At 39.5% G+C, this 115,343-nt stretch carries 104 protein-coding genes and 1 pseudogene (2 of these 105 running past the window's edge); 79 read left to right on the top strand and 26 right to left on the bottom strand.

All coding sequences use genetic code 11. The features are described 5' to 3' along the window. The 3 genes from dnaI to uvrC all read left to right on the top strand — a co-directional run. On the top strand, positions 1-624 hold the 3' portion of the coding sequence (gene dnaI / locus QE450_RS15035) for a primosomal protein DnaI (RefSeq protein WP_273613486.1). The gene continues 339 nt to the left of window position 1, outside the view; the window shows 624 of its 963 coding nt (coding positions 340-963); its start codon lies beyond the left edge, outside the window; it ends in the stop codon at positions 622-624. A 175-nt stretch (positions 625-799) separates the two neighbouring features. Next, a complete protein-coding gene (trxA, locus tag QE450_RS15030; protein ID WP_465264549.1) occupies positions 800-1,126 on the top strand; it encodes a thioredoxin in 327 nt (108 codons plus the stop codon). A gap of 199 nt (positions 1,127-1,325) precedes the next feature. Next, positions 1,326-3,401, top strand: a complete 2,076-nt coding sequence (gene uvrC, locus QE450_RS15025; protein ID WP_307300250.1) for an excinuclease ABC subunit UvrC — start codon at positions 1,326-1,328, stop codon at positions 3,399-3,401. A 137-nt stretch (positions 3,402-3,538) separates the two neighbouring features. On the opposite strand, the gene QE450_RS15020 is transcribed toward uvrC, so the two are convergent. Then, the gene (locus QE450_RS15020; RefSeq protein WP_307300248.1) at positions 3,539-5,338 is read right to left on the bottom strand and encodes a CPBP family glutamic-type intramembrane protease; all 1,800 of its coding nucleotides are present in this window, start codon (positions 5,336-5,338) and stop codon (positions 3,539-3,541) included. A gap of 234 nt (positions 5,339-5,572) precedes the next feature. On the opposite strand from QE450_RS15020, the gene QE450_RS15015 reads away from it, so the two are divergent. Next, the gene (locus tag QE450_RS15015) at positions 5,573-6,913 is read left to right on the top strand and encodes a TrkH family potassium uptake protein (RefSeq protein ID WP_373461984.1); all 1,341 of its coding nucleotides are present in this window, start codon (positions 5,573-5,575) and stop codon (positions 6,911-6,913) included. A gap of 11 nt (positions 6,914-6,924) precedes the next feature. On the opposite strand, the gene QE450_RS15010 is transcribed toward QE450_RS15015, so the two are convergent. Further along, a complete protein-coding gene (locus QE450_RS15010) occupies positions 6,925-7,842 on the bottom strand; it encodes a LysR family transcriptional regulator (protein WP_307300244.1) in 918 nt (305 codons plus the stop codon). Between the two features lie 277 nt (positions 7,843-8,119). Between QE450_RS15010 and QE450_RS15005 the strand changes: the two genes are divergently transcribed. The 10 genes and pseudogenes from QE450_RS15005 to QE450_RS14960 all read left to right on the top strand — a co-directional run bounded on the left by QE450_RS15005 (position 8,120) and on the right by QE450_RS14960 (position 17,159). Then, entirely contained in the window at positions 8,120-8,788 is a 669-nt protein-coding gene (locus QE450_RS15005) for a succinate dehydrogenase cytochrome b558 subunit (protein WP_204826800.1), read from the top strand. A gap of 178 nt (positions 8,789-8,966) precedes the next feature. Next, positions 8,967-10,710, top strand: a pseudogene (gene sdhA / locus QE450_RS15000) (succinate dehydrogenase flavoprotein subunit). A gap of 51 nt (positions 10,711-10,761) precedes the next feature. After that, positions 10,762-11,550: a succinate dehydrogenase iron-sulfur subunit gene (gene sdhB / locus QE450_RS14995; protein ID WP_273613482.1), complete on the top strand. Its 789-nt coding sequence runs from the start codon at positions 10,762-10,764 to the stop codon at positions 11,548-11,550. Between the two features lie 119 nt (positions 11,551-11,669). Then, the gene (locus QE450_RS14990) at positions 11,670-12,035 is read left to right on the top strand and encodes an AAC(3) family N-acetyltransferase (RefSeq protein ID WP_307300240.1); all 366 of its coding nucleotides are present in this window, start codon (positions 11,670-11,672) and stop codon (positions 12,033-12,035) included. Beyond that, the gene (locus tag QE450_RS14985; protein ID WP_307302721.1) at positions 11,998-12,468 is read left to right on the top strand and encodes an AAC(3) family N-acetyltransferase; all 471 of its coding nucleotides are present in this window, start codon (positions 11,998-12,000) and stop codon (positions 12,466-12,468) included. Before QE450_RS14990 ends, QE450_RS14985 begins: the two co-directional genes overlap by 38 nt. A 69-nt stretch (positions 12,469-12,537) precedes the next feature. Next, on the top strand, positions 12,538-13,314 hold the full coding sequence (locus QE450_RS14980) for a DUF3891 family protein (RefSeq protein WP_273613480.1): 777 nt from the start codon (positions 12,538-12,540) through the stop codon (positions 13,312-13,314). 364 nt (positions 13,315-13,678) lie between these two features. Then, entirely contained in the window at positions 13,679-14,620 is a 942-nt protein-coding gene (locus QE450_RS14975) for a metallophosphoesterase (RefSeq protein ID WP_373462046.1), read from the top strand. A 204-nt stretch (positions 14,621-14,824) separates the two neighbouring features. Next, positions 14,825-15,568: a metallophosphoesterase family protein gene (locus tag QE450_RS14970; protein WP_307300235.1), complete on the top strand. Its 744-nt coding sequence runs from the start codon at positions 14,825-14,827 to the stop codon at positions 15,566-15,568. 17 nt (positions 15,569-15,585) lie between these two features. Then, positions 15,586-16,227 (top strand): GNAT family N-acetyltransferase, encoded by a 642-nt coding sequence (locus tag QE450_RS14965; protein ID WP_273613477.1) that lies wholly within the window; start codon positions 15,586-15,588, stop codon positions 16,225-16,227. After that, the gene (locus QE450_RS14960; RefSeq protein WP_273613476.1) at positions 16,224-17,159 is read left to right on the top strand and encodes a DMT family transporter; all 936 of its coding nucleotides are present in this window, start codon (positions 16,224-16,226) and stop codon (positions 17,157-17,159) included. The genes QE450_RS14965 and QE450_RS14960 overlap by 4 nt, the downstream gene beginning before the upstream one ends. 320 nt (positions 17,160-17,479) lie before the next feature. Here the strand turns inward: QE450_RS14960 and QE450_RS14955 are convergent, their stop codons facing one another. Both QE450_RS14955 and QE450_RS14950 read right to left on the bottom strand, forming a co-directional pair. Continuing rightward, positions 17,480-18,289 carry a histidinol-phosphatase gene (locus tag QE450_RS14955; protein WP_273613475.1) on the bottom strand — a complete coding sequence of 270 codons (810 nt, stop codon included), beginning with the start codon at positions 18,287-18,289 and terminating at the stop codon, positions 17,480-17,482. A gap of 137 nt (positions 18,290-18,426) precedes the next feature. Further along, a complete protein-coding gene (locus tag QE450_RS14950; protein ID WP_273613474.1) occupies positions 18,427-19,329 on the bottom strand; it encodes a LysR family transcriptional regulator in 903 nt (300 codons plus the stop codon). Between the two features lie 406 nt (positions 19,330-19,735). Between QE450_RS14950 and QE450_RS14945 the strand changes: the two genes are divergently transcribed. Beyond that, positions 19,736-20,194 carry a chemotaxis protein CheX gene (locus QE450_RS14945; RefSeq protein WP_204826789.1) on the top strand — a complete coding sequence of 153 codons (459 nt, stop codon included), beginning with the start codon at positions 19,736-19,738 and terminating at the stop codon, positions 20,192-20,194. A 117-nt stretch (positions 20,195-20,311) separates the two neighbouring features. On the opposite strand, the gene QE450_RS14940 is transcribed toward QE450_RS14945, so the two are convergent. Next, positions 20,312-21,448 carry a S1C family serine protease gene (locus QE450_RS14940; RefSeq protein ID WP_307300226.1) on the bottom strand — a complete coding sequence of 379 codons (1,137 nt, stop codon included), beginning with the start codon at positions 21,446-21,448 and terminating at the stop codon, positions 20,312-20,314. Positions 21,449-21,460: 12 nt separating this feature from the next. Further along, entirely contained in the window at positions 21,461-22,774 is a 1,314-nt protein-coding gene (locus QE450_RS14935) for a zinc-ribbon domain-containing protein (RefSeq protein ID WP_307300223.1), read from the bottom strand. Positions 22,775-23,339: 565 nt separating this feature from the next. Here QE450_RS14935 and QE450_RS14930 point away from each other — a divergent pair. The 17 genes from QE450_RS14930 to QE450_RS14850 all read left to right on the top strand — a co-directional run bounded on the left by QE450_RS14930 (position 23,340) and on the right by QE450_RS14850 (position 41,727). Further along, positions 23,340-23,744, top strand: a complete 405-nt coding sequence (locus QE450_RS14930; protein WP_307300221.1) for a hypothetical protein — start codon at positions 23,340-23,342, stop codon at positions 23,742-23,744. A 100-nt stretch (positions 23,745-23,844) separates the two neighbouring features. Then, on the top strand, positions 23,845-24,624 hold the full coding sequence (locus tag QE450_RS14925; RefSeq protein WP_273616350.1) for an SDR family NAD(P)-dependent oxidoreductase: 780 nt from the start codon (positions 23,845-23,847) through the stop codon (positions 24,622-24,624). A gap of 206 nt (positions 24,625-24,830) precedes the next feature. Continuing rightward, positions 24,831-26,312: a DEAD/DEAH box helicase gene (locus QE450_RS14920; RefSeq protein ID WP_307300218.1), complete on the top strand. Its 1,482-nt coding sequence runs from the start codon at positions 24,831-24,833 to the stop codon at positions 26,310-26,312. A 10-nt stretch (positions 26,313-26,322) separates the two neighbouring features. Then, positions 26,323-27,069: an ABC transporter ATP-binding protein gene (locus tag QE450_RS14915; protein WP_273613469.1), complete on the top strand. Its 747-nt coding sequence runs from the start codon at positions 26,323-26,325 to the stop codon at positions 27,067-27,069. Next, on the top strand, positions 27,069-28,298 hold the full coding sequence (locus QE450_RS14910; protein WP_307300214.1) for an ABC transporter permease: 1,230 nt from the start codon (positions 27,069-27,071) through the stop codon (positions 28,296-28,298). Before QE450_RS14915 ends, QE450_RS14910 begins: the two co-directional genes overlap by 1 nt. Before the next feature lie 402 nt (positions 28,299-28,700). Beyond that, a complete protein-coding gene (locus tag QE450_RS14905) occupies positions 28,701-29,915 on the top strand; it encodes a PucR family transcriptional regulator (protein ID WP_307300211.1) in 1,215 nt (404 codons plus the stop codon). A gap of 232 nt (positions 29,916-30,147) precedes the next feature. Further along, on the top strand, positions 30,148-31,284 hold the full coding sequence (ald, locus tag QE450_RS14900; protein WP_307300208.1) for an alanine dehydrogenase: 1,137 nt from the start codon (positions 30,148-30,150) through the stop codon (positions 31,282-31,284). Between the two features lie 203 nt (positions 31,285-31,487). After that, entirely contained in the window at positions 31,488-31,901 is a 414-nt protein-coding gene (locus tag QE450_RS14895) for a hypothetical protein (protein ID WP_307300205.1), read from the top strand. A 236-nt stretch (positions 31,902-32,137) separates the two neighbouring features. Then, on the top strand, positions 32,138-33,280 hold the full coding sequence (locus QE450_RS14890; protein WP_307300202.1) for a type II TA system antitoxin MqsA family protein: 1,143 nt from the start codon (positions 32,138-32,140) through the stop codon (positions 33,278-33,280). A 413-nt stretch (positions 33,281-33,693) separates the two neighbouring features. After that, a complete protein-coding gene (locus QE450_RS14885) occupies positions 33,694-33,966 on the top strand; it encodes a DUF6809 family protein (RefSeq protein ID WP_307300200.1) in 273 nt (90 codons plus the stop codon). A gap of 239 nt (positions 33,967-34,205) precedes the next feature. Beyond that, on the top strand, positions 34,206-35,357 hold the full coding sequence (locus QE450_RS14880) for a YhgE/Pip domain-containing protein (protein ID WP_307300197.1): 1,152 nt from the start codon (positions 34,206-34,208) through the stop codon (positions 35,355-35,357). 102 nt (positions 35,358-35,459) lie between these two features. Beyond that, positions 35,460-36,080 (top strand): TetR/AcrR family transcriptional regulator, encoded by a 621-nt coding sequence (locus QE450_RS14875; protein ID WP_307300195.1) that lies wholly within the window; start codon positions 35,460-35,462, stop codon positions 36,078-36,080. A 468-nt stretch (positions 36,081-36,548) separates the two neighbouring features. Then, positions 36,549-37,760 carry a branched-chain amino acid ABC transporter substrate-binding protein gene (locus tag QE450_RS14870; protein ID WP_273613461.1) on the top strand — a complete coding sequence of 404 codons (1,212 nt, stop codon included), beginning with the start codon at positions 36,549-36,551 and terminating at the stop codon, positions 37,758-37,760. 132 nt (positions 37,761-37,892) lie between these two features. Beyond that, complete coding sequence (locus tag QE450_RS14865; protein ID WP_204826776.1) at positions 37,893-38,879, top strand: branched-chain amino acid ABC transporter permease; 987 nt, start codon at positions 37,893-37,895, stop codon at positions 38,877-38,879. Between the two features lie 9 nt (positions 38,880-38,888). Then, entirely contained in the window at positions 38,889-40,157 is a 1,269-nt protein-coding gene (locus QE450_RS14860) for a branched-chain amino acid ABC transporter permease (RefSeq protein WP_307300190.1), read from the top strand. Positions 40,158-40,222: 65 nt separating this feature from the next. After that, positions 40,223-41,026, top strand: coding sequence for an ABC transporter ATP-binding protein (locus QE450_RS14855; protein WP_307300188.1), 804 nt, complete (start codon positions 40,223-40,225; stop codon positions 41,024-41,026). Further along, the gene (locus tag QE450_RS14850) at positions 41,023-41,727 is read left to right on the top strand and encodes an ABC transporter ATP-binding protein (RefSeq protein ID WP_273613458.1); all 705 of its coding nucleotides are present in this window, start codon (positions 41,023-41,025) and stop codon (positions 41,725-41,727) included. Before QE450_RS14855 ends, QE450_RS14850 begins: the two co-directional genes overlap by 4 nt. 140 nt (positions 41,728-41,867) lie before the next feature. On the opposite strand, the gene QE450_RS14845 is transcribed toward QE450_RS14850, so the two are convergent. Both QE450_RS14845 and QE450_RS14840 read right to left on the bottom strand, forming a co-directional pair. Further along, positions 41,868-43,166 (bottom strand): aminotransferase class I/II-fold pyridoxal phosphate-dependent enzyme, encoded by a 1,299-nt coding sequence (locus QE450_RS14845; RefSeq protein WP_307300183.1) that lies wholly within the window; start codon positions 43,164-43,166, stop codon positions 41,868-41,870. A gap of 193 nt (positions 43,167-43,359) precedes the next feature. Further along, positions 43,360-43,977 (bottom strand): pyridoxamine 5'-phosphate oxidase family protein, encoded by a 618-nt coding sequence (locus QE450_RS14840; RefSeq protein WP_307300180.1) that lies wholly within the window; start codon positions 43,975-43,977, stop codon positions 43,360-43,362. A gap of 114 nt (positions 43,978-44,091) precedes the next feature. On the opposite strand from QE450_RS14840, the gene pdxR reads away from it, so the two are divergent. Continuing rightward, the gene (gene pdxR / locus QE450_RS14835; RefSeq protein ID WP_307300176.1) at positions 44,092-45,660 is read left to right on the top strand and encodes a MocR-like pyridoxine biosynthesis transcription factor PdxR; all 1,569 of its coding nucleotides are present in this window, start codon (positions 44,092-44,094) and stop codon (positions 45,658-45,660) included. 99 nt (positions 45,661-45,759) lie between these two features. Next, positions 45,760-46,545, top strand: a complete 786-nt coding sequence (locus tag QE450_RS14830) for a helix-turn-helix domain-containing protein (RefSeq protein ID WP_273613454.1) — start codon at positions 45,760-45,762, stop codon at positions 46,543-46,545. 478 nt (positions 46,546-47,023) lie between these two features. Here QE450_RS14830 and asd read toward each other — a convergent pair whose 3' ends face one another. Beyond that, the gene (gene asd, locus QE450_RS14825; protein ID WP_273613453.1) at positions 47,024-47,860 is read right to left on the bottom strand and encodes an archaetidylserine decarboxylase; all 837 of its coding nucleotides are present in this window, start codon (positions 47,858-47,860) and stop codon (positions 47,024-47,026) included. Positions 47,861-48,193: 333 nt separating this feature from the next. Here asd and QE450_RS14820 point away from each other — a divergent pair, with 333 nt between their 5' ends. Beyond that, positions 48,194-48,793 (top strand): histidine phosphatase family protein, encoded by a 600-nt coding sequence (locus QE450_RS14820; RefSeq protein ID WP_273613452.1) that lies wholly within the window; start codon positions 48,194-48,196, stop codon positions 48,791-48,793. A 40-nt stretch (positions 48,794-48,833) separates the two neighbouring features. Beyond that, the gene (locus QE450_RS14815) at positions 48,834-49,451 is read left to right on the top strand and encodes an NUDIX hydrolase (RefSeq protein ID WP_273613451.1); all 618 of its coding nucleotides are present in this window, start codon (positions 48,834-48,836) and stop codon (positions 49,449-49,451) included. A 94-nt stretch (positions 49,452-49,545) separates the two neighbouring features. Here QE450_RS14815 and QE450_RS14810 read toward each other — a convergent pair whose 3' ends face one another. The 3 genes from QE450_RS14810 to QE450_RS14800 all read right to left on the bottom strand — a co-directional run bounded on the left by QE450_RS14810 (position 49,546) and on the right by QE450_RS14800 (position 53,145). Next, positions 49,546-50,490, bottom strand: coding sequence for an AEC family transporter (locus QE450_RS14810; protein ID WP_307300167.1), 945 nt, complete (start codon positions 50,488-50,490; stop codon positions 49,546-49,548). A gap of 276 nt (positions 50,491-50,766) precedes the next feature. Beyond that, the gene (locus QE450_RS14805; RefSeq protein WP_274171967.1) at positions 50,767-51,738 is read right to left on the bottom strand and encodes a nuclear transport factor 2 family protein; all 972 of its coding nucleotides are present in this window, start codon (positions 51,736-51,738) and stop codon (positions 50,767-50,769) included. A gap of 198 nt (positions 51,739-51,936) precedes the next feature. Further along, positions 51,937-53,145, bottom strand: coding sequence for a cytochrome P450 (locus QE450_RS14800; RefSeq protein WP_307300160.1), 1,209 nt, complete (start codon positions 53,143-53,145; stop codon positions 51,937-51,939). A 128-nt stretch (positions 53,146-53,273) separates the two neighbouring features. Between QE450_RS14800 and QE450_RS14795 the strand changes: the two genes are divergently transcribed. Continuing rightward, positions 53,274-54,068, top strand: a complete 795-nt coding sequence (locus QE450_RS14795) for a GNAT family N-acetyltransferase (RefSeq protein ID WP_307300159.1) — start codon at positions 53,274-53,276, stop codon at positions 54,066-54,068. A gap of 51 nt (positions 54,069-54,119) precedes the next feature. Here QE450_RS14795 and QE450_RS14790 read toward each other — a convergent pair whose 3' ends face one another. Continuing rightward, complete coding sequence (locus tag QE450_RS14790; protein WP_301263323.1) at positions 54,120-55,835, bottom strand: glycoside hydrolase family 13 protein; 1,716 nt, start codon at positions 55,833-55,835, stop codon at positions 54,120-54,122. Between the two features lie 329 nt (positions 55,836-56,164). On the opposite strand from QE450_RS14790, the gene QE450_RS14785 reads away from it, so the two are divergent. The 7 genes from QE450_RS14785 to clpB all read left to right on the top strand — a co-directional run bounded on the left by QE450_RS14785 (position 56,165) and on the right by clpB (position 63,104). After that, positions 56,165-56,608 carry a GNAT family N-acetyltransferase gene (locus tag QE450_RS14785; RefSeq protein ID WP_273613445.1) on the top strand — a complete coding sequence of 148 codons (444 nt, stop codon included), beginning with the start codon at positions 56,165-56,167 and terminating at the stop codon, positions 56,606-56,608. Positions 56,609-56,687: 79 nt separating this feature from the next. Next, positions 56,688-57,248 (top strand): pyridoxamine 5'-phosphate oxidase family protein, encoded by a 561-nt coding sequence (locus QE450_RS14780; protein WP_274171971.1) that lies wholly within the window; start codon positions 56,688-56,690, stop codon positions 57,246-57,248. Between the two features lie 73 nt (positions 57,249-57,321). After that, positions 57,322-57,546 (top strand): hypothetical protein, encoded by a 225-nt coding sequence (locus QE450_RS14775; RefSeq protein WP_273613443.1) that lies wholly within the window; start codon positions 57,322-57,324, stop codon positions 57,544-57,546. 51 nt (positions 57,547-57,597) lie between these two features. Beyond that, on the top strand, positions 57,598-58,554 hold the full coding sequence (locus tag QE450_RS14770) for an acetylxylan esterase (RefSeq protein WP_274171972.1): 957 nt from the start codon (positions 57,598-57,600) through the stop codon (positions 58,552-58,554). A 293-nt stretch (positions 58,555-58,847) separates the two neighbouring features. Then, entirely contained in the window at positions 58,848-59,339 is a 492-nt protein-coding gene (locus QE450_RS14765) for an Hsp20/alpha crystallin family protein (RefSeq protein WP_273613441.1), read from the top strand. A gap of 173 nt (positions 59,340-59,512) precedes the next feature. Further along, positions 59,513-60,427: a DnaJ C-terminal domain-containing protein gene (locus tag QE450_RS14760; RefSeq protein ID WP_273613440.1), complete on the top strand. Its 915-nt coding sequence runs from the start codon at positions 59,513-59,515 to the stop codon at positions 60,425-60,427. A gap of 13 nt (positions 60,428-60,440) precedes the next feature. Then, on the top strand, positions 60,441-63,104 hold the full coding sequence (gene clpB / locus QE450_RS14755; RefSeq protein WP_307300146.1) for an ATP-dependent chaperone ClpB: 2,664 nt from the start codon (positions 60,441-60,443) through the stop codon (positions 63,102-63,104). 115 nt (positions 63,105-63,219) lie between these two features. On the opposite strand, the gene QE450_RS14750 is transcribed toward clpB, so the two are convergent. Next, a complete protein-coding gene (locus QE450_RS14750) occupies positions 63,220-64,110 on the bottom strand; it encodes a LysR family transcriptional regulator (RefSeq protein WP_274171975.1) in 891 nt (296 codons plus the stop codon). Between the two features lie 118 nt (positions 64,111-64,228). On the opposite strand from QE450_RS14750, the gene QE450_RS14745 reads away from it, so the two are divergent. The 24 genes from QE450_RS14745 (at position 64,229) to fba (ending at position 88,186) form a co-directional block, all read left to right on the top strand. Then, positions 64,229-65,143 (top strand): DMT family transporter, encoded by a 915-nt coding sequence (locus tag QE450_RS14745; protein ID WP_307300141.1) that lies wholly within the window; start codon positions 64,229-64,231, stop codon positions 65,141-65,143. A gap of 482 nt (positions 65,144-65,625) precedes the next feature. After that, positions 65,626-66,093, top strand: coding sequence for a prepilin peptidase (locus tag QE450_RS14740; RefSeq protein ID WP_274171977.1), 468 nt, complete (start codon positions 65,626-65,628; stop codon positions 66,091-66,093). Beyond that, on the top strand, positions 66,086-66,970 hold the full coding sequence (gene cpaB, locus QE450_RS14735) for a Flp pilus assembly protein CpaB (RefSeq protein ID WP_274171978.1): 885 nt from the start codon (positions 66,086-66,088) through the stop codon (positions 66,968-66,970). Before QE450_RS14740 ends, cpaB begins: the two co-directional genes overlap by 8 nt. Before the next feature lie 47 nt (positions 66,971-67,017). Beyond that, positions 67,018-68,232 carry a CpaE/TadZ family protein gene (locus QE450_RS14730; protein ID WP_307300134.1) on the top strand — a complete coding sequence of 405 codons (1,215 nt, stop codon included), beginning with the start codon at positions 67,018-67,020 and terminating at the stop codon, positions 68,230-68,232. Further along, positions 68,198-69,544 (top strand): TadA family conjugal transfer-associated ATPase, encoded by a 1,347-nt coding sequence (locus QE450_RS14725; RefSeq protein ID WP_307300133.1) that lies wholly within the window; start codon positions 68,198-68,200, stop codon positions 69,542-69,544. Before QE450_RS14730 ends, QE450_RS14725 begins: the two co-directional genes overlap by 35 nt. Then, the gene (locus QE450_RS14720; RefSeq protein WP_307300131.1) at positions 69,534-70,475 is read left to right on the top strand and encodes a type II secretion system F family protein; all 942 of its coding nucleotides are present in this window, start codon (positions 69,534-69,536) and stop codon (positions 70,473-70,475) included. Before QE450_RS14725 ends, QE450_RS14720 begins: the two co-directional genes overlap by 11 nt. A gap of 7 nt (positions 70,476-70,482) precedes the next feature. Beyond that, complete coding sequence (locus QE450_RS14715) at positions 70,483-71,409, top strand: type II secretion system F family protein (RefSeq protein ID WP_307300129.1); 927 nt, start codon at positions 70,483-70,485, stop codon at positions 71,407-71,409. A gap of 54 nt (positions 71,410-71,463) precedes the next feature. Next, complete coding sequence (locus QE450_RS14710) at positions 71,464-71,691, top strand: hypothetical protein (RefSeq protein WP_137223651.1); 228 nt, start codon at positions 71,464-71,466, stop codon at positions 71,689-71,691. Beyond that, positions 71,660-72,133 (top strand): TadE/TadG family type IV pilus assembly protein, encoded by a 474-nt coding sequence (locus tag QE450_RS14705; RefSeq protein WP_301263313.1) that lies wholly within the window; start codon positions 71,660-71,662, stop codon positions 72,131-72,133. The genes QE450_RS14710 and QE450_RS14705 overlap by 32 nt, the downstream gene beginning before the upstream one ends. Positions 72,134-72,312: 179 nt before the next feature. Continuing rightward, positions 72,313-73,884, top strand: coding sequence for a hypothetical protein (locus tag QE450_RS14700; RefSeq protein WP_307300123.1), 1,572 nt, complete (start codon positions 72,313-72,315; stop codon positions 73,882-73,884). Positions 73,885-73,900: 16 nt separating this feature from the next. Further along, the gene (locus tag QE450_RS14695; RefSeq protein ID WP_301263311.1) at positions 73,901-74,197 is read left to right on the top strand and encodes a hypothetical protein; all 297 of its coding nucleotides are present in this window, start codon (positions 73,901-73,903) and stop codon (positions 74,195-74,197) included. Positions 74,198-74,226: 29 nt separating this feature from the next. Beyond that, the gene (locus QE450_RS14690; RefSeq protein ID WP_307300119.1) at positions 74,227-75,726 is read left to right on the top strand and encodes an S-layer homology domain-containing protein; all 1,500 of its coding nucleotides are present in this window, start codon (positions 74,227-74,229) and stop codon (positions 75,724-75,726) included. Between the two features lie 78 nt (positions 75,727-75,804). Next, positions 75,805-75,993 (top strand): hypothetical protein, encoded by a 189-nt coding sequence (locus QE450_RS14685; protein ID WP_274171987.1) that lies wholly within the window; start codon positions 75,805-75,807, stop codon positions 75,991-75,993. A 39-nt stretch (positions 75,994-76,032) separates the two neighbouring features. Next, positions 76,033-76,890 (top strand): pilus assembly protein TadG-related protein, encoded by an 858-nt coding sequence (locus QE450_RS14680; protein WP_307300116.1) that lies wholly within the window; start codon positions 76,033-76,035, stop codon positions 76,888-76,890. Between the two features lie 37 nt (positions 76,891-76,927). After that, the gene (locus QE450_RS14675; protein ID WP_307300113.1) at positions 76,928-77,383 is read left to right on the top strand and encodes a hypothetical protein; all 456 of its coding nucleotides are present in this window, start codon (positions 76,928-76,930) and stop codon (positions 77,381-77,383) included. A 127-nt stretch (positions 77,384-77,510) separates the two neighbouring features. Then, positions 77,511-78,530, top strand: a complete 1,020-nt coding sequence (locus QE450_RS14670) for an ABC transporter ATP-binding protein (protein ID WP_307300110.1) — start codon at positions 77,511-77,513, stop codon at positions 78,528-78,530. Further along, on the top strand, positions 78,527-79,240 hold the full coding sequence (locus tag QE450_RS14665) for an ABC transporter permease (protein WP_273613434.1): 714 nt from the start codon (positions 78,527-78,529) through the stop codon (positions 79,238-79,240). The genes QE450_RS14670 and QE450_RS14665 overlap by 4 nt, the downstream gene beginning before the upstream one ends. Positions 79,241-79,245: 5 nt before the next feature. Continuing rightward, a complete protein-coding gene (locus QE450_RS14660) occupies positions 79,246-80,661 on the top strand; it encodes a GldG family protein (RefSeq protein WP_307300106.1) in 1,416 nt (471 codons plus the stop codon). An 18-nt stretch (positions 80,662-80,679) separates the two neighbouring features. Beyond that, entirely contained in the window at positions 80,680-81,666 is a 987-nt protein-coding gene (locus QE450_RS14655) for a DUF4340 domain-containing protein (protein WP_307300103.1), read from the top strand. A 275-nt stretch (positions 81,667-81,941) separates the two neighbouring features. Beyond that, complete coding sequence (gene iolA, locus QE450_RS14650; protein ID WP_307300100.1) at positions 81,942-83,414, top strand: methylmalonate-semialdehyde dehydrogenase; 1,473 nt, start codon at positions 81,942-81,944, stop codon at positions 83,412-83,414. 15 nt (positions 83,415-83,429) lie between these two features. Continuing rightward, the gene (gene iolB / locus QE450_RS14645; protein ID WP_274171993.1) at positions 83,430-84,245 is read left to right on the top strand and encodes a 5-deoxy-glucuronate isomerase; all 816 of its coding nucleotides are present in this window, start codon (positions 83,430-83,432) and stop codon (positions 84,243-84,245) included. Positions 84,246-84,293: 48 nt separating this feature from the next. Next, positions 84,294-85,292 carry a 5-dehydro-2-deoxygluconokinase gene (iolC, locus tag QE450_RS14640; RefSeq protein WP_307300098.1) on the top strand — a complete coding sequence of 333 codons (999 nt, stop codon included), beginning with the start codon at positions 84,294-84,296 and terminating at the stop codon, positions 85,290-85,292. 1 nt (position 85,293) lies between these two features. Further along, complete coding sequence (gene iolD, locus QE450_RS14635) at positions 85,294-87,207, top strand: 3D-(3,5/4)-trihydroxycyclohexane-1,2-dione acylhydrolase (decyclizing) (RefSeq protein ID WP_307302718.1); 1,914 nt, start codon at positions 85,294-85,296, stop codon at positions 87,205-87,207. Positions 87,208-87,319: 112 nt separating this feature from the next. Next, positions 87,320-88,186: a class II fructose-1,6-bisphosphate aldolase gene (gene fba, locus QE450_RS14630; RefSeq protein WP_307300096.1), complete on the top strand. Its 867-nt coding sequence runs from the start codon at positions 87,320-87,322 to the stop codon at positions 88,184-88,186. Between the two features lie 108 nt (positions 88,187-88,294). Here the strand turns inward: fba and QE450_RS14625 are convergent, their stop codons facing one another. From QE450_RS14625 to efeO, 8 genes are all read right to left on the bottom strand, one after another. Then, the gene (locus QE450_RS14625; protein ID WP_307300093.1) at positions 88,295-89,050 is read right to left on the bottom strand and encodes a DeoR/GlpR family DNA-binding transcription regulator; all 756 of its coding nucleotides are present in this window, start codon (positions 89,048-89,050) and stop codon (positions 88,295-88,297) included. Between the two features lie 161 nt (positions 89,051-89,211). Next, positions 89,212-90,405: an N-acetylglucosamine-6-phosphate deacetylase gene (gene nagA, locus QE450_RS14620; RefSeq protein ID WP_307300091.1), complete on the bottom strand. Its 1,194-nt coding sequence runs from the start codon at positions 90,403-90,405 to the stop codon at positions 89,212-89,214. After that, on the bottom strand, positions 90,405-91,133 hold the full coding sequence (nagB, locus tag QE450_RS14615; protein ID WP_273613425.1) for a glucosamine-6-phosphate deaminase: 729 nt from the start codon (positions 91,131-91,133) through the stop codon (positions 90,405-90,407). The genes nagA and nagB overlap by 1 nt, the downstream gene beginning before the upstream one ends. 2 nt (positions 91,134-91,135) lie before the next feature. Then, positions 91,136-91,996 (bottom strand): MurR/RpiR family transcriptional regulator, encoded by an 861-nt coding sequence (locus QE450_RS14610; protein ID WP_273613424.1) that lies wholly within the window; start codon positions 91,994-91,996, stop codon positions 91,136-91,138. 177 nt (positions 91,997-92,173) lie between these two features. Beyond that, complete coding sequence (locus tag QE450_RS14605) at positions 92,174-92,743, bottom strand: histidine phosphatase family protein (RefSeq protein WP_307300086.1); 570 nt, start codon at positions 92,741-92,743, stop codon at positions 92,174-92,176. Between the two features lie 147 nt (positions 92,744-92,890). Beyond that, positions 92,891-94,711, bottom strand: a complete 1,821-nt coding sequence (locus tag QE450_RS14600) for an FTR1 family iron permease (protein WP_307300083.1) — start codon at positions 94,709-94,711, stop codon at positions 92,891-92,893. A 128-nt stretch (positions 94,712-94,839) separates the two neighbouring features. Beyond that, positions 94,840-96,231, bottom strand: a complete 1,392-nt coding sequence (gene efeB / locus QE450_RS14595) for an iron uptake transporter deferrochelatase/peroxidase subunit (protein WP_307300080.1) — start codon at positions 96,229-96,231, stop codon at positions 94,840-94,842. A gap of 5 nt (positions 96,232-96,236) precedes the next feature. Then, positions 96,237-97,136, bottom strand: a complete 900-nt coding sequence (gene efeO / locus QE450_RS14590; RefSeq protein ID WP_273613420.1) for an iron uptake system protein EfeO — start codon at positions 97,134-97,136, stop codon at positions 96,237-96,239. Positions 97,137-98,094: 958 nt separating this feature from the next. Between efeO and pgmB the strand changes: the two genes are divergently transcribed. Both pgmB and QE450_RS14580 read left to right on the top strand, forming a co-directional pair. After that, entirely contained in the window at positions 98,095-98,733 is a 639-nt protein-coding gene (gene pgmB, locus QE450_RS14585) for a beta-phosphoglucomutase (RefSeq protein WP_273613419.1), read from the top strand. A 111-nt stretch (positions 98,734-98,844) separates the two neighbouring features. Continuing rightward, on the top strand, positions 98,845-100,059 hold the full coding sequence (locus tag QE450_RS14580) for a MalY/PatB family protein (protein ID WP_307300076.1): 1,215 nt from the start codon (positions 98,845-98,847) through the stop codon (positions 100,057-100,059). 174 nt (positions 100,060-100,233) lie between these two features. Here QE450_RS14580 and QE450_RS14575 read toward each other — a convergent pair whose 3' ends face one another. After that, a complete protein-coding gene (locus QE450_RS14575) occupies positions 100,234-101,589 on the bottom strand; it encodes a dipeptidase (RefSeq protein ID WP_273613417.1) in 1,356 nt (451 codons plus the stop codon). A gap of 307 nt (positions 101,590-101,896) precedes the next feature. Next, positions 101,897-103,885, bottom strand: a complete 1,989-nt coding sequence (locus QE450_RS14570; protein WP_307300073.1) for a DUF4832 domain-containing protein — start codon at positions 103,883-103,885, stop codon at positions 101,897-101,899. 433 nt (positions 103,886-104,318) lie between these two features. On the opposite strand from QE450_RS14570, the gene QE450_RS14565 reads away from it, so the two are divergent. From QE450_RS14565 to QE450_RS14530, 8 genes are all read left to right on the top strand, one after another. Further along, on the top strand, positions 104,319-105,413 hold the full coding sequence (locus tag QE450_RS14565) for a Gfo/Idh/MocA family protein (RefSeq protein ID WP_307300071.1): 1,095 nt from the start codon (positions 104,319-104,321) through the stop codon (positions 105,411-105,413). 18 nt (positions 105,414-105,431) lie between these two features. Beyond that, positions 105,432-106,322 (top strand): carbohydrate ABC transporter permease, encoded by an 891-nt coding sequence (locus QE450_RS14560; RefSeq protein WP_307300069.1) that lies wholly within the window; start codon positions 105,432-105,434, stop codon positions 106,320-106,322. A 12-nt stretch (positions 106,323-106,334) separates the two neighbouring features. Beyond that, on the top strand, positions 106,335-107,186 hold the full coding sequence (locus QE450_RS14555; protein WP_274172005.1) for a carbohydrate ABC transporter permease: 852 nt from the start codon (positions 106,335-106,337) through the stop codon (positions 107,184-107,186). 31 nt (positions 107,187-107,217) lie between these two features. Then, positions 107,218-108,561 carry an ABC transporter substrate-binding protein gene (locus QE450_RS14550; protein WP_307300067.1) on the top strand — a complete coding sequence of 448 codons (1,344 nt, stop codon included), beginning with the start codon at positions 107,218-107,220 and terminating at the stop codon, positions 108,559-108,561. 207 nt (positions 108,562-108,768) lie between these two features. Then, complete coding sequence (locus tag QE450_RS14545; protein WP_307300065.1) at positions 108,769-109,818, top strand: LacI family DNA-binding transcriptional regulator; 1,050 nt, start codon at positions 108,769-108,771, stop codon at positions 109,816-109,818. Positions 109,819-110,219: 401 nt separating this feature from the next. Beyond that, positions 110,220-111,587 (top strand): Nramp family divalent metal transporter, encoded by a 1,368-nt coding sequence (locus tag QE450_RS14540; protein ID WP_274172008.1) that lies wholly within the window; start codon positions 110,220-110,222, stop codon positions 111,585-111,587. A 621-nt stretch (positions 111,588-112,208) separates the two neighbouring features. Beyond that, complete coding sequence (locus QE450_RS14535; protein WP_273613409.1) at positions 112,209-112,640, top strand: hypothetical protein; 432 nt, start codon at positions 112,209-112,211, stop codon at positions 112,638-112,640. A 131-nt stretch (positions 112,641-112,771) separates the two neighbouring features. After that, positions 112,772-113,749 (top strand): MBL fold metallo-hydrolase, encoded by a 978-nt coding sequence (locus QE450_RS14530; protein WP_307300060.1) that lies wholly within the window; start codon positions 112,772-112,774, stop codon positions 113,747-113,749. Positions 113,750-113,907: 158 nt separating this feature from the next. On the opposite strand, the gene QE450_RS14525 is transcribed toward QE450_RS14530, so the two are convergent. Beyond that, entirely contained in the window at positions 113,908-114,339 is a 432-nt protein-coding gene (locus QE450_RS14525; RefSeq protein WP_274172010.1) for a hypothetical protein, read from the bottom strand. 125 nt (positions 114,340-114,464) lie between these two features. Between QE450_RS14525 and QE450_RS14520 the strand changes: the two genes are divergently transcribed. Next, positions 114,465-115,127 (top strand): hypothetical protein, encoded by a 663-nt coding sequence (locus QE450_RS14520; protein WP_273613406.1) that lies wholly within the window; start codon positions 114,465-114,467, stop codon positions 115,125-115,127. A gap of 120 nt (positions 115,128-115,247) precedes the next feature. Here the strand turns inward: QE450_RS14520 and QE450_RS14515 are convergent, their stop codons facing one another. After that, a protein-coding gene (locus QE450_RS14515; protein WP_273613405.1) for a phosphatidylglycerophosphatase A family protein crosses the window boundary here: on the bottom strand, positions 115,248-115,343 show its final stretch. 489 nt of this gene lie beyond the right edge of the window; 96 of the gene's 585 nt are visible here — the last part of the coding sequence; its start codon lies beyond the right edge, outside the window; it ends in the stop codon at positions 115,248-115,250.

Below are 115,343 nucleotides of genomic sequence, written 5' to 3'. Positions count from 1 at the left end.
CAGGTCAAACAGCGTATTCATAGCTTTTATATTGATGAACGCGCATTGAATGAAGGGTATAATCCCAAAGAAATTGTAGCGAAAGATTCGAATCGTGTACCCGCTGTTGTACAGATTTTTCAATATATTAGTGACACCAAGCAAAATGGACTATCTCCGCAAGGGTTATATTTAGAAGGCGGATTTGGAACAGGCAAAACATTTTTGGCGTCTTATCTACTGCATGAATTAGCCAAAGTTGGTCATACCGGCGTTATTGTCTATATGCCTGACTTTGTAGAAGACCTCAAATCTATGTTTCAAGATAACAATCGAATGAAAGAAACGATGGATATTATGAAGCATACCGATCTGTTAATCTTCGATGATATCGGTGCTGAAAATTTAAGTTCATGGGTACGAGATCATGTGCTAGGTTCGATTCTCAATTATCGGATGAATCGAAAACCGACATTTTATACTTCTAATTATTCATTGGCTGATTTGCAAAAGCATCTTAGTTTTACGAATAAAGATGGCGAAGAATTTTATAAAGGGGAACGTTTGATGAATCGAATCAGTCCTTTTGTAAAAGTCATTCGGGTTGAAGGAGAAAATAAAAGAGGCGGTATGAGCAATAGCTAGTATGCTTATCTCGTTATTTATGATACAATACTTACTAATTGATAGATAAGTATGAATAAATCGTAACATCTGTTTCGGAAACTCCAATGTTGTGTTATAATAAAGGAGTCAGGAATGACAAGACTTGTTTAATGTTTAAATAATATTAATTCAAAATAAAAGTTACTCAAGGAGGATATTTCACATGGCTATCGTTAATGTATCTGATCAATCTTTCACAAACGAAGTTGAAGGACAAGGAACAGTATTGGTGGATTTCTGGGCACCGTGGTGTGGACCTTGTAAAATGCTTGCTCCAATCTTGGACGAGTTATCTACAGAAGTAGGCGACAGTGTTAAAATCGCTAAAGTAAACGTAGATGAAAACCCTGAAACAGCTTCACGTTTTGGTGTTATGAGTATTCCTACAATGATCTTCTTCAAAGACGGTCAACCTGTAGATAAAGTAGTAGGCTTGAACTCTAAAGATGCTCTTAAATCTATTCTTGCAAAACATCAATAATTTGTAATACGTAAATCCTGCCGATTTACTCATCATGAGTCTTTATCATAAGTATTATGAATTACCAATAGACATAAGTGAGTGTATACGACTAGCTTATGTAAAACCTCCGGTCATGCACCGGGGGTTTTTTAATTGTATAATTAGGGTACAAAGTATTTGGCGTTAAAAGTACTATATCGTTAGAAAGGAGAGATTTATGGACTCTCATATGGATCTTATTCAAGAACAAGAACAAGCGATGAACAATATTCGCAACAAACTCGCCTTGTTACCGGATTTATCTGGTTGTTATTTAATGAAAAATCGTGAAGGTACGATTATTTATGTAGGTAAAGCGAAAGTGCTCAAAAACCGGGTTCGCTCTTATTTTACAGGGAGTCACGATGGTAAAACGCAACGTCTGGTTGCAGATATTCGTGATTTTGAATATATTGTGACTGCAAGTAATATGGAAGCTCTTATTCTGGAATGTAATCTGATCAAAACGCATCAGCCTAAATATAATGTATTGCTCAAAGATGATAAAACTTTTCCATATATCAAAATCACCAATGAGCCACATCCACGTCTGGAAGTGACGCGACGTATTCTTAAAGATAAAGCCAAGTACTTTGGCCCTTATCCGAATGCTTTTGCTGCTCAACAAACCAAAAAATTGTTGGATCGTATGTATCCATTGCGTAAATGTAAAGTCATGCCTAAAGAAGTCTGCTTGTATTATCATATGGGACAATGTCTTGCACCTTGTGAATTTGAAGTGCCTCAACAATCATATGATGAAATTAAGCAAGAAATCAGCAAGTTTTTGAGTGGCGGTCATGAAGAGATCAAAAAAGACTTGCAACGCAAAATGGAAGAAGCCGCCGAAGATCTGTATTTTGAACGTGCCAAAGAATTACGGGATCAAATTATCAATATCGATGCCTTGATGGAAAAACAAAAAATCACGATGGCAGATGCGAAAGATCGTGATGTATTTGGATTTGCAGTGGATAAAGGCTGGATGTGTGTGCAGATTCTATATATGCGTCAAGGTAAAATGATTGAACGTCATGCTTCGGTGTTTCCTTTTTACGGAGAGCCTTATAACGACTTTATGTCTTATGTGACGCAGTATTATAGTGAAAATCCAGCGATGCCTCAGGAAATTATGTTGCCTGTCGAAGAAATGATTGCAGATGAACCGACCGACGTTAACGATCAAGCTATCGACCATGCTGAAGAAGCAGGGTTGGATAGTAGCGATCGTGAACAAGTCGATGCAGAAGTGGTTAGCGATCGTGTAGCAGAAGAAGGAACAGCTTATGCAGTGCAGACAACAGAACAGTCTATCCAGCAAGCAGAAGCCGCTAATGCGTCTGTGTCTGTAGTAGAAGGTGCTAACGAGCCAAGTGGACAAGCGGAGAATAACGAACAAGCTGATCCTTCGAGCAGTGCAGCCGCGCTACAGCAATGGTTAGGCGTGAAAGTTCTTATTCCTCGTCGTGGATTGAAAAAGCAAATGACAACGATGGCGCAGGATAATGCTAGAGTATCATTGGATGAGAAATTCCGTCTGATTGAACGTGATGAAGAGCGTACTTCCAAAGCAGCAGGTAATCTAGGGCAAGCGATTGGACTAGAAAGCCTTGAACGGATTGAAGCTTTTGATAACTCTAATATTCAAGGAACCAATCCTGTATCGGCGATGGTTGTATTTATTGATGGTAAGCCAGCTCGTAAAGAGTATCGTAAATACAAAGTCCGTACGGTCGAAGGTTCAGATGATTATGGTACTATGCGTGAAGTGATTCGTCGTCGGTATGAACGTGTAGTTAAAGAAAATCTACCGATGCCTGATCTCATTGTAGTCGATGGTGGTAAAGGACAGATTTCTGCGGCAACCGATGTATTGGAAAATGAATTAGGTTTATTTATCCCTGTCTGTGGATTAGTCAAAGATTCCAAGCACCGTACTTCTCAATTGATGGTCGGTGATCCAGCAGAACCGATAAACTTAGCGCGTGATAGTCAGGAATTTTATCTATTGCAACGAATTCAAGATGAAGTCCATCGCTTTGCAATTACGTTCCACCGGGAACAACGTGGTAAATCGATGATTACATCGCAATTGGATAGTATTCCAGGGATCGGAGATAAACGTCGCAAGTTACTACTCAAACATTTTGGTTCACTCAAAAAAATTAGAGAAGCCAGTGTAGACGATTTCCGTCAGTTAGGTATTGGCGATAAATTAGCGAAGCAGATTCTGGAAGCTCTCAAAGAAGAATAAATACACAAATATAATCAATATAACGTAAGCGCATCAATCCTCTTTGGTAGCCAACGATTCGATCAATCTAACACCTTATGGTGATAGTCTGTGAATGATAATCTAAAAGAGATACAAAAAAAGAGTAGCCATTATGGCTACTCTTTTGGTTTATTTTCATGTTCAGACGGTGGAACTGGGCTTGTATATTGTTGAAATTGTTGCGGATGATCTGGATACTGTTGTTGTCCTTGTGTTGGACCATAGTAAGCTTGCGGGATCGGTGCAGGAGGTACATAAGGTGGATATGCATTTTCGACCCCTTTGTTTTTGGTAAAAGTATAGATCACTACAGCTACAATCGCTGGTAAAGCAATATAGAATACACCAAGTAAAATATTCACTATTCCACCCATACTGATGAGACTGAGTGACATTAAAATACTATCGAAAATAACATGTGCGAATACAGCTGCGATAAAGCCGTAACGTAAAAAGATAAAGCTGAATAACAAACCGATAAATAACAATTCAATCGGACGAGAATATACAGGATAGATCGGATACAACGTATGTCCAAGCGCCCAGATCATTGTAGTAATAAAACAAGCTACAAAAGTATTACGTACTATTTTTTTCAGCATCGCAATACCGAATAGACGATAGACCGCTTCTTCGCCAATCCCTGCCATCCATGCTAATAATGGGAATAGTGCTGGATAGATCATATTATAAGGCGAGCTGGTATCATCTGTAGCAGAGTACACACCAAGTGCATTTTCCAAAATTAAATAAATGATCGACTGTACTCCTAGCAAAATGAGAGCATACAAGTAACCTACAGCAACGCTATGCAATACATATTTGCCATAACCAATTTCTTTTGAACGTGGCCAGATATTGATTCCACGTTCTCTCCATAATCCATCTCCACCGACAAAGGAGAAGTAGAGTAAAATCGCCATCAATACATTTAAAATCAATTGAAGACCAATAATGACATAAGAAACGATTTTGTTCGATTCACCGAGTGTAATATCGACCAGAATAGGCCACATATTGAGCACACTGAATACTGAAATAGCGCAATAGATAATGCTGAGCACAATACCTCGTTTGAATGAAGTATGTCTACGTTTTAGTGAACCGAATACGATAGCCAGTACACCAAGTACAAGCGTAAACAGTCCATAACCGAGTGCGGTTAACCAACCAGCTAATGTTGTCTGTTCTTTGACATAAGCTGTGTACGTATCCGGTGGAGTCAGTACCGGCTGGAAGGAACGAATTTGTCCATACTCATACGTAAACTTGAGTTGTAACTGACTATCGCCTAATTTTCCGTCTTTGGTAGTGTATAGCAAATCTTGTTGATTCCCTTTGGTCTGTAGATTTAATTGTCCTACATCAAATCCCATTGTTTTTAAAATAGGTTGTGCTTGTTCTTGCTTTTCAGCCAGTGTAACTGATTCGTCTTTTTCAGTTGTAGCTGTAGGATCAAGACTAAATGGCTGTGATGCTCCTGTCTTGTTATCATACATAGAAAAAGCAACCACTTTACCGGTATTCATATGTACATCAATATCGAGTGCATCCCCGGTACCTACATCTGGATAATGAACACGAAACACATCATAAGGAGCTACTTTTTCTAACTTTTGCATATACGTCTGTGTTAATTTCTCTTTGGCTACATAACCGCTTAATTCAGCATTCGTATGATACGTTACTGAAGGAGCAGGCAGATCCGGTAATACCAAAGTATTATTGGCAAAAGCTTTGGCACTGTCGATTGCTTTTTCCTGACTAATCACATTTACTTGTTGAACTTCTAATGTGTCTGAAGCTGTAGAAGGGAATACTTGTAAAAGTAAAAATAATACCAAGCCGACAGCAGCAAGCACACCAAGAATTTTGTAATTCGGTTTGAGCTGGACGGGTTGTCCGGTGGGGTTCATGAACATCCTCCTTCAATTTTAAAAATACCTATTTAGTAGAGGGATAGATATTTTGTGATACAAAAATCGTTTTTGTTTAAGCTGTGGCATATGCATACTACTGAATGTTAGTGTAACGCAATCTTTTTTTGATTGCAAAACGCTATAGCAGTCTCTACTCAGAGGAACTATAATCAGAAGCAGTTAGACCATTTGAATACGTATTATTTCAAGAATAGAGAGGTTGAATCGATTTTGAAAAATGGTTTTGAAATAAAAGTGTGGACTCCACCTCGTATTCTTGCTATCGGTTATGCGGTCTGTATTTTAATAGGAACGTTATTATTGATGTTACCTGTTGCTCATCGAAGTGGAGAAGGGTTAAGCTTTTTGAATGCTTTTTTTACAGCCACTTCCGCTACTTGTGTGACAGGGCTAGTGGTTGTAGATACAGGAACGTTTTTCTCAACTTTTGGTCAGGTCGTGATTATGTGTCTGATTCAGATCGGCGGACTTGGATTTATGACAGTAGCCACATTATTTGCACTGGTTTTTCGAAGACGTATTTCTTTACGAGAACGTCTGGTTTTGCAAGAAGCGATGAATCAAGGCGATATGGAAGGGATCGTTCGCTTAATCAAAAAAGTGATTTATTATTCATTTGCGATTGAATTGATTGCTGCTTGCTTGTTTACGCTGCGTTTAATGGCAGATTTCCCGTTAGGACAAGCGATGTATTATGGTGTGTTTCATGCGGTATCTTTATTCAATAATGCCGGGTTTGATTTGTTCGGTCATTATAGTAGCTTTACCCGCTATGTGTCCGATCCAGCAATCAATATGATATCGATGGCTTTGATCATATTAGGCGGGTTAGGGTTTGTTGTATTGTCTGATTTGATAGAATATCGCAAAAAACGTAAACTATCTCTTCATTCCAAAGCCGTATTATGGATGACTTCGATTTTGCTTGTTGGGGGTTTTGTACTCGTTTTTGCATTTGAATTTACGAATATGAGAACGATTGGTAGCTTGAGCTGGGACGGTAAGTTCTGGGGATCGTTATTCCAATCGGTTACCACCAGAACAGCAGGAGCTAACACATTGGATTTAACACAGTTAAGACAAGCGACTTTATTGTTAACAATTATTCTGATGTTTATTGGAGGTTCACCGGGTTCGACAGCAGGTGGAGTAAAAACTACGACCATTTTGCTCATGATCGGAGCTGTTATTAGTATGGTAAAAGGAAAAGAAGATGTGGTTCTATTTTATTTTCGGATCAACAAAGATCGGATTTATAAAGCGTTAACGATTACGGTCTTTTCTTTATCGTTAGTTATTGTAGCGACAATGATTCTGACAATGACAGAAGCGACTGGATTTATAAATGTGTTATTTGAAGCCACTTCTGCATTCGGTACAGTTGGATTGTCACTTGGACTCACACCTAATCTAAGCACACCCGGTAAATTAGTGATTTGTTTGTTGATGTTTGCTGGACGAGTAGGCATGATTACACTGGTCTATGCACTCGCTCCAAAACAAGGCAAAGAACTGTATCGTTATCCTGAAGGTAAAATCATGATCGGTTAAAATCAGTAGGTTTATTCATCCAAGCGTATCGAATCATTCACCGTTTCAAATTGTTCTTTGGTATCAATAATCCATTGTCTGGCTGCTGAACCTAGATCAGAACTTTCACTATACAGAAGACATGTTGTACGGCGGGTCTGTTCCAGTTCAGGAATATGAAGAGAAACCAGTTCATTCCCTGACAATAACTGTTCGCCTACATAAGATTTGGGTAACAACGCAGCAGCCATACAGATCGGTAATAGACGGACAATCGCTTCAAATGAATCGATCTCCATTCGCAAATCGGGCATGACGGTATAACGATGAAATACATCATCTATTAATTTACGATACCATGTGCCTTTTGAGAAAATAATCATAGCCAAACCTTGTAAATCTTGCATTGTAATATCTTTTTTATCTGCTAGTAGATGATTGCCGGGTACTACCAATTCAAGATGATCGTCAAATAAAGGCACACAAATCAGACCGGATTCATGGATAGCTGAAGCGACTATACCTACATCTACTTTTTTATCACGTACCGCATTGACGATTTCGTGCGTTTTACCGGTGATCAATTTGAGCTCTGCATAAGGGTGTTTACGTGTAAAGCTACTCACCAGTGGAGGCAATGTCGTCTGTAAGGTCGTCAGACTGGCTCCAAAGGTCACTGTTGTCTGATCCTCAGACTTATAGCGATTAAGGCTTTGTAGGAACTTGAGGTTCTGCTGGCGCTGTTCTAAAGCGAATGTATACGTAAGTCGTCCAATCGACGTTAATTCCAGTCGTTTACCATTACGATTAAAAAGGGAGACACCTAGATTTTCTTCTAATTTAGAGATTTTACGAGACAGCGCAGGCTGAGATAAATTTAATAATTTAGAAGCTTGATTGAGACTGGATTGTTCTACAACGACCGCAAATATATCAATATCTTCAAGCATCTGGAATTTATCCTTTCCTCTTATGCGTTTTAGTTATAACAATTAATAATTATATTGCAATTCCATTATAAGTCAAAGTAGAGTAACATAAAAAGTGACACAACTTGTTCACAGGATTTGAGCATTGTGAACAGATTGTAAAGCTACGGAAGATGGGGACTTCCTACGCGGAGATTGACGAAGGTCCGAACATCTCTCGTTAATCCACGTCCGGGACAGCATTAACTAATGACTGTCACTATGAAAACGCTCTTATTATGAAAGGGGAACGTCATTCATGAAAGGGTTTTACGCCAGAAGGTTACACTCATTATTAGGGGTCATTCCGCTCGGAGCTTTTTTTATTGAGCATATGATTACCAACTTTTCTGCATACGAAGGCGGAAAAGAATCCTTCGATAAAAGTGTGGCATTTTTGAATAACCTGCCACTTGTGCTGGTTTTGGAAAGTTTATTCATCTTTTTACCACTGATTTATCATGGAGTCTACGGTCTGTATATCGCTTATCAAGCGAAGCCAAACAATGCTAATTACGGTTATGAACGTAACTGGCGCTATACACTTCAACGGATTACCGGTGTAATCACGTTCGTGTATATTGTATGGCATGTATTTGAGACTCGTTTCCAGGTTGCTCTCGGTAATGTAACTCATGAGCAATTAGGCGGAGTTATGTACAATATCGTGACCAATCCAGTAACCTTCGTACTTTACACTATTGGTGTATTGGCAGCTTCGTTCCACTTTGCAAATGGTCTATGGTCTTTCCTAGTAAGCTGGGGAATTACAGTAGGTCCAAGAGCACAACGTGTATCTTCATACGTATGTATGACACTTTTTGTGATTGTATCTATTATGTTTATTTTGTCTCTTGTCGCTTTCCGCAATATGGAATTCGAAGACCCAACGGTTGCATTGCAAGCGATTCGTCATTTCGTAGCATAAACATGAAGTCATATTAGTGCACAGCACAATAGATATACCGTAATACCTTATATTTGCTTCACTCAGCTCATAGTCGAACAGATGTAACGTGATGAACGGTGGCAGGTGAACCGTTCTGCTGTTCGTTGAAGATAGAAGAGCTATAAGGATCAGTAGGCTAAGGGGAGGGTAAATCGTTATGGCAACATCCAATATTATTGTCGTGGGCGGCGGGCTAGCGGGCTTGATGTCTACAGTCAAAGCAGCAGAAGCAGGCGTTCATGTACATTTATTTTCATTGGTACCGGTCAAACGTTCACATTCCGTATGTGCGCAGGGCGGGATCAATGGAGCTGTAAATACAAAAGGTGAAGGAGATTCACCATGGGTGCATTTTGATGATACTGTATATGGCGGTGACTTTTTAGCGAATCAGCCACCAGTTAAAGCAATGTGCGAAGCAGCACCTGGTATTATTCACTTGATGGACCGTATGGGTGTTATGTTTAACCGTACACCAGAAGGATTGCTTGATTTCCGTCGTTTTGGTGGAACGAAGTTTCACCGTACCGCTTATGCAGGAGCAACAACAGGTCAACAATTGTTGTACGCACTGGATGAGCAAGTACGTCGCTGGGAAACAGCGGGGCTTGTAACTAAGCATGAAAACTGGGAATTTCTTTCTGCTGTATTGGATGATGAAGGTGCATGTCGTGGAATTTGTGCACAGGATCTTCGCAATATGGAAAGTGGTTACGTTCGCCGCAGATGCTGTAATTTTGGCAACAGGTGGCCCTGGTATTATTTTTGGTAAAACAACCAACTCGGTGATCAATACAGGAACAGCAGCAAGTGCTGTATATCAACAAGGTGTACATTATGCGAACGGAGAATTTATTCAAATTCACCCGACAGCGATTCCAGGCGATGACAAATTGCGTTTGATGTCTGAATCTGCACGTGGTGAAGGTGGACGTATCTGGACGTATAAAGATGGTAAACCGTGGTATTTCCTTGAAGAAAAATATCCATCTTATGGTAATCTCGTTCCCCGCGATATTGCAACACGCGAAATTTTCCAAGTGTGTGTAGATGAAAAATTAGGGATCAACGGTGAAAACATGGTTTATCTGGATCTATCACATAAAGATCCAAAAGAACTGGATGTTAAATTAGGTGGTATTATCGAAATCTATGAAAAATTCATGGGTGATGATCCACGTAAGATTCCGATGAAAATTTTCCCTGCGGTTCATTATTCAATGGGCGGTATGTGGGTAGATTATAATCAGATGACTAATATTCCTGGTCTGTTCGCTGCTGGTGAATGTGAGTACCAATATCATGGAGCAAATCGTCTGGGTGCTAACTCATTAGTATCAGCGATCTATGGTGGTATGGTTGCAGGTCCAAAAGCAGTTGAATATATTAAAGGATTGAAAAAATCTGCTGCGGATATGCCGACAACGATGTACGATCAAATTCGTAAACAGCAGGAAGATAAATATACGAACCTAATGAATATGCAAGGCAATGAAAATGCGTATGTTTTGCATAAAGAATTAGGTGAGTGGATGACTGACAACATGACGGTAGTTCGTTATAACGATAAGTTGCAAGCAACGATCAATAAGATCAAAGAGCTAAAACAACGTTATACGAAAATCAATATGAATGATTCGTCCAGTTGGAATAATCCTAGCGTAGCCTTTACGCGTCAATTGTGGAATATGCTTGAATTGTCTGAAGCGATGACACTTGGAGCATTAATGCGTGATGAGAGTCGTGGAGCTCACTATAAACCTGAATTCCCAACACGTAATGATGAAGATTTCCTCAAAACGACCAAAGCAACTTGGACACCAGATGGTCCACAGATTTCATATGAAGATGTGGATGTATCTCTGATTCCACCGCGTATACGTGATTATTCCAAAGATTAAGACACATGACACCTATCTCAGTGAAGTGATTAATTTAAGGGGGCATTAGAAATGGCGGAAACCTCAACACAGAGTAACCCAGCTAATGTAACGGCCAAAAAAAACGTCAAGTTTATTATTACCCGTCAGGATAAGCCGGATAGCCCATCATATACAGAAGAATTTGAATTACCTTATCGTCCAGGGATGAATGTGATCAGTGCGCTGATGGAGATTCAACGTAACCCTGTCGACAACACAGGTAAAGCAACAGCACCTGTCTGCTGGGAATCCAACTGTTTGGAAGAAGTATGTGGAGCTTGCTCTATGGTAATCAATGGCAAGCCACGTCAAGCGTGTTCTGCACTGGTTGATAAATTAGAACAACCGGTTCATATTGCGCCAATGAAAACTTTTCCAGTAGTACGCGATCTTGTTATTGATCGTAGCCGTATGTTCGGTGCACTGAAAAAAGTAAAAGCATGGATTCCGATTGATGGTACGTATGATCTGGGCGCAGGTCCGCGTATGCCAGAGAAAAAACGTCAATGGGCTTATGAATTGTCGAAATGTATGACTTGTGGTGTATGTCTAGAAGCTTGCCCGAATGTGAATGACAAAACAGACTTTATCGGCCCTGCGGCGTTGTCTCAGGTTCGTCTGTTCAATGCTCATCCAACAGGTGAGATGAATAAAGAAGATCGTCTAGATGCATTGATGGAGCCAGGTGGTATCGAGGGATGCGGTAACTCGCAGAACTGTGTACGCTCTTGTCCAAAAGGTATTCCATTGACAACTTCGATTGCAGAAATGAACAAAGAAACATCCAAGCATATGTTCAAACGGTGGTTGGGTGTATAATGGTATAGTCGTATATACGATCATACCGGGTTGATAGTAAGCCACTGATCAGGCGGGTTCCGTGTAAAAGCGGAAACCCGCCTTTTATCTTGAACCGGTGGTAGATAGGAGTGATGTGCGTGATCAGTGAAAGACCGATAAGTTATGATCAATTAGTAGAAGAATTTAAAGCATTAGGCATTACAGAAGGGATGAATATTCTAGTACATTCTTCGCTCAAAAGTCTGGGAGGATGGATTCCGGGAAGTGCTGAAACCGTTATCCTGGCTTTGGAAGCAGTATTAGGGGAGTCAGGCACATTGATTATGCCTACTCAAACATCACAATTAACCGATCCAAAAGGATGGATGTATCCACCTGCTGAACAACGTTGGTGGAATCTGATACGTGAAAGTATGCCGCCATATGATCCTGATTTTACAGTGACGACAGGTATGGGCGTTATCGCTGAAACGTTCCGTAAACACAAAAGGAGTCTACCGTAGCGCCCATCCTCAAGTATCGTTTGCCGCATGGGGTAAGCATGCAGAAGAATGGATGAGCGATCATGATCTTGATTTTGGATTAGGCAGCCACTCACCTTTACAAGATTTATATCATGCGAATGGATATGTCATGATGCTTGGAACGACATATCATACCAATACATCGATTCATCTGGCAGAATATATTGCTGAATGGAACGGCAAAAAAGAGATTACTATGAAAGCTCCTATGATGACGGATGAGGGGAAACAGTGGGTGAAGTTCAAAGATTTGAATTTTGATTCCGATGATTTTGATGAAATTGGAGCCGATTTTGAACAGGATTGTCCCCATTTATTTACACAGGGATATATAGCCAAAGCCAAAACACTTTTGATTCAGCAACGTGGACTGGTGGATTATGCGGCAGGTTGGTTGGAAACCCATCGTTAAGGATAAATAATTAGAAGTAGTATTTTATAGGAATAAGTAGACATCGCTTATATAGAGAGGGGAATAGTTATGATTTGGAGAGAGCATGAAGATGCTTTTATTATGATTCGTCAGCATGACCACGCAAAATTGTCAGGGGAATTTGCCCGTCATTTGAATCCTCAGTATATTGAACAAAAAGAGCGCTGGGATGAGGTGCTGATCGGCTGTGAGCAACATGATCGTGGCTGGATTCCTTTAGATGAGATTCCACTATGGGACGATGCGAAGCAAATTCCATTTTCATTTATGCATTTTCCAGAACCGGCGAAATTAGTCTTTTACAGATATGGAATTAAAGAATTGGAAAATATGACGCCCTATGGTGGAATGTTAGCCAGTCTGCATTATGCGGCGTTAGTGAGTCATTATGGAGAAGAAGATCCGTTTTGTATCGCTTTTGTCAAAGAAGAAAAAGAACGTCAAGAACGTATCAAAGAGCAAGTCAAACCTAATGAACAGGCGCTCGCATTTCATCGTTCTGTATTGGAATTATGTGATGATCTATCGCTATATGTATGCTTAAATGATCCTGGCGTGAGCAAAGAAAATGAACAGGATTGGTGGAAAGAAGGATTTGAAGTAGGGAAAAAATTCGCTTTTACAAACGATCAAGCAATTATGCCCAAATGGGTAGACGAGCATCGGGTGAGTCTGTCTCCATTTCCGTTTGAAGCTCCATTTACACTGGAATTGGTCTATCGCAAAGTGAATAAAAAAGATATTCAACAATCCGGTCTGGCTCAAGCATTTGCCGACACTGAAAAACAAACATGGAACATCGAATTTGTCCCATCAGAATCGTAATAGATGGGTACTGGTATCTCTTAATGGTTGTGATCATTCTTATATGCCCATTAAGAGATACGTATTTACATAAGCGTTTTAATCAAAACGCGATCAGGTTCAATAAGAGCGAGATTTTTGTAAAGCAAAATATCTATTCGTTAAGCGTTTTGAATAAAACGCGATCAGGTTCAATAAAAGTAAGATTTTTGCAAAGCCCAATATCTATTCACTAAGCATTTTGAGTAAAAATGTGACCGAGTTCAACGAAAAAATGGAATAATAATGCAAGTGTAAAATGAGCAGGTCACTATCGTAAATTTGACGATAGCTGTTGGATTCGGCACAATAAGCATAATATGTTCAACCGCCTGCGGGCAGCCGAATCCAAAGGAGGAATTTTAGCCTGAATCCCTATGACTCTTTACACACACTTTATGATCCGATAAGAATTCCTTTTTATTTTAAACATAGATATGATATCACCCGTAGACAATTTTTGAAGCGAAGTACAGTCGTAGTCGCTTCTCTAGGATTGGGAACAGCAGGATATACGTGGCTAGGAGAGCCGAATTGGTTAGACAAAGTCTATATCGATTTACCGCTTCCTCAGTTACCACCCAGTCTAAACGGGATGAAATTAATTCAATTTAGCGATGTCCATCTAGGTATGGGCAAAGAAGCATCCGATCTGGAAAAGTTAGCCGATATCATTATGGCGGAAAAACCAGATATGATTTGTTTTACAGGAGATATGGTAGACGATGATCCAACACCTTTACGTGCAGGAGTAGGCGCACTTCAGAAAATGTCTGCTCCGTTAGGCAAATTTGCAGTATTGGGGAATCATGATTATTTGCAAGATGTGCTGTCTGTGTCTACTATGATAGAACAAGGCGGATTCAAAATGTTAACAAACGAAAATGTACAGATCAAGCAACCGGATGGAACACTTGCGATTATTGGTCTGGATGATCAGTTACTCGGCAAGCCTAACGTAAATAAAGCGACAGCAGATATTGGTAAAGACGCTTGTCGTATTTTATTGATGCATGAACCCGATTATGCGGATAAGATTCCGATTAATTTTGGTTTTCATTTGCAATTGTCAGGTCACAGTCATGGCGGGCAGATTCGATTGCCCTGGTTCGGCGCAGTGATTACTCCTCGTGGCTCGCGTAAATATATTATGGGCTGGTATCAAGCAGGGCCACAGCGTCAGCTTCCACTCTATGTTAATCGTGGCATCGGAACGTCTCAAGTGCCGATCCGCTTTCTCTGTCGACCGGAGTTGACGATATTTACGCTTAGACGAGCAGAGGGTTAATAGCAGTAAGAAGAAGTTGTATTTGTAAAGCCAAATGCGGAAGAAAAGATATTTTGCGGGGCAAAAATCATATTTAATGGGATTAGAAGAGGTCGCATTTATGAAGCCAAATGCTGGATGAAAGATATTTTGCGGTGCAAAAATCATGGTTGATGAGATTAAAAAAAGTCGCATTTATGAAGCCAAATGCTGGGGGGAAAAGAAATGGAACGTATTGCTTTGGTGTCTGATATTCATGGAAATTATCCGGCTTGGCAGGCGGTATTAGCAGATATAGATGGAAAAGGAATTACACGTATTTTTTGTCTGGGCGATCTGGTTGGTAAAGGGCCGGATGCGGTCAAAATCACCGATGAAGTCGCTTTGCGTTGTGAAGTCATTATTCGTGGGAATTGGGAAGAACTTGTTGCCCGCATGAGTGAAAATGATGAATTGTTTGGCTGGCAAGCCCGGCAATTGGGAGCAGAGCGGGTCAAATTTCTGGATGAATTACCATTTCGCCATGAATTTTTATTGAGTGGACGATTGGTCTCGTTAGTCCATGCATCGCCTGAAAATGTTTTTCATCGTGTACAGCCTTGGGATGATCTAGAGCGCCGCATGGGAATGTTTGCACCGATTGTTAATCCAGATACACAAGAATCGCTTATTCCAGATATCATTGGCTACGGAGATATCCATAATGCATATATGCAACATCTGGAAGGTCGATTATTATTTAATACAGGAAGTGTAGGGAATCCATTAGATATGCCAGCCGCATCGTATGCGATTTTGGAGGGGGATTATTTGTCTGAAGTGATTTCTCCTTATTCATTACAATTGGTTCGTGTTCCTTACGATATTGAGCAGGCGGTACAGGATGCTCGAGATGCAGATATTCCTGCACTGGATTACTATATTAAAGAATTGCGCACCGGTGTGTATCGTGCCATGCAGCAAGACTAACCCGAGGAGGAATGGCGATGTTGAGTAAACAGGATTTGAAAAAGGGCTTTCCTGATCTGTATACAGACCGACTCAAATTACGCCGTCTAACTGCGCAGGATGTGGAGATTTGGTGGGAGTGTGCCAGCGATCCACAGGTGATGAAATATTTGTACGGAGCCAAAGAAAGCAAAGAGTATCAGTCTTTACAGCCAGATCGTCTGGGTCGAAGAGTGGAAGAAGCTTTTCGTAGCCTGAGTTCAATGCATTTTGCGATCACTTCCAAAGAAGAGGGCACATTATATGGCGTATGTTCTTTTCAACGGTGGGACGAACGTGCAGCACGTGCAGAGATAGGGTTTGCGTTGTGCCGTAGCCATTGGGGAAGAGGATATGCAGCCGAAGCGTCCAGTCGCATGGTTGAGTTTGGCTTTGAAGAGATGGGCTTATCTCATATTGTAGGTCGTTGTCATGCAGACAATGCTCTGTCTCAACGGGTACTTGAGAAAAATGGCATGCGTCCGCAACAACCTTCTTCTAATGCAGGGATTCAGAGCTACTGGGAAGAGATGGGGATCATGATTTATTCTATCGCGCATACCGAATACTTGTTGCGCAAAGAACGTGCAGCTTCACATAGTCATAGTCAAGGCAGAAGTGGAGGCGCTTCTTCTTCATGAATGGACAACAGTGGTTCACCCGTCCGCTTGGTATATGGAGCAGTTCACTGATCGCTACGATTTTGTGGGGAAGTGCACTGCCTTTTATCAAGTTAAGCTATGCTCATCTGGGGATAGAGAGTCATGATATTTTTGCGCAATGGTTATTTGCAGGGTATCGCTTTACATTAGCGGGATTGTTATTAATGGTATTAGCGAAAATATTAAATCCCAAAGGGCAACCTATTCCTCATATTCCTGCTAAACGGTTAATTCATTTATCGCTGTTCCAGACATTGCTACAATACATTTTTGTATATGCGGCACTGGGGATGGGATCAGGGATGACGATGTCGATTATTGCAGGTTCTGTGTCCCTTTTTCAAATGTTATCGATTCGTTGGATCGACAATACGGAACGATTATCGTTGCGGAAATGGTTGGGATTACTGCTTGGGTTTACAGGAATTGCAGTGATGGGGTTTGGTCAAAGTGGAGGCAATGTACATTTTGGCTTTGGACTGGGTGAACTGCTGATGTTGTTGTCTGCACTTACTGGAGGATGGGGTAATGTGTTGGCAAGGCGTGAAGCAGGCATTGAGCCGATCTTAAGTCTGACTGGTCGTCAGATGTTCTGGGGCGGTCTAGGCTTGATTGTTATCGGTTCCTTAACCGGGCATCCGTTTCCTTTCCAATGGGATCTAGCGGCTGTATGGATGCTTCTGTATCTGGTTGTACTGTCTGCTGGAGCATTCGCATTATGGAATACAGTGATGAAATACAATAAAGTAGGCAAAGTATCGATGTATCTATTTTTGACACCATTATTTGGCGTTGTATTGTCTGCTCTATGGTTAGATGAAAAGTTATCGATCTGGGCAGCACTTGCGTTACTTCTGGTCGCAAGCGGGATTATACTGGTCAATCGGGAACGGATTGTACATAAAGGGTAAAATTTTGTTATACAACTGCAACAGTGTTGCAACTCAATCCCAATAGAAAACAGGTATGATGTTCTCAAGACCCCCTTTTTGAATATATGATGGACCTGCGTGAGTGCAGGTCTCTTTTTTTGCGCCTATATACCTTTATACGTTAGCAAATACAAAAACTCTAACCTTTGTGCCTGTAAACCACTTCAATAACGAAGAGCTAGACAGTCAAAGGTTAGAGCCATATGGTATATCTATTCGTATATTCACCGAGAGCATTCAATCGCAATACAGTACATCTTCTCTAAATGGCAGTACAAGCACCTATCACTACAAATGATTTACAGGGCAACAGCTTGACGTTGTTTTTGCTTATAGTAGACCCATTCTGTAAAGCCGATATCACGTAACTTTTGAGCGACTTTATCGAAATCATCGCCAACTCGTTGTGGAATATGAGAATCGGAACCAAATGAAATGTCTACACCGAAATGATGAGCACGTTCAAGAATTTCATCTACAGGATGCCATAGTCCACAGACTTTAATCTTACCCGAAGTATTCACTTCAATCGCTACGCCACACTCCGCAATAACTTGTAATGTACGGTCTATCGCTTGTGGAGCCTCAATTTGAGTGAAATCAGGATAATTACTTTTTATAGCATCAATATGTCCAAGAATCTGGAACATCCCGCTACGAGCAGATTCAGCGATCATGCGGAAGTATTCTTCTTTGGTCGCAATCTGGTCTGCTGTATTCATGCCTTTCCAGCGTGAACGATCAAAAATACTATAACCGCTACTGTAATGAACAGAACCGATAATATAATCAAAAGGATATTGAGACAACGTTTCATGATATAGCTTGGCATGGTCCGGGAAATAATCTGATTCGATACCAAGCAAAACATCGATTTTGCCTTCATATTCTTTTTTGAGTTCTAATACTTCGTGTACATAATGTTGAAGCTCGCTTTTACCCATGGCTATCTTGGGAAAAGCTTGATCGAGATCACTGCTGAAAAAGGGAGTATGATCTGAAATGCCGATCACTTGAATATCAGCAGCAATCGCAGCTTCTATATAATCGCGGATATCACCATCCGCATGTCCACAACGATAATGATGGGTATGAAGATCGAATTTCATAACAATCGCTCCTTAAGCGCCTGGTTAGATCAGCGCAACTTCTTATAGTAAATCAAACAGAATAGGTGCACAGCCAAATTACGTGACAATAAGTGCTTGGCAAGATAAGTATTAGTTCTTTATCAACTTTTTAGTCATTATTCAGTGCTAATAAATTGATCAGCAGGCATACCTTTGAGATCGTCTAAAAATTGACGCATAGCCGAATTCAGATATCTGCCTGATTTATAAATCAGACCTACAGGATGACTTACCTCAAATTCAGGCATAGGAATCATCACCAGTGTACCGTGGCGTAATTCACTTGTGATTGATTGTCTCGAAATAATCGCTACCCCCAGATCAATCTCGACCATTCGTTTGACTTCTTCACTACTGGACAATTCCATCACAATCTGAGGTTCAATATGATGTTCTTTGAATACTTCATCTACAAATCGGCGACCTACCGTATCCGGAGATAACATAATAAGAGGCAGATGTTGCAAATCTTGAATATTGGCTTTTTTGGTACGAGCTAAAGGATGCTGTGGAGAAACGACTAACTCAAACATATCATAATATAAAATAGAGGTATTTAAATTCGGATTGCGTTCAATCAGATAACTGATTCCGACATCGACCAGCCCATTTTCTACACTATGATAGACCTGTGAAGATGACATCGAATGAATCATCGTTTGAATCAGTGGAAATTGATCTTGGAAATAAGAAAGTACTCTCGGTAAAATCTGAATCGCTATAGAAGTCGGCGTACCCAGCGTAATGCGTCCTTGAGGCGTCTCATCGAGATCAGATAACCGTTGCTTTAATTGCTCAACAATCGCTAACATCTGCTCAGCATGCTCTAAAAAAACAACCCCCTGATCGGTTAATGTAACGGGTTGGTTACGATCCACCAGTACCGTTTTAAATTCATCTTCCAGACTTTTAATCTGAGCAGAGACTGCAGGCTGAGTTAGATTTAGTAGTTCTCCTGCTTTACGGAAGCTCATTGTCCGCGAAATGGTCAATAAGGTTTCCAATTGACTGATATTCATGAGTTCCTCCTTATGTATGCCAAATTGTTAAATACTTGCATAGAAGATAAAGTATTCAACAATCGATACCTATCTAAATTATAGGGGATTACACAAAAAGCATCAATGCAGGAAGAAATCTTTAAAATCTATTAACATAAAATGTACATAATTCAGTGCTTGCGACCGATAATAAATAAAGACAGTTAAAAAGACCTAAGATTTAGAAAAAAGAGCAACAAATTTACCAGTAAATGTCGATTTTTAAGATTATCAACAGTAGATTTGCAAAAAAAATTAAAAAATGGAAGATACATCAATGATTCTAGATGATTTGAACTAGGTTATAAGGTATAATATCCATAATATCATAGGTCAAAAGTTGTGTTTAAATATGAACCCAATCGTAAAGGGGAGTAAACGAATTATGAAAGCGGAAGTAATCAATCCATTTTTGGAAGCTGCGCGACTCGTTATTGGACAAGTAGTACAAGTGGCTCCTTCCACAGGAAGCCTGGGCATTAAAGATATCGAGCTAGTTGACGGTTATATCTGGATTCAGATCGGAATGACCGGACAAATGAGCGGAGATATTATGTTTGGTATTGAAGAAGCAGTAGCGTTGCGTATGGTTTCAGCAATGATGGGTGGCTTTGTGATTACAGAGATGGACGAAATGAGTCAAAGTGCTATCTCAGAATTAGGCAATATGATTAGTGGTAATGCAAGTACCATTTTATCCAACCAAGGCGTTACAGTAGACATTACACCTCCAAAGGTAATGAAGACTAGTGCCATGACTGGATTTGTGTCCGCCAAAGCATTAACAATTCCTTTGTTAATGGATGGAATCGGAGAACTCGATATTCAAGTAATGATCTCTTAATCGGCAAAACCATCTGTATACTTCCAAAGAGTACGATAAAACCTCTTCTACCTGAGCGTAAAGGTAAAAGAGGTTTTATTGTATATTCATACAGGATGAGCATAACCAAGCATAAAGTTAAGAGGTCAATTTCTTACCTTCACCGCTTAATATTTTCAGAATATCATTCTCATAGCCTAATACATAATCAAGCTTATACGAGCTATATACTGTTCCTGTATCTTTGCGTTCTTCGGCTGTAATCTCGACCGTTACTTTAACTTGATCTCCATCTTTGCTAGCAATAATCGAGTCAATCGAGACTTCGCCTGTTTGAATATAGCCTTGACGGAAATCGGCATAAGACAGATTGCTTTGCCAGCGACTCCCCAGCAAAGAGTATGCGGTAACATAATCTTGCATACTTAGACTTTCATAAAAGTAGCTGACGATATACTGAGCATCATCTTGTACAGAAGGTGCATCGGATACGGTATCGGTAGCTGGCTTGGAGGTTTTAGGTAAATCTTTACCCGGATTCTTTGACCATTTCTGTACCGTTTCTTGAATCTCGGATACAGGAATACTGAAGCCAATCGTATTCGATTCGCTTGCCATAGCTGAATTTATACCTAACACTTCGCCAGTATCGGCATGAATGAGTGGGCCACCGCTATTCCCCGGAGCAATAGGTGCGCTGATCTGATAGAGATTGGTATAGACATAAGGATCTATCGTAAAATCACGCCCCACTCCACTAATAATGCCAGTGGTAATCGTATTTTGTAAACCAAGCGGGCTACCGAGAGCTAATACATTATCACCTACATCGGCGTTACTATTTTGCGCTAATGATAAAGGTTCTGTGTCAGCTAGCTCTGGAACTCTAACTACAGCGATATCCATATCTGTACCTATACCGATCACTTTGCCATCTAGCGTACGGGCATCGGCTGTTTTCACTTTGACGTTCAGTGCTCCTGCGACAACATGAGCATTGGTAATAATATCGCCTTGCTTGTTATAAAGAAACCCTGATCCAAGAGATCCATCATCTAACTCAATCATCACGACTTTTTTCTGAGTATTAAAAATAACATCTTTTAAAGCCGGATTCCCTTTGGAAGCTTGGGTAGCTTTGGTTGTGACCGTTGCGACTAAAGGTTTATTTGGTAATTGAGCAGGAACGGTACGATTGATATACATAAAGGAACCTATACCTGCCGCAACAATGACTACGCTGGTAATACTGCTTACTATCCATGCTTTATTCATATAGGCTCCTCCTTAATCCAGATACCATGTAATATTATCAATCTGTATCGTCACTTCTTCATACCAGTCATATTCATATGCACTGTAAGATCCTGTAGCTCCGATCGCCAGATCATAAGGTTCGACAGATGCGGAAGAAGAAAATAGATAATTACCGGCGGCATCATAACCGGAATAATAAACAGTGATCGAATAAATAGGCTTGGTAGCTACATTTTTGACTTCACCGTAAATTTCGATATCACCATATTCATTAAGCTGTACATCGAGATTCGATAATTCAACACCGGCTGTTCGGTTTTTTAAATCTTCTTCTTCGGCTTGTTGAATAGCTCGTTCGATGCGCTGTTTTTCAGCAAGTTCGAAGGCTTCTTTTTCAGAAGTGATCCGTTTTTGTAGCGATAGTAATTTTTCATCTTTGCTAGAGTACTGTAGCCCGGATTTGACAGCTTCTGTAGCCTGGCTAAAATCATTTTGTTGGAGAAGCTTTTCGGCATTTTTCATACTGATCGTTATAATCTTATTAATAATCAATTGATGAACTTCTTTAGCTTCCTGATTATTTAGTCGATCTACTTCATCAAGCTTATAAGCGAGTGCATCAATCGTATCCAATTGGTCTAATTCTTTTTTCACTTGAAGAACAGCCAGCAGATCTTGATTGCGATTGGCTAACGTTTTTTCTTGATCAAATATCGGTTCCTTGCGAGCATCTAAAGCTTTTTGCAAAGTGGTCAATGATTGTTCCGCAGGTTCTAGCTGATTTAATTTGAGCTTGGAAGAAACCGTTGTTAATTTGGTATGGATACGATTCGCGGTCTCAATCATACGTTGATCTGTATTTAATACTGTATAGGTCGGGCGTAAAGTAGTGGCTTGGGTAAGCTTGGTCAGAGCAGGTTCATACTGTCCTTTAAGAGCAAGCGTACTTGCTTCTTGATGTAACTGGGTGACTTGTTGATTGATATCTTGTTGATGCTGATACCACCAAAATAAAGTACCTGCTATACCAAGCAATAATACTGTTGGTATGATCCATGTTAGATGACGTAAAGGAGAAGCAGTGGGTTGAGGTGGTGCTCCTGATGATGAAGTCGATGATGCAGATGCTACAGAATGAATATGTTCTGTATCACTAGACTGCGAATCAGGATGAACTGAAGACGAATCTGAACGAAGTTGATCCAGAATATCTACAGAAGGCTGTTCGTGAGGGATTTCCTGTGTATCAGGTGACGGTTCTGTCGGTGTCTGAAGTTTAGCTCCACACTGACTGCAAAAAACAGCATTATCCGGCTGATTTGCCCCACAATGGTTACAATACATCATAATCCTCCTTATCAAGCGCTTGGCAATAAAAACGCGATTTCTTCTAGTGAAATGAAAAATGATTTTTGCAAAGCAAAATATCTTACATCAAGCGTTTGGCAACATAAACGCGATTTCTTTTAGTAAAATGAATAATGATTTTTGCAAAGCAAAATATCTTACATCAAGCGTTTGGCAACATAAACGCGACTTCTTCTAGTAGAATGAAAAATGATTTTTGCAAAGCAAAATATCTTACATCAAGCGTTTGGCAACATAAACGCGATTTCTTCTAGTGAAATGAAAAATGATTTTTGCAAAGCAAAATATCTTACATCAAGCGTTTGGCAGTAAAAACGCGACTTCTGTAAACATTTGGCACTACAAACGCCATAATGAATTCTGAGTTAAAAGTAACCAAGTAACTGAATAAAATATAACATGTTTTCTTGATGTTGAGGAAATAATTTCCTATAAGTAAAGCGTTTGTAAAAGAGTTTATTTGGCAGTTCAGACCTATCAAAGTATAATGAAAAAGAATTTTGTAGATGCGTGTGCTAGCAATAGATACAGGAGGACGCCAATGGCAAACCAAGCGAAAGATTCGATCCCTGTACTGATCTATCGTTATCAAGGGCCGAAAAGAAATATAGGTTTTACATTATCGCCTTTTCTTATCGAAGACGATCAACAAGACATTTCATTACAAGAAATGTTGTTTATATATAATGAGGATTTTGATTATATCCGTCCGCTGTTGGATAAGCATTTTCCGTTAACCAATCCATATACGATGGAGACAATGAATGGATTAGATCCCTGTTGGGATAATCCGATCGGTAAAGAAATATGGGTGACTGTATTAGAAGAACTGGATCAACAGCAAGTAGAAGATCCAGAGCTGGCAGTATTCTGGCAACAATTCAAAACATGGATCAGTATACAATTACAGAATGCTGACGGCATAGAAGTAACAGGTAATCTGTAAATGTATATGCAAATATATCAATCTATATGTTGTAGATAAAGTAGAATTCATTTTCGGGTAGGTACAAAAGGGAGGAATGCAGTATGATTACTGCGATACTATGGTAAAACTGACGAATAAAGTCGTTCTGATCACAGGAGCTTCTAGCGGACTTGGAGCAGGAGTAGCATCCTTATTAGTAGAAAAAGGAGCAATTCCGATTTTGACTGCACGTTCTGAAGATAAATTAGCTACATTATCCAGACAGTTAAAAGGCGAGCATCAAGTGATTCGTATGGATGTACAACAAGATGAAGATGTGAAGCGTGTAGTGGATCAAGTGATCCAGCAATACGGTAAAATTGATATTTTGCTAAATAACGCTGGTTACGGACAATTCAAAACGATTACCGAAATGCCTATCGAAGATTATAAAATGATGATGGACGTCAATTATCTAGGGATTGTCCGTTGTACACAGGCTGTTCTTCCACATATGTTGACCGCTGGAACAGGGCAGATCGTTAATATCGCTTCGCTCGCAGGCAAATTTCCAACTGCCAAATCGACATCGTATACAGCAACCAAGCATGCAGTACTTGGATTCACCAATGCATTACGACAAGAGTTAAGAGAAACGAATATCAAAATTTCTTCGATCAATCCGGGGCCAATTGCGACCGCCTTTTTTGATCGTGCTGATCCTTCAGGAGATTATGTTAAAAATGTAAGTCAATTTATGATGACTCCTGATAAAGTGGCACGTGATATTGTTAAGGTGATGGAAAAGCGCAAAGAAGAACTGGATTTGCCACGTATTGCGATTCCAGGTATGCGTCTGTACGGACTTTTCCCACGATTTATTGATCGGTTAACGTATCGTTTATTTGATCGAAAATAAAGAGATATTACGCTTTATACAATGATCCAGCCGGTTCGAATTGAACCGGTTTTTGGTGCGGTATGATTATATTTGGTGTAGTCCCTGTTTTCGCATATAATAGTAGAGTGTTGTACTCTGTCTGTTTACTCATGTATTAGAATATAAACAAGTGTTGAATAGTTTGTACTTATAAAATGATTCAAGGGCTTGAAAGGATGAAATGTATGGAATCAAAAGTGAATTTTCTCGGACTGGGCATCAATGAATGGTTAAATGATGTACTAGAACGTTATGGGATTACGGAGCCTTCTCCGGTGCAAGCAGAGGCTATTCCTCATTTGCTCGAAGGAAAAGACGTTATCGCTCAATCGCAAACAGGTAGCGGTAAAACGCTAGCGTATTTATTGCCTGTATTGCAACAAGTCGATCCAGAGCGCAAGCAATTACAAGCGATGATCTTAGCACCTACACAGGAGCTAGCGATGCAGATCGTACGTGAAAGTGAGCGTTATGGCGCAGAACGTGGAATTATGACACTGGGTCTGATCGGTGGAGCAGCGATGAAGCGCCAGATTGAAAAGTTAAAACGTCATCCACAGATTGTAGTCGGAACTCCTGGACGAATTAGTGAATTGATCAATCTGCGTAAGCTCAAAATGCACCTTGTGAATACACTGATTGTCGATGAAGTGGATCAAGTGATTGGACTTGGTGGTGGCGGTGATGTGAAGAAGATTATTCGTAGCACACGCAAAGATCGTCAACTGGTCTTTTTATCCGCTACAGTGAATGAAGAGATTTTGACACTGGCGAATCGTGAAATGAACGACTTGTTAGAGATTGGGATCGAACCGGATACCCGCACATCGTCAGGTATTGAACATGTGTATTTTGTAGCCGAAGAACGGGATAAATTAGAAATTCTACGTCGTGTATTACGCCATTATAACTCTCCACGTTCACTCGTATTCGTCAACGATACGAACGATATTGCAGAAGTGGAAGCGAAGCTGAACCATCTGGGTCTATCTGCGCGTGTATTGTATGGTGATGCAAATAAAGTAACACGTAGTACCGTATTGTCTCAATTTAGAGAAGGCAAAATCAAAGTGCTTGTCGCTTCCGATGTAGCTGCACGTGGACTGGATATTGAAGGATTGAATCTGGTGGTAAGTCTTGATCCAGCCTTTGATACTGATCATTATGTACATCGCAGTGGACGTACAGGACGTATGGGCAAAAAAGGCGTAGCCGCTTCGATTATTACCGAACGTGAACGGTTTATTATGCGTAAATTTGCCGATGCTTTGCATATTGATCTGCAAGAACATGTGTTAAAAGGTGGAGCAGTCCTTACACTGGAACAACAACAAGAACGTGAAGAATCATATCGTGCTTCACGTGCAGAAGCGGCGGCCGCTCGTTCTTCTCGCCCTGCATCTACACCATCTGTCAAAAAAGAAAAAGTATCATCAGAAACACGCTCAACGGTCAAAACTGATGTAAATACAGAATCTTCTGCAAAAAGTAATCCAGATTCAACTCGTCCGACAGAACGTGAGTTCAAGCCAAGAACATCGTCACCTGCGGCTAAAGTGAATCCGAAAACAGATAAAAAGAAACGCAAACCAAAAGTAGATACCAAAAGTAAAGGTGCACCGAAATGGTTAAAAGAAAAACGGGCTGCATCTCAAGACGAAAAGTGAGGTAACAATAATGGAACAGGTAGCTATACTTAATGTGGATCACCTCAGTGGTGGATACAGTCGTGGTAAGCCTGTCCTGCATGATATCAGCTTTGAAGTCGGTCGCGGTGAGATGATTGGACTGATTGGTCTGAATGGTGCAGGAAAAAGCACAACCATGAAGCATATTTTGGGATTAATGACTCCGCAACAAGGGGAGATTCGGATTCAAGGATCTACACTGGCAGAAGAAACTGAGCAATATCGGGCTTCACTTGCTTTTGTACCGGAATCTCCGCAATTGTATGAAGAAATGACAGTGCGTGAACATCTAGAATTTACCGCACGTGCTTACAATGTGAGTCAAGCAGATTATGAACAACGTTCCGCTCATTTGATCAAGCTATTCAATATGGGTGACAAAGAAGATAGCCTGTCGATGCATTTATCCAAAGGGATGAAGCAGAAAGTGATGATCATGAGTGCTTTTGTAGCCGCTCCTCCATTGTATGTAATCGATGAGCCATTTCTAGGGCTTGATCCGCTCGGTATTCGGTCGTTGCTTGATTTTATGGTACAGACCAAAGAAAGTGGATCATCGATATTGCTAAGTTCACACATTTTGTCGACTATCGAAAATTATTGTGATCGTTTTATTGTGTTGCACAAAGGAAAAGTTATTATTCAAGGGACATTGGAGCAGATTCGTGAGCAGACGGGTCAGCAGAACGTACCACTCGAACAGATTTTCTATGATCTGGTTCAGGATGGGCTGTAATGATGAATGATCTGCTCAAGTTACGTCAGCAGAGGCAACAAGCTTTTTGGGGAGAAGTGCTTCCTTATCTACGCTATGTGATGCAAAGCGGACTCGCAATCGTCACTTTTTTTCTGCTCATTGTATTTGCAGCATGGTATACGACCTTTTTGCAAAATGTACCTCAAGGTCTGCCTGTACACTGGATATTACTGATTTTATTCACACCGCTATCGATCTATGGCAGTGTGCGTACGTATATGCGAACAGCCGATATTGTATTTATGTTGCCACTTGAAGTGCGTATGCGTGAATACTTTGCTCCGGCATGGCGTAGCAGTGTGATTGGGAAAACGATCTGGTTGTTGATTCTAGCACTGGTTGCTTTTCCATTTTACGTACGTGCAGATATAAATGCCAAGTCGTTAAGCCTACTTGTGATTGTGCTGATTATTGCCAAATTACTCGGTAGTTACGGAAGCTGGCAAGAATTGCGGATGAATACAGCCGCTGCTCGTGTCGGTTATCGTCTATTGCGCTATGTATTGATTATTGGCTTACTAGCGGCATTCCTTTGGTTGCCACTGATGACTGCTCTTATTGCAGTCGTTGTAATTGCTCTTGTCTATATCGTGCTGTTGCGTATTCCCGGTAAAGCTTCTGTGCCGTGGGAACGATTGATTGCGACAGAAAGAAATCATGCCGCAGGCGTAATGCGTATGCTCGGTTGGTTTGTCGATGTACCGAATGGCGAACGCAAAGTCAGTCATCGCCGCTGGTTATCTTTTGTTGGCAATCGTGTACCCTGGATACCTGCCAAAGCGTTTCGTTTTCTCGTTTCCAAAACATTGGTTCGTGGAGAGTTATTACCGATCTTGATTCGATTTGTAGTGATCGGTATCGTATTTGTATTGATTACTCGTGAATCGTGGTTCGGCATTGTGGTATATCTGCTATTTATTTTACTAGCAGGGATGCAAATGACCAGTTTGCGTAAGCAACATACCGATACACTCTGGCTATCAATCTATCCGATTCCTCCTGAATCGCAACGTCTGGAAACGGTCAAATTAATCACACAGACACAGATATGGATAACATTGCTACTGTGGTTACCTCTTGCAAGTGCAGGTGATCCGGTACGAATGATTCTTACATTTATCGCAGGCTTGGTAGCTGTCTGGTTATATCGCCGTTCATTGAATCGCAAATGGCTTAAAGATATCGAAGCGGAAGCAGAATTTGATTAAAGTTCAAATCTTGACACTATAAGTGCGACTTTTGCTATTACATTTTTCTATTACAAGGAAAAAGTGATGTTTGCCAAGCAAAATAGCTGGCGTTGAACTTTCTTCAAGCATATTTGATATGATGTACTATTTGCAGTCCAAATGGCTTGAGATAGTTTATATCTGCTGTAGGATGATATCCTATTTGTACGCATGGAATGTATGATCTGAATATATGATTTTTGTAATCAACCTGTTGATCGATCTGCCACTCTTGATGTGGTTGATTATGATCGACAGGTTTTTTTCATATTTAACACCAATTTGATTATCCATAATTGTAAATTCCAGAAAAAAACAGTATATTCAATAAAGCCTATAATGTATTGAACGGGTAAAATTGCTTATTACAGGTGGTGCGCTATGATTCCCAAAATTAACGAAATGGATATCGATAATTTACAAACATTAGTCGAAAAAATAAGTGAAGTCATGGAGACACCTGTAACGATAGAAGATGCAGAACACCGCCTGCTAGCCTACAGTTCGCATGATCCGAATAGCGATCCTGCGCGCATCGCTACGATTGTTGGACGCAAAGTGCCTGAAGATGTAGTTCGTGCACTGTATGAATCGGGAGCGATGCAACAATTGCTAGATACATGGGAACCTGTGCATGTAGAGGGCATGAGCCAAGTGGGATTAAATAACCGGATGGCAATCGCGATTCGACATTACGATGAAGTGCTCGGCTATATCTGGTTGCTTGAAAATAAAGGTTCTTTCACCAGTGAACAAATCCAGCAATTAAAATACAGTGCTACTCTAGCTGCATCCAAAATGATTCAGATGCAAAAGCGCAAACAAAGTATCGATTTTTTTAACCGTTTATTAAAAGGTCGATTTACTTCGGAACAAGATGCGCTAGCACAAGCTCGTGAAGTAGGTATACAAATGCCTGCTTATTCGTACATTCTAATGATTGAACAAGACGGCAATCATGATAACAACGATTGGTTAGACAAAGCCATGCAAGCCGCTACCGAGTATGCTGTACGAATTGTGCTTCATTTGCGAGAGCCCCATCGGTTGATTCTATTATGCAGTACTGCCAAAACAGCCTCTTCAGTCGCACCTGTCGAACATACGATTGTTCCTCTGGTGAATCGACTTTCTACGTTACTACCTTCATCTCCTATTGAATATGGAGCAGGGAGTGTAGTGTCCTCTGTATTAGCGATCAGTCGTAGCTATACCGAAGCGCAATATCTATTGATGTTACATCACCGATTGCCTGAAACGACTTCTATTTTATATTATCCACAAGCGGGATTTTACCGGTATCTTTATGCGATGAAGCAAGAAGCTGTACAATTCCCGGCGTATACGTCTCCGCTGGACAAGCTTGCGGTGTACGATCAAGAGCATCATAGTCATTTACTGCATACGTTAGCTGTATTTCTCGATCATAACAGCGATGCCAAATTAGCTGCCGGGCAACTGCATGTGCATACCAATACACTGAATTATCGGCTTAAACGAATAGCCGAAGTCGGACAGATCGATCTGAACGATATGGCGCAAAAAGTAACATTGTATCTAGAAATTAAGCTTTTACTATTAGAACAATCAGAATAAGGGTATATATGTAGTATAAAGCTTCTCTTTAATGTGAAATTTATTGATGAAATATTCTATTTATAAACTGATATGAGTTAATGAGTTAGATTATATGACATATTTAGATAACCTTTTGTATTTTTACACAAATAAAAACCTTCAAATTTGGGGAATTAGACGATTACATGACATTTTATCTATCCTATAATGATGACGTAGAGCAAGAACGTACCTTAAAGGAGGAACTGGCATGAGAATTGGAGTCCCGACAGAAATTAAAAATAACGAAAATCGGGTAGCGATTACACCAGCAGGTGTAGCTACATTAAGCGGAGCAGGGCATGAGGTCTATATCCAATCTGGAGCTGGTGCAGGTAGTGGATTCACAGATAGTGTCTACGAACAAGCAGGAGCGCAGATTCTGGTCGAAGCAGCTCAAGTGTGGAGTACCGCAGAGATGGTGTTGAAAGTAAAAGAACCATTGCCATCGGAATATGTGTATTTTCGTGAAGGCTTAATTCTATTCACTTATCTCCATCTCGCCGCAGAACCGAAGCTGGCTGCTGCTCTCATCGAGCATAAAGTCATCGGGATCGCTTACGAGACAGTAGAAGTGAATCGGACGTTACCATTACTAACTCCAATGAGCGAAGTCGCTGGACGTATGGCAAGTCAGATCGGTGCACAATTCCTTGAAAGTCCTCACGGAGGTAAAGGTATCTTGCTCAGTGGTGTACCGGGTGTGAAAAAAGGAAAAGTGACTATTATCGGTGGTGGCGTGGTCGGAACGAATGCTGCCAAAACCGCAGTTGGACTGGGCGCAGATGTAACGATTATGGACTTGAACCCAGATCGGTTGCGTCAGTTAGAAGATATCTTTGGCTCATCGATCCAGACGTTAATCTCCAATCCTTATAATATCGCAGAAGCGGTAGCTGCTTCGGATCTAGTGATCGGAGCTGTATTGATTCCGGGAGCCAAAGCTCCTAAATTAGTCACCGAAGCGATGGTACAATCGATGTCGCCGAACTCTGTCATTGTCGATGTAGCGATCGATCAGGGCGGAATTGTTGAGACGATTGACCGGATTACAACGCATAACGAACCGACATATGTGAAGCATGGTGTTGTCCATTACGCTGTGGCGAATATGCCGGGTGCGGTACCAAGAACGTCGACGATGGCATTGACGAATGCGACATTGCCTTATGTAACACAGATTGCGAATCAAGGGTTGAGAGTAGCACTTGAAAGTAATCCTGCTTTGAAATTAGGAGTGAACACAGCGGCAGGTCGAATGACGTATGCGGCGGTGGCGAGAGATTTGGGATATACGCATGTGGATGTGAATGAAGCGTTGGTCGAGACTTTTGCGGCGTTGAGTTGAGGAATTTTATCAAGAAAAAAGAGTTACTGTGAGGAAAATGCAGTAGCTCTTTTTTATTTTTGATAAAATTTACTAACTAATTATTATATCTCTTATAGACCAATTGGTCTATAAGAGATATAATAATTAAAAGACCAATTGGTCTTTCAATTATTATACTAAAATCAAATCTATCACAAATCTGTAGAAAGGAGGAAAGGCTTTTGAGGACACCAGAGCAATTTATAGAAGTACTTAAGGTTTATTTGCAGATTGAAAATGGTATTCACATAGTTAATCGAAAAGCGCCTGGTAAAAGTATTGAAGAGGTTATGCAAGCTTTCGGTTTTCACGGTGTTGGAGAAAGCCCAAAATATCATGGAATGAAACAAGACATTTTATCATTATTAAATGAATTAGGTACTGAACATCTCATTAAAATGAAGGCAGACTATGATGATCAAAATTTATCTAATGTGGAAGATGAAAAATCCGGTACTTTTGTTGCAAATGGAAGAGTTATTTGGAAGTTTAAACTCGAGGTATTAGATGGTGAGTTTGCATATATAAAAATAAAGGACAACAGCGATCTAAATAAATGTATTTGTTTATCGTTTCATCCTGATCAACCAGAATAAAAAAGTTTGTGGATGTTGGCGAGCATATAATGCTCGTCCAATTCTACAAATTTAATATAAATAATGTATGTGATAAATTAATCGAATTTAAAATAAAAATGAAAATTTACTATTCTGATAAAACTTATAATAATTAAAAGGAAAAGGTTAATTTAACAAACAAAATGCGACCGTTTAAATTATACACAATTATAAGAAATACCTTTTATAAAATGAAAAATTTGAGGTGAAGAAAATTGGAAAAGAAAGATGTTAAAAATTTTATTGATGATATAAATATTATATGTGATGAGTGTGGTGTTTTGTTGAATGAGCAGAATACTAAAATAATAAATGAAGAGAACACTGAAATGGAATTTAAAGGAGAAACATTTAAAGTACTTAAATCTTATCGCGTATGTGAAAAATGCAATACTACTATATTTGATGATGAATTAGCTACAGCAAATTCTAAAAGATTAAGTGAAGCGTATGCTATGAAATATGGATTTACTATGGATGATATAAATGTAAAAACATTGAGAGAATATTATGGTTTAAAACAAACTACATTTTCAAAATTGCTTGGTATTGGTCTTACATCAATAAAAAGATATGAAAGTGGAAGAGTTATGCCAAATAATTCGCAAGCCACAATTTTTAAAAAATTAACAAATAATAAAGAAAGTATAAAAGAATTTTTTGAAATAAATAAAGTGAATTTGACTTTTGAGGAAATAAAAGAGGTTGAAGAAAGGATAAAAGAATTATTTAATAATAAAGAAAAATCAGAAATTATTTTTCGAGATATATTAAAAGAAATAGAAAACGAAAAATATTTTGAGGAATATTTATCAATTGCATTAGAAATAAACGATCTAATTGAATTATCTTATAAATCAATAAATAGAACTCAAAAAACTGGATTATCTGAATTTAATTTTAATAAATTCATAAGTTTAATAATTCATTTTACAGTTGATAGAAAGACATCGTGGAATGAATTAAATAATTTTCTCTGGTATGCAGATTTTTTGAAATATCAAAAGGAAAAAATATCTTTAACTGGTTCTGCCTATATTAAAAATAAAAATGGAATATGGCCTAAGCATTATAATTTGATTTTATCAATATTGGAACAAATAAGATTTATAAATAAGGAGGTTGAAGAATTTTCAGATGGATTTGTAAAAATAAATTTTACTTCATTAAAATCTTTTAAAGAAGAATTATTTGATGAGAGGGATAAAGAAATAATAAAATATATAGATAAAATAATTGCTGAATTTGGATCAATAAAGATTGAAAATTTAGCCTCTAAAACTGCTTTAGAAATTCCTGAGAAAGAAGGTGATATAATCGATTATGATCATGCTTCAACTTTTCAATTAATAACATAATTAAAATAATATTAACAATGCCCTGAGAGTAAACAAACTCAGGGCATTTATATAAACTATAACTTATAATATGATTAGATATTCTAAAATTAAATTTTTATTGGTTGAGTATCTTCTATTCCTTCTATATTTATCAAAGAATGTAATCATATTCTATTACGTATGAAATTTGAAAAGTTATAAGACTATTATTTTCTATATGAGAGACATAAAGTTTTTAAAAATGTATTCTTGTTTTTATTAAATGAGAATGTGAGAAGAATATTAAACATTCAAAAAATTTATTTGTTATTATATTATGCGACTTTCGCATAAATCATTAGGTTAGCTCACTCTGTAGTATATGATGATTATAATGTATTCAGTCAATCACATTGAAGTGATATCATCAACTACAGAAAGGATAAAAAATCATGAGCAGTCTGTTAGAAAGTATCTACTACGGCAACTTGCGTCCAGATGAGAAAGCAGTATCTCACAACGAAGAATATACACAGATCAGTGAGCAAATATCAGCGAAAATGGCAGATTGGAAAGTGAAGCTTCCTCCTGAAGAATGGTTGGAGCTTGAATCTATGTGGGACTTGTATTACCAGTTGAACAGTATGGATCGTGCAGGTTCATTTACATATGGATTTCGATTAGGTGGGAAATTAATGATAGAGGTGTTACAAGGAGAACGTTAAGATCAGTACAGATAAAAGAATAGTATGGAATATATACAATTACACATATTTCTGGGCATCTGGTGCAAGTCGCTGGATGCTTTTTTTATCGTCCAAATACAATACATATGTAAAATTTAAAATAAAGTTTGACAGTAATCGTTTTCAATCATTATATTAATCAAACAGTCGTTTAAAACGATTGTTTGAATTTGGTAAAATCAAGGATACGGTAGAGATAAGCCGATACGGGAGGAATTATGAAATCTATTTTTGCAGCATTTATGAAGTTGCCTACGACCAAAGTAGGGATTGCGACAGCGATTTTATTTCAGCTTATTTTTACCATTGTGTGGATGACCGGTTATCAAGGCATTACAGAACGGTTAGATCACTTGAGTGTAGCTGTTGTTAATGAAGATAAAGTATACGGAGAACAGTTGATTACCAGTCTGCAATCTTCGTTACCTGTAGGTGTTCGCACAGGGATGACGTTAGCTCAAGCTCAGCAACAATTGCAAGAACGTGATATACAGATGATTATTGAGATTCCAGCAGATTTTGCAACGACTGTACAGTCTCAGAATCCTGCCCAATTGCATTATTTTATCAATGAATCCAATCCGATTATGATCAAAAATATGATGACTTCGATTGCAGATAAAGTTACTGCTAATGTTAATAAAGTCGCTGTGGAAAGTGGACTGAAAGGTGTATTTGCAGGACAACTTCCAGAACAACAAGCACAGACGGCGGCGACAATGATGTCTCAGCGGGTGGTGTCTGATATTCAATCGGTCAATCCCGTACAAGGGATGAATAATCAGATGGTGCCGATGATGATGATTCTGGCTTCCTATGTCGGTGCGATGATTATGGGACAGAACTTCCAGATTTCGTCCAAAGCACTGGCAAGTCGGTTCGGACGCTGGTCACGCATGTCTGTTCGTTTGCTAGTGACAGCAGGTGCATCGATTGTGGTATCTCTGGTAGGGACTTCACTGGTGGCATTATTCGGAGGACAGTTAGGGCATGGATTTATGGCGTTGTGGGGCTTTCAAGCATTATTCTTGTTAACCTTTATGTTAGTTGCACAGATGTTTTTATTTGTATTCGATATGGCAGGAATGCTATTTAATATTTTGATACTGTCTGTACAATTGGTTTCGTCAGGAGCGATGATGCCACGTGAATTGCTACCAGACTTTTACCAGTGGATCGGGTCGGCGTTTCCAGCGACTTATGCTGTACAAGGGTTAATGAATCTGTTGTTCGGCGGTACAGGTATAGGTAGAGATTGTCTGGCACTGGTATGTATTATGATTGTTGCTCTTATTATTATTGGAATTGCCACTGCACTACGCAAAGACAAACTGCCTGTCTCTCCACTGGTAGCGATAGCCGAGTCTTGATGATATGATAAAGACAGTATGGCTGGAAAAGATTACTATTCCGCATCATGGAGATACGGATGATTTCTAGCGATAGCAATCAAAGGCAGGGAAGTGAACGTGGTGGATAAAAATGAAGACCATGTTAAAATGCGTATTTTGCAAGCAACCAAAAAATTAGCAGCCACAAAAGGGTTTGAAGCGACGTCAGTACGAGAAATCTGCAAAGAAGCGAATGCGAATATTTCGTTGGTTTCATATTATTATGGTGGCAAAGAGCCATTATTTGAAGCGATGTTAAAAGAATTTATTCCAATTCCTCTATTTGCAGAACATATTCGTCGTGAAGAAGTCGATCCGATTCAGGGAATGAAGCGGTTGATTGAAGAGATGTATCATTTTTGCAAATGTGATCCAGAGATTTCAGACATTATACATCAAGAATTCACACTGCATTCTCAGCGAATCGATATTATTCAAAAGTACACTCTTCCGGTATGGCAATTGCTTCGTCATTATTTGGAAAATGGTCTACAGCAAGGTACTTTTTATTTTCGGTCGTTGAATCATACTTCTTTGCAAGTGATGGGCAGTATTTTATTTAGCAGTCATGATGTCAAGTCATTAACTGTCGTCACATTGCTAGATATTCAGCGTTCTGTAGAGAGTGATCAGTTAGAAGAATTGACGCAGTATATTTTACGTGGTCTCGGTTGTACCAATGAACAGATCGCTATATCGTAGATCATCAAGACGCTATATGCAGATGTTATTTACAGGTATAGTGGTAACTAAGCCAGAACTTTGTTTATCTTCCGCTAAGAAGAAGATAAGCGTAAGTTCTGGCTTTTTTATTATGAATTAATGTTATATAAAGTAACATTAATAATGTGTAAATATTACATAGAAGATGAAATAAAAAGGTAAATAGTATATACCTAACATATTAAAAATAGAAAAGACTCATTATAAAATATCAGTAAATAATTATAAAAACTTTTAAAATAAATAAAAATAGTATTGATAACCTAAATTTTCACAGTATAATGAATGTTAATCAGTTAATAATATTTAAATATTATATTATTTGGAATTAAAAGATATAAATTCTAATTGAATAATATAATGGATATCGTTATACTGATGTAAGAAATAGGCAACATAGTTAATTTAATGTGTTACTAAAGTTGACATTATTAAAGGGGGATTATGATGAGAAGCAAGTGGAGTGGATTAATGATCGCAGCATTAATTACAGGATTACTAGCAGGGTGTGGAAATGGAGCTACGTCTTCTTCTGGCGCAAGTGGAGGTTCTACAGCAAGTACAGGTGGTAAAGTGATTAAAATTGCTACCCAATCTCCATTATCCGGTGGTAGTTCTATTCAAGGTGAAGCGATTAAGCTAGGTGCACAGATGTCGATGGAAGATCACAAAGAAGAGTTTACCAAATTAGGATATTCACTCGAATTGGTTCCTTATGACGATCAAGGTGATCCCAAAAAAGGTGTAGCCAATGCTGAATTGATCGGTGCTGATCAACAAGTATTAGGCGTGATTGGGCATCTGAACTCCGGCGTATCTATTCCTTCCTCTGTTGTCTACGAAAAATACAACATCCCGATGATCTCACCTGCAAGTACAGCTACAGAATTAACCGATCGCAAACTCAAAGTAGTTAATCGTGTCGTTGCACGTGATGATTTTCAAGGTCCAGCAGCGGCTGAATATGCTATAAAAACAGCAGGAGCCAAAAATATTTTTATTATACAAGACAAAACAGCTTACGGTCAGGGATTGGCGGAAGCTTTTCGTGATGCCGCTCAAGCCCAAGGAGCTACGATTTCTGGCTATGAAGGAATCACTGTTGGTGAAAAAGATTTCAACGGTGTACTGAATATTGCAGCTACGCAAAAGCCTGATTTTATTTTCTTCGGTGGATTGTATGCTGAAGCAGGTCTATTGATTAAGCAAGCTCGTGATAAAGGAATTACAGCTCCGATTATGGGAGGAGATGCGCTTGATTCTTCCGGTCTGGTCGATATTGCTGGAGCTGATGTAAAAGGAGCATTGTACAGTTCGGTGGCTGGAGATATTAGCAAATTACCGGACGGACAAGAATGGACAGCCCGTTACAAAGAAGCATTTGGTAAAAATCCAGAAGGTTATTCTGTCTATGCGTATGATTCGATGAGTGTCATGTTAGAAGCGATCAAAACAGCAATGGGTTCAGGTACAGAAGCACCAGCTCGTGATGCGGTACGAGACGCTGTGCGTGCGACCAAAGATTTTGAAGGTGTAGCCACTAAAGTAAGCTTTGATGATATCGGAGACAATGCGTATGCGAAAGTATTTATTTACAAATTCGCTGATGCTACGTATCCAGGATCACTTGAAGCAGAGATTGCTCAACCTGCGAAATAAACAATCCTTTTCCAAATAAAAGCCAAAAGGTATGTGCTGTGATATACACATCTTTTGGCTTTTGTTTTAGAGTACTTTTGCAAAATCATCATGTAGCAGAATGACGAATGAGCGTATGAAGGGAGTAACTGAATGTTCTCAAGTATTTTGCAAACTTTACCTCAGGTATTGATCGATGGTCTGGCGCTAGGTGCAATCTATGCTGTAGTAGCACTGGGTTATACGATGGTATACGGTATTCTGGAATTGATTAACTTTGCGCATGGTGAGATTTTTATGACCGGTGCTTTTGTAGGGACTGCGGTGCTGTTTGGTTTTCAGGGTGCAGGGTGGTTGACCGGTATGCCCGCATGGTTGTCGTATTTACTGATTATTTTGATTGCAATGCTGGTTACAGGCGCACTCGGGGTCGGGATTGAAAGGGTAGCTTATCGACCGTTACGCAAAGCGCCCAAGTTGATCCTGTTGATCTCTGCTTTTGGAGTTTCGTTTGTTTTGCAAGATGTGATTCGATTTATCGCGGAGCTCAAAACAGGTAATTATATTATTAGCACACCGCAATTATTTGATCAGCGTTATCAATTGCCGCTTTCTTCGATCTCTAGCTGGTTTACCGATGCTTCAGTCAAAGCGAATACATTGTTTATTTTTGTAATCGCGATTTTGTTAATGATTGGACTCGATATTTTTGTGAATCGAACCAAATGGGGCGGTGCGATGCGTGCAGTTGCGCAAGATCGGGAGACCGCATCGTTAATGTCTATCAATGTAAATAAAGTGATTGTGCTAACCTTTTTTATCGGTTCTGCATTAGGTGGTTCGACAGGGGTTTTATTTGCTCAACAGTATGGAACGATTGATCCGTATATCGGATTTATTTTGGGACTTAAAGCATTTACGGCTGCTGTTCTAGGAGGAATTGGGAATATTCGTGGTGCGATGTTCGGCGGAATCGTACTAGGTGTGCTTGAAATGTTTGCTTCATCGAATCTGGGCATTTTGACAGGTGGTAATTTTGGAGCAGAGTACAAAGATGTATTTGCTTTTATGATTCTGATTATTGTCTTGATCTTCAAACCGGAGGGCATATTCGGCAAAGCAATCAAAGAGAAAGTGTAGGTGAAACCGATGGGGAAATTACAAACGATGTTGCAAGCGAATAAACTTGCACAAGGATTACTGTTAGCTGCATTTATACTTGTAACCGCAGGTGCTGTATATTTGATCGACCGTTCGGTCACTGCCTTTCTATTGATGCTGGCTTCGCTGTTGCTGTTGTACTATACGTCATTTAGCAATGGGATGAAATGGAGTATTGCCGTATTTTTACTGGTAATTGTGATTCCATTCGCCACTTCAGGCGGTACATCACGCGAATCGTATATGGAAGTAGCGACCCAATGCGGTATATATGTAGCAATGGCGCTCGGGCTGAATATTGTCGTTGGGTTTGCAGGATTGTTGGATATGGGGTTTATTGCTTTTTTCGCTGTAGGCGCCTATACATACGGCATTTTTGCGACAGGGCAAGCGAATAATTTTATTTCAGGAGAACTCTTTCCGTTATCCGGTGAAAGCTTCTGGATTTTTATTCTAATCGGAGGTTTTATTGCAGGGATCTTCGGGATATTGCTCGGTCTGCCTGTACTGCGTGTCAAAGGGGATTATCTGGCGATTGTGACACTGGGCTTCGGGGAGATCATTCGTATTATTTTTAACAATTTAGAAAAGCCCATCAATATTACCAATGGTGCGATGGGGTTATCTTCGATCCAGCCACCGAATTTGTTTGGCTTTCAATTTACATTTCCGCATCAATTTTATTTTATCGTGATCGGGATACTATTAATTGTTATCTTCGCAGTAAGGCGGTTAGAACATTCACGTCTAGGGCGTTCGTGGAAAGCAGTACGTGAAAATGAAATTGCTGCACAGTCGATGGGGATTCCTTTGATTCGTACCAAATTGATGGCTTTTGCAATCGGAGCTTCTTTTTCAGGAATGATGGGTGTTGTGTTTGCAGCCAAGCAGACATTTATCGATCCGACCAGCTTTACATTGATCGAGTCGATCACGATTCTGGTAATGGTTGTATTAGGTGGAATGGGAAGTGTACCGGGGGTGATCTTAGGAGCAAGTCTGGTCACGATTCTGAATTTGCAGGTGTTGACCGAGTTCACAAGCTGGCTTAATCAATTGTCTCAGCAAGGAATTTTTGAAGTACCTAATGCGTTATCTCCTTCTAAAATGCAACGTTTTATTTTCGGTATGATCTTAATTTTAGTCGCTATTTTCCGTCCCAATGGATTAATTGCTGCTCGAAATCGCAGACTTCCTCAAGAAGCAGTCAAAGATCCGTCTCCACCTGTATCCAAGTCAGAAGTACAACCAGACTAAAGGTTAATACAAAGCATAATTAGAGCTATTGCATGGATAACAGTGAATGAGGAAGGAGCATAAGTATGAGTGACTACCCCGATCATAGTGTGCTAAAAGTGACCAATCTGATCAAACGTTTTGGCGGATTAACGGCTGTAAATGGAGTGAACTTTGATTTTCCGAAAGGACAGATCTCAGCAGTCATTGGGCCGAATGGAGCGGGCAAAACGACTTTTTTTAATATGATTACAGGGATATATGTACCGGATAAAGGCAATATTGAACTGGATGGAAAATCGATTATTAATATTAAGCCTGATCGCATCACCAGTCGCGGTATCGCCCGTACTTTTCAAAATATTCGCTTGTTCGGCAGTATGACCGTACTTGAAAATGTGCAGGTCGGTATGCATATTCATCTCAAAACAGGCATTGTCGGCACATTGTTAAATCTTCCTCGTGTTCGTCATGAAGAACATGATTCCCAGCGTGAAGCGTACCGATTACTCGAATATGTCGGTCTAGCAGAATGGTATAACGAAGAAGCAAGCAGTCTATCCTATGGCGCACAGCGGCGATTAGAAATTGCCCGCGCACTTGCCGCCAAGCCTAAAGTATTGCTGTTAGATGAACCTGCCGCAGGGATGAATCCACGCGAAACGTCTGAATTAACAGGGCTGATCCGCCGTATCCAGCAAGAGTTGGATATTTCGATTATTTTGATTGAACATGATATGAAATTAGTGATGGAATTATCTCATCATATTCTTGTACTGGATCATGGAGAAAAGATCGCTGAAGGTGGCCCGGAAGATATTCGTTCCAATCCTAAAGTAATCGAAGCGTATCTCGGTAAAAGTGCAGTCGAGGAGGAGATACAGATATGAGTCTGGTGGAACTAAAAAATGTACAAGCTTTTTACGGCGGTATTGAAGCATTAAAAGGTATCAATCTGGAAGTGAATGCAGGTGAGATTGTGACATTGATCGGTTCCAACGGTGCAGGCAAATCGACTACACTCAAGTCGATCTGTGGACAAGTGCAGACCAAAGGTGAAATTCATTTCGATGGCAAAAAGATCACATCGCTTGAACCGCATGTGATTGCGCAAAGTGGTATTGCACATGTGCCGGAAGGACGTCGTATTTTCCCGCGCTTAACGGTAAAAGAAAATCTGGAAATGGGCGCGTTCTCAGTTAAAAGTAAAAAGCTGATCAAAGAGCGAATAGAGAAATCATTTGTATATTTTCCACGGCTCAAAGAGCGTTATCATCAGACCGGTGGCACGATGAGTGGTGGAGAACAGCAAATGCTTGCAATTGCTAGAGGACTGATGATGAATCCCAAAATTCTGCTGTTGGATGAGCCTTCGATGGGTCTTGCTCCGGTATTGGTCGATCAGATTTTTGAAATTATTCAGGAGTTGAATGATGCAGGAATGACCATCTTACTGGTCGAGCAAAATGCGTATCAAGCATTGCAGATCGCACATCGGGGCTATGTCATTCAGACAGGAGAAATTATTTTGCAAGATGATGCCAAAGTACTGCTGACGAATAATCAGGTGCGGGAAGCTTATTTGGCATAGATAGTTTACTTTTGTTATTTTGAATTAGATTGTGATGGTTGTTTATGGAAAATTAAAAAGCTTCTGTATCGCTATAAAGAGAATAATTCTCTCAATAGTGGACAGAAGCTTTTTTAATTATAACAGTTCATTCAAATAAATTAGCCTTTTTTCACATCTTGAACTGCTTGGTAGATCAAGTTGAACAGATCTTCCAAATATTCTTCAGCGATACAAGAGAACGCAACGCGAAGATCATGTGCGCCAAGAGCGATTGTGCCGACTTCGTATTCACGTAGTAAGCGTAGACGAACATCTTCCGCAGATACGTCTTTTAATTTGAGGCACATAAAGTATCCCGAGTTGAATGGATAGTATTCCCATGCATCTTGATATTTATCAGTGTCGAGCAATTCTTTAACTTTGTTTGCTCTGCCTTTCATGATTTGGAACTTTTCTTCTTTTTGCGCTTCGAAATTAGAATCTTGTAACGCTTTTAAAATAAAAGTCTGTGATGGGTGTGGCCCGCTGGAAATAGTTGCACGAATAATACCCAGTGTTTTTTGTTCTAAAGCTACAATAGATTCTGTATCTTGTGCGCCATATGTGATAAAGCCAACACGGAATCCCCATACATATTCTTCTTTGGTTGCACCATCGACTTTGATCGGTAGAATTCGTGGGTTCAAGTCAAGCAATGAGCCGAACAATGATTCATGCAACGAATCTTCGAAAAATAATCCGAAGTAAGCATCATCAGTAACTACGACTACATTGATTCCTGCTTCCGCCGCTTCGTTGATTGCAGCTACGATTTTTTTACCATCCGCTACACTTGGAGTATAACCTGTCGGGTTGTTAGGGAAATTGAGAACAACGATCGCTTTACCTTTTTCTTTTTGCGCTAAAAGAGCATCTCTTAATCCATCGCTGTTAAATGTCATTTCTGCTGTAAATAGTGGATAAGTGATGATCTCCGCTCCGCGACGAACCGCAAAAGTAAGCTCATAGTTTTCCCAGTTTTTATCTGGATATATAACAGCATCGCCTACGTCTGCGAACAGATCCGCTACAATGCTTAGACCATGTGTCAACGCATTGGTAACGATAGGGTTACTGAATTTTTTATCTTGTAATGAAGGATTGTCTTTGATCATTTTCTCACGCCATACACTGCGAAGTTCTGGTTTGCCCGCAGGTGGAGCATAAGGGTACAAATCTTTAGGAGCAAAAGCAGACAACGAATCTTGTAGCACCTTCAAATGCATCGGTCCACCATTTTCAGTTGCAATTCCGATCGTTGCATTATATTTTTTAGCCTGGCTTGATGCTTCTGCCGATTGACTTAATATACCTTCTTTTGGGAAATAAATCTCTTTGCCAAGAGTCGATAACATCTCATAAATATGAGGACTATCTGTTTTCAGTTTCTCGTTCAATTGTCCAGCCAGTGGGTTCATCGTTTTCATCCTTCCAGGTCTGTTAAATAATGAATCAGCCGCACCTGATGATAATGGAACAGTAGAAGTTCGCCTGATTTCTGCTGCCCTAGTATATCATTTTTCGCGTTGAAGTGTCACCGTTCAGGAAGTGAAATTTGATGTGTAAGTTGTGACTATGGTGTGAATCTTATAACATATAGCCCGATAGCCCTTAACTTTGATGATGTGGACAGTATTTTTTCATCATTTCGATTGTAGTTAGATCATCGTCAAGACCACGTTCTTGGAGACCATCAATAATATGTTGACGCTGATCGCCTTTGACATTTTGGCCGAATTTGAACTTGGCTGTCCATTCCTGCGGGACAATTTTGATCAAAGCGACTCCTTTTAATTGCGGAATATAACGTGGATCATTCGCATCAATCGTATCATAACCGCCTTCAGGTTGGAGCTTGTGCATAAATATTGAAAAAGCATTTGCTTTCTCTTCCAGATCGGTGATTAACTCTGCATGACCACGTACCGTTACACTTTTAAAAAAGGCTGTGGCCGGGCAAGCCAGTTCAGCATCGGTAAAGTAAGAAGGAATCAGCGCATACTCTTTGGCAACCGAAAATGTAACACGAGTATCCTGTTTGAGCAATTTCATTTTTTCTCCTGCGCGACTACCATGAATATAAAACACCCCGTTACCATAAGCAAAGTTGAGTGGAATCACCCTCGGAAATCCATCTTCATGACTCATCCCTAGAAATCCAAAACTCATTTCTTGTAAAAATGTTTCCAGTTCTTGTTCTTCTTCGATCGTAAATTCTTTGCGTCTCATATGTATCTCTCCTTTTGTCTATTGACCATCTATGCATTTCAGCATATGCTACAATTGGATTAGTCAAAAGAGCCAATTTGCATGAAAACAAGTAGTCCAATAAAGGAGAATACAATGGATATTACGATTGCGTATCAGCGTGCTATTCAGAAGTATCAACATAAATATGTAGCGTTATACCATGCACTGCGAGAAGGTATTCTAAATGGATCGCTAGCCAGTGGAACACGTCTACCTTCTACTCGTGATCTAGCTACAATGTATGGATTATCACGTGGAAGTGTATCGGAAGCGTATGACATGCTACTGGCTGAAGGGTATATTCAATCTGCTGTAGGTAAAGGAACTTTTGTGATCGAACAATCTCTTTTATCGAATACAAATAACGATATTCCGAGCCAAGCAGATCATATATCGAATACGACAGCACCTTTGCCTCCTTTGTCGCTATGGGGACAACGGATTGTTCAGATTGAACAGGAAATTATAGATACTCGCACATATACACCAGATTCTACTTATGATGAACATCATCTAGTGAAGTCTTCACATCAACAAATGGACTCTACAGATGCACCACCTGACATCATTTCTTTTCAATCGGGCGAAATTATATTAGAAGGCAGTTCACAGATTTCGTGGAAAAGCGCACTGTCTGCTGCAGGTAAAGATGTGCAAAAGTCAGCACTCGATACCAATAAAGCGACAGTTCAAGGTGATCTCTGGTTGCGTGAAGCAATCTGTCATCATGTAGGGCGAACACGAGGAATTACAGCTACTCCAGAACAGGTGGTATTGTGTAGCGGTTCTATGGAAGTGATTGCTTTATTGTGTCAATTGCTAATCAATGAACAAGATACCGTCATTTTGGAAAATCCCTGTTATTCCGGTATACGGCGTGCGATTACGGCATGTGGAGGGAAGATCGAACCGGCTCCACTAGATCAGCATGGCATTATTCCAGAAGATTGGAATGCTCAATTGTTAGTTGTCACACCGGGTCGTCAATTTCCGACTGGATCCATATTACCACTGGCTCGTCGTCAACATATTTTACAATGGGCAAAGTCTCGTGGAGCATGGATCATCGAAGATGATTATGATAGTGAATTTCGCTGGTCGGGTCGTCCAATCGAACCGCTCAAAGCTTTAGATGATACGAATTGTGTAATCTATGTCGGCTCCTTTTCTAGAAGTATGTTCAGTAGTCTGCGTCTTGGTTATGCAATTTTACCAACTGTACTGGCGCAAGCACTTACCGCTGCCAAGCGTATCTATGATCCATTGCCACCTGCTAGATTAGAGCAAAGAGCGTTAGCACGATTTATGATTCGTGGCGATTATGTACGACATTTGCGCCGTATGAATCGGTTATATCGCTCACGCTATGATGTTTTTCAACAAGCGATTCAAGAGTATAATCTGGATGAATTATTTCACTGGCAACAGACCGATTGCGGATTGCATGCTTATGCCACCTGGAAACACCAACCTGCTATGTATAGTCAGTGGATGCAATCTGCTTATCGTCATGGTGTAGTCTGGCGTGATGCTGCTACGTATCAGATTGTGCCTACTGTACCGTCGGCTTGTTTTATTTTCGCGTATCTGCCTGAATCTCATATTATTGAAGGTGTTCGCCGTCTGCGAGAATCATGGGATCGTATGCAATACAATGATTGACGGTTACAGACTTTTTGGTCAATATAAAGAAAAGCTATCTCATCTGTTGTTAGCATTGAATAGAGCTATAGATAAAATAAAATCAAGGAGGGTTGAGTGATGCTGAATTTGTCACCTTCTTCATTTATACTGAAACCAGCTTTTGCTAAAATCTTTTGTGAACCAGAATGGCGTTGGCCCAAACGTGAAAAACCGATGCCCAATTATGATTTATTCTATGTGTGGAGCGGTGAAGGAGAATTAATTTTAAACGGTGAGCCTTATCCGATCAGTCAAGGCAGTTGTTTTTTGTTCTATCCGGGGGATGAGACAACAGCGACACACAATCCGCAAAAACCATTGGTGCTCACTTATATTCATTTTGATATCGCTGAACCGGCACAAATGATTCCTGTACGTTATCGCAAATTAGAAGAGCGAATTGATTTTGAATATATGTTGGTACGGTATGTACGATTATTTCTCGAACAAGCTTTTGCCGCAGAAGAAGAAGCTAAGCTGATTTTGAAGCAGTTGATGATTCATTTATTACGTGAAGATCAGCGTGAACCGGTGGAACGCAAAGTCAGTAATCAGCTAAGCGAAGTTGTGCAGGAAATTGCGAACTATATTCGTCAACATCCCAGTCTGGCTCATCGGGTAGAAGATTTGGCTTCACGTGCCGGATTATCACCACGATATTTTTCGATCAAATTCAAAGAGTTAATCGGTGTATCGGTGCAATCGTATATTATCAAAATGCGGATCGAACGAGCAGAACATTTGCTAGTCTATACAGGCATGAATGTAACTGAAGTGGCAGATGCGCTGGGATATCGGGATATTTTCTTTTTCAGTCGTCAATTTAAGCAATATACAGGTAAAAGCCCGTCTGAGATTAGATAAATAGGACATAGGGTCAATCATACATTTCTGTAAACTTTGCATTTTACATTATGCTTGATTTAAGATAGGGATACCCGTGATTCTCGATTGTTTCACAATAATTGTCAACGGGTAATACTTGTCATGTTAACGTAATGTAAATGGAAGGAGGTCTACAGAAAATGCGTTTTAGACAGCGGATTCGTAACAGAGGCGGTTCATCTACAGCAGGTAAAAACATTTTTCGTAATCGGCTGCGTCGATTCAAAATGTCCACTACTCTTACTGAATCGTGGTTTTGATCACAAGATGTATACTTAGGTCGTTCTTTTAACTTATACAAGGCTTGTTGAATATGTATTCAGCAATCTACTATATATAGCATATCTCAACCTTTACCGGTTGATCAGATGATAGAAAGACAGCCCTGCTTGAAAGTATTCTTTCAAATAGGGCTGTCTTTCTATTCTTATCTCTACATCCATATAGAAGTATATGATTAAGATTGAACCGTTTCTGGAGCAACACGACGATAAGGGCGAGTAGCTTGCAAATCGACCAGTGTACCCAGACGTTCTCCCATTTTAACTTTACTACCAATGTGTAATTGTTCATTGGCTATAAATGTTCCTTGTTGCACCAGTAGAACTACTGTAGAACCAAATTCGAAATAAGCCAGCTCATCACCTTTTTGCCATGATGTACGTTCAGGATCAGCGTATTGAATACTGCTTACATTGAGCGCACCTACTTTGACGACAGCCACTTCGCCACAATCATGAGACATGTAGGTAATTAATCGTTCATTGCGACTGAGTACAGAACGCATAAAGGTCATACCTTTATCATTGACAGGATACACTTTGCCTGGGATATGTTCAGACTCGGTCTGTCTACCTGTGACAGGTGAATGAATACGATGATAATCAGTAGGGCTTAAATAGAGCACAAACATATATCCATCTTTGTACGTCTCCATACGTGGAGAATAATTAAGTAGTTCTTCCAGTAAGTAGTCTTGACCTTTTACTTGTGGAATGACATTGTTCTGAAGTGGCCCCATTGCTGTAATCACAGCATCGACCGGACTCACAAGCGACATTGGATCAGCATCAATCGGACGCATTCCAGGACGAAGTCGACGTGTGAAAAATTCATTAAGGCTATTATAATCTTGTATGTTTTTTTCTGCTTCTTCCGCTGGAATATGATATGCCTGGATAAATTTCGGGATAAATGTCCGGCTGGCCCGTGATTTAGCGAAGCTTCCTGTAAGCCGTGAAACCCACTTGCGTGAAGATAACTCGGTCATCAGGCGAAACACTGTGTTGGCCATAATAAAATTGAACCCCTTTCTACATTCGGGAAAACAAATATAATGTCGTGCTTGAATAGATAAGCACGACCATAATTCTATTAAAAAATGCTTTTTACTCGCTAAAATACTGGACGATAACGCTCGTTGGTTCGCTACGTTATATTGCCATATATAACACATGAAATCAATGGTTTGAATCAAATGTGACAGGATCGTATCTAAAATCAGCCTACGAATTGTCACCTAACAGTGATAAAATAGAGAGATCACAATTGATAATCGTACCATTTGATATATACAGAAGGATATGCTAAATCATACAGAAGTAAGTACGTGAATGGAGGAATAATAATGACTACATTTGGATTAATCAGACATGGTAGTACCATTTGGAATAAAGAAGGCAGAGCACAGGGGAGTTCAGATATTCCACTAGATGAAGGTGGTTGGGAGCAAGCGTATCAATTAGGCAAACGAATCCAAACCGAATCGTGGGATCGCATTTATGCAAGTGATCTGATTCGTGCACAACAGACAGCGCAAGCGATAGCAGAAGGTGGAGATTTGCAAATTAGTTCTGATCCTCGTCTACGTGAATTGGATGGAGGTCTGATTGAGGGAACGACTCAAGCTGACCGTATCGAACGCTGGGGAGAAGACTGGAAAAATCAAGATCTTGGACTGGAAACGCCTGAGTCTGGAGCGGCACGTGGAGTGAGCTGTCTGGAAGAATTAGTGAGTCTTTATCCAAATGAACGCATTTTGATTGTTAGTCATGGCGTGTTACTTAATCATGTGTTAAATCAGATTTTGGCAGATGAACCGAAATGGCATGGACTGGAAAATATGTCGATGACTGTTGTACACTGTAATGAAGATCATGTGTGGAGTTGTGAATTATATAACTGTACTCAACATTTATTACCGTCTGAAGCAGAAGCTTTGGAATAAAGAGGGTACAGATCGTTTGTAATCAAAGGAGATTAGAATCATGCAATTAAAGTGGCTAGAATGGGCGAAACAGATTCAAGCGATCAGTCAAGCAGGACTAGAATACTCTAAAGATATGTATGATATTGAACGTTTCCAACAGTTACGCGAACTTAGTGTAGAGATTATGCATCAGTACACCGATGTAGAAGTGGAAAAAGTGCAAGCGCTTTTTGCCAATGAGACAGGGTATGCAACGCCCAAAGTCGATATTCGTGCTGTTGTTTTTCAAAACGATAAAATCTTGATGGTACGTGAAAAGCAAGACGGTGCATGGGCATTACCGGGTGGATGGGGAGATATAGGATTATCGCCCAAGCAGATTGCAGTTAAAGAAACAAAAGAAGAATCTGGCTTCGATGTAGAAGCGGTTCGTCTGCTTGGTGTCGCGGATAAAAATTTCCATAACCATCCACCATCTCCCTGGCATGTATATAAGTTTTTTATTTTGTGCCGGATAGTTGGTGGAGAAGCAACTGTAGGTGATGAGACATCCGAAGTCGGCTTTTTTGCTGCCCATGAATTACCGCCTTTATCAGTAGAACGTAATACTCAAGAGCAAATATTGAAAATGTTTGATAGTAACAGCAGTCCGCATAAAACGGTATTTTGCGATTAATAATAAGTAACTGTATTGGTCATTGTAAAAATAAAGAAAACTAGAACATGTCTAGTTACGATAACAATCATCGGATCATGATTGTAAGAGATGATTATTGTAACCAGACGATCAATACCGGCATCACTATAAAGGAAGCCAGTGTTGTCCAAAGAATACAACGGGAAACAAGCTGGGGAGCCGCATTGAATTGTCCTGCAAGAATAACAGCATTGACTGCGGTTGGCATCGATGTAAGAATCAACAATACACTAAATAATATGCCTTCCACATGCAACAATGTTAACAATACCCATGACAGCAACGGAGCGCCTACGAGACGAATACTCATGCCTGCCCAGAATGCTCTGTTGCTAGATGATATTGTGTGTTCAGCAGGGGTCGTAGAGCTTGTAGTGCCCATCGTAATCATCTGTGTGCCTAGAACAACAAGCGCTACTGGTGAATAAGCCGCCGCTAACATTGCAAATCCAGAATCAAGTGCAGTTGGCAATGAAAGATCAGTTACTCGTAATAGGATAGCGATCACCGTCGCATAGATGGCAGGTAGTCGAAAAATAGCCATACCTGCTTGTTTTACCGAAAATTGAGAACGAGCTGCAAAAAACACACCGACAGTATTTACAATAATCATTTGTCCGATTACATAGACCGAAGCTTTATCTAATCCCAATTGTCCAAAAGCTAGTAAGACCAACGGTAGCCCATAATTCACACAGTTCGTAAATGTAGAGATAAGCGTCAGACCGGCTTGTTCTTCTTTATTCAATCGTAAAATACGACTCAACCCAATCGCAATCGCCCATAATAACACAAGACTTAATAATGAAAAGCTAATAGTAGTGCCTATATCTTGTAGCGAAATATCAGCATGCAGTAAAGTATTAAACACAATCGCTGGTGTTAATACATACAGAGACATCGTAGCAATTGGCTTACTATCGAGATTGCGGAATCGCTTGAGCAGAATACCACCAATCACAGGTAGTGAGATCGGCAAAAAAACTTGATATAACGTATGTAACAGATTCATAATCAAATGGTATTCATCCTTTCCAGTGCGATGTTACCAATTTACGTCTGAATATACTCTTCGTCAAATATCTATATCCTATTCGTTTATAGTCTGTACCTATCAATGATTATTCGTTTATTGGAAAGAGTGATCTGATTGGAAATATATGATATATCAGAGCACACAAAAGCCACTTCGTTATGCTGCTAGTTACAGCGTCCATGAAGTGGCTTTTGTATGTTCCCAATCGTTCTTCGTCAACTAAGCGAAGATTTATTTAGATTGTAGATGAGACCGAACTTAAAACATTGTATTTTTGTTAGCTGATTTCTCAGGAACGGCTTGTATAGTGTCCCAGTGTTCTACAATTTTACCATCAGCTACTCTGAAAATATCGACTACCGCAGAACCACGATCATTTTTATCCATACGACTCCAACTATGCAGAACGACTATATCACCTTCTGCAATGACACGAATAATTTTGTTGCTGCTATTTTTGTTAGATTGTAAAAATGAAGCGAATTGATTCAAAGGTTCTCTACCTGTAGGCACGGTAGGATTATGTTGAATATAATCTTCAGCAATATATTTGTTAATCACAGATACATCGTGTTTGTTAAAAAGATCATCGTAGAATGTTCGCACCATTTTGGCATTTGCTTGAACTTCACTCGGGCTTAGAGGAGTGACTTCGACAGGTGTACCTTTAGCAGGGAACATCGTATTTGTATTTGCTGATTTGGCAGGAACCGGTTGGAAAACATCCCAGTGCTCTACGATTTTGTTGTTTTTGATACGGAAAATATCGACTACAGAGCTTCCACGATCTTTCGCACCTGTGGTCACATAATTATGCACAACCACTAGATCATTTTGAGCGATAATTCGTTTTACTTCAGATTTATAATTTGGATTCTGTTTCAGATAAGATCCAAAAAATTTCACAAAAGCTTGACGACCATCTGCAGCTAACGGATTGTGTTGCTTATAATTTGAGACGATATACAAGCTAGCTTTGTTCAATTCATGATCATTGAAAATATCTTTGTACATGTTGAGTACCAGCTTTTTGTTTTTAGCCAGTTGCGCTTCTGTAGACTTCGCTGTTGTTGTGCTAGTTGGTGTCGCACTCGTAGAAGATATTTTGACAGGAGAAGAGGTGCATGTATTATCTTTTGATCCTGCAAGTGGACTCGCCTGAACACCTGTAACTGCAAGCGCAGATGCTAATGTAAAACTGATTGCCAATGTACTTGTTTTCTTCATCATGAATAACACTCCTTTGTATAAAATGATCTTGTATCCTGTATGGATGGAATGATTGTAACTTACATAGTTACATGTATGCAAGTTTTACTTTGAAACGGTTACATACTTGCAGTAACAACAAAAAAAGCTTGTAATGACAACAAAAAAAGCCACTTCATGTCAGGTAGACGATGAAGTGGCTCTTCGTATATAATGCTTCTATTCATTTGTATTGCGTGGTGTAAATGTAATCGGGTATTCTTTTACTCCAAATACGAAAGCGCTTTGAATCGGTTGCAATGTCGTATCAGGAACCAGTTGAATATGTTCCATATGATTTAACAATGTCTGTAATACGACTCTACCTTCTAAGCGAGCAAGAGGAGCGCCGAGACAGAAGTGAATTCCGAATCCAAATCCCATATGTTGATTGGGCTTACGGTTAGGAACAAATGTATCTGCATCTGCAAATTTCTGTTCATCTCGGTTAGCTGAACCGACCCATGAGATGACTTGATCTCCTGCTTGAATCGTCTGCCCGCCTAGCTCAACTGTTTCTTTGGCTACACGTCCAATAGCGACAATTGGTGGATAATAACGCAACGTTTCTTCGACAGCAGTCTGGATCATTTCTGGATGCTCACGTAATTGCTCTTGCAATTGAGGTTGTTCCGCCAGAATCCGAACACCATTCGTTATCAGATTAGTGGTCGTCTCATTACCTGCTGCTAGCAACAGAATACAAAAGCCGACGATTTCTTTATCTGTTAATTTCTGACCATCAATTTCTGCTGCTAACAATAATGAGATCAGGTCATCTTCCGGTTGTACACGACGTTGCTCCATAATAGCAGTGAAGTAATTAGATAATTCTTCATGATTTTTAGCTTTTTCCGCCATTAATTCTTGGAAAGCTTCATCGCTATCATCTCTAGCGCCTTTGACCTGTACATCTGACCATTCTTTAAATTTATCACGATCTGATGTAGGTACACCGATTAATTCAGCAATCACGATAACCGGAAGCGGTGTAGCGAGATCATGAACCATACGGATCTGTCCTTTGGCTAAATGAGAAGAAAGCAGATCATCAGCAATTTCTTGAATACGTGGAGCCAACGCTTCTATCGCACGTGGAGTAAATGCTTGATTCACTAGATCACGTAATTGTTTGTGTTTGGGTGGATCGGTTGTCAACATACTCTCATTGGCACGATTACGCTGAGAAGAGAATAATTTTGGGTTTTTAAGCACATATTGAACATCTTCATAACGGAAAACGTCCCAACATTTGCGATTTTCATCATACCGAACAGGGGTCTGTTCGCGCATTTCATCATAAACGGTAAAAGGAGATAGCTGACTTTCAATCGCTGCCAGTTCTCGAATAGGAATGTAGTTTGCATACTTCTTGGTAGCTTGATTCATGATATTCCTCCACCTTTATATATTTATTTACATATAAAACTCTTTCTTTATTATAAACGTACTTGTGCCAAGATACAAATTTTGTAATTTTTTATGACTGGTACATACAGTTGAAAGGTGGGCTACATATGAATATTTTATGGGAAAAAATCGAACAAAGTTCGCTACAGACATGGCCTGCACTACAGAGTCAACTGATCAATGGATGGAATATACGTCTTTCTGACGGCTATAGTAAACGTTCCAATTCTGTCAGCCCGTTAGATTATGTAGAAACGAAAATGACGCTGGAAGAGCAGATCGCTTATTGTGAAGCACAGTATCATCAGGCGCAATTACCGGTTGTTTTTAAAATGACTGACTTTGTAGAGCCGACGCTACTCGATCAACTTCTACATGCACGAAATTATCAGATCCAAGATGAGACAAGCGTACAGTTAAAGTCACTGAATATGATCGATCAAGAGTATGCTAACTACAAAAGTACTCAACAACAAAGGTTATCGGAAGTAACATATGGTATTGAAGAACAGTGGAGTGATACGTGGATTAGACAAGCGAGCACACTTGGACAATGGCCTGACAATGTAGGTCAATCTATTGCCAAATTGATGAAGGTAAACCCATCATTACCAAAAGCGTATATCACGCTTTACCAAGCAGGAACACCTGTAGCTTGTGCTATTGGCATTATAGATGGTGATTATATGGGTATTTACGATGTGATCACAGGGGCTGCTTATCGACGTCTTGGTTTTGCTAGAACAATGTTATACCATCTGATGAAATGGGCAAAAGACAAAGGAGCAAGTTATACGTATCTACATGTAGGTGAACATAATGAGGTGGCTATTCAGCTCTATCGTCATCTGGGTTTTGAAGAAATATATCGCTATTGGTATCGTGTATTGCTAGAGAAATAACAAAGAGCGCCTATGATCGGGCGCTCTTTGTTGTATTTACTATTGAATAATTTAATGAGTCGATTTGGGTAAAACAGATGGAGTATCTTTGTAATATACTCTAGTCTCATACGGACGTAACGGTAAAGAATGAAGTTGATGATGTTCGTGATCATCATAGTTAGACAAGACCAATTCCCATCCTTCATCACTAATACGTTCAGATAATTCAAATGTCGGTTTATCATCAAAGAAATTCATAATAACCATTAATTCAGTGCCTTCATAACTACGTATAAACGAATACACTTGATGATGCAAAGCACAGAGCAACCGATAATCTCCATAGATCACAACCGGATATTTTTTGCGTAAAGCGATTAGATTTTTATAATAGTAAAAGATCGAGTCAGGGTCATTAAGCGCTTGTTCTACATTGATATCCGTATAGTTCGAATTGACTTGAATCCATGGATTGCCATCTGTAAAGCCAGCATGAGTTGTGTTATCCCATTGCATTGGAGTACGAGCATTATCCCGACTACGTCTAGCCAAATTTTTCAGAATCTCTTCTTCGGTTTTGCCTTCTTTTAACGAAATATTGTAGTAATTAATCGTCTCTACATCGCGGTAATCTTCAATATGCTGGAAGCTCGCATTGGTCATTCCAATCTCTTCACCTTGATAAATATATGGAGTTCCTTGTAGTAAATGGATCAGTGTTGCTAACATTTTGGCAGATTGTTTGCGGTATTCGCCTGTATTGCCAAAGCGTGATAGATGTCTTGGTTGATCATGGTTAGAGAAGTAATTTGCATTCCAGCCTTTGCCATGTAGAACGGTCTGCCAGTGACTCATAATCTTTTTGATATCTAACAAGTTCCAGCTTCGCCCTACCCATTTGGAACTTCCTGTACCGACACAATCCAGATGCATATGTTCAAATTGGAACACCATATCCAGTTCATGACGTTCATTTCCCACATATTCGAGTGCTTGTTCAGGACCAAGACCGGATGTTTCACCCACTGTCATCAGATCACGTGTTGCAAAGACTTGCTGATTGAGGTCTTTCAGTAAGGTATGGACTTTTTCCAGATTGGAGAAAAATTGAAAAGCTTGTACAACCGGTAGATTTTGTGGATTATCCGCATCCGGTAGACCAACAGCTTTGACAATATGAGCAATCGCATCCAGACGGAATCCATCGACACCTTTATCCATCCACCAGCGAATCATATCGTGTAATTCATTGACCACTTCTTTGTTTTCCCAGTTCAGGTCAGGTTGTTGACGGGCATAGAGATGCATATAGTATTCTTCTGTTTCTTGATCATATTCCCAGACCGAACCGCTAAAATACGACTCCCAGTTATTCGGATAGCCGCCATTTTTTCCTTTACGCCAGATATAATAATCCCGCTTCGGATTATCTAGTGAAGAACGTGATTCGACAAACCAATCATGCTTATCCGATGTATGATTGAGCACCATATCCAGCACAACTTTGATTCCCCGTTCATGAGCTTCACGCATAAATTCGTCGAAATCCTGCATCGTTCCGAAGTCTTTCATAATCGCTTGAAAATCACTGATATCATAACCGTTATCAAAATTGGGAGATTCATAAATAGGGCACAGCCAGATCGCCCCGATCCCGAGTTCTTGCAGATAATCTAATTTGGAAATAATGCCTTGAAAATCACCGATACCATCACCGTTAGAATCTTTAAAACTTCTTGGATAAATCTGATAGATTGCATTTTCTTTCCACCATTTGCGTATCATCGTTGGTTCCTCCATCTGCAAGCTGAGTATATGTTTATAGTAAATAATGAATAAAGAGTTGCACTTTCTTGTGTAGTTGATTTGCAAATAAGAAGATAGAGCACTTTGCAAAATCGCTTGGTGTTCGAGCAGAACATAATAGCTTACTATTCTAAGTACTACGATGTACGCGATATCTCTACTTTACTTTTATCCAATTTACTCGCTGACGAAAACGAAATAAGTGATTATCACTGAATCGATACGATGAAAGTGTATTTATTGTGATCATTTCAATGATCTGCTACACTGCTAACAAATACATAATTAATCTAAAGGAGCTTATGATCATGAACAATCATACCGTTGTTATTCGTGAAGCCCATCAACAAGATATCACACCATTAGTAGGGTTAATGGAACAATTAGGCTACCCGACTACAGAAGAAGTGTTCAAAATAAGAATCGATGCGTTAGAGCAACATGAAGATTATCAAATATTTGTAGCCGAAATAGAAGAGCAAGTGGTCGGTATGGTTGGCTTGATTCGTGAACTGCGCTTTGAACGAGATGGAGTACATGTCCGCATCGGCTCATTAGTTGTCGATGAGCAATATCGTGGTGCAGGGATAGGTCATTCTTTGATGCAAGCAGCGGAAGGCTGGGCAGGTAGTGTAGGCGCTCAAGCGATCGCTTTAAATAGCGGTAATCGATATGAGCGTGAAGGTGCACATGAATTTTATCGCAAATTAGGATTTGCAGGACTGTCTACTGGATTTGTAAAAAAGTTATAAACGAAGAAAATTGCACAAGTAGGATGCAAAGGTGTCTGTATCAGAATAACCATATCTATTTATAGAGAGGATGTTCATGATGGCTAAAGTATTCGATTCTATGTCTCCCGAGCATATCGCATTTATACAAGCACAGAAGATGTTTTTTGTAGGTAGTGCGGCAGCAGAAGGTCATGTCAATATTTCACCAAAAGGCTACGATTCATTTCGCATTCTATCCCCTAATCAGGTCGCTTATCTTGATCTAACAGGTAGTGGTAATGAGACCAGTGCTCATTTGCAAGAAAGTAATCGGATGACTTATATGTTTATCGCTTTGGAAGGTAAGCCACTGATTTTGCGATTGTATGGAGATGGACAGATTATTTTACCGGATGATCCAGCATGGGAGCAGTACGCGCATGTATTTGATCTTTATCCAGGATACCGGCAGATCATTGTCTCGAATATTCACCGGGTACAGACGTCTTGTGGATATGGTATTCCTTTCTATGAGTATGAAGGGGAACGAGATACGCTGATTGATTGGGCAGAGAACAAAGGCGAAGAGAAATTAGAACAATATCGTAAGCAGAAAAACTCGACAACTATAGACGGTATACTTACACCGATAGGTCAAAAGTTGGCTGATATTCAGTAAGTTGTTGTATTTCATCTATATTATTGATAGCATGCAAATGATGGATTATACACGCAGATAAAGAGGGATGAGCATGAAGTTGGTCAATACGATCAAAAATAATTTTAGATTATCAGATTTTATAACGTGGTATGTGATTATGGCGATTTTGTTAGTTGTGTTAGATGTGAAAAATAATCCTGATGGTGTTACATTTTTGAGTGTATTGATTACACTGGTGATGGCGTTGATTCCAGCTGCTATTTTCAGCTTCTTTTTCCGCTTAATTACGGGTTGGATTGTCAAACTCAACGAATAGCAGGGTAATAAATAGAAGTAAAGCTTAGATAAGCAAAGGAGTTATTTAGTTATGAAGAATCATGCGATTGCTAGACGAGTGCGTGAATTAGAGCAATATGCCCCGATGCATACAGCACAACCTGATTTGGCTGATTTCTGGCAACAGACATTACAGCAATTTGCAGATAAGCCGTTAAACGCTCAACAGACGGAGCAAGTAACACCGATGAAATCGATCCAGTCGTATCAAGTGATCTATGAAGGATTTGACGATACGCCGCTTCATGGTATCTATGTACGACCTGCCGATCAAGCAGGACAAGCGATTCCATGTATCGTTATGTTTCATGGATATACGATGAACAAAGGGTATCCTGAAGATTATGCTCACTGGACAGCGATGGGATATGCTGTATTCGCTATTGATATTCGTGGACAGGGCGGAGATACAGGTAATCATTTGAATGCTGATTTTGGGATGAGTAGCGGTTGGTTGACTCAAGGATTGCTGGATAAAGATAACTTTTATTATCGTGCAATCACGATGGATGCGCTCAAAGCGATACAATGGGTAGCCGAGCAATCTGATGTAGATCGCAGTAAAATTGCAGTCTATGGCGGTAGTCAAGGTGGCGGACTAGCGCTCATCACATCTGCTCTAAGCGATATTCCAGCAATCACTGTCGCTAATATTCCGAATATGAGCCATATGGATTTTGGCATATTAAATTCAGAAAGTTCTCTTCGTGAAGCCGCTCAATTTGTAAGTCGGTATCCTCAACATTTGGATCAAGTGCTAGAGACGTTGAGTTATTTTGACATGATTAATCTAGCAGATCGTATCCATACACCTATATTGATCTCGTGCGGTCTTAAAGACACTGTCTGTATGCCTGAAACGGTCTATGCAGTATACAATCGGATTCATGCAGAAAAAGAAATGTGTCTGTATCCATTTGATGGACATTTTGTGAGTCCATATCATCAACGCAAAACGATGGAATTTGTTCAAAAACATTTCGGATAAATCATCAAAAAGTTTAAAGAAAAGTCTGTTTCTGAGTCGATAAGAAACAGGCTTTTTTTGTTCTGAAAAAGTAAATATATCAAGCGAAGGTCAAAAAAGGTCAAAAACGATAAAAGAGGTTGAAAACAAGAATTTTAATAAAGAAAAAGGCTGTAAATCGGTCAAAATAGGCTTATTTTGCCTATAATCTATTTTGCTTACTACAGGTGTTATCACTATAATAAAGACATAAGGTCAAACAAAGTCAAACTTATCAAAAGTAGTTAAAAAATCATTTAAGGAGGAGATTGGATATGTTTGATTTAGTTCCTTTTGGTAAACGTCGTGAGGATGCTTTGAGTCAATGGATGAAGTCGTTTCAAGATATGTTTGAAGATGATTTGCTAACTCCGTTCAAAGGATCGACCTTATCCTTCCGTACAGATATTCGGGAAAATGACAAAGCGTATCTTGTTGAAGCCGAATTGCCGGGTTTGCAAAAAGAAAATATCGACATTGATTATGCCGCTCCTTATTTGACGATCAAAGCTGTACAACAACAAGAGCAACAAGAAGAAAATGCTGAGCAACGTATGGTGCGCAAAGAGCGTCGTTATGGAGAGTATGTTAGAAGATTTTATGTGCAAGATATTGAAGAAGATCAGATTCAAGCGACTCTGAAAGATGGAATACTGTTACTAACTATTCCGAAAAAACAGCGTGTTGAAGGTCGGCGCATTCAGATTGAAGATGGCAGTTCCTCTTCGGCTCGACTTGAAGACGGACAGCAAAAGTCTTCTGAATAAAAGTCGCATCATTCACATGTTAGCTGTAAAATAATCTTATATCCAGAGGTGCATTGTAGATTAAACAGCTATGATGCACCTTTTTTTGAGTAAAAAGAAGCCATTCCGCTTATTTTCCTGTAAAGTACGTTAATAAATAGAAAGATGAAAGCTACAGGAAAGGGGGAGAACCGATGCTCAAAGATTATTATAAGATTCTAGGCGTTGATCGCCAGGCTTCACCCAAAGAAGTGAAGAAAGCATATCAACAATTGGCTAAAAAGTGGCACCCTGATGTGAATAAAGCTACGGAAGCGGAAAGTAAATTTAAAGAAATCGCTGAAGCCTACGAAACATTAAGTCATACCAACAAAAAAGAAACGTATGATCAGCAGTTACATTACCAAGAAAATCCTCCTCGTCATACAAGAGCGAACACCGCGTATTCAACGCGTGATCATAAAGCAAGTCGAGCTTACAATTTTGAAAATTTTGATAATGCAGGTTTTCCTGATGAAGATTTATTCGATATGTTTTTTAATAGCCGTACCGCTGGCGCTGGTCGAGGGATGGAGAATATGACTCAAACGTTACGGGCTAATCTGGATATTACACTGGAGCAAGCCTATCGGGGAGATCGAATTTCAGTACGAGTCAGTGGCAAATCGATTCAACTCAAATTGCCTGCCCGCATCAAAAATAATAGCACATTAAAAATTCGTGGAAATGGTAGCAATGGACTTGATCCAAATGAAGAGTTATTAATTAGCTTCCATATTGTTAACCACTCGATGTATACGATTGAAGAAAGTAATCTGATCGCGGTAGGTCAAATAGCACCGTGGCAAGCGGTTTTTGGTGGCGATATGCCTGTCCGTTTACCTGATCAATCTACGGTTCGTCTCAAAATTCCTGCCGGTACACAGACCGGTCAAACATTACGCCTTTCCGGTAAAGGATTAAGCAAAGACAAGCAACATTATGGAGATGTACTGATTCGTATCGAAATGATTATTCCTGAGATCAACGATATCGATGAAAATGAACGCAGATTGTATCGTCAATTAGCAGAATTTAACCCGTTCCAACCACAAATTAAAACCAAATAAGGAGGAGTTCACAATGGATTATAATAAGCTGACTCAAAAGCTTCAAGAAGCGGTCGCTTCTTCACAATCCATTGCTTCAACGATGGGACATCAAGAAATTGATACCGCTCATCTGTTAAAAGCATTACTAGAACAATCGGAAGGATTATTCCCCCGGTTGTTGCAAAAAATGAATATTTCATTGTCAGAAGTCACACGCTTGAACAATGAACATTTACGTCGTAAACCGACTATTAGCGGCTCATCTGGAGCAGTACGTCGTTATGCTTCACCTGCATTATTATCTGTATTGGATCAAGCTCAGCAAGAAGCAACTACTATGCAAGATGAGTTCGTAGCCGTAGAACATGCTGTACTTGCTATGGTGTCCGGTCATGATCGCGAGAATCAAGAACTGCGCAATATGTTACAACAACAAGGATTAAAGCGTGATCCGTTATTAACTGCTTTAGCCGAGATACGAGGTCATCAACGGGTGACGAGTCGGGAGCCGGAAGCGACCTATGAAGTATTGCAGAAGTACGGTCGTGATCTTGTTGCAGAAGTACGGAGTGGCAAAGTCGATCCTGTGATTGGACGGGATGCTGAGATTCGTAGAGTTATTCGTATTTTATCTCGCAAAACCAAAAACAATCCGGTACTGATTGGTGAACCTGGTGTCGGTAAAACAGCGATTGTTGAAGGGCTAGCACACCGGATCGTACGCAGAGATGTACCGGAAGGGCTTAAAGATAAAACGATTTTTTCACTGGATATGAGTGCACTGGTTGCCGGTGCTAAATATCGTGGTGAATTTGAAGAACGTCTTCAAGCAGTACTCAAAGAAATTCGAGAAAGCGATGGACGGATTATTTTATTTATTGATGAATTGCATACAATTGTAGGAGCAGGCAAAACAGAAGGTTCGATGGATGCAGGGAATATGCTCAAACCGATGTTAGCGCGCGGAGAACTTCATTGTATCGGTGCAACAACACTGGATGAATATCGCAATTATATTGAAAAAGACCCTGCATTGGAGCGCCGTTTCCAACAGGTGCTAGTGCATGAGCCTAATGTAGAAGATACCATTTCTATTTTGCGCGGCTTAAAAGAACGGTTTGAAGTGCATCATGGTGTCAAAATTCATGATAGTGCTATTGTAGCCGCAGGTGTGCTATCTGATCGGTATATTTCAGATCGCTTTTTACCAGACAAAGCAATCGATTTGATTGATGAAGCTTGTGCTATGATTCGTACCGAGATTGACTCTATGCCAAGTGAAATGGATGAAGTCACCCGCCGAATTATGCAGATTGAGATTGAAGAAGCTGCTCTGAAAAAAGAAACTGACGATGCTAGCCAGCGTCGATTAGAACAGTTACAACGTGAACTAGCTGACCTCAAAGAAAAACAACTAGAAATGACAGCACGCTGGGAAAAAGAAAAATCAGCGATTCAAATTGTGCGTGATCTCAAAAAAAATCTAGAACAAGCACGCAACGATCTGTTAGAAGCACAGGAAGAATATGATTTGAACAAATCGGCTGAACTCAGTTACGGTATTATTCCAGATCTAGAACGTCAGTTAAAACAAGCAGAAGAAGAAGCGTATCAAGATCAAGACAATCGTCTCTTGCGTGAAGCTGTTACCGAAGAAGAAATATCAGATATCGTATCTCGCTGGACAGGTATTCCGGTAAGTCGTCTGGTTGAAGGGGAACGGGACAAATTATTACGATTGGAAGAAAGTCTGCATAAACGTGTAGTCGGTCAAGATGAAGCCGTACAATTGGTTGCTGATGCGGTGATTCGTTCACGTGCAGGTATCAAAGACCCGAATCGTCCGATAGGTTCATTCTTATTCCTTGGACCTACCGGAGTAGGGAAAACAGAACTTGCCAAATCGATTGCTGCTTCTTTATTCGATCGTGAAGATGGTATGATTCGAATCGATATGTCAGAGTATATGGAAAAACACAGCGTTTCTCGATTAGTCGGAGCGCCACCTGGATATGTCGGTTACGAAGAAGGCGGACAATTAACCGAAGCTATACGTCGTCAACCTTATTCTGTATTGCTATTGGATGAAGTAGAGAAAGCACATCCCGATGTGTTCCATATTCTTTTACAATTGCTAGATGAAGGACGATTAACAGATTCGCAAGGCAGAGTCGTTGATTTTAAAAATACAATCGTAATTATGACTTCAAATATAGGCTCTGCTCATCTTGTGACTGGATTGGGCGCAGATGGAGAATGGAGCGAGACGGTACGTGACAATGTTATGCGTGAATTGAGTAATCATTTCCGCCCTGAATTTCTCAATCGTGTCGATGATATTGTCTTATTCAAACCATTAAGCTTAACAGAGATTGGACAGATTGTTCGCAAATTGGTAGAGCATTTAAAAGATCGTCTGAAAGATCGTCAGATTACGTTACAATTGACTGACGAAGCTGTCCAACTTATTGCTGAACAAGGATTTGACCCGGCTTATGGTGCAAGACCGCTCAAACGATTTATTCAGCGTGCATTAGAAACCAAAGTCGCTCGCGCAATGATTGCTGGCGAAGCTTCAGAAGGATCGACAGTTATCGTAAATGTGGTAGATCAAGAATTGCATGTGGTGATTCAGTCATCGCCATCAGCAGACCGCCCGGCAGAAGAATCTCCTGAAGCTATTTCGATCGGCTGATCGTAAATGGCTGTACAAGTTGTAAAAGATACGCTATTTTGGCTAACTAAATCTAGAATATATTACAAAAAGTCTGCATGCTCGTAATGAGCGGATGCAGACTTTTTGCGTTTGATTAGGAAGAGGTCAGTACAGGAGATTCTAAAAATAATTCTTGCGCTGTTTTGATCAGTAGTTGTACCGCAAGTGATGCTTGAGATACAGAAGGAATAGCGATCCCAATCTGACTTGTAATGCGCGGGGTGACTTCTCGTACATCCAGATGATGAGGATGCATCGATAAGGCTAGATTAGAAACGATACCAATTCCAAGCCCCTGACGAACCATATTGATCAATGCACTTACATTATGGGTCGTAAATGTAATTTTGAGATGGCTTTTTTCTTGATCAAATGCTTCGATAATCGCAGTCTCATGACCACCTTTGCACAAAATCATATCTTCTCCATGAAGATGCTGAACAGTAATATGAGCTTGCTGTTGCAATGGATGGTTATCCGGTAACAGAAGTACCATATCATTTTCACATAATGGAATGACATCCAAGTCGGGTGCAGGCAACAGAACAATACCGACTTCAATCTTGCGAGTATAGACCCATTCTTTGACATCATTAGCAGAACCTTCGTGTAGATCGAAGATCAGGTTAGGATAGTTTTGTTTGATTTTTTGAATAATAGGTGGCAAAAAATAAGCAGATGCTGAAGGAAAAGCGCCTACACAGATCGTGCCTACATCTAACCCTTTCACAGCAGCTACCTGTTGTTGTACTTTTTCCATACTGTGTAAAATGGTACGGAATTGTACTAATACTTGCTCACCGATTTCAGTCAGTAATACTCCTTTTTTGCGATCCCGTAACAGTAACAAAGTGTCTAATTCATTCTCAATACTGGCAATCGCATGACTAACAGCAGGTTGGGTCATATGCAATTCATGTGCAGCTTGAGTAAAACTTAATGTCTCGGCAACCCGCACAAATGTCATAATCTGAGTGATGGTCATAACAATATCGTTATCTCCTTTATGCAAAATATTCATTTTCTTTATGAGTGATAAAAGTATAACCTAAAGAAGCACAAATTTAAAACAGTGTACTGTAATAGATGAAAGGATGAACAACATGAAGACTTTATCACCCAAAATGACATTATGGCTGGTCATTTTCCTTGTAACGATCTGGGGCATTAACTGGCCTTTAACCAAATTAGTATTACCTGATGTACCGCCACTTTTATTTTCAGGTCTGCGAACATTAATTGGTGGACTTATTTTGTTAGTATTTGCTATGAAGCATGTCGAACGATTGCAATGGAAGCGAAATAGAAAGATATACGCTATACTCGCCGTTTTAAATATTATCGGTTACTATGGATTGCAGACGATTGGAATCGGTTATTTACCAGCAGGGTTATTCTCAACGATTGTATTTCTACAACCTATTTTGTTAGGGCTGTTCTCATGGTTATGGTTAGGCGAAAAGATGAACACTTTAAAAGTGATTGGATTAATACTAGGTTTTGTAGGTGTGGCTGTGATTAGTTCAGGGGGGCTTGAAGGCAATTTATCGTTAACCGGTATCGGATTCGCGCTAGCCTCTTCCTTATGCTGGGCGCTAGGTACAATATATATGAAGAAAAATAATCAACAATTGGATTCGTTATGGACAGTTACGATGCAGTTATTGATCGGTGGCGTAGTATTAATGATTGCTGGATCGTCTACCGAAAGTTGGAGTGATATTCAGTGGACTCCTTCATTTATCGAAGTATTATTGTTTATCTCGTTGTTTGTTATCGCAGGTGGATGGATGGTTTATTTCAAATTAATCGACAGTGGAGAAGTCAGCACCGTAGGAACATATACATTTATGATTCCGGTGTTATCTAATATTTTTAGTATCTGGATTCTTCATGAGTCGATCACGTTATCATTATTGATTGGTCTAGTTATGATTGCTTGTAGTATCGCTCTCGTCAATTGGAAAAAAGCGATGAAAGCTCCATTGGTTGTCCCTGTTCCTTTAAATAAAAAGTAACTTCGGTTACAGCTAAATAAATACATCATCATTATTAAAAGACTATTTCGATTCTAGAAATAGTCTTTTTTTGCTTTCAAATAATCATAAAAGTGAATGTGGAACCAGCTATTCTAAGTTATATTGCGAAAATTTGAACAAAATCTAGGTCAAGCTGACTATGAAGTAAGTACCTTTCTAAGCTGACCGATAGACCTTATTTATATTACATATAATGGTAACCATGTCGAACGTTAATGAGGTTTGTACTATTTTTCATATTAAAATACCTAATTTTGGTTATTCATATTAGAAAAAACTACAATGCTAAATAGTAAGTTGCTATTTTTTCCTTTTATTAGGAAAGCAGCTCTATTTACCTCTGCTTCAAATTCGGACAAAATAAAAACATGTTTTTCAAAACTTATTAATGAGTCATATTTACAGTTTGATCTTTACAGCATGATTTTTACAAATTGATTAAAACAAATAGGAGACAACAAATGATAGGACTTATTTATATTCCATTTCTTGTTCTATTACTGGTCTGTATTATCACAGATTGTCGTAAGCGAATTATTCCAGATGTGATTACTTTACCAGGTACTCTATATTTTTTAATTATCCATCTTGTTGTTAACGATATCACGATCTGGCAAAGTCTTCTTGGTGTCATAGGTTTGGGCGGGATAGCACTTTTACTTGCTATCGTAAGCAAAGGAAAATTGGGTGGAGGGGATATTAAACTTTTTGCAATGGTTGGTGCTTGCTTGGGATGGTCTGGAGGGATATGGGCATTCCTTTTTACATTTCCATTGGCAGCTCTGGCGGCGATTCCTTTACTGCTTTTACGCAAAGTAGCGCCACAAACATTTCGTGTTCCTAATGAATTACCTTTAGCACCATTTATAGCTGTAAGTTGTTTTTTACTAATTGCATTACTACAAAAGGTGGCAGAGACGTATGTTTGAATCTAAAAAGCGTGCATTTGTATTTATGTTGATCGCAATCACTTTAGGCGCTATTGCAGTTATTTTGTTTTCTAGTTATATGAAAGAAACGAAAGCCAGTCTAGGTGAATTTGTAACCGTACAAGTAGCAGCGCAAGATATTCCAGCAGGCAGCGTAATCAAGTCTGAATTGTTAAAGACTCAAGAAATTCCGCGTAAATATATGATGGATTCGTTGATTACCTCTTCACAGCAATTGGAAAATAAAATATCGGTTGTTCCTATTACAGAAGGTTCTGTACTAACAACCTCGGTCTTGCGTAACAATACGTTTGTCAAAGGAGATTATCGTCAAGTGATGTTGCGTGCTCCATTGGCTGTTTTTGATGAACAGATTGATGCGTATGACAAAGTGGATATCGTCTATTCTTATGATGCAAAATCGACTAAAGAAAAAGAAGCAAATGGAGATAGTCGGATTACTAAAGTATTACTGAAAGATGTAACCGTAAATAGTGTTCAAAAAACAGGGAATGAAATTACAGCGATTGGTGTATTGGTCAGCCTCAATGATTCTAAATCTGTGGTATGGGCGCTTAATTATGGTAAAGAAGTACGCTTATTAAAAAGTGGAAGCAGTAAAGATGTAGGTACAGATAATAGTAATACATCAAGTAACGTATCTTCGACAGCAAGCTCACCTACAGCGAACAAAGAAGATACTCAAGCTTCATCAAAAGATAAAAAAACAGCAGAAAAAGCAGTAGAGCAATCAACATCGACTAAAGAAAAAGCGACCAATAAAGCATCAACCGATCGAATTCAAAAAGATGCTATATCTAAAGAATCGTCTCAAAAATCGAAAGAAACTTCTAATACATCTTCAACAGATAAGTAATCGAAGAACGGTTCAAACTTACTATAATCAGCAAGGAGGCAATCCATTTGTCGACAGTTAAAATATCTATCGTATCTAGCAATGAGCGCCTCACTCAACAGTTAATACAAAGTATTCATTTTTATAATATGCAACCAGGCGAAGTGATTGAAAAACCACGTGAAGCTTATATGCAAATTCATCCAAAAGAACCACGTGTTATTTTGTTAGCAGAATCGGAAGAATTAACTGATTTGACACCGATTATCCAGCAGTTAAAAAAAGTAAATGGCTCAGCACCGGTTATTTTTCTAAGTCGTACTGGAGATTTTACACAAATTCGAGAAATGTATCGTGCAGGCGTGACTGATGTACTGCGAATACCTGATGAATTGGATCATCTAGAGAATGTGCTTGAAAAAGCGATACGACTTGCACAACGAGGAACAGATCAACGTTCTATTCATGCACCTGATGCAAATGGTGGTAAAGTGATAGCTTTGTATAGCGGCAAAGGCGGTGCAGGAACAACCACAGTCAGTGTGAATCTGGCGCAGACAATAGCATTACAAACAGATGCTAAAGTGCTGTTAATTGATCTTAATTTGCAATTTGGTGGGATACAACATTATCTGGATATTCAATTTGAACGTAATCTGGGTGATCTCAAATCAGTATTGAAAGAAATTACGTATAGTCAGCTTAGTAATGTACTGTATCCACTACAATCATCTGGCTTGAATTTGCTATTGTCACCAGCACATCCGCAAGAAGCTGAAAATTTTACCGGTGAAGATATCGAAATGTTGTTCAATACTTGTCGTCAGCATTTTGATTACATTATTTTGGATTTACCTCGCGAATTAAATGAAGTCTCCATTAGTGCAATTAGTCAAACCGACGAATTAGTCTATGTGCTGAATTTGGATCGTGCTTCTATTTTGAGTTTGAAAAGTGTGATCGATATTTTGGATCGTTATCACCTGATGGATATGAATCGTATTTCTCTTGTGATTAACAAACATAGTAAACGATCCGATGTGACAACCAGTGATCTAGAAAAGATTGTTAATATCCCAACAATTGGTTCGATTTCAGAAGATCTTAAAGGTCAGTTACAGACGAGTGCGAATTTGGGGCAACCTCTATTGCTTGAACGTAAAGAAAAGTTAAAAGGGGTCAAAGGATTAATCAAAGAATTTATCAACCTTCAATCTGCTTTAAGTGTTAAAGAAGGAGGCGAGTCTCATGTCGATCTTTCAAAAGTTAAGCAGCAGGCTTGATGATTCGCAAGCCGAAGAGCAGAAGCCTTTAGATTATACTGATTATTTATTTAATCATTACAAAAATCGTCTGCTGAAAGAAACCAATTTGGATCAATTAATCAAACTGCCTAATTTTCAAAAACGACGAGCGATTGAAAAATTGATTACAGATATGATGGAGCAAGAAAAAGTTATTATTACACAGATGGATAAAACCAAATTACTCGACATGATTTTGGATGATTCTGTTGGTTTTGGTCCATTAGAACCTTTATTACAAGACGACGATATTACAGAAATTATGGTTAATGCGCCAGATGAAATTTATATCGAACGGAAAGGTCAGATCACTTTATCCGATATTTCTTTTAAAAATGATGATCATATCCGCAATATTATTGATCGTATTGTTGCTCCTATTGGACGTCGTATTGATGAAAGCTCACCGCTAGTTGATGGACGTTTAGAAGACGGTAGCCGTGTTAATGCAGCGATTCCTCCTATTGCTTTACATGGGCCTGTGATTACGATTCGTAAATTCAAAAAAGATCCATACACAATGAATAATTTAATTGGATTCCAATCCTTATCTAGTAAAATGTCTACTTTTCTAGAAGCATTAGTAGGAGCAAAAATGAATATTATTATCTCTGGTGGTACAGGTAGTGGTAAAACAACATTACTTAATGTGGTCTCAGCAGCAATTCCAATCGGTGAACGTGTGATTACGATTGAGGATATGGCAGAGTTAAGGTTAAATCGTAAAAATGTTGTTTCATTGGAAGCACGTCCAGCTAATATGGAAGGCGCTGGCGAGATTACAATCAGACAGTTGGTTAAAAATGCGCTTCGTATGCGTCCTGATCGTATTATTGTCGGGGAGGTACGTGGCGGGGAAGCTATGGATATGCTTCAAGCGATGAATACCGGTCATGAAGGATCTTTGACCACGATTCATGCAAATAGTCCGCAAGATGCAATGTCTCGATTAGAAGCTATGATTTTGATGAATAACTCATCTATGACAGCTGAAGTGGTAAGACCTTTTATCTCGGCAGCTATTCAATTAGTAGTACAGACATTACGATTATCCGATGGTACACGAAAAGTGGTGTCTATTGCAGAAGCTATCAGTGAAAATGGCAATATTCGATTGAATGATATTTTTCGTTTTCAGCGGATAGGAACAGAAGCAAATGGACGTATTCAAGGTAGTTTTGTGACTACCGGCTATATTCCGCAATGTGCAGATAAGCTTAAAACATTCGGCTATGATCTAGGAGAATCCTTTTTCACTCCGATGGAGGAGGAGATCATCCATGTCGGTTGAACATTGGTTTTTAATTATCCTTTTTATAACAGTCGTTGCGATTACGATAACAATTATGGAAATAACGGCTATACGAAAAAAAGAAAAAGTGCTTCACAAGCGACTGGCTGATTTGCATACGGAAGAGATTAAAACCAATAAAGGAACATACCGCAGACTTGCAGGTAAGTTCAATCGTTCTGATTATGGACGAGAATGGGATAATCGCCTGGCAGGAGCAGACTTGAATATTTCAGGATTTAATTATGTATTAATTCAATGCGCATTGTTATTTATAGCGACTTACCTACTTAACGTATTGGTCGGGTTACAATTTCCGATGGATATTATCGTCGCTTATTTTCTAATCACGATTGGTTCTTCGCAGTGGCTCAAATCTAGACGACGCAAGTTTGCTGCACAGATCAATGGTCAATTACCTGAAGTATGCCGAATGATGGGAAGTTCTATTCGTGCAGGTATGAGCATACAACAAGCGATAGACATGGTAGCCAAAGAATTGAAAGCACCTGCGGGCCCTCTTTTTCAAGGAATGGCTCGTGAAATGCAATTAGGTAACAATCTAGATACTGTACTTGAAAATATGAACGAGAAGTTTAGTAGTCGCGATATTCAATTAATGACTCAGACGATTACGATCCAGCGTCAAGCCGGTGGTAATCTCGCCAAAGCTCTAGATCAATTAGCTAAGACCTTAGAAGAACGAGAACGTATGAACAAAGAATTAAGCAATCAAACAGCAGAATCGAGATATATTGCATTAACACTTGGTTTAATGCCTGTATTTCTTATTATTGCTTTTAATATTGTATTTAAAGGATTTATTACCCCTTTGTTCACGATTCCAGGTTTGATTCTATTGGTTGTTGTCGCTATTTTGATGGTGTTCGGATTTATCATGATTCGTAAAGTCACCAATATAAAGGCGTGAATAAATAATGTTATGGACGAATACTCTATTGTATACAGCACTAATTTCGTGGGGTGCTGCTGTATTCTTTTACTGGCGGTATCAGCTAAAACGACTCAGTCTCAAAAAAAGAATGGGTATGGTGAATGAAGATAAGAAAAAGAAACGTACTATAAGTGAACGATTTAAAAAGCGAATATTTGATTGGTCAGAAAAATTAATTCCTTTAGGTTTGCGGTTCAAATTGTTTACAAATCCGACTACGATTCAACGGCAAATTGAACTTGCTGGACATCCAGGTGGATTACGATTGGATTCCTTTTATGGATTTCGCTTTTTATGTGTATTTGCAGGAATGTTATTCGGGACATTGCTAGTATGGATGGGATTCGGTAATGGTGTTGTATTCATTTTATTTATACTTGCTGGATTAGCATTTCCTTCGCTCTGGTTACGAAGTGCGGCCAAAGAAAGACAAGAGCGCTTAGGTTTGGATTTACCTGATTTTATGGATGCGATGAGCGTTACTTTACAAGCCGGTGTACCGATGGATCCTGCTATGAAACAAATTATTATGAAAATGGATGGACCTTTACAAGAAGAGTTATCTCGCTTTCAACAAGAATTAGATATCGGAGTTCCGCGCGAAGATGCATATATCCGATTGATGAATCGCAATCAAAGTAAAGAATTAGAAACGTTAGTATCTTCACTGGTACAAGGTAGCAAATTAGGCGTTCCCATTTCTCAGACATTTAATCTGCTATCCACAGATATGCGTGAAACTCGAATCGGTATGATGAAAGAGCGTGCTGCCAAAGCAGGACCTAAAGTTACTTTGATTACCAGCTTTCTTATTTTACCTGCTGTATTGCTATGTGTTGTCGGATTGTTAGTACTTAACTTCATCTATAATCCTGAAGGTATTGGCGTCTCATGGGATGCTTTGCAATAACAAAAGGGATATTGCATCAAACCATTTGATTTTATTGAGAGGGGGTGAATAACGATGATGAACAAATTAGGTTCTTACTTATATGCCAAAGCAACAACGATTGGACAATATACCAAAAATGAAAAAGGTGCTCAAGCAATCGAGTATGTAGGTGTAGCTGCTGTTGTCGTTGTACTGATCATTGCACTAATGAGCTTGTTTGGTAAAGAGGGTGGCGGAATTGCAGAAGCACTGGTGGATAAAATTAAAGATGCAATCGATAAAATCAAAATTGGTGGATAACCAAAGTACTTATACTGGTGACGTGCCGTCTACGGGCGGCTGGCGTCAGTATCTTCATAATCAGCGGGGTGCGCAAGCTATTGAATTTGTAGGTGTGTTGCCTTTATTTATTTTAATGGTACTTATTGTTTTTCAATTTGCTTCTGCTGCGATTACAGCAGTAACAGTCAAACAAGCAGTAATGGAAGGCGCACGTGTGGCAATGGTAGAAGATCAAGGAAATGCTGGATATCAGACAGCAATTCGTAATTTTGCAGGTAAATACGACATAAAGGAAATGAGCAAGCAAGAATATTCATCAGGTGGCGATACATATGTCACTGTCAAAGTGACATTGGAATCACCGCTTGTATCTGGAGCTTTGTTCAATACATCGGGATTATCTATTCCGATCTCATCTTCAGCGACGGTACGCAAAGAAGAAGATCCGGCAAAAGAATAATTATACAGTTATTCTCAAAAACGTACGGAAAGGAAGTGTTCAATATCCGACGCGTTATGTATAAAATAGGTGGAGCACTGCTTGCAGTGCTTTTTGTTCTCACATTAGCTTCACCTGTGTTCGCTACAGCGGATACTGATCAAGAGTCTCCTTTTAAAGTCCATCTGAGTGATGTTGAAGTGAAAGATCAGAATGCTGTTCCACCTGACACTACAACCGATACAGCTATTCCGCCTGGCGATAGCACGAATCCAGATGGTACAAATCAAAATGGCATAAATCAAAACGGTACAAATCAAGGTCAGAATCAATCATCTGATCCTAATCAACAAGGAAATACGCAAACTCCTGACAATGGGCAGACACAAGGCAATCAAACTGGTGGGACATCTACTAATAGTACCCATGGAAACGGTACAACGATGCCGAATTCCACTGAATCTAATGGAGTTGTAACCCCTCTACCATCGACTCCATCGCCTACTCCAACAGGTGGTACTCAAGTCGACGGTACAAATACAGATGGTACTTCTGTAGATAAACCTAATCCAGCCAAAGCTGATCAGCAAGGAAATGAACAAGTAGATAATCGTCCGTGGTATGAACAATGGTGGGACAAAGGCAAAGAGATCGTCGCTAACCCTGTCGAAAGTTTGCAGAATTTTGGTAAAGGAGCAGCGGCTGGAGCTATAGGAGCAGGAGCCGTTATTTTAGCAGCAGTTGTTATTTTCTCAGTTATTTTAAGTGCTCCTATTTCTGTACCTGTTCTTATTGTAGCTGGTGTAGTAGGTATTATAGCTGGTGGCATATATGGATTGCTGGCTGGTGATAACTTTGAGTTTGTTAAAGGGATTGGTTATGGCGCTTTAGGTGCAATTTCTATAATAGGTATTGCTCAATCTGGAGTCGTAGGCGCTGTACGAGGAGGTTGGACTTTTTTTAGAAGTCAAGGTACAAAATTATTTTTCAAAGAAGCTAGCAAAAGATCTTGGGGATACTTAAAAGGCTTTGGTAGAGGCTTATGGGATTCGGGTAGAAGTTTAATAAGTTCACCTATTCAAACGATAAAATCTGCTATAACAAGTAAAGCATTTAAAGCTTCAGCTATTATTAATATAAGTACTGGTTTTTTTAATAAAATGGCTTTTGATGGAATAGTACCAGACTTTAAAGATATGGGGATTATTTTTTTAGAAGGTCTAGCAGGGGCATTAATATTTGATAAAGTAACAGACATATTTAAAAGTCCCGCAGGATCTCAATTTGGAAAATCTGTATCTGGATTTTTTGGCAGTATGGTAGAATCTCTTTCAATGACTAGAATCAAAACCTTAATAGATCCAGATGAAAATAAAAATCTTGCACAACAAGGAACAACTAGCTTTTTAAATTCTATGGTTTTGAGTCCTATATTTGGCCGTGTTCTTAAAAATGTACGTACTAATAATGGTATTACAACAACAACATCTGATCTTGAGGAAAAAGGAATTGAAGTTAGTCAAAGTAATGTAGGTGGTAAATCAATTACGCATCGTCAATTAGATATGATTTGGAATGATACTGCAAATAAGAGGACAGTAGAACGCTGGCAAAATAATCATAATAATTCTTTAACTCAAGCTCAGTATGATCGTTTATTAGATCAAGAAAAAGCTTTGCAAAGTATAAAGAATCCATTAGATATTACTCAAAAGGTGACGGAACAATCAGTAGAAAAGGGATCAGAATGGCTATCAAATGACAAGAAATAATAAAAGAGGTGAATGCATGATAAAATTTTTACAACAAAGTTTTACTGATAAAAGGCAACATAAGTATTTGAATATAAGTATAGTAATTGCTGTAATAGCTATGTTTGCGGTTAGTTACCTTAATCGAAGTTTAGGTGTTCTTAGTTTTAATGGAAGTCTTATTACTGTCATCATTGCTTTAATACCTAGTGTTTTAGTTTTGACAGGCATATATATATTAGCTGATGCGCCAGCACGTAAACAATACCGAATTCGTTTATATTTAGGCATTATTGTATTTACTATTATTGGATATCTAAGATATGGAAGATAAATATTAATATACGTAGGATGTGAATAGACATGAGAAAGAAGGGATATTATATCCTGTTGCTTACCGCTACGTTTGCTCTAACAGGATGCAACGATTTGGCAGAACCTGTAATATCATCTGCTGATTCAGTTAATACAACAGAGACATCATCAGAACCAACAGATGCTACCACAGAGCAATCTACCGCTACAGTTGATTCTTTGTCAGCTCCAACTCCTGTAAAAGTAATTGTACAAGGAGTAGATGCGACAGCAGATGCTCTGCCTGCGGAAGCTAAAGATATTAGTAATAATCCTGCCGAACAGCAAATAAAAAAATTGATAGACTCTGGAGCGGTCACCTTAGATGCGACAGATAATTTTAATCCTGACCAACCGATTACACGCTCTGAATTTATCAATTGGATGTATGGGTATGATAATAAACATGTCAAAACTAAAAACGCAGAAAATCCTAGTTATACGGATGTAGCTCCTGATAATCCAGATTATCGGTTAATTGAAGGATTACAAGCGGCTGGTATTATTACAGGTTTCCCCGATGGTACGATGAAGCTGGACAAAGAACTGACCCGCCAAGAATTAACATTATTATGGGGATGGTATCAACGTGAATCTGATGTTACAGATCCTATAGTTGCAGATTCTGTTCAACAATTTACGCTTAACAAGTATAGCGATATGAAGAAGATCGGTAAAACGTATTTAGCTTCTTTGAGCTATTATGCAGGAAAACAAGAAAAGCCTTATGTTAAAGTATTTTCTACAGATCAAGCATTAGATCCTCAAGAAGCTGTAACACGAGCACAAGCCGCACAATGGATTATTGATTATACTCAGATTGATGAAAAACAAGTAGAGGTCGATCAAGAAAATCAAGATGAAGATACTTCACTAAGCAACACATCTTCTTCCAGTGAGACGATAACAGTCAATGATATTTCAGATAGTCCTGTCAAAACACAGATTGTTAAATTGTTGGGATCAGGAGCAGTTACTCTTGATACAAATGGACAATTTCGTCCAGATGACTCTATTACACGACGTGATTTTATAAAATGGTTATATAAATATGATTTTAAAGATTTTGAACCTCAACAAACCGATCAATCGAGCTTCAAAGACGTACCTGTAGATGATCCCGATCATAATCTGATCGAAACGTTAAAAGCCGCAGATGCTATTGTGCCATTAGATGATAATGAGTTACAGCTCGATCAACCTTTAACTAGAGAACAGCTCACTCTGATGTGGTCATGGTATCAAGATCAATTTAGTGTAAAAGATCCTATTGTGAATGTAGATGTTTTGAAAACTAATTTGCTGAATAGTGTAGGAGAAGACGCTAAGAATATTGGTAAACTGTATCAAAATAAAGATTTATATATACATGGTATATCTGGTTATCTAAACGGAGACCGTGAATATCGCAATATTTTTGGCTTTGTTAAATTAATCAAACCACAAGCAGAAGTTTCTAGAGCAGAAGCCGCACAGTGGATTGTTACGTACACAGACAAAGATGAGTAAGAGTATTTACACTTCAAAAAATAATACGCAATCTTATGTATACATGTGACAAACGTCGAAAATGCGGAAGGGATAAGCATGCAATATACCTGTCAATCTTGCCGGGATATCTCGGAACGCAAATTATTACGTAAAGAAATGGTATGTGCTAGATGTGGCGGTGAGATTGTAGCGGATCCGCAACAGATGGCAAAAGTGAATAAACAAATCATGTTAGTGCTTGTCGTAATGGCGATTATTGCTATTTGTGTTATTGTATACGGCTAATTATTGGTTTGGTTAAACTAAAAATGGAGATGAATACACATGAACCGATGGATGAAGAATATACAGCAGAAACTTCATAATGAACAGGGCGGAATGTCGATTTTGACAGTATCGACGCTTGCCTTTGTTATCATCGGTAGTGTGTTTTTATTTTATTATTTTACCGTTTTTATTGAAAAGCGACAGGCGCAAAATGTAGCTGATGCCGCGTCGCTTACTGCTGTACAAGAAGTGAAAAAACAGTATGAACTGGCAATGCAAGAAAAAGCAGAGCAAACTATACAGGACTATTTAGAAAAGCTGGATGAAGAATCTTCTGAAAGTGGAAGTAGTGGTTCTTCTTCAAGTTCATCTAATCATTCAAATTCTTCTGGTGGTGGTCACTATGAAGGTAATGCAGGTGGACATACGAATGGATCAGGCTCGACAGGTTCTAACAGCGACAGTGGTTCTGGTTCAGGTGGTGATCAAGAATCAGATCGTGAAGAACAAATTAAAGAAGATATAGATACCAAAAAGTTAGAAGATATCTTGATTGATAATGAATTTGATGTTACAACAGATTGGATGCTGGTGGTAAAAGAACCTTATTTTGAAGAAGAATTTACAGCAACCCAAAATGGTGATTTATTGTATGATCGGATGCGACAGTATGCCAATCAGATCGGTGCTGCTGCCCGGCAAGCAATAGATAGCAACGGTGGAGATACAAGTGAGGGTAGTCTTACGTTTCCTGTTGAAGGAGAACCCAAATTCAAACTTGCAGCTGCACGTACACTCAAATTAGAAAAACTAGGGATCGAAGAAGATATTTTTGCTGCTTCTGCCGCAGGTATAGGCTCTAAAGATGTACCGATTGATGTGAGCACGAAGCCAGAATTTACGATAAACTGGTAAGATGAGATTGAATATCTAGAGTGAAAGGAGCATTTCATTGTTATCACCTAAAGTGGAGCAGTATTTCAAAGAACAAAACGCATGGTATGAAGAAGCTTCGACTGAATATGCAGGTGCACTGGAAACGTTGCAGATTCCACTGGATTCAGACTTTGCACAGTTTTATCTACATGCAGAGACAGGGCCTACTTTTTACAGTCGACATCAGGAGCTTTACCATATTTGCTGGTTTGTATTGTATTCGAATTATGATCTAAGTATACATAGTGCTCGCGAGACATTGAAATTACCTGAACAATATCTTCCACTGGATGCTTTTGTCGGTGAAGGTGGATACTTTTACAATCGGCAGACAGATCAAGTGTTGGAGTTGAGTCTCGGTCAACGATTACAAGACTTTTGGGCAGGGCAATTACAACCGCAATGGCAGAGTTTTAACTCTTTTTTAGAATGGTTTTTTGAATTGGATCATTCTTCTCACACTTTATCTTAAAGAAGTCGCTAAGATCATCATGATCTGGCGGCTTTTTTTAAGCTTTCCTTTACCTTCTTTTAAGCTGAATTTATAACAATTACGTTATAGTAAAAAGGATTTTGGGAAAAGCGGGAGGGAACGAAATATGCTGCAAGTCCAGCAAGTAAGCAAATGGTTCGATCAGCGTCGAAGTGTAGACGGGATCGATTTTGAAATGAAGCGGGGCGAAATTGTTGGCTTTCTAGGTCCCAATGGAGCTGGCAAAACCACAACGATGCGTATGATTACAGGCTATCTCACCCCATCTTCTGGACAGATATGGGTAGATGGCTTACCGATGCACGAACAATCCAGACAAGCACGTAGCAAAATAGGGTATTTACCGGAGACCCCGCCACTTTATCCAGATATGACGGTACGCTCTTATTTACGCTTTGTAGCAGATTTACGCGATGTATCGGTACGAGAGCAGAAATTGCGAATTAGCGAAATGATCGATCGGCTTGGACTACAAGGAAGAGAACGACAGGTGATCCGTTCTTTATCTAAAGGATACAAGCAACGTCTCGGTCTAGCTGGCGCGATTATTCATCAACCGGAATTGCTTATTTTGGATGAACCAACATCCGGGCTTGATCCGAATCAGATTATGGAAATTAGACAATTGATTCGAGAATTAGGTGAACAACATACCGTACTATTAAGCACGCATATTTTGCCTGAAGTCAGTATGCTGTGCAATCGGATGTTAATTATTCATGAAGGCAAATTAGTACTGGATCGCGATGCTGATCATATTGGTGATTCGTTACAACAGAATTTCCAGGTGCAATTGGAAGTGAAATCGAAGCCTGCAATCGTACGCTCTGTACTGGAACATGCTGCTTTTGCACATACTGAATTTCAGTATTCTCATATGAATGAACAGCAAGAGCAATTGATTACGATTAAATTAACAGGAATCGATGAGGAAGACTTTAGAGAATCGTTGTCTCTTTTATTAGCAGAAGCACGGATTCCTGTACTGGAAATGCGTAAAGAAGGTCAGAGTCTGGAAGAACTATTTGCCAAATTAACGACAGATTCTCCATCTGATCTTAATGTAAATTCAACTTCTGTGGATGATCTAGATACTCCTTTACCGAAGGAGGACACAATCAAGTGAGACGCATGTGGGCAATATGTTCTAAAGAATTACAGTTGTATTTTTTGAATCCAACAACATATTTTGCGATAGCGGTCTATGTATTGCTATCTAGCTATATGTTTTATGTTAGTTTTGTCGGTTACCAGCCAAGTATACTGGATTACCGCTTGATTTTGGGCAATACGATTTTTATGTTATTAATTATTATTCCGCTGTTAACAATGCGTTTGATATCCGAAGAATTTAGACAGGGAACCGATGAATTGTTACTGACTTCCCCTGTAACCGTCACTGAGATTGTAATCGGTAAATACTTAGCGTCTCTTGGATTGTTATTAGTATTGATTGCTTGCAATCTGGTGTATCCGATCACGATGTCTTTTTTCGGTACGATGAATATACCGATGTTGTTGTTATCTTTGTTAGCGGTATTTTTACTAGGCGCTGCGATGATGGCGATCGGATTATTTGCTTCCAGTCTGTCTCAACACCAGATGGTATCAGCTGTGATCGCTTTTGTATTATTGCTAGGATTATGGATAATAGATTCCTTTACGATGAATTCAGATATCGCTCAGAAATGGCTAGAGCCTTTTTCCATATCCAGCCGCATTGATAATCTAGTCAAAGGTGTACTGCATGGACCGGATATTCTGTTCTATCTCACCTTATCGTTATTGTTCCTTGTACTGAGTATACAAGTCGTGGAACGGAAAAGGTGGAGGTGAGCACAATGAAAAAATGGATACAAGGCACAAATGCAGTCGTATTTTCGGTAGCCGTTATTGGTATTTTTATTATTTTGACGTTATTTCTTAATTCGATCGGAACATTTCAAGTCGATTTAACCAAAAACAAACAATATACATTATCCGATCAGACGATCACCACCCTTCAAGGATTGGATCAGAATGTTGAAGCTCTTGTCTTTCTAAATTCACAGGATGCAGAAGTATATACCCGCGAAGTGACTGATTTATTAGCAGAATACCATAAAGTAAACAGTAAGCTAGAAGTCAAAACGTATGATCTTCTGACCAATCCGACACTTGCGAAGCAATATGGTGTTACAGAAAGTGCAGTAGTATTGAAAAAAGGAGATACTACCAAAATTGTTCCTGTCTACGATATGTTCGCTGATGGTGCAGGAGCTAGTGATATGAGTGCAGAAAGCGCAGAAGCCAGTGCATCTTATCAATTTAGCGGTGAAGAAAAGTTAACGTCAGGGCTGTTATCGCTATCTTCATCTACCACACACAAAGCGTATTTGCTTAACGGACATAATGAATTTGCAACGACAGATATGAGTACACTGATGAATCATTTAAAAGAAGAACATATTACTGTAAGTGATCTGTCGCTATTGCAAAAAGGATCAATTCCGAAGGACGCTAATCTGCTCATGATTATTGGGCCGCAAAATGATTTGAGCGATGGAGAAACCAAGCTGATTAAGCAGTATTTGAACAATGGTGGCAAGTTATTTTTATCGCTTGGCTTTAATGAAAAAATGAGCAGTAGCTGGAAAAACTTAGACTCTTTGATGAGTATGTATGGTGTCAAAGATACACATGCTGTAGCGGTAGAACCCAAAGACACTTCATTATACGATCCACTTACGATTATTCCAGATTACGGACAACATGAGATTACAGCCAAATTAGCGGCAAATAAAATGTATACGATGATGTCACTGTCGATAGGATTGCAGTTAGAAGCAGTGAAAGGATGGACAACTACGCCATTACTGACTTCTTCAAGTAACAGTTATGGAGAAACGAATCTATCTGGATTACTAGAATCCAAAACAGAGCGTGATACCAAAGACCTTGCAGGGCCATTCGATCTTGGTTTTGCTGTAACAGATGCTAAAGGTGAACCGAAAGCTGTGATTTTGGGCGGATCTACATTTATGATGGATCAGGAAATTGTACAACAAGCGAATTTGGATTTTGCACTGAACAGTATTAATGATCTACTGGGAAATACGAATAAAATTACGATTCGACCGCAAGTGCAAGAGCAATACCAGACCGCTAATTTATCGTTATCTCAAGCGAAAATTATTTTTATTGGAACGGTTATTGTATTTCCTTTGTTATTTGTCATTGTAGGAATTGTACTATGGTGGAGACGACGTAGAGGATAGAAAGGAGTCGTGCAGATCGTGCAACTTCGTAAATGGATGCCAACGATCATCATGGTGGCGATTTTGCTATTAGGTGGAGCCTATGCCTATTCTCAGAACTTTTTTCAAAAAGATCAGACTGCTCTTGTGGAAGCGAAATGGATTACATTTACACCTGCTAACGTGCAACAAATCGAAATGAAATCTTTATCAGATGATACAAAAGCCACTACAATACCATCATCGATCACTTTAGAAAATAAACAAAATCAATGGCAAATGCGTACACCTGCAAGCTATCCGACCAATGCGTATGCAATTACAGATTGGTTGACTACACTGCAAGCAGCAACAGTACATGCTATTGTCGAAAATCAACCGACCGATGTTACCAAATATGGGATAGATACCAAGCAACCTACGATTGTACTTACATCAATAGATGGCAAGCAGGATAGGCTCTATATTGGTAGCAAATTACCAACAGATGGGTATTACTATGCACGCTTAAATGAAGGAGCTATTATTCAATTATCTCAACAGACAGTTACAGACTTATCAGCGACTGTATTTAGTTTCGTGGATACGACTCCATTGGGTTGGGATGATCAATATATGACAGCTTTGAGCTGGACAGGTCAAGATCAGGACAAGCAGTGGACTTTAAAACATAAAGCCAATCTGGAAGATCCAAGTCAAGATCGCTGGACATTTAATGGTCATTCGATTAGTAGTGAACAAGCTTCTAATTTGACCGATAGTATCAAAAATATTCCAACCGATCAACTGCCACAACCGGCTTCTCAGCTATCTTCCAAGTCGCCTGTATTCACTCTTGAGGTTACTCGCAAAGAAGGGAAGCGAACAGTGACCGAGACTTATCAAGGATTCCAGTCTACCGATAACTCTGCTTATATCGAGGTAGTCGATCCTGCTCATCAATGGGCATATCGGTTGCCGTCAGAATCGATCAAGCAAGTGATTCAAGCCGCGCAAGCGATAACTTCGTCATCTGATCACCAATAAGTTCAAAGCTGTATGTCATAGATACACATTAGCAAACTGTGGATAACTAACATCTTTTATAGAGTCGATCCTATACTCTGTAAAAGATGTTTTTATTTTTGCCAAAAAGCAGTATGGTTACATAAAATGATTGACTGTAGGTAAAATTGATAATAATATCTAACTATAAATTAATCAAAACATAATCAAAAAGTGATAAATGAATCAAAATATAACAATGATCTGGATAGTGAAGTTAACTTTTATGATGTGTATTGATTAGAGGAGGAATAGAAATGACAGAAGCACGAGCAGTAGAAAAGTTAAAAAATTATATCAATGGAGAATGGGTAGAAAGCAAAACAACAGTCTACGAAGATGTATATAATCCAGCGACCAAAGAAATTATCGCCAGAGTCCCTCTTTCTACCAAAGAAGATATTGATTATGCCGTTGAAGTCGCACATCAAGCTTTTCAATCTTGGCAAAAAGTAGCTGTTCCCCGTCGTGCTCGAATTCTGTTCAATTTCCAACAATTACTATCTACTCATAAAGAAGAATTAGCTCGTCTTATCACTATCGAAAATGGGAAAAATCTAACAGAAGCGCTTGGAGAAGTGGGGCGTGGGATAGAAAATGTAGAGTTTGCCGCAGGTGCACCTACATTGATGATGGGAGATTCGCTCGCTTCGATCGCAACAGATGTAGAAGCTGTTAATTACCGCTATCCTATCGGTGTAGTCGGTGGCATTGCTCCATTTAACTTTCCTATGATGGTGCCTTGTTGGATGTTCCCGATGGCTATTGCACTGGGAAATACTTTTATTCTCAAACCTTCTGAACGCACACCGCTATTAACGAAACGTATGGTGGAATTATTTACAGAAGCAGGTCTACCCAAAGGAGTATTCAATATCGTATACGGAGCACATGATGTCGTAAATGGTGTATTGGATCATCCGTCTGTGCAAGCTATTTCATTTGTCGGTTCAAAGCCTGTCGGAGAATATGTATTTAAGCGTGGAAGCAATAACCTCAAACGTGTACAAGCATTAACCGGAGCCAAAAATCATACGATTGTATTAAACGATGCTGATCTTGAAGATACGGTAACGAATGTGATTGCATCCGCTTTTGGTTCGGCAGGTGAACGTTGTATGGCTTGTGCCGTAGTTGCTGTTGAAGAAGGCATTGCTGACGCATTTATACAACGGTTAAAAGAAAGAGCAGGCGAGATCACTATCGGTAACGGTCTTGATGATGGAGTGTTTTTGGGGCCTGTTATTCGGGAAGAAAATCAGCAACGTACGATAGGCTATATTGAAAAAGGAATTAGTGAGGGCGCTACATTAGTCTGCGATGGTCGTGAACAGATTTCGAATGAAGGCTATTTTATCGGGCCAACTATTTTTGAAAATGTAACGACAGATATGACCATCTGGAAAGATGAAATCTTTGCTCCGGTATTATCGATTATTCGAGTGAAGCATTTGAAAGAAGCGGTTGAAACGGCTAATCGGTCTGAATTTGCAAATGGAGCGTGTATTTTTACATCCAATGCGTCAGCGATTCGTTATTTCCGCGAACATATAGATGCAGGCATGTTAGGTGTGAATCTGGGTGTACCTGCTCCCATGGCGTTTTTCCCTTTTTCCGGTTGGAAATCTTCATTTTTTGGTACATTGCATGCTAACGGCAAAGACAGCGTAGACTTTTACACGCACAAAAAAGTAGTCACTGCTCGTTATGTGACACCGACGTTTGAATAAGGGAGATGGCACATGATGAGTACATTATTGCGTAAGCCTCAACAACAGCATATTCGTCCGGGTGTCACCCTTTTACATGAAGTTAACGCAGATCATTCACCACTGCATTATGTAGGATTCAAAATGATCGACTTGGAACCCGGTGCATTATACGATGAAGTATTAGGTCGAACAGAATGTTGTATTGTAGCAGTGACCGGTACAATCACTGTTAGTGATCATGAACAGACTTTTGCAGGAGTAGGGACACGAACAAGTGTGTTTGAGAAAAAGCCTACAGATAGCGTATATATCTCGAATGATCGTTCTTTTGTAGTGACCGCAGAGACGATAGCTAGAGTAGCATTATGTTATTCACCTTCATCTGTACAACGTCCAACTCGTCTTATTCCAGCTAGTGAAAATAGCGTAGAACATCGCGGTAAATATAATAATCAACGGCTTGTGCATAATATTTTGCCAGATTCTGATCAGACTGTGAATAGTCTATTAGTGGTTGAAGTGATCACAGAAAGTGCCAACTGGTCAAGTTATCCACCACATAAGCATGATGTAGATATGTTGCCTGCTGAATCTTTATTAGAAGAAACGTATTATCATGAAATCGATCCGGCACAAGGATTTGTTTTTCAACGGGTATACACAGATGATCGCTCGATCGATGAGACGATGGCGGTAGAACATCGAAATGTCGTTATCGTTCCTGCTGGATATCATCCTGTAGGTGTACCTGATGGATACACGTCTTATTATCTGAATGTTATGGCAGGGCCCAAGCGCATCTGGAAATTCCACAACGATCCTGATCACGAATGGATATTGCAACGTTAAGCAGATTATCAAATCGAAAATTGTGAAGGAAACGGAGTGGAAGTACAGATGAAATTCGAATTAAAAAGTGACCGTGTATTCGATATGATTGCGATCGGAAGAGCATGTATTGATCTGAATGCTACTGAATATAATCGTCCTATGGAAGAAACGATGACCTTTACCAAATATGTAGGCGGATCGCCTGTTAATATCGCGATTGGCAGTTCCAAATTAGGGCTCAAAACAGGGTTTATCGGTAAGCTTGCAGATGACCAACATGGGCGCTTTATTTCAAGTTATATTCAGAATCTAGGTATTGATATTACAGGAGTCGTAATTGATCAGGCAGGTCACAAAACAGGGCTTGCTTTTACCGAGATCAAAAGCCCTGAAGAATGCAGTATTCTGATGTACCGCGAAAATGTAGCAGATCTCTATCTGGAGCCAGATGAAGTAAGCGAAGATTATATTAAACAAGCAAGCGTTCTACTGGTATCAGGCACTGCCTTATCTCAAAGCCCCTCACGAGAAGCTATCCTCAAAGCAGTCAGCCTCGCTCGCAAGCATCAGGTGAAAGTGATTTTTGAATTGGATTATCGTCCGTATACATGGACATCCAAAGAACAAACCTCGATCTACTATACACTGGTTGCAGAACAAGCAGATATTGTCATCGGTACACGAGATGAATTTGATATTTTGGAAAATCGTATAGGAGAAAATGAGCAGACAATCGCTTATTTATTCCAGCATACCCCTCAATTGATTGTGATCAAGCATGGAATCGAAGGATCATACGCGTATACAAAGTCAGGCGATGTTTTTCAAAGCAAAGCATATATGACTAAAGTGTTAAAAACATTTGGTGCTGGCGATTCATATGCTTCTGCTTTTTTGTATGCTTTATTTGCAGGTAAAGATATTGCTACAGCGCTCAAATACGGTAGCGCTTCTGCTTCGATCGTGGTTAGCAAGCATAGTTCTTCTGAAGCGATGCCTACAGTAAGTCAGATTGAGCAATTGATTGCAGCAGATGAGACAGAGGCACAATACAGATCGAGGTGAAATAATGCAAACGATTCGGCTTACAACAGCACAAGCATTAATTCGTTTTTTGAATGCGCAATATATCCATATAGATGGGAACGAATTTCCTTTTGTAGAAGGGATATTTACCATTTTTGGACATGGCAATGTACTTGGGATCGGTCAAGCATTAGAACAAGAATCCGGTCATCTCAAAGTGATACAAGGCAAAAATGAACAGGGGATGGCTCATGCGGCGATTGCCTACAGTAAGCAAATGCTACGCCAAAAAATATATGCAGTCACTACTTCTGTAGGACCAGGAGCCGCCAATCTAGCAGCGGCGGCAGGAACAGCACTTGCTAATCAGATTCCGGTACTTTTTCTACCGGGAGATACATTTGCTACCCGCCAGCCTGATCCGGTGCTTCAACAGATCGAGCAAGAATACAGTGCCGCAGTGACAACCAATGATGCTTTAAAACCGTTATCACGCTATTGGGATCGTATTACTCGCCCGGAACAATTGATGTCTAGTTTACTGCGAGCTTTTGAAGTGATGACCGATCCTGCCAAAGCAGGGCCTGTAACGATCTGTATTGCGCAAGATGTAGAAGGGGAAGCTTATGATTATGATGAGACCTTTTTTGCTCGTCGTGTACATTATGTAGATCGCAAATTGCCAACCACACGTGAATTAACAGGAGCAGCAGCATTGATCAAAGCAAGTCGCCATCCGGTTATTCTTGTCGGTGGTGGAGCTAAATACTCACAAGCAGGCGATATAGTAAAAAGATTATCTGAAAAGCATCATATTCCATTAGTAGAGACACAAGCAGGTAAAGCGACTGTTGAATATATGTTTGCGAACAATCTAGGTGGGGTAGGAGTTACCGGTACATTAGCGGCTAACAAAATAGCTCGACAAGCGGATCTGATTATTGGCATCGGTACACGCTATACTGACTTTGCAACCTCTTCCAAAACGGCATTTGATTTTGAACATGGTCAATTTTTAAATATTAATGTTAGTCGTTCTCAAGCGTACAAATTAGATGCTTTTCAAGTAGTGGCGGATGCAAAAGTAACATTGGAACAACTGGCTCCGCTGTTGGAAGGGTATACCAGTGAATTTGGCAATCAGATACAGGGGCTCAAAGTAGAGTGGGATCAAGAGCGAGAACGATTAAGTCAGATTACATTTAACCGTACAGACTTTACGCCAGAAGTGGATAATCAATTTGATCAAGCGGCACTTAATGAATATGCAGACGCACTTCAGACCGAGTTGCCACAGACTACGGCTTTGATCGCTATGAATGAATCTATACCAGCAGATAGTATTATTGTTGGCTCAGCAGGATCGTTACCAGGTGATCTGCAACGGATTTGGAATTCGAGCATTACCAATACGTATCATCTGGAATATGGATATTCTTGTATGGGTTATGAAGTATCCGGTGCGCTTGGTGTTAAGTTAGCCGCTCCTGATCAAGAAGTATATTCGATTGTGGGTGATGGAAGTTTTTTAATGTTACATTCCGAGTTGGTTACTGCTATTCAATATCATCATAAGATCAATATTATTCTTTTTGATAATGCAGGCTTTGGTTGTATTAACAATCTACAGATGGAGAACGGTGGAGGAAGCTATTTGTGCGAATTCCGTACGCCAGACAACCGTATATTAAATATTGATTACGCCAAAATAGCCGAAGCCTATGGAGCCAAATCGTACAAAGTGAAAAATATCAAGCAATTGCAAGATGCTCTGGCAGATGCACAGCAACAGGCATCTTCTACATTGATTGAGATCAAAGTATTACCGAAAACGATGACTCATGGATATGAGAGCTGGTGGAATGTAGGAGTAGCCGAAGTATCTGATCACGAAAGTATTCAGCGTGTTTTTGCGGCGCAACAAGAAAAGTTAAAAACAGCTAAACAGTATTAATATTTTTCTTTAACTATCTTTTAATGATCTACGGATAGCAAGCTAGATTTGAAGTTAAATCACAACAAGATATGCTCTTCTAAATGCAAAATGATCATAAGGAGAGATGAAGTTGAGAACCGTATCTATGAAACAGATGTTACTTCAAGCGCAAGCAGATGGATATGCAGTAGGGCAATATAATATTAACGGTGTGCAATGGGTACAAGCTATTCTCAAAGCTGCTCAAGCAGAGCAAGCGCCTGTTATTTTGGCGGCTTCTGATCGACTAGTGTCATTTCTGGGAGGATATGCTTTAATAGCAGCGATTGTCGATAAGTCGATACAAGAATTATCGATTACTGTACCGGTGGCTTTACATTTAGATCATGGAATGAGTGTAGACCACTGCAAGCAAGCTATTGATAATGGATTCAGTTCAGTAATGATTGATGGTTCACATTATCCTATTGAACAGAATATAGCGATGACACTAGAAGTCGTAGAATATGCTAGCTCTTTTGTTGTATCGGTTGAAGCGGAAGTTGGCACTGTTGGTGGGATGGAAGATGGATTGATCGGAGGTATCCAATACGCAGATCCGCTTGAATGTGATCGACTGGTCAAAGAAACAGGAATAGATGCACTAGCCGCTGCTCTTGGTTCTGTACATGGTCCTTATCAAGGAGAACCTGTACTTGGATTCGCTGAAATGAAACATATTGCCGACCTCACAGGTGTACCATTAGTGTTACATGGAGGTTCAGGTATTCCAGCGCATCAGATTCGGCAAGCAATCGAATTAGGGCATGCCAAAATTAACGTTAATACCGAATGTATTCAGGCATGGGCATCAGCTGTACGTACAGTGCTGAACCAGAATCCTCAACTTTACGATCCTAGTCACATTCTTACACCGGGTACAGAAGCTGTCCAACAAGTAGTTCAAAATAAAATGCAAGAGTTTGGTACCAGTGGTCAGGCGATGCACACAGTATAGCAGATACTTATAAATGATCCAATCAGCAGAACAAATAATATTTTATACCAAAAAGACAATTCTTTCTCTAATCATAACTTAGAAAAAGAATTGTCTTTTTTGGATCGTTTATTTACAAATATATAATTCAATCTGATGCTCCCGACAGAACGAATGATATTCATCAGATAAGGTGCCAGAAGTAATTAGCACATCGACCTCTTGCAAAGGAGCATATGTAAGCTGAGTAGACTTGCCGAATTTGGAAGCATCCGCAAGTAAATAGACAGCCTGTGCTTTTTCAGCTATTCGCTTTTTTATTTCATACTCCAAAATATCTGAATTCGTCAAACCATGCGCAATAGATACTCCAGTTGCCGCCATAAAAGCTTTACTAATATTGTACTTATCTAAAATATGTAGATCATCAATACTGACAAACGATTTGGTTTTGCGTTTGTAGCGATTACCAATCGTAATCAATGTAATATTTTCAAAAGCAACAGCCGCATTGATCACATCCAGACTATTGGTCAAAATGGTTAACTGTTGAGAGGAAGGAAGAAATTCAACAATATTACGTGTAGTTGTACCGGAGTCGATAAAAATTAAATCTTGATCTTGTACTAATGCCGCTGCTTGTTTGCCGATTTTTACTTTTTCGGGATGATTGGTATGATCACGATTTTCAAAAGGGATCAAAGCAGGAGTGATGGATGTAACACCGCCGTATACTTTTTGAATCGTTCCTTTTTCTAAAATCTGATTTACATCACGACGTACTGTATTTTTAGAAACGTTAAAATATTCACAAAGTTCATCTAAAGAGACGGTACCTACTGAATGGATATAATCTTCCAGATGTTGTAGACGTTTTTCTTTCATGAAAGTAAACTCCTGTCTCATTAAAAATGGTACTCAGAATATAACATATGACCAAAAGTTAATCAATAGTTTATCTTCAAATAATAATTTGAGTATAAATACAACTAAAAAAGCAAGTTCTCTAGTAATTATATCTGGAGAACTTGCTTATCTATTGCATATTAACGGTAAGATTTGAGCAGTCCTTTGATAAAAATATGCTGTAATTCCATTTCTGGATTCAGCACCAGTATATCAGCACGTTTGCCAATATCTAGACTACCTGTCTGTTCATACAAGCCTAGTTCACGAGCAGGATTACCACTTGCGGCAGCAGAAGCTTGCATAATCGATAGACCTGCTTGCTGGATCAAAAAGCGGAAACCTTCGATCATTGTTAAGCGGCTACCCGCCAGTGTTCCACTATCATCCGGTAATGTCGCTATTCCATTGATCACATTTACAGGTTGATCGCCAAGCATATACTGACCATCTCCAAGTCCAGCCGCAGACATCGCATCGGTAATCAGAATAAGATTATGAGCTTGCTTCAACTGTGCTAGCAAAGCAACCGCCGCAGGATGAACATGAATGCCATCGGCTATCACTTCAGCATGAATAGCAGGAGTACTTAGTACAGCACCAGCGACTCCTGGTTTGCGATGATGCAGTGGAGTCATCGCATTAAAGGTATGAACTGCGTGATTAAGCCCCATTTCTACAGCCGCCATAACCTCTTCATAAGAAGCATCTGTATGTCCGGCAGCGGCTGTAATTCCATGCTCACGTAACCATGAGATCAAGTCCAAAGCACCTTCCCGCTCAGGAGCGAGAGTAAGTTGCTTGATCAGCCCGGGATAACGTGCCTCCCATTGTTCTAACCATTCGATATTCGGTAATACGATATGTTCTGGATTTTGAGCACCCGGCCACTTCGGACTGATAAATGGGCCTTCCAGATGAACACCTTCGACTTGAGCACCTGGCATTTGTCCATGATGCATATAATTGTAGACCTGTTCTAATACATGATCTATATCCGCATGAGGTGCTGTCATCGTCGTAGCTAGAATAGCAGTTGTTCCTTGACTGGCATGAAAAGTAGTAATCGTGTCCAATACTTGTGGATCAGCATCCATAAAGTCTGCACCCATTCCACCATGCACATGAATATCAATAAAGCCAGGAATCACCAAGCCACCTTGAGCATCGTATGTAGTCTGGTGTTGCCATATAGGAGCATTGGCTGTTGAACCTACATACGTAATCATTTGATCTTGTACTTGCACAGTTCCATTTTCAATAATATGTGTAGGTGTTACCACACGCCCATGAATAATTTGAAATGAATGAGTTATGTCTGTTGAGATCGGCATTACTGAAACAACCTCCCGGCTTCAGCATCCAGCAACACCGTAACATTGGAATGCAATTGTAACAGTGAAGCAGGGCATTGGGTTGTAATCGGACCTGTAACTGCGCGATGAATAATTTCGGCTTTGTCTGCACCACGTACCAGCAATAGTATTTGACGGGCTTTCATAATACTACCGACACCCATCGTAATCGCTTGTGCAGGAACTTCGTCGATCGAATCAAAATAACGAGAATTAGCTTCTCGCGTCTGTTCTAATAAAGTCACGACATGAGTAGCAGGATTCAAGCTATCATCAGGTTCATTGAATCCAATATGACCATTATGTCCAATACCTAGCACTTGTAGATCAATAACGGCTTCAGACAACATTTCATCATACAGACGACATTCAGCATCCAGATCAGTCGCTTGTCCATCTGGTACATGTGTATTTTCAAGATTAATATCAATATGGTTAAATAAATGCTCATTCATAAATGTACGATAAGAAGCAGGATGATCGGTAGGCAGACCTGCATATTCATCCAGATTGTAGCTTTTTACTTTGGCAAAACTAACTAATCCTTGCTTATGAATCTGAATCAATTCACGATACAATCCTACAGGTGTGCCTCCTGTAGCAAGCCCTAATACTGCACGAGGAGAAGTCTGTACCAGACTAGCGACAATATGAGCAGCTACTTTGTGAAAATCTTCTTCATGAGTCACTTTAATTACATTAGCCATTATTAAAAACCTCCTGAGTCTTTACGATAGCGTTGCACATTTTTATAAGATAGTTCCAACTTAGCAACAGAATCATTAAATTGAGCGCTGATCATACCGGTAAACAAAATATCAATAATATGAAGCTGAGCGATTCGTGAAGCCATATCCCCGCGGCGTACTCCTTGTTCAAGAGACGAAGAGAATAATGCAATATCCGCCATCGAAGCTAACTTATTGTTGCTGTATTGAGTAAGTGATAATACAGTGGCTCCATTATCTTTGGCACAAGAAAGAGCATCAATCGTTTCTTTCGTTTCCCCGGAATAAGAGATCGCTAGAGCTACATCTTCTGAAGAAAGGGTAGAAGCAGAAGTGATCTGCATATGAGAATCAGAGAACGATGTGCTATTTTTACCGATCCGAATTAATTTCTGATAAAAGTCTTGTGCTACGATCGACGAAGTTGCAATACCGTACAGATCTATACGACGCGCACGGGTAAGATAACCGATAGCTTGTTCAAGCTTAGGTAGATCCAGAAGACGGGTTGTATCATTAATCGATGTAATATGATTGGTTTCTATCGCTTTGACAATCTCTGCTAGCGGATTACCTGCAATAATATCTTGATATGAACTTGGAATCGATTGTTGTGCTAATTCACTAGCCAACTTCATTTTAAAATCAGGAAATCCTTCGAAATGGAACGTTTTGCAAAACCGAGTAACTGTAGCAGGACTAATACCACATTGAGTAGCTAGTTGTGTAATCCCCATACGGATCACAGTAGAAGGTTGTTGTAAAATATAATGAGCCAGTCGGCGCTCTTGAGGAGATAAACTTTCGATGCGTTGCTCCAACATATGCAAAATAGGAGACAAGTTTAATCCTCCTTAATGAAAATTATTTTTATTTTTTAATTATATATAGAGAAAATTATTTTCTTTCACCATTATCTTAAAGCACCCTAAACAAGATTGCAACCTATAAATATTCTTTTTGGAGCAACGTTATTCACAGTGTAGATCATACTTCATAAAGGGCATGATTTAGCACGCTTATATATGTAATACATAAGATTGAGATTCTTGTAAAAAATGATGACGGGTGACTGATTCCCCGAAATAGGAGCGGTAAGCATTGATTGTTCCGTCATGCGTGACAATATAGATTCTAGGTTGGTCTTGTTGGCGACACCATGTGATAAACTGATCTGCAACTGTGCTGAATTCTTGCTCACTGATTGTATTTATTCCGTCTGTCCATATGTGCTGTGAGGATTCCGCAATACGAACCGAAGGATAATCTGATCTTATTTGGTGCAAAGGTAGTATTTGATCACAACTATAAGCCTGATCTGGTGCTAATAAAGGAAACATTCGCGGACCGACAAATGGATGAACGATCAGCGTACAAGATATATTTTGTGACCAGATCAGAGAAGTTTGAATCGTGCGTCGAGTAGGGCTTATAACTATCGTATCATCTGTATGTAAAGGGAATGTGTATGCTAATTGCTGTGCTTGTTGTTTTCCTTTTTCAGTTAAAGAGGGATGGTGTATATGTAGGCTTTCTGGTGGAGATAAGGTATGTTCGCCCTGACCATGACGTATAAAAATAATTTTCATCGTATTCTCCTTTGGTATGAACAATCATACATAGAATGGATTATATATAGTATGTTAACAAAAAAAGCCTATACCCTTATATAAAAGGATATAGACTCTTTCGATATACTTTATTTTATAATCATGATTGTAGCGGATTATAGCCATTTAAGCTGTCTGTTTACGACTACGATATTCAGGTAAAATCAATCTCCATACCATCCAGATCAGTACGATCATTTGTGGGATAAAGGTCTCCCATGTCGGATACATACCAATCCAACTGATCGAAGGCAATCCAGCAACTGTATGAGCAGGGAATTTACCTGCCACTTGCAACGCATGAATACTTTCCCCCAGAAAACGGAAAACGAGATAATAGATCAATACGGTGGCAGTTAAAAAGAATGGACGAATCGGCAACTTCACACTGAACTTGATAATCAGTACAGCAATCACGATCAGAATTACTAACGCAATCGCTATACCTAAGATCAATTGTGAAAGGGCTATCGCTGGAGCCATTCCAATATAGAAAATAGCAGTCTCTGCACCTTCACGCAAAATAGCGAGTCCAGAAACGATAGCTAACGACCACAGACTACCACGTTCCAAAGCGCCACTGACCTGATTTTCAATATACGTATTCCAGTTTTTTAAATTGGCTTTCTGATGTAACCAGTGCCCTACACTAAGCATCATCACAACAGCGACCAGACCGGTAATACCTTCAATCATTTCGCGAGTACTTCCGCTACTAGACACTTGAGAGAAAGCATACACGAAGATCGCTGCCATCACGCCACTAAGCACCAGTCCAGAAATAGCACCAGACCAGATATAGTTGCCGGCAGTACGACTACCACTACGTTTGGCATAAGCGAGCAAAGCAGCTAAAACCAGAATCGCTTCTAGACCTTCACGTAGTAAAATGATAGCGGCATCCCATGCGGTATAAGATGTTTTGGAAGTTAAAGGTGTTAATTCATCAAGCATCGTCACAATCACTGTATTTGCTTGTGACCATAGGGGAGGATTAGATACCAGATATCCTTGAACTTCAGCCATTTCATTTTCAATAGCTGTATACGTAGAAGCAGAAGAAATCTGTACTTCTCCTTCAACCAACGGCCACATTGAGATGAATTGAGTCATAAGATCAGAGGCTTGGGTCTGATCTTGATTAGTTACAGCAGTCTGTACTTGTTGTAGTAAAGTGACGGCATCACTCAAACGAACCGTACCACTTGCAGGAGCAGTATCCGCAATATCGCCTGCTGCATATTCGTTCAGTAAAGTAATCAATGCTTGAGTGTCTGCTTTGGCTTGTTCTTCACGCGGAGGGTCTGCTTGAAGTGCAACACGAATCATACTCATCTTAACCTCAAGCTGACTATACACTGTGAAATTATCGGCACGAATCGCATTCTCTACATCAGGCCACGAATTAACGATTTGTTTGTAACTGTCTTGAGCAGCTTGCCAATTGTGCTGATCGATATGCTGAATCGTTGTATCCGCTAAAGGCAAAATGACTTTAACTGCTGTGAGTCCCTGCTGAGAAGGCCCGGTACTGCTACTTGTTGCACTGCTTTTGGCTTGACCAGTTTCGGAAAATGTATTGACTGCACGTGCTAATGTCCCTAGAGCAGAGGTAGCTGCTTTGGGATCAGTAGACGATTTGCCAAGAGCTGTTTGAGCATCGGTCAAAGCTGTGTTTACTTCATTGGCTTCAGTTGGAGCCGCTGATGTATCGATAGCTTTCCATGCTGTAGCAAATGTATCTAATTCCTGTTGTGCATCTGTCCACTTTTGTTGCCCGGCATCTACAAGAGCACTACCTACCAGTGGCAACAGTTGATCTACTTCCGCAGAATCATTAGAAGCAGCTTGTGCAGTAGATAGGGCTACACTCCAAGGAGAAGCAGATAAGACTATCAATAGACTCAAGCAAAGCATAAACCTGATCAACAGGGCACTTTTACGCATAGCCTAGAACCCTCTTTTCCATATCAAAATAAATAACGATTAGACTGATTAGACTGTATTTCAAAAATCACTATTGTAAAAAAACATATCTTTATAACGTGTAATAAATAGGCAAATTACTCAAGTCGTCACACCAGTTGGTCGCCGATATAACCGCCTTGCTGTACACCCGGGAAACAAGCGAAAACAGCACTTCCGATATGCTGAATATATTCATTCAACGCATCGATCTGTGCTAACCGTTGTTGCATCGGAATAAATTGGTTTTCGATACTGCGTTGATAACTAATAAAAAACAATCCAGCATCCAATTGTCCGGTAACTTTATCCATCCCGCTTGAATATGAATAAGGACGACGCAAAATCTGCATAGTACCATCTCCGCGAGCGACACGCATATGGGCATTCATTGGAATCACCGGCTTGCCTGAAGTGTCTTTCGCTTCCATATCTCCGCGATCAAATTCATTGTGCGAACCGAGTGGAGCACCACTGACTCGTTCTCGTCCAAATGTATTTTCCTGATCTGCCAGACTGGAACGATCCCATACTTCAATACGCATTCGAATTCGGCGCACGACCATATAACTACCATTGGTCATCCAGCCTGCACCATCTTGTGGTTGCACCCAGACCACTTCATTCATCACTGAGTTGTCTTTGACGCTTGGATTGGCGGTGCCATCTTTGAAGCCCATCAGATTTCTTGGAGTCGCTTGATTGGGATCAGCTGCACTACTGCGCTGGAATCCTTCTTGGCTCCAACGTAACACCGCCGAACCGCGGGCAATTCGAATTAAATTACGCATCGCGTGAAAAGCGACCTGCATATCATCAGCACAGATTTGTACAGCTAGATCTCCGCCACACCATTCGGATTGTAGATTGTCTCCGTTAAAAGCAGGCAGGTCTTTAAAGTTCGCTGGTCTTTTGCCAGATAGTCCAAATCGATGGTCAAATAAAGCAGGGCCTGCACCAAATGTAATTGTAAGGTTGGAAGAAGAAAGCCCTGCCGCTTCACCGGTATCCGCAGGGGGAAGATTCGGATTTTCATTTTGTCCATCTAACAATTCGCCAGCCATAAGTGAAGCACTTGCTTTGGTCCAAGCTTGAAATAGTCGGCGTAAGCCTGCGGCATCATTTAAAGTCACATCAAACGAAGCAAAGCACATAAAGTTCTGACTAGGCGTAACAATACCCGCTTGATGTGTACCATAAAAAGAATGTTGATCCCCGCCATGTGTAATACCAGTTGTTACATTTTCAGCACTACCCGGTGTATCGGACGCAGGTTGTTTGGTGAGACCGGTAGCTTTCATGATACCTAGTGCGCCTGAACTTCCCAAAAGAAGCCCAACACCAGAAGCGCCTGCTAACCGCAACATATCACGACGGCTAACAGGCTTTTTGAATACTCCAGTTTGAGGTTCGTTACTTACTTCTGTAGAAGAAGTTGAATCCACTTCAGATGGAACTGAAGTGGATTTTGGTTGATCTTCGGATGAATTCTTTTTGCTCATTATGATTACACCCCTAAAATAGTACCCATCTGCGACAAAGGTTCAGCCAGTGCATCAAGGTTTTGACTTAATGTACGAATATCTTCTTTAGTCAGTTTGTCATAGGTTACATAACCGCCGTCTTTGGTAGCAAAAGGAGCCAATTCTTTATTTAACGCTTCAAACCGTTCACCGATTTGTTTTTCCAGATCAGCATCTTTTTCAGCCAAACGTGGTTTGAGAATGTCGTAAATTTTTTCTGCACCTTCTACGTTAGCGACAAAATCATACAAGTCCGTATGAGAGTAGCGTTCTTCTTCACCTGTAATTTTGGAAGAAGAGACTTCATTCAGCAGTTCTACGGCTCCAACCACAAGCATACTAGCATCAATGTCAACCGTTTCCACTTTAGCGCGTAACAATTGCGCATCTTGTAGAAGACGATCAGCATATTCGCTCATGCCGTCTGTTGTTTTCTTTTCCCAAAGTGCTTGTTCGATCTTATGGAATCCACGCCAGTCTTTATCATCAACATCGCCTGCACGTGCATCAATATCAGGATCAAGATTTCCCAAAGCTTCTGCAATCGGTTCGATCCGTTCATAATGCATACGAGCTGGAGCATAAAGCGCTTGAGCTTCTTTCAACTTGCCGGCTTTGACTGCTGCTGTAAATTTCTCTGTTTCGGTTACAAATGAATCAATCTCACCGATCGCATATGTACGATACTGTTCGGTCTCATTTTTGAAATCAGCTGTAGAGGCTGTAGTCGATTCGGTAGATGGTGTAGCAGTTGTTGACTCTGTGGTAGTTGCTTCTGTTGTTGCTGGAGCTGCTGTTGTATTAGTAGGCGCTTGATTACCACAAGCGGTAAACAGTACAGAAGATAAAAGAATTGTTGCTGGTAATGTTACACGTGCTTTCATAAAATGACACTCCTTAATAATGATAATCGTTCTCAATTATTAATCTATCATAATGGTGAACGATAAGAGCGTCAATCTTTATTTTTATGTAAATGGATACAAGGGGGATTGAAAATAAGATGAGGGTTGGGGGAGTGGAAAAGGTTGTGAGGGAATATCGCTCTGGTAAAGGATCATTCATACGATCGCTGTTAAGATCGGATATATTGTATTCTGTTTTCAACAGATTATATCCGATCTTAAAGGCGAACGCTTCGCTTCTGCTGAACGATTCCTTTACCTCCGCTGGGTTCGGTGCGCACCTTTGCCAGGTGTTTAGGTAGGGTGCTTATTTTCAATCAGGGGGGAGGTAGAAAAGGGGATAAGGGAATAAAATATAGTATATTTTATTTTGAATGGGTGAAGGATGAATAGATAGAACATATATGGTGAAAGAAAGCTATTTTTGGTCTTAGGAGTTGCTAATATTTCTGATGAGCTTAAATTGATAGATCAAATACGATAGAATACGATCAAAATTTATTTGCTTTTAAAATAGATTAATGGAATCTTATTGCTTAATTTTATAAGGAAAATTAAGCTTGCTGGCATATGCCAAACTAAGAAATGATATACAACCATAATGTAGATAAACACCTCTAGCGGAGCAAACGGAATCGTTCTGGAGAAGCGGAGCGTTCGCCTTTAAGAATAGATATCCTCTGCGCAAGCAGATTTCAAAGATATCTATTCTTAACAGCGATCAGAAGAATGATCCGTTTGTGTAGCGATATTACCTTTACCAGCCTCCCGTATCTGAGATTGACGTCACACGGAAGTATCCATTTTCCCAATTCATCTGCAAATATAATTTACCGTTCTTTGTCTAGTATTCGTGTTTCGTGTTTAATAAAGAACATACTTAGTTTTGCTAATCAAACATTATCAAGCATTGAACATACCCGAGGAGGAAATAATTATGACGATTAAAGCAGTTATTTTTGATTTAGATGGAGTTATTGTATCGACGGATCAGTATCATTTTGAAGCTTGGAGTAAAATTAGTGAAGAAGAAGGTATCCCTTTTAACGAAACGATCAATCATCAGTTGCGCGGAGTGAGCCGGATGGAGAGTCTGGATATTATTTTGCAACGTGCGACCAAAACGTATACAGACAAAGAAAAATTAGCATTAGCAGAGAAAAAGAATGAGTATTATCGCCAATCGTTACACCATTTAAGCCCTAGTGATCTATTACCAGGGGTTGAACATACATTGAAAGAATTGAAAAAAAATAAAATCAAAATTGCTATCGGTTCTTCTAGCAAAAATACGCCAACAATTTTGAAGCAGATAGGTCTGGATAAAGAATTTGATGCGATTGCAGACGGTAATGATATTACGCGCAGTAAGCCTGATCCTGAAGTGTTTTTATTAGCAGCAACTCGCTTGGATATTGCTCCAGAAGAATGTCTGGTTGTAGAAGATGCACTAGCAGGTGTAGAAGCAGCGATAGCTGGCAAAATGAATGTTGCGGCTGTAGGAGAGTCTTTGCGTAGTTCTGATGCAGACTACTATTTGGAAACGGTCGATGAATTACTTGAATTAGTATTATAACTTGAACACCCTTCAAAACATGCTATGATGAATATATCTTAAATTCATTCTGGGATAAAGATAATGAATAGATAAAAATATTCGGATAGTGGGCTATGGGGGGAATCAGCAATGGATTACACGTCAACATTTGATCGTACAATTGCGCGTATAGGAACCAGTTCAGAAAAGTGGGATGCGCTTCGTAAACATTTTGGGACAGACGATGTTATTCCTTTATGGGTAGCAGATATGGACTTTGCGGCGCCATTACCTGTACAAGAAGCTATTCAGCAACGGATGGAACATGGTGTGCTTGGTTATACAGTTCGTACCAATCAGTATCATCAGTCGATAGTGAATTGGATGGAACATAAGCATCAATGGAGTATAGATCAGGACTGGATCGTATTTACACCAGGAGTGGTATCTGCGCTGAATTTTGCAGTAGAGACTTATGCAGAACCCGGGGATAAAGTGATTATACAGACACCGGTGTATCCTCCTTTTTATAGTGTCGTCAAAGGACATGGACGAGAATTGGTCGAAAATCCGTTGATCCAAGATCCTAACGGAGATTATCTTATGGATTTCGAACATTTAGAAAGTGTGCTAGACGAGAAGGTAAAAATGTTGATTTTGTGCAATCCGCATAATCCTATTGGACGGGTATGGACACGCAACGAATTAGAGCAATTAGAACGTCTCTGTGCGAAGTGGAATATTATTGTAGTATCTGATGAAATTCATGGTGATCTTGTGCATGAACCTCATTCTCATATTCCATATGCCAGCTTGTCTGAATCTGCTAGAAACCGGAGTATTATTTGTACTGCGCCAAGCAAAACATTTAATATTGCAGGCTTGAACACATCTAACATTATTATCCCGAATGAACAATTACGGAACGCATTTGCATTGAAAATCAATCAATTTGGGATCGGGCAAATTAATGTGTTTGGAGCGGTCGCTACAGAAGCAGCATATACACATGGTCAAGAGTGGTTACAGCAATGTATGGAGTACACGTATCGCAATATGGAGTATGTACAACAGTATATAGCGGAGCATTTACCAGAATTATCGGTGCGATTGCCAGAAGCAACTTATTTACTATGGATCGATTGTAGTAAGCTCCAGATGGAACAATTAGAGTTGGTTTCTTTTTTACTGGATCAAGCCAAGATTGCACTGAATGATGGCAATGCGTTTGGTACGACAGGTCAAGGGTATATGCGTATGAATGTAGCATGTTCACGTTCTTTATTAGAAGAAGCGATGGGACGATTGCATAACGCTATAAAGGTATGGAGAACAACGCAACCAGTAACAGCTACGGTGGAATAGACTACACCTTATAAGTAACAATTGTTCCAGCTTTTTGCAATATCTTCAAATTATTAAAAACAGACTGCTTTCTACAATACCAACTATAGGTATCTAGAAAGCAGTCTGTTTGATTTGGATCATTATTGATATACAGAGTAGATTGCTATTCTGTATATCACGGCTATGCCAATTTTAGATTTGGTTCAAGTATTCTACAATCGTAAGCAAGCCTTTATCAAAGTTTTCCAAGTTGAAATGTTCATTAGGAGCATGCAGGTTCTCGTCAGGTAAGCCGAAGCCCATCAATACTACAGTAGGAGCAATTAGACGAGAAAATGCTTCAACGATTGGAATCGAACCACCATCTTTAGTGAATAATGCACGTGTTCCATATACTGTTTTGAAGGCGTCAGCCGCTTTTTGCAACAATTCGGCAGAAGGATCGATATTGAAAGCACGAGCTTTTTCACCTGGTTTAATATCAATCGTTGCGCCGGTTGGTACATTTGCTTCTAGATGCTTAATAATTTGATCCAATACATAAGCAGGATCTTGATTAGCGACTAGACGACAAGTGATTTTGGCACTGGCTTCTTTTGGAATAACTGTTTTGCTTCCTTCGCCTTGAAAACCACCATACAATCCATTGATCTCAAGTGTTGGACGAGCGCCGACACGTTCTACAAAGGAATAACCTTCTTCACCATGAAGAGATTCTAGCGCTAACGATTGTTGCAATTTCTTCTCATCGAAAGCTTGTTTTACAAATTCATTGCGCATTTCATCCGACAATGGCAATACACCTTCATAGAATCCATCAACCAATACACGACCTTGTTTATCATGCAAAGAGTTCAGTATTTCTACGATAGAGTGAAGTGCATTTGGAACTCCACCACCGAAGCTACCGGAGTGTAGATCGGTATTAGCTGTATGAATCGTAAATTCAAGCGAGCATAGTCCACGCAATCCTGTGCAGATCGCAGGTTTTCCTTTTTCGATCAAAGCCGTATCCGAGATCAATACAGCATCCGCAGATAGCATGTCTTTATTGCTTTCCAAAAATGCAGGCAGATTCGCACTAGAAATTTCTTCTTCACCTTCGATACAAAACTTCACGTTTACCGGAAGTGTTCCTTCTTGCTTTAGAATCGCTTCTACTGCTTTGATATGCAAAAAGATTTGACCTTTATCATCGGTTGCGCCACGAGCGAACAATTTGTCACCACGAATCGTAGGTTCAAACGGAGGCGTCTCCCATAAGTGTAATGGATCGACCGGTTGTACATCATAATGTCCATAGACCAATACCGTTGGCTTACCCGGTGCATGCAAATAATCCGCTGTAACAATTGGATGACCGGCAGTTGGATGAATCTCTACATGTTCGAGACCCGCTTTTTTCAACGTTTCTGCTAACCATTCAGCCGCACGTAGCATATCTGGCTTATGTTCTGAGATAGCAGAAATACTAGGAATAGATAACCATTCTTTTAACTCATTTAAATGGTGTTCACGATGTTCTTGAAAATATGTAGCATAACTCATAATTGTATATCCTCCTTAGGAAATAGAGATCATTGCTTGAATCCGATAGGATCATATCCAGTCATCAAAAAGCGTATGTTTCTATTTTACTACGTTTTGCTCCAATTGCGAAAAGTTTAACTACAAAATAAAGCAGAACGGTTCCAAAAGCGTACTCTGGAATCGTTCTGCTCTATACAATCATCATGTATTCAACTATTGATATACTTAAAAAAGAAAGATAAAGAAAAGCATAAAAGAGAGATAATTATAAACACAAACAACAAAAATAGATCTATTCGTTATTGTGTTTCTTTTATCACTATACTTATTTTGTAATCGTGCTTACTTTAAAAGCTCCATCTGTCAATTTACCTGTATTGGCAAAATCGACACCCGGTGTATTGGTCTCTGGATTGATAATCGCTACTGCAATATCATACGTACCTGCGGCAAGACTGCTAGCGACAGGAATCGAATCAGTTACTGTATACGATCCTGTTTTCCATGTGGTTAGATTAGCTGTTGTGGTTTTTTTGGCGACAACGGTATCTCCTTTACGCAATTGAATTTCCAACGGCCATGCAAAAGGGAAATGCTGTACGCCTTTATTTTCGACTTTGACTGTTACAGCCACAGAAGTGCCTGTAAGTGTAGTCGGATGGGATACTTCTTTGATGACAAAATGATAACCCATTCGTTTTTTCAACGTATCGATATTGGCTTGTAGTGTTCCTCCAACAGCAAGAGAAGCAGGGGAGTTAGGGCCGAGCCAGCTTGGTTTACTAAGTTCCGTCTGACGCAACGTTTCAGTAAATCCAGCACCTGTAGTGAGTGCTGCATTCATACCCGAAGCACCACCATAGAACTCACCACCCGAAATGCGTGTTTCCCAGAAATCTTTGTGAGCAGGTTGCTGTTGACCAATATCATCCCAGTAGCCATTTTGCGTTCCTGTGTACCAGCCCCAATCGGCATCGAAGCTTGGTTTATCTCCGAATACATCGTTAAACATACCCATGACAAGCCCTTTATTATTGGTTTTGGCAAGAGCAATACTGCGTCGAATCATTAATTGCATTTTATCTTCTTTGCCTGCAAAAGCATCAATATAATGTTGTACATATTGGTTAGAGATCGCATTAACAGGGAATGTGCCGGTATAGTTCGTTTCTCCATTAGGTCCAACATAAGGCCATGTATGGAATTCACCCCAATGTCCAAGCGATCCAATCTGTACAAAAGCGACCGGACGATCATTCGTATTATAACGATTAGCAATGGCTTCGATCGCTAGCTTATGGCGAGCAATCAAATAAGTGGAACTATAATTAGGAGAAAATCCTGTATTGTTACCAGCGCCCATGCCTCCAGTAGCATCACTATAAGCTACTCCAGCAGATTCACCTTGAGCAACAATATCATTGACTAACCAATCTGGAATATCGCGATGGGCACTTCCAGAAGGGCTATCGAGAATAAGGCGGAATACGACTTTAACGCCTTTACTTTTCCAGTATGCAAAATTGTTAGTCGCTTCGATCGCGGCGAAATCATAATTACCTTTGGTGGGTTCTAATTCTTTCCATGTGACTCCTGCATATACCAATCGGTGTTGTTGCGGGTAAGAAGTCGATTTGGCAGAAGGAGACCAACCTTTAAAAGGATTATTAAGAGGGCTATCTAATTCTGTAGGCGTGACCACTGTTGTAGTACCTGTTGATGGTGTATCTGTAGCAATCGTATACGAAGGCAATATCAGTGAAGCGGCAGGAAGACGGTTAGTTGCTGAATTGTTATCAATATAACCAATTTTTATCGTATTGCCGACCGCTAATTGCAAGGTGGACAATGGAATAGAAGTCTCAATAGTGGAAGAATTACGTACAAATTGAGAAGCAGGTAAAGTGCTGATTGCATTCCAACTCCAACTTGTGCCATCTCCAGTGTAACGATATAACGTATTATTTTCGAGCATCCATTCAATACCGGTGACACCCCAGCCAGAAGCTTGGTAACCTGTAGCTGTATTATTGTCTGTATTGAGCCAAAAGCTTCCTGTAGCCGTGCTCAGACCAGCACCTTGAACAAGAGCGTACAAGTTGGTACTATTCTGCGTTACTTTGAGACTCTGAGCAGTACCTGTATTAGTTGTCAAAGCGTTAATACTACTCCAATCGGCTGCATTACCATCTACTCCAATTGTTGCTGCCTGACTTTGTTGAATCATGGTTGAAGGGGCAAACAGTGTACATAACATCACTAACACGATCCACATTAAAGTAAGACGCTTCGTACTCCATTTTAATAATTGCATCGTCATCCTCCTTCGTATTTATACGGTTTATTCGTGACTGAAGATCGGCTTCCTCCCTGTTCAACCACCTCCTTTACGTATTAAATAGTTAATCTACCCATGACTTTTAGAAAACAAGCAATAAACTTGTTTTTTTTGCGGCAAATATTTAAAATGAATAGAATTGAGAAAAGTATTATGTAAGATCACATAAGCATTATAAGTCAATTATTTTCCATATACAAGCTAATTTAACCTCAAATTTGGATATTTTAGAGAAAATAAAAGAAATTAAACTTAAAATTGCGGCAAAATATAACATGAAAAAGCATAAAATAGATTGACAAAAGCCAATGTCTACTTTACTATCAAGTCATACTTAGTATTGAGTTAGCTTATTTAACATCATTTATATTTTAATTTGCCGCAAAATTAAATAATGGAGTGTGGGAAAATGGAGAAAATAAGACTAGCATTTATTGGAGTAGGCGATATGGGGTCGCATCATTGTATCGGATTCGATCGATTAGATGATTGCGAAGTATTGTACATATGTGATACCCATGAAGCCAATGTAGAACGCACGTTAAAAGAATTAACGAATAGTCAACCTGTTATTTATCAAGATTATCGGGAATTGTTGCACAAGGACGATCTGGATGCAGTCGTGATCAGTATTCCTAACTATTTGCACCGTGAAGTAGCTGTTGCTTTTTTAGAAGCAGGCAAACATGTTTTTTTGGAAAAGCCAGTTGCTCATACATTAGCAGACTGTGATGCTATTATTGCGGCGGCAGCTCAACATAATAAAGTGTTGCAGATCGGGCTGGTCTATCGTTATTCGAATCTGTATCGCCGTATGGCAAAAGAATTAGCGAATGAACGTCTGGGTGATGTGAAATTAATGTGGTGCAAAGAGTTTCGTGATCCTTTTCCACCGACTGATTGGTTTTATGATCAGTCCAAATCGGGTGGAGCGATTGTAGAGAAAGATTGCCATCATTTTGATATCTTCAACTGGATGATCGATTCTCCACCTGTACGTGTATTTGCTTCAGGTGGGCAGCATGTACTGAAACAAGGACAGGAAAATATGATTTATAATTCATATAGTCATTATCCGGTCAAAAGTATAGAGCAGACTTCGATCGTAGATCACGCTTTTATTACGATTGATTATGAAAATGGCAGTAAAGCGAATCTAGGATTGTGTATGTATCTGCAACCTAGAAATCTACTGGATGAAGGATTAGAGATCGGACTGATCGGTGAAAATGGTGTGCAAATGGTAGCCAAAAACGACCGTACGATCGATATTGCAGGTGGAGCCGATTATACACGCGAACATTTGGATATGGATGTAACTTCAGATTCGATTATGGGTGGACATACCGGTGGACAGACCCAACGGATCGATTTTTTGAAATGTATTATAGAAGGAACTGAGCCATTTGCCAATGCGGAGATCGGTCGTAATGCTTTGTTAGTCGCGCTGGCAGCCGAGAAATCAATCGTAGAAGAGCGGTATGTGTATTTAGCCGAACTATAAAAAGAAAGGGGGGCTCAAATGAAAGGTCTCAGAAAGTATGATACCCTGTTATTTTTTCTTTTTATTGCTCCATGGATCATCGGCTTTATTACATTTTTCTTGATTCCTTTTGGAACATCTGTTTTTTATGCTTTCACCGATGCTCGTTTACCGGGAGCCGTCACGTATCAATTTGTAGGTCTGGATAATTTTGTCGAGATGACGAATGATTCTATTTTTCTCAAAAGTTTGTTTAATACATTATATTTTGTTGTGTTTGGCGTTCCTGTTGTGACGATTGGTATGTTGTTGTTAGCATTATTGCTGAATATGAATATCAAAGGCATAGCACTATTCCGTACCTTTTACTATTTGCCGACATTGGTACCGATTGTCGCGACCGTGATTATCTGGCGGTTGGTATTTAACTCCGAATTTGGGATATTGAATGCTGCGCTTGGCAGTATCGGTATTTCCAAAATCGATTGGCTTGGCGGCGAGCATACGATAAAACCAGTTATTATTTTGCTACAAGTATGGATTTCCGGTAGTGGTGTTCTCATCTTTCTAGCTGCCCTCAAAAATGTACCCCGTCATCTGTATGAAGCGGTAGAAATCGATGGAGCAGGTAAAGTACGCAGTTTCTTTTCGATTACTCTTCCGATGATTAGCCCTTCGATTTTATTTGTTGTGATTATTCAGACTATGTATAACTTTCAGCTATTTACCGAATCCTTATTATTATCCCGGGGTGGACCCAATTATGCTTCGTATACGTTTGTATATAGCATTTACAAATCAACCTTTACCGACCTCAAGTTTAGTATGGCGATGTCCCAGTCTATCTTTTTGTTTATTCTGATTGCTATCGTGACATGGATATTGATGAAAATTTCGAATCGTGTTGTGTATTACGAAGGGGATAAGTAGGGAGGGGAAATAATGAGAAGTACGAGAACGATATCAACCCGTTATGTCGCAGGTGTGATTGTGAAATATGTATTGTTATGTACCGCATTGTTACTATTTATAGGGCCTTTAATCTGGCTACTTTCTACCATGATGAAAACAAAAGCTGAAACGTATAAAATGCCGCCAACTCTTTTACCAGAATCGATTACATTTGAATCGTTTGAGCGATTGTTTGCTGTTCAGCCTTTAATGTTGCAATGGATAGAAAATTCATTAATCGTATCGATCTTGGTCGTGATTGGTGCTGTGATTTCTAGTTCACTGGTTGCCTATGGATTTGCCCGCTTCAAAACAAACTACGCTTCACGTTTATTTCCATTAGTGTTAATGACATTGATGATCCCTCCTTCAATAATGATGATTCCTTCGTACGTATTATTTACTAAGCTCGGGTGGATTGATACCTGGCTACCGCTTATCGTTCCTTCATGGTTAGGAGGAGCCTATTATATTTTTTTGTTCCGCCAATTTTTCTTAACAATTCCGCAAGAACTGGATGAAGCTACTTATCTCGATGGTGGCAATCGTTGGACGGTTTATTTTCGCGTAATTATGCCTTTGTCCAAGCCGATTATTATCACGACGATTATTTTTGCTTTTGTTAATTCGTGGCTCGATTTTTTAGGTCCTTTTTTGTATATCAAAGACAGTCAGTTATTCACATTGAGTGTAGGTTTGCAATTGTTGATCGGACAGACCAGCCAGGATTTTCCCGCTCTGGCGGCAGGTGCTTTTATCAGTATTATTCCGATAGCGATTCTATATTTTTTCGCGCAACGTTATATTGTCGAAGGGGTTGTACTGACAGGTTCCAAAGGATAAGGTCGATCATCTGATTAAAGGGGCGCTTATTATGAAAATCAACAGTAAATGGATGTACTGTAGTGTGATCATGTTGGTGATGATGAGTATGATACTGGCAGGGTGTGGACGTGGTAATTCCAGTTCGAATTCAGCTTCTGGAACCAAAGAAGGTTCAGCAGACAGTCCGGTTGAGATTACGTATGCGCAGTGGGGAACCGCAGAAGAATTACAGCGCACACAGGAATTGTTGGATACTTTTATGAAAGCCAATCCCGATATCAAAGTAACATTAGAAGGTAAAGATTGGAGCAGTTATTGGGATGGGCTAACCGCGAATGCCGCAGGCGGTAAATTACCTGATGTGATGAAAACAAGTTATGCATATATTGAGAAGTATGCACAGCTTGGTATTTTTAAAGAATTAGATCCGCTATTAACCAGTCAATCTTTTGATCTAAATAATATTGATCCCGGTATCTTAGCGCTTCATCAATATGAGGGCAAACAAGTCTCTTTGCCGATCGATGCCAATGTGATTGTCTGGTATTACAACAAAGCATTGTTCAATGATCCCAAAACCAATCCCAAAGGAGCCAAACCGCCTGTATTAGAACCTACATGGGACGAGATTACACAAATTGCTACCCAGATGACGATCGATAAAAATGGGAAAACAGCAGATGAAACAGGATTCGATAGTAATCAGATAGCCCAGTGGGGGATGTCGATCTCACCCGGTTCAAGTATTGATTGGTTTCTAGAACCTGAATTGTGGTCCAATGGAGCTAAATTAATCAATGATGACGGCACATTAGCGCTGAACACACCTGAAGCGAAGCAAGTTTTAGATACATTTATCGATCTAACCAAAACTAAAAAAATCAATACCACTCCTGCTCAAATTGAAGGATTGGGCGGACAGGTTAACCTAGCGATTACCACAGGCAAAGTAGCCATGAACCCTGGTGGAAGCTGGAATGTAACCAATTACCAGGAAGCGAAGACCGATTACGGTATTACGTATTTGCCTAAATTCAAAGAAAATAAAACCGTTGTTCAGCCCGCAGGTGTAGCTGTTAGCGCTATGACCGAACATGAAGAAGCGGCGTACCGTTTGGCCGCATGGTTAGCAGGGCCAGATGGACAAACAGCGCTGGCACAGCAAGGGTATTCGATTCCGTCAAATAAAGCCGCCGCCGATGCTTATTTAGCCAAAGCAGGTTCAGGTAATCAGATTTTTATTGATGCTCAACAATTTGGAATTGTATCTCCTTTTACCGCGAAGAAAACGGATTTGGTCTGGACTTATGGGGAACAAGCACTCAAGCTTCCGTTGGCAGGTGAAGGAGATGTACAAGCCGCACTAGATCAGTTAGCATCGCAAATGAATTAAAGATATCACGTTCAGAAGCAGAACAATAGTGAGATTATCGCGCTTGTTCTGCTTATTTACATAAAGATGGTATGATTGACAGAAGCAAATGAGCACTATAAAATTAATTTTGCCGCAAAATTTGCGCATGAAATAAGTATACAGATATTGAATCGTTACGATCACATGATCAATCCAAAGAATCACTTGCAGAGAAAGGACAAACTTATGGCTAAACTAAAAGATATTGCTGAACGTGTAGGTGTGTCGATCTCTACCGTTTCACGAGTAATGAAAAATGATGCCAACCGTTCGGTAAGTGAAGAGACACGTAAAAAAATATGGGATACCGCCGCAGAACTGGGATATAACAAAACTCGTTCATCCACTACCAAAAAAGACGAGCAGACTACAGCTTACCGTATCGGTTGTGTTGTAGCGAAGCCGCAAAATAAATATAATAATCCGTATTTCTCTGTGATTTTAGAAGGTATCGAAAAAGAGTTGAGTCGTCGGGGAATGCGGTTAGAATTTGTATTCAGTATCGAAAATCCTACAGATACCGAGCAATTAAAGCATCTTGTGCATGAACATCAGATCAATGGGATGCTGGTAGTAGAACGTATTGAGCAAGAAGCTTATCAATGGATCAAAGAACATGTTCAAGTGGTCGTAGGTGTTGATCTCAGCGACGCTTCGATACCTGTTGTTCATTATGATCGGACTGCTGCTGTGCAAGAAGTAGTGTCTTCACTGATCGAACAAGGACATCGACGGATTGCTTATCTAGGTGGCTCCGAATCGGATGATCATTTTCGCACTGAAAAGCGTTTTCTAGGGTATCAACGTGCGATGCTACAAGCCGATCTTCCTATTGATGATCAATGGGTGATTGATGTGAAGTGGGATGTATCACTTAGTTATGAACTCACCAAGCAAGCTTTTGCACAGAATAAAGAATTACCTACAGCTATTTTTGCTGCTAGTGATATGATGGCGATTGCCGCGATGAGAGCAGCGAATGAACAAGGGCTGAAAATTCCGGAGGATATCGCTTTTTTTGGAGTCGATGATATTGAAGTTTCTGCCTTTACATCACCACCGCTATCTACCGTGCATGTGCCGAAGTTAGAAATGGGTATATTTGCAGTGAAGTTGTTACTGGATTATTTAGAACATCAATATGCGATTCCTGTGAAAATAACGATTCCCCATCAGATTATTGTTAGACAGTCCTCGGGCACTCTTTTATCTGAAAAAGTAGATGCGCAGGCATGATAGTTCTTTTGCAGTCATGTTGAATAAGATATCGATCAAATGAATGCTCTTTGCTTCTGTAGCAAAGGGTATTTTTTATATATGTCATCATTGTATAAAAGCATACTCTGAAATAAATCATAGAAGTATGTCTTGAACATCCTATTTTATGGGTAATATGCGATAGGTCAGATACATAATTGAAGTGGAAAAGAACAGTATTAGATGAATATTTAAATTGTTATAAGCCATAAAAATTAGCTGTTGACAAATAAGTTTCCCTGATGCAAAATATGGTCTAAGTATTATGTTGCTATTGATATAATTATTATCACTATACAGACACATAGAATGTATTGGTATTCTAGATAAAATAAGCCATTGGATAGGCTTACTTGTAGAGAAAGGATGAGACACGAAGAATGGATTCCAACACAGAATTAAATACAAATATAGATGTCAAAAAATCAAACTGGTTACACTCCAGTTCAAGTATTAGTATGGAAGAAGTGAATAATACCGTTAAGATTCCTGAAAATGCTGGATTCTGGCGTAAGTTTTTCGCTTTTTCCGGTCCGGGAGCATTGGTTGCTGTTGGATATATGGACCCGGGGAACTGGGCAACTTCGATAGCAGGAGGAGCTCGCTTCGGATACACCTTGTTATCAGTTGTACTGATTTCTAATTTGATCGCTATGTTATTACAAAGTTTATCTGCCAAACTAGGAATTGTGACAGGGCGAGATTTGGCTCAGGCGACTCGTGATACAACGAACAAAAGAACAGCCGTTTTTCTCTGGATACTGACTGAACTTGCGATTATTGCTACTGATCTAGCAGAAGTAATCGGGTCAGCAATCGCACTGAATTTGTTATTTGGGATACCGTTACTATGGGGTATTGTGATTACCACTTTTGATGTATTACTTCTATTGTTATTACAGAAAAAAGGGTTTCGGATTATTGAATCTATTATTATCGTATTGATGGCGACGATTTTTTGTATCTTTGTATTTGAAGTCATTATCTCCAAGCCAGAAGTATCAGCTTTGTTAGGCGGATATGTACCGAAGTTTGAGATTGTGACCAATCCAGCAATGTTATTTGTAGCATTAGGGATTTTGGGAGCGACAGTAATGCCGCATAATCTATATCTACATTCATCGATCGTACAGACACGTCAATACAAGCGCACAGAAGAAGGTCGTAAAGAAGCAGTAAAATTTGCGAATATTGATTCTATTCTTTCATTATCTGTCGCTTTTCTAATCAACTCGGCGATTTTAATTTTAGGAGCTTCTGCTTTTTTTGGTACAGGGTTAAATGTTAGTGGGATTGAAGATGCTTATGCTCTGCTGAGTCCGACATTAGGTGTAGGAATTGCCAGTACATTATTTGCAGTAGCTTTGCTGGCTTCAGGACAGAATTCGACAATTACAGGTACACTAGCAGGACAGATTGTCATGGAAGGATTTATCAATTTACGTATTTCACCTGTGTTACGCCGTATTATCACTCGATTATTAGCTGTTATTCCTGCTTTTATCGTGACATGGATTGCAGGAGCAAAAGGAACAGGAGAGTTATTATTGTGGAGTCAGGTGGTACTGAGTCTACAATTACCATTTGCAATTATTCCACTGGTTCGCTTTACCAGTGATCGTGCCAAAATGGGCTCATTTGTCAATCCAGCATGGGTCAAAATTTTGGCGTGGATCGCTACTGTGGTGATCGTAGCTTTAAATGTATTTTTAATTATTTATATTTTTGCAACCGGCGGTGGCTTTTAATACCCAATCAATATCAATATAGGATGTTTAATCCGTCGATCTCAAAAAGCTTTTATCCACTTACAAGGGTAAAAGCTTTTTTGTCATATTTTGTTCAAATAATAGGCTAAAAAGGTGGGAAAAATGGAATATTTTTTTATAAAATACTAATCGTTTTATGTAGTTTGTACGTATATATAAGTAGAACAAATTTCAATAATATATGTCATACATTTACGAATATTGATAAATAAATATTACTTTTACGATTTGTTTGATAAGCTGTGGTTAAAATATGTATACCGCAGTCTATATATCACTCAATTGCAATCGAGCGAAAGAATATAGCATTATTGTACATCTATCATTATCCTTCATCATTTACTTCTACTAATGAATTCACTCCTTTTATAAAAGTTACTATTGAGTAATAAGCACTACTTCTTCCTACTGTTTTATGGTTCTATAGGCATGCTATTCCTACTCTCATACCTATGTATAGGAATATAAAAATGTCGAAAAAGAACGAATGAGAGGAAAGTGCTATAAATATTATGCAAAATTTACCGATAAACTATATAACAGGCACAAAGTCGCATGAAAAACGCAAACATTACCTAAAATCTAAGGGGGATTCAACCTATGAATTATACTAAATTATCTAACGTAAAAATTATGGAAAAAGCAAAAGCAACTTCTGGTGGATGGTTCCGATTTGTAGAAAGTAGCGAAATTAAAAACAACGCAAATGAAATGGAACAATGGGCAGCTATTTACCACGTTGCTAATGATAAATATATCGTAACTAATGATTTTCTAAATGTAGGATTGAATGACCATGCTAACCAAGTCAACGTTGTTGGTTATGGCGATAATTTAGATAGCATTATGTTCGTTATCTGGGAACACCAAAAAGAAGCAGGCAAATCTTTCACTATTTTAGATGAAATTCGTCAAATCAAAAATGAAGAGATCGAAAAAGCTAGCCAAAAATTGTGGGACTGGAACGAAAAAGCAGCAGACAGCACTTACTTCAAACACGAAATGTTCAACCCGTGGGAAGAAAGTTATTGAGCAATGAATGACCGAATCAAAAACAAGCTCTTCTGAACACCTTATGCTATAGAGGTGCAATCAGAAGAGTTTTTTGTGTTTGGATCGTTTATAATATATCTATAGACAGACTGACGGAGGATACATACATTATGGAATTACCAGAAATCACTCATTTTGAACATGGTATTATTCAGGTGAAAATAGCGATGTCTTATCCACTACGCTGGGTCAACAGTTATATTATTGTTGGCGATCATACATGGAGTGTAATTGATCCAGGACCTCGTAGTGCAGAAAATGAAGCTGCATGGCACTCTGTACTGAATACGTTGGAATTACATGTAGACCAATTGGAATCCATTATTTTGACGCATCATCATCCTGATCATTATGGATTAGCTGGTTGGTTACAAGTACAAAGTCATGCACCTGTGTATATGTCAGCACGTTCACTGGCTGAAGCTCGATTAGCATGGGGAGAAGGTAATACCGCAGCTCAAGATTTGATTACGTTTTATAAGATTCATGGTATGCCTTCAGAGATTACCAATGAACTTCCTGAACATTTGCAAAGCTTTGTCACGCAGGTATTACCACAACCAGAAGTATCTATAATTACACCAGAGCAACCATTTCTGATTGCAGGGCATTCATGGTTACCGATCCAGACATCGGGTCATGCAGCAGGGCATCTCTCTTTTTATCAAGCCGATTGGAAAGCGATCATCTCTGGCGATGCAGTCTTACCTCAGATATCACCTAATATTAGTCTGATTCCGAATAGTGATCCTGAACCATTAAAGTCTTATGTAGAAGGATTACGTGTGCTTGGTCAATATGAGGTAGAGTGGGCATATCCGGGGCATCGTCGTCCTTTCAACGGATTTAGAGAACGTACTGTCAAATTATTAGATCATCATGAACAACGATTGGATGCGATGACAGAACGAATCCGTACTCAACCTGCTAACGGATACGATGTATGTATGTCGATATTCAATAGCAAGCTTACGCTACATCAACTAAGATTTGCGATGTCCGAGACATTGGCGCATCTGGAAGAACTTATTCGCCGCGGGATTGCACATAAATATCAACAAGATGGCATTTGGATCTATGGAGTCTGATTAGTATGGGTAGATTACAGTCATAATTACAGAATACCAATATAAAAAGCAGGATATAGAGGGTAGCAACCACATCTATATCCTGCTTCTTTTCATTATCATTTGAAAAAGACTATGATAATAATAAAATAATTACATATCAATAAAAAGTGATACTATCATTCATTCAGATCACCGGTTAATTTGGCGATTGCCCGGCGAGCGATCTGTAATGTGTCTTCTGTAGTGGCTTTATTTTTGGCAGATTGCACTTGTTCTAATTGTCGTTCTGCTTGATGAATCGTATGTTGTAGACTGCGAAGCAGTACATCACGTTCATTTTCATCCAATAACGCTTTGAGCTTATCAGTCACATTAGGTTCATGAGGCATCTGGTTATATTCGGAAGCTGACATTTTACGAATATCCAGATAGCTATTTTTGTATTCGATAACGGTTTCGGTATTACGAGCATTTCGCTCTGTTTCAACAACAACCATTTTATTCGCATAATCAGGATAAACATTCACAATTTTTTGTCTAATATGCAATAATCCACATATTTTACGAAAAGGAATTTTGTGTACTCGACTGACTTCTTGTGACATCATATCAACCTCCGCAACCTATCGTCATTAGTTTTAACTCTGTTTAAGTCCATTTTCATCCAATATTAAGCTAATTCTTTTACAATACATAATAATCAACACCCCGAAATGCGAAAGGGGCTTATCATATGTTTAGCACAAATGGAACTTTATTGGATATCGCAGTCGAAGGATTGCGATTTCTTGCTTATTTATTATTGCTGATTGGTGCAGTTATCGGAATATTTAGTAATATGTCTATGATACAAGAAAAGTACCGTTCTGTCTGGTACCGTGGTCGTAATATCCTAGTCTTTATGGGACTTAGTGTTGGTATTGTTCAAGGGATCACCAGTATGATTAATATTATTGTTCATCAAGGATGGTCGGCTGCTATCATTCCATTTACCACAGCTTCAGGACGTTTGGCCAATGGCTGTGCATTAATTGCTTTCTATATCACACTAGCATATGTTATTCCTGCTATCTGGGTATGGAAAAGACATCATCAACCGTCACCTCGCTTTATTTCAGTCTTGTTGTACCCTGTATTAGAGTTGTTATTGCTGTCTGGATTATTGACTCGTAATGATTCTGGTATTTTATCGATTCACTTGTTTTATGTATTTACAGGATTATGCTTAATCTGGTTATTTGTACTACAGTTTATGTCTGGTGAAAGTAGAAGACGACGTGAACGCAAGCACTGGTGGGTCAGCCCTGATATCAAAGTAGGTCACCAATCTTCTTCCAATGTTCAACCCGAATCAAAAGAAGAACCATCTTCTTTATTTCATCCCAAAGGATTTTAAAAGAATTAATCTACTATCACCTGTTGGATAACGATCATATATTCTAATCAAAAACTCTGATCCCTGTATAAAGTATCTATACAGAGTCAGAGTTTTTTTGTTGGGATTGATTTGAGCAGACTAGACAGATGGTTCGCTTTCATCATCTTCAGGCAATGGGGTATTGCTTGTATCTGCTGTAGGGTCTTGTTCTTTATATTTGCCATGAGCAATACG

This window comes from Paenibacillus sp. SORGH_AS_0306 (genome assembly GCF_030819345.1).
Taxonomy (GTDB): Bacteria; Bacillota; Bacilli; order Paenibacillales; family Paenibacillaceae; genus Saccharibacillus; species Saccharibacillus kyungheensis.
This window is presented reverse-complemented; position numbering and strand designations above follow the sequence as displayed.

What these genes read in the sequence shown, in the direction of transcription:
- uvrC (WP_307300250.1), top strand. Translation starts at nt 1,326, where the DNA reads ATGGACTCTCATATGGATCTTATTCAAGAACAAGAACAAGCGATGAAC.
- QE450_RS15020 (WP_307300248.1), bottom strand. Translation starts at nt 5,338, where the DNA reads ATGAACCCCACCGGACAACCCGTCCAGCTCAAACCGAATTACAAAATT.
- QE450_RS15010 (WP_307300244.1), bottom strand. Translation starts at nt 7,842, where the DNA reads ATGCTTGAAGATATTGATATATTTGCGGTCGTTGTAGAACAATCCAGT.
- QE450_RS15005 (WP_204826800.1), top strand. Translation starts at nt 8,120, where the DNA reads ATGAAAGGGTTTTACGCCAGAAGGTTACACTCATTATTAGGGGTCATT.
- sdhB (WP_273613482.1), top strand. Translation starts at nt 10,762, where the DNA reads ATGGCGGAAACCTCAACACAGAGTAACCCAGCTAATGTAACGGCCAAA.
- QE450_RS14980 (WP_273613480.1), top strand. Translation starts at nt 12,538, where the DNA reads ATGATTTGGAGAGAGCATGAAGATGCTTTTATTATGATTCGTCAGCAT.
- QE450_RS14970 (WP_307300235.1), top strand. Translation starts at nt 14,825, where the DNA reads ATGGAACGTATTGCTTTGGTGTCTGATATTCATGGAAATTATCCGGCT.
- QE450_RS14965 (WP_273613477.1), top strand. Translation starts at nt 15,586, where the DNA reads ATGTTGAGTAAACAGGATTTGAAAAAGGGCTTTCCTGATCTGTATACA.
- QE450_RS14960 (WP_273613476.1), top strand. Translation starts at nt 16,224, where the DNA reads ATGAATGGACAACAGTGGTTCACCCGTCCGCTTGGTATATGGAGCAGT.
- QE450_RS14955 (WP_273613475.1), bottom strand. Translation starts at nt 18,289, where the DNA reads ATGAAATTCGATCTTCATACCCATCATTATCGTTGTGGACATGCGGAT.
- QE450_RS14950 (WP_273613474.1), bottom strand. Translation starts at nt 19,329, where the DNA reads ATGAATATCAGTCAATTGGAAACCTTATTGACCATTTCGCGGACAATG.
- QE450_RS14945 (WP_204826789.1), top strand. Translation starts at nt 19,736, where the DNA reads ATGAAAGCGGAAGTAATCAATCCATTTTTGGAAGCTGCGCGACTCGTT.
- QE450_RS14940 (WP_307300226.1), bottom strand. Translation starts at nt 21,448, where the DNA reads ATGAATAAAGCATGGATAGTAAGCAGTATTACCAGCGTAGTCATTGTT.
- QE450_RS14935 (WP_307300223.1), bottom strand. Translation starts at nt 22,774, where the DNA reads ATGTATTGTAACCATTGTGGGGCAAATCAGCCGGATAATGCTGTTTTT.
- QE450_RS14930 (WP_307300221.1), top strand. Translation starts at nt 23,340, where the DNA reads ATGGCAAACCAAGCGAAAGATTCGATCCCTGTACTGATCTATCGTTAT.
- QE450_RS14925 (WP_273616350.1), top strand. Translation starts at nt 23,845, where the DNA reads ATGGTAAAACTGACGAATAAAGTCGTTCTGATCACAGGAGCTTCTAGC.
- QE450_RS14920 (WP_307300218.1), top strand. Translation starts at nt 24,831, where the DNA reads ATGGAATCAAAAGTGAATTTTCTCGGACTGGGCATCAATGAATGGTTA.
- QE450_RS14915 (WP_273613469.1), top strand. Translation starts at nt 26,323, where the DNA reads ATGGAACAGGTAGCTATACTTAATGTGGATCACCTCAGTGGTGGATAC.
- QE450_RS14910 (WP_307300214.1), top strand. Translation starts at nt 27,069, where the DNA reads ATGATGAATGATCTGCTCAAGTTACGTCAGCAGAGGCAACAAGCTTTT.
- QE450_RS14905 (WP_307300211.1), top strand. Translation starts at nt 28,701, where the DNA reads ATGATTCCCAAAATTAACGAAATGGATATCGATAATTTACAAACATTA.
- ald (WP_307300208.1), top strand. Translation starts at nt 30,148, where the DNA reads ATGAGAATTGGAGTCCCGACAGAAATTAAAAATAACGAAAATCGGGTA.
- QE450_RS14885 (WP_307300200.1), top strand. Translation starts at nt 33,694, where the DNA reads ATGAGCAGTCTGTTAGAAAGTATCTACTACGGCAACTTGCGTCCAGAT.
- QE450_RS14880 (WP_307300197.1), top strand. Translation starts at nt 34,206, where the DNA reads ATGAAATCTATTTTTGCAGCATTTATGAAGTTGCCTACGACCAAAGTA.
- QE450_RS14870 (WP_273613461.1), top strand. Translation starts at nt 36,549, where the DNA reads ATGAGAAGCAAGTGGAGTGGATTAATGATCGCAGCATTAATTACAGGA.
- QE450_RS14865 (WP_204826776.1), top strand. Translation starts at nt 37,893, where the DNA reads ATGTTCTCAAGTATTTTGCAAACTTTACCTCAGGTATTGATCGATGGT.
- QE450_RS14860 (WP_307300190.1), top strand. Translation starts at nt 38,889, where the DNA reads ATGGGGAAATTACAAACGATGTTGCAAGCGAATAAACTTGCACAAGGA.
- QE450_RS14855 (WP_307300188.1), top strand. Translation starts at nt 40,223, where the DNA reads ATGAGTGACTACCCCGATCATAGTGTGCTAAAAGTGACCAATCTGATC.
- QE450_RS14850 (WP_273613458.1), top strand. Translation starts at nt 41,023, where the DNA reads ATGAGTCTGGTGGAACTAAAAAATGTACAAGCTTTTTACGGCGGTATT.
- QE450_RS14845 (WP_307300183.1), bottom strand. Translation starts at nt 43,166, where the DNA reads ATGAACCCACTGGCTGGACAATTGAACGAGAAACTGAAAACAGATAGT.
- QE450_RS14840 (WP_307300180.1), bottom strand. Translation starts at nt 43,977, where the DNA reads ATGAGACGCAAAGAATTTACGATCGAAGAAGAACAAGAACTGGAAACA.
- pdxR (WP_307300176.1), top strand. Translation starts at nt 44,092, where the DNA reads ATGGATATTACGATTGCGTATCAGCGTGCTATTCAGAAGTATCAACAT.
- QE450_RS14830 (WP_273613454.1), top strand. Translation starts at nt 45,760, where the DNA reads ATGCTGAATTTGTCACCTTCTTCATTTATACTGAAACCAGCTTTTGCT.
- asd (WP_273613453.1), bottom strand. Translation starts at nt 47,860, where the DNA reads ATGGCCAACACAGTGTTTCGCCTGATGACCGAGTTATCTTCACGCAAG.
- QE450_RS14820 (WP_273613452.1), top strand. Translation starts at nt 48,194, where the DNA reads ATGACTACATTTGGATTAATCAGACATGGTAGTACCATTTGGAATAAA.
- QE450_RS14815 (WP_273613451.1), top strand. Translation starts at nt 48,834, where the DNA reads ATGCAATTAAAGTGGCTAGAATGGGCGAAACAGATTCAAGCGATCAGT.
- QE450_RS14805 (WP_274171967.1), bottom strand. Translation starts at nt 51,738, where the DNA reads ATGATGAAGAAAACAAGTACATTGGCAATCAGTTTTACATTAGCATCT.
- QE450_RS14800 (WP_307300160.1), bottom strand. Translation starts at nt 53,145, where the DNA reads ATGAATCAAGCTACCAAGAAGTATGCAAACTACATTCCTATTCGAGAA.
- QE450_RS14795 (WP_307300159.1), top strand. Translation starts at nt 53,274, where the DNA reads ATGAATATTTTATGGGAAAAAATCGAACAAAGTTCGCTACAGACATGG.
- QE450_RS14790 (WP_301263323.1), bottom strand. Translation starts at nt 55,835, where the DNA reads ATGATACGCAAATGGTGGAAAGAAAATGCAATCTATCAGATTTATCCA.
- QE450_RS14785 (WP_273613445.1), top strand. Translation starts at nt 56,165, where the DNA reads ATGAACAATCATACCGTTGTTATTCGTGAAGCCCATCAACAAGATATC.
- QE450_RS14780 (WP_274171971.1), top strand. Translation starts at nt 56,688, where the DNA reads ATGGCTAAAGTATTCGATTCTATGTCTCCCGAGCATATCGCATTTATA.
- QE450_RS14775 (WP_273613443.1), top strand. Translation starts at nt 57,322, where the DNA reads ATGAAGTTGGTCAATACGATCAAAAATAATTTTAGATTATCAGATTTT.
- QE450_RS14770 (WP_274171972.1), top strand. Translation starts at nt 57,598, where the DNA reads ATGAAGAATCATGCGATTGCTAGACGAGTGCGTGAATTAGAGCAATAT.
- QE450_RS14765 (WP_273613441.1), top strand. Translation starts at nt 58,848, where the DNA reads ATGTTTGATTTAGTTCCTTTTGGTAAACGTCGTGAGGATGCTTTGAGT.
- QE450_RS14760 (WP_273613440.1), top strand. Translation starts at nt 59,513, where the DNA reads ATGCTCAAAGATTATTATAAGATTCTAGGCGTTGATCGCCAGGCTTCA.
- clpB (WP_307300146.1), top strand. Translation starts at nt 60,441, where the DNA reads ATGGATTATAATAAGCTGACTCAAAAGCTTCAAGAAGCGGTCGCTTCT.
- QE450_RS14750 (WP_274171975.1), bottom strand. Translation starts at nt 64,110, where the DNA reads ATGACCATCACTCAGATTATGACATTTGTGCGGGTTGCCGAGACATTA.
- QE450_RS14745 (WP_307300141.1), top strand. Translation starts at nt 64,229, where the DNA reads ATGAAGACTTTATCACCCAAAATGACATTATGGCTGGTCATTTTCCTT.
- QE450_RS14740 (WP_274171977.1), top strand. Translation starts at nt 65,626, where the DNA reads ATGATAGGACTTATTTATATTCCATTTCTTGTTCTATTACTGGTCTGT.
- cpaB (WP_274171978.1), top strand. Translation starts at nt 66,086, where the DNA reads ATGTTTGAATCTAAAAAGCGTGCATTTGTATTTATGTTGATCGCAATC.
- QE450_RS14725 (WP_307300133.1), top strand. Translation starts at nt 68,198, where the DNA reads ATGTCGATCTTTCAAAAGTTAAGCAGCAGGCTTGATGATTCGCAAGCC.
- QE450_RS14720 (WP_307300131.1), top strand. Translation starts at nt 69,534, where the DNA reads ATGTCGGTTGAACATTGGTTTTTAATTATCCTTTTTATAACAGTCGTT.
- QE450_RS14715 (WP_307300129.1), top strand. Translation starts at nt 70,483, where the DNA reads ATGTTATGGACGAATACTCTATTGTATACAGCACTAATTTCGTGGGGT.
- QE450_RS14710 (WP_137223651.1), top strand. Translation starts at nt 71,464, where the DNA reads ATGATGAACAAATTAGGTTCTTACTTATATGCCAAAGCAACAACGATT.
- QE450_RS14705 (WP_301263313.1), top strand. Translation starts at nt 71,660, where the DNA reads ATGCAATCGATAAAATCAAAATTGGTGGATAACCAAAGTACTTATACT.
- QE450_RS14695 (WP_301263311.1), top strand. Translation starts at nt 73,901, where the DNA reads ATGATAAAATTTTTACAACAAAGTTTTACTGATAAAAGGCAACATAAG.
- QE450_RS14690 (WP_307300119.1), top strand. Translation starts at nt 74,227, where the DNA reads ATGAGAAAGAAGGGATATTATATCCTGTTGCTTACCGCTACGTTTGCT.
- QE450_RS14685 (WP_274171987.1), top strand. Translation starts at nt 75,805, where the DNA reads ATGCAATATACCTGTCAATCTTGCCGGGATATCTCGGAACGCAAATTA.
- QE450_RS14680 (WP_307300116.1), top strand. Translation starts at nt 76,033, where the DNA reads ATGAACCGATGGATGAAGAATATACAGCAGAAACTTCATAATGAACAG.
- QE450_RS14670 (WP_307300110.1), top strand. Translation starts at nt 77,511, where the DNA reads ATGCTGCAAGTCCAGCAAGTAAGCAAATGGTTCGATCAGCGTCGAAGT.
- QE450_RS14660 (WP_307300106.1), top strand. Translation starts at nt 79,246, where the DNA reads ATGAAAAAATGGATACAAGGCACAAATGCAGTCGTATTTTCGGTAGCC.
- iolA (WP_307300100.1), top strand. Translation starts at nt 81,942, where the DNA reads ATGACAGAAGCACGAGCAGTAGAAAAGTTAAAAAATTATATCAATGGA.
- iolB (WP_274171993.1), top strand. Translation starts at nt 83,430, where the DNA reads ATGAGTACATTATTGCGTAAGCCTCAACAACAGCATATTCGTCCGGGT.
- iolC (WP_307300098.1), top strand. Translation starts at nt 84,294, where the DNA reads ATGAAATTCGAATTAAAAAGTGACCGTGTATTCGATATGATTGCGATC.
- QE450_RS14625 (WP_307300093.1), bottom strand. Translation starts at nt 89,050, where the DNA reads ATGAAAGAAAAACGTCTACAACATCTGGAAGATTATATCCATTCAGTA.
- nagA (WP_307300091.1), bottom strand. Translation starts at nt 90,405, where the DNA reads ATGCCGATCTCAACAGACATAACTCATTCATTTCAAATTATTCATGGG.
- nagB (WP_273613425.1), bottom strand. Translation starts at nt 91,133, where the DNA reads ATGGCTAATGTAATTAAAGTGACTCATGAAGAAGATTTTCACAAAGTA.
- QE450_RS14605 (WP_307300086.1), bottom strand. Translation starts at nt 92,743, where the DNA reads ATGAAAATTATTTTTATACGTCATGGTCAGGGCGAACATACCTTATCT.
- QE450_RS14600 (WP_307300083.1), bottom strand. Translation starts at nt 94,711, where the DNA reads ATGCGTAAAAGTGCCCTGTTGATCAGGTTTATGCTTTGCTTGAGTCTA.
- efeB (WP_307300080.1), bottom strand. Translation starts at nt 96,231, where the DNA reads ATGAGCAAAAAGAATTCATCCGAAGATCAACCAAAATCCACTTCAGTT.
- efeO (WP_273613420.1), bottom strand. Translation starts at nt 97,136, where the DNA reads ATGAAAGCACGTGTAACATTACCAGCAACAATTCTTTTATCTTCTGTA.
- pgmB (WP_273613419.1), top strand. Translation starts at nt 98,095, where the DNA reads ATGACGATTAAAGCAGTTATTTTTGATTTAGATGGAGTTATTGTATCG.
- QE450_RS14580 (WP_307300076.1), top strand. Translation starts at nt 98,845, where the DNA reads ATGGATTACACGTCAACATTTGATCGTACAATTGCGCGTATAGGAACC.
- QE450_RS14575 (WP_273613417.1), bottom strand. Translation starts at nt 101,589, where the DNA reads ATGAGTTATGCTACATATTTTCAAGAACATCGTGAACACCATTTAAAT.
- QE450_RS14570 (WP_307300073.1), bottom strand. Translation starts at nt 103,885, where the DNA reads ATGCAATTATTAAAATGGAGTACGAAGCGTCTTACTTTAATGTGGATC.
- QE450_RS14565 (WP_307300071.1), top strand. Translation starts at nt 104,319, where the DNA reads ATGGAGAAAATAAGACTAGCATTTATTGGAGTAGGCGATATGGGGTCG.
- QE450_RS14560 (WP_307300069.1), top strand. Translation starts at nt 105,432, where the DNA reads ATGAAAGGTCTCAGAAAGTATGATACCCTGTTATTTTTTCTTTTTATT.
- QE450_RS14555 (WP_274172005.1), top strand. Translation starts at nt 106,335, where the DNA reads ATGAGAAGTACGAGAACGATATCAACCCGTTATGTCGCAGGTGTGATT.
- QE450_RS14550 (WP_307300067.1), top strand. Translation starts at nt 107,218, where the DNA reads ATGAAAATCAACAGTAAATGGATGTACTGTAGTGTGATCATGTTGGTG.
- QE450_RS14545 (WP_307300065.1), top strand. Translation starts at nt 108,769, where the DNA reads ATGGCTAAACTAAAAGATATTGCTGAACGTGTAGGTGTGTCGATCTCT.
- QE450_RS14540 (WP_274172008.1), top strand. Translation starts at nt 110,220, where the DNA reads ATGGATTCCAACACAGAATTAAATACAAATATAGATGTCAAAAAATCA.
- QE450_RS14535 (WP_273613409.1), top strand. Translation starts at nt 112,209, where the DNA reads ATGAATTATACTAAATTATCTAACGTAAAAATTATGGAAAAAGCAAAA.
- QE450_RS14530 (WP_307300060.1), top strand. Translation starts at nt 112,772, where the DNA reads ATGGAATTACCAGAAATCACTCATTTTGAACATGGTATTATTCAGGTG.
- QE450_RS14525 (WP_274172010.1), bottom strand. Translation starts at nt 114,339, where the DNA reads ATGATGTCACAAGAAGTCAGTCGAGTACACAAAATTCCTTTTCGTAAA.
- QE450_RS14520 (WP_273613406.1), top strand. Translation starts at nt 114,465, where the DNA reads ATGTTTAGCACAAATGGAACTTTATTGGATATCGCAGTCGAAGGATTG.